This is a genomic window from Pseudoteredinibacter isoporae (assembly GCF_040372805.1).
GTDB classification, from domain to species: domain Bacteria; phylum Pseudomonadota; class Gammaproteobacteria; order Pseudomonadales; family Cellvibrionaceae; genus Pseudoteredinibacter; species Pseudoteredinibacter isoporae_A.
The window spans coordinates 115344-230686 of record NZ_BAABWJ010000006.1; the positions used below are offsets into that span (position 1 = coordinate 115344).

At 50.4% G+C, this 115343-nt stretch carries 99 protein-coding genes (2 of these 99 cut by a window edge); 25 read left to right on the forward strand and 74 right to left on the reverse strand.

Annotated elements, in window-relative coordinates:
* The 8 genes from ABWW03_RS13160 to ABWW03_RS13195 form a co-directional block, all read right to left on the reverse strand.
* Nucleotides 1-614, reverse strand: partial view of an alpha/beta fold hydrolase gene (locus ABWW03_RS13160; RefSeq protein ID WP_353408795.1) — the 5' portion only. It extends 244 nt beyond the left edge of the window; the window shows 614 of its 858 coding nt (coding positions 1-614); its start codon is at nucleotides 612-614; its stop codon lies beyond the left edge, outside the window.
* A 78-nt stretch (nucleotides 615-692) separates the two neighbouring features.
* Nucleotides 693-1181, reverse strand: coding sequence for a phosphohistidine phosphatase SixA (gene sixA / locus ABWW03_RS13165; protein ID WP_353408796.1), 489 nt, complete (start codon nucleotides 1179-1181; stop codon nucleotides 693-695).
* A gap of 109 nt (nucleotides 1182-1290) precedes the next feature.
* Nucleotides 1291-1572, reverse strand: a complete 282-nt coding sequence (locus tag ABWW03_RS13170; RefSeq protein WP_353408797.1) for a DUF4389 domain-containing protein — start codon at nucleotides 1570-1572, stop codon at nucleotides 1291-1293.
* Nucleotides 1573-1612: 40 nt separating this feature from the next.
* Nucleotides 1613-2635: an NAD(P)H-dependent glycerol-3-phosphate dehydrogenase gene (locus ABWW03_RS13175; RefSeq protein WP_353408798.1), complete on the reverse strand. Its 1023-nt coding sequence runs from the start codon at nucleotides 2633-2635 to the stop codon at nucleotides 1613-1615.
* A gap of 159 nt (nucleotides 2636-2794) precedes the next feature.
* On the reverse strand, nucleotides 2795-4714 hold the full coding sequence (gene htpG, locus ABWW03_RS13180; protein WP_353408800.1) for a molecular chaperone HtpG: 1920 nt from the start codon (nucleotides 4712-4714) through the stop codon (nucleotides 2795-2797).
* 164 nt (nucleotides 4715-4878) lie between these two features.
* The gene (locus tag ABWW03_RS13185; protein ID WP_353408802.1) at nucleotides 4879-5313 is read right to left on the reverse strand and encodes a PaaI family thioesterase; all 435 of its coding nucleotides are present in this window, start codon (nucleotides 5311-5313) and stop codon (nucleotides 4879-4881) included.
* A complete protein-coding gene (locus tag ABWW03_RS13190; RefSeq protein ID WP_353408804.1) occupies nucleotides 5310-5813 on the reverse strand; it encodes a PaaI family thioesterase in 504 nt (167 codons plus the stop codon). The genes ABWW03_RS13185 and ABWW03_RS13190 overlap by 4 nt, the downstream gene beginning before the upstream one ends.
* Before the next feature lie 157 nt (nucleotides 5814-5970).
* The gene (locus ABWW03_RS13195) at nucleotides 5971-6735 is read right to left on the reverse strand and encodes a penicillin-binding transpeptidase domain-containing protein (RefSeq protein WP_353408806.1); all 765 of its coding nucleotides are present in this window, start codon (nucleotides 6733-6735) and stop codon (nucleotides 5971-5973) included.
* 324 nt (nucleotides 6736-7059) lie between these two features.
* Between ABWW03_RS13195 and ABWW03_RS13200 the strand changes: the two genes are divergently transcribed.
* The 3 genes from ABWW03_RS13200 to ABWW03_RS13210 all read left to right on the forward strand — a co-directional run bounded on the left by ABWW03_RS13200 (nucleotide 7060) and on the right by ABWW03_RS13210 (nucleotide 9827).
* On the forward strand, nucleotides 7060-7815 hold the full coding sequence (locus ABWW03_RS13200) for a helix-turn-helix transcriptional regulator (RefSeq protein WP_353408808.1): 756 nt from the start codon (nucleotides 7060-7062) through the stop codon (nucleotides 7813-7815).
* Between the two features lie 100 nt (nucleotides 7816-7915).
* A complete protein-coding gene (locus ABWW03_RS13205; RefSeq protein WP_353408810.1) occupies nucleotides 7916-9649 on the forward strand; it encodes an FAD-dependent monooxygenase in 1734 nt (577 codons plus the stop codon).
* Nucleotides 9639-9827 carry a DUF2783 domain-containing protein gene (locus ABWW03_RS13210; protein WP_353408812.1) on the forward strand — a complete coding sequence of 63 codons (189 nt, stop codon included), beginning with the start codon at nucleotides 9639-9641 and terminating at the stop codon, nucleotides 9825-9827. Before ABWW03_RS13205 ends, ABWW03_RS13210 begins: the two co-directional genes overlap by 11 nt.
* A gap of 80 nt (nucleotides 9828-9907) precedes the next feature.
* Here the strand turns inward: ABWW03_RS13210 and fadA are convergent, their stop codons facing one another.
* Nucleotides 9908-11083: an acetyl-CoA C-acyltransferase FadA gene (fadA, locus tag ABWW03_RS13215; protein ID WP_353408814.1), complete on the reverse strand. Its 1176-nt coding sequence runs from the start codon at nucleotides 11081-11083 to the stop codon at nucleotides 9908-9910.
* Between the two features lie 77 nt (nucleotides 11084-11160).
* Nucleotides 11161-13311: a fatty acid oxidation complex subunit alpha FadB gene (gene fadB, locus ABWW03_RS13220; protein ID WP_353408816.1), complete on the reverse strand. Its 2151-nt coding sequence runs from the start codon at nucleotides 13309-13311 to the stop codon at nucleotides 11161-11163.
* Between the two features lie 434 nt (nucleotides 13312-13745).
* On the opposite strand from fadB, the gene ABWW03_RS13225 reads away from it, so the two are divergent.
* The 3 genes from ABWW03_RS13225 (at nucleotide 13746) to ABWW03_RS13235 (ending at nucleotide 17560) form a co-directional block, all read left to right on the forward strand.
* On the forward strand, nucleotides 13746-14555 hold the full coding sequence (locus ABWW03_RS13225) for an SDR family NAD(P)-dependent oxidoreductase (protein ID WP_353408818.1): 810 nt from the start codon (nucleotides 13746-13748) through the stop codon (nucleotides 14553-14555).
* A gap of 33 nt (nucleotides 14556-14588) precedes the next feature.
* Nucleotides 14589-15536: an MBL fold metallo-hydrolase gene (locus tag ABWW03_RS13230; RefSeq protein WP_353408820.1), complete on the forward strand. Its 948-nt coding sequence runs from the start codon at nucleotides 14589-14591 to the stop codon at nucleotides 15534-15536.
* 287 nt (nucleotides 15537-15823) lie between these two features.
* Nucleotides 15824-17560: a bifunctional diguanylate cyclase/phosphodiesterase gene (locus ABWW03_RS13235; protein WP_353408822.1), complete on the forward strand. Its 1737-nt coding sequence runs from the start codon at nucleotides 15824-15826 to the stop codon at nucleotides 17558-17560.
* A gap of 46 nt (nucleotides 17561-17606) precedes the next feature.
* On the opposite strand, the gene ABWW03_RS13240 is transcribed toward ABWW03_RS13235, so the two are convergent.
* From ABWW03_RS13240 to sdhC, 12 genes are all read right to left on the reverse strand, one after another.
* Nucleotides 17607-18941 (reverse strand): class II 3-deoxy-7-phosphoheptulonate synthase, encoded by a 1335-nt coding sequence (locus ABWW03_RS13240; protein ID WP_353408824.1) that lies wholly within the window; start codon nucleotides 18939-18941, stop codon nucleotides 17607-17609.
* 96 nt (nucleotides 18942-19037) lie between these two features.
* A complete protein-coding gene (locus tag ABWW03_RS13245; RefSeq protein WP_353408826.1) occupies nucleotides 19038-19391 on the reverse strand; it encodes a rhodanese-like domain-containing protein in 354 nt (117 codons plus the stop codon).
* Between the two features lie 74 nt (nucleotides 19392-19465).
* Nucleotides 19466-20392, reverse strand: coding sequence for a hypothetical protein (locus ABWW03_RS13250; protein WP_353408828.1), 927 nt, complete (start codon nucleotides 20390-20392; stop codon nucleotides 19466-19468).
* A gap of 258 nt (nucleotides 20393-20650) precedes the next feature.
* A complete protein-coding gene (sucD, locus tag ABWW03_RS13255) occupies nucleotides 20651-21523 on the reverse strand; it encodes a succinate--CoA ligase subunit alpha (RefSeq protein ID WP_166847991.1) in 873 nt (290 codons plus the stop codon).
* Nucleotides 21524-22690, reverse strand: coding sequence for an ADP-forming succinate--CoA ligase subunit beta (gene sucC, locus ABWW03_RS13260; protein WP_353408830.1), 1167 nt, complete (start codon nucleotides 22688-22690; stop codon nucleotides 21524-21526). It abuts the gene before it with no gap.
* Nucleotides 22691-22939: 249 nt separating this feature from the next.
* The gene (gene lpdA / locus ABWW03_RS13265) at nucleotides 22940-24385 is read right to left on the reverse strand and encodes a dihydrolipoyl dehydrogenase (protein ID WP_353408832.1); all 1446 of its coding nucleotides are present in this window, start codon (nucleotides 24383-24385) and stop codon (nucleotides 22940-22942) included.
* Nucleotides 24386-24475: 90 nt separating this feature from the next.
* Entirely contained in the window at nucleotides 24476-25693 is a 1218-nt protein-coding gene (gene odhB / locus ABWW03_RS13270) for a 2-oxoglutarate dehydrogenase complex dihydrolipoyllysine-residue succinyltransferase (protein ID WP_353408834.1), read from the reverse strand.
* Nucleotides 25694-25779: 86 nt separating this feature from the next.
* Nucleotides 25780-28620, reverse strand: a complete 2841-nt coding sequence (locus ABWW03_RS13275; protein ID WP_353408836.1) for a 2-oxoglutarate dehydrogenase E1 component — start codon at nucleotides 28618-28620, stop codon at nucleotides 25780-25782.
* Between the two features lie 946 nt (nucleotides 28621-29566).
* On the reverse strand, nucleotides 29567-30271 hold the full coding sequence (locus tag ABWW03_RS13280; RefSeq protein ID WP_353408838.1) for a succinate dehydrogenase iron-sulfur subunit: 705 nt from the start codon (nucleotides 30269-30271) through the stop codon (nucleotides 29567-29569).
* A 16-nt stretch (nucleotides 30272-30287) separates the two neighbouring features.
* Nucleotides 30288-32060, reverse strand: a complete 1773-nt coding sequence (gene sdhA, locus ABWW03_RS13285) for a succinate dehydrogenase flavoprotein subunit (protein ID WP_353408840.1) — start codon at nucleotides 32058-32060, stop codon at nucleotides 30288-30290.
* Between the two features lie 3 nt (nucleotides 32061-32063).
* The gene (gene sdhD, locus ABWW03_RS13290) at nucleotides 32064-32432 is read right to left on the reverse strand and encodes a succinate dehydrogenase, hydrophobic membrane anchor protein (RefSeq protein WP_353408842.1); all 369 of its coding nucleotides are present in this window, start codon (nucleotides 32430-32432) and stop codon (nucleotides 32064-32066) included.
* A complete protein-coding gene (gene sdhC / locus ABWW03_RS13295) occupies nucleotides 32426-32800 on the reverse strand; it encodes a succinate dehydrogenase, cytochrome b556 subunit (protein ID WP_353408844.1) in 375 nt (124 codons plus the stop codon). Before sdhC ends, sdhD begins: the two co-directional genes overlap by 7 nt.
* 615 nt (nucleotides 32801-33415) lie before the next feature.
* On the opposite strand from sdhC, the gene gltA reads away from it, so the two are divergent.
* Nucleotides 33416-34705 carry a citrate synthase gene (gltA, locus tag ABWW03_RS13300; protein ID WP_353408846.1) on the forward strand — a complete coding sequence of 430 codons (1290 nt, stop codon included), beginning with the start codon at nucleotides 33416-33418 and terminating at the stop codon, nucleotides 34703-34705.
* A gap of 418 nt (nucleotides 34706-35123) precedes the next feature.
* On the opposite strand, the gene ABWW03_RS13305 is transcribed toward gltA, so the two are convergent.
* Both ABWW03_RS13305 and ABWW03_RS13310 read right to left on the reverse strand, forming a co-directional pair.
* Entirely contained in the window at nucleotides 35124-35543 is a 420-nt protein-coding gene (locus ABWW03_RS13305) for an ExbD/TolR family protein (RefSeq protein ID WP_353408848.1), read from the reverse strand.
* A 116-nt stretch (nucleotides 35544-35659) separates the two neighbouring features.
* Nucleotides 35660-36325, reverse strand: a complete 666-nt coding sequence (locus ABWW03_RS13310) for a transglutaminase-like cysteine peptidase (RefSeq protein WP_353408850.1) — start codon at nucleotides 36323-36325, stop codon at nucleotides 35660-35662.
* A 331-nt stretch (nucleotides 36326-36656) separates the two neighbouring features.
* Here ABWW03_RS13310 and ABWW03_RS13315 point away from each other — a divergent pair, with 331 nt between their 5' ends.
* The 4 genes from ABWW03_RS13315 (at nucleotide 36657) to ABWW03_RS13330 (ending at nucleotide 39731) form a co-directional block, all read left to right on the forward strand.
* Entirely contained in the window at nucleotides 36657-37361 is a 705-nt protein-coding gene (locus ABWW03_RS13315; protein WP_353408852.1) for a hypothetical protein, read from the forward strand.
* Between the two features lie 207 nt (nucleotides 37362-37568).
* Nucleotides 37569-37889, forward strand: coding sequence for a thiosulfate sulfurtransferase GlpE (glpE, locus tag ABWW03_RS13320; protein ID WP_353408854.1), 321 nt, complete (start codon nucleotides 37569-37571; stop codon nucleotides 37887-37889).
* 47 nt (nucleotides 37890-37936) lie between these two features.
* The gene (locus tag ABWW03_RS13325; RefSeq protein ID WP_353408856.1) at nucleotides 37937-38710 is read left to right on the forward strand and encodes a sulfite exporter TauE/SafE family protein; all 774 of its coding nucleotides are present in this window, start codon (nucleotides 37937-37939) and stop codon (nucleotides 38708-38710) included.
* A gap of 121 nt (nucleotides 38711-38831) precedes the next feature.
* On the forward strand, nucleotides 38832-39731 hold the full coding sequence (locus tag ABWW03_RS13330) for a hypothetical protein (protein ID WP_353408858.1): 900 nt from the start codon (nucleotides 38832-38834) through the stop codon (nucleotides 39729-39731).
* A 66-nt stretch (nucleotides 39732-39797) separates the two neighbouring features.
* Here ABWW03_RS13330 and ABWW03_RS13335 read toward each other — a convergent pair whose 3' ends face one another.
* On the reverse strand, nucleotides 39798-40730 hold the full coding sequence (locus tag ABWW03_RS13335; RefSeq protein ID WP_353408860.1) for a LysR family transcriptional regulator: 933 nt from the start codon (nucleotides 40728-40730) through the stop codon (nucleotides 39798-39800).
* A gap of 135 nt (nucleotides 40731-40865) precedes the next feature.
* On the opposite strand from ABWW03_RS13335, the gene ABWW03_RS13340 reads away from it, so the two are divergent.
* A complete protein-coding gene (locus ABWW03_RS13340) occupies nucleotides 40866-41417 on the forward strand; it encodes a cytochrome b (protein ID WP_353408862.1) in 552 nt (183 codons plus the stop codon).
* Between the two features lie 23 nt (nucleotides 41418-41440).
* Nucleotides 41441-42022 carry a YceI family protein gene (locus ABWW03_RS13345; protein ID WP_353408864.1) on the forward strand — a complete coding sequence of 194 codons (582 nt, stop codon included), beginning with the start codon at nucleotides 41441-41443 and terminating at the stop codon, nucleotides 42020-42022.
* Between the two features lie 86 nt (nucleotides 42023-42108).
* Here the strand turns inward: ABWW03_RS13345 and ABWW03_RS13350 are convergent, their stop codons facing one another.
* Nucleotides 42109-42792, reverse strand: a complete 684-nt coding sequence (locus ABWW03_RS13350; RefSeq protein ID WP_353408866.1) for a winged helix-turn-helix domain-containing protein — start codon at nucleotides 42790-42792, stop codon at nucleotides 42109-42111.
* A gap of 67 nt (nucleotides 42793-42859) precedes the next feature.
* Here ABWW03_RS13350 and ABWW03_RS13355 point away from each other — a divergent pair, with 67 nt between their 5' ends.
* On the forward strand, nucleotides 42860-43246 hold the full coding sequence (locus tag ABWW03_RS13355) for an NIPSNAP family protein (protein ID WP_353408868.1): 387 nt from the start codon (nucleotides 42860-42862) through the stop codon (nucleotides 43244-43246).
* Nucleotides 43243-43554, forward strand: a complete 312-nt coding sequence (locus ABWW03_RS13360) for an antibiotic biosynthesis monooxygenase family protein (RefSeq protein ID WP_353408870.1) — start codon at nucleotides 43243-43245, stop codon at nucleotides 43552-43554. Before ABWW03_RS13355 ends, ABWW03_RS13360 begins: the two co-directional genes overlap by 4 nt.
* Before the next feature lie 61 nt (nucleotides 43555-43615).
* Here the strand turns inward: ABWW03_RS13360 and cysN are convergent, their stop codons facing one another.
* The 5 genes from cysN to gyrA all read right to left on the reverse strand — a co-directional run bounded on the left by cysN (nucleotide 43616) and on the right by gyrA (nucleotide 52350).
* Nucleotides 43616-45064, reverse strand: coding sequence for a sulfate adenylyltransferase subunit CysN (gene cysN / locus ABWW03_RS13365; protein ID WP_353408872.1), 1449 nt, complete (start codon nucleotides 45062-45064; stop codon nucleotides 43616-43618).
* Nucleotides 45064-45984, reverse strand: a complete 921-nt coding sequence (gene cysD, locus ABWW03_RS13370; RefSeq protein WP_353408874.1) for a sulfate adenylyltransferase subunit CysD — start codon at nucleotides 45982-45984, stop codon at nucleotides 45064-45066. The genes cysN and cysD overlap by 1 nt, the downstream gene beginning before the upstream one ends.
* Before the next feature lie 121 nt (nucleotides 45985-46105).
* A complete protein-coding gene (locus ABWW03_RS13375; RefSeq protein ID WP_353408876.1) occupies nucleotides 46106-48349 on the reverse strand; it encodes a bifunctional prephenate dehydrogenase/3-phosphoshikimate 1-carboxyvinyltransferase in 2244 nt (747 codons plus the stop codon).
* Nucleotides 48350-48361: 12 nt separating this feature from the next.
* On the reverse strand, nucleotides 48362-49489 hold the full coding sequence (gene pheA, locus ABWW03_RS13380; RefSeq protein WP_353408878.1) for a prephenate dehydratase: 1128 nt from the start codon (nucleotides 49487-49489) through the stop codon (nucleotides 48362-48364).
* A gap of 272 nt (nucleotides 49490-49761) precedes the next feature.
* A complete protein-coding gene (gene gyrA, locus ABWW03_RS13385; protein ID WP_353408880.1) occupies nucleotides 49762-52350 on the reverse strand; it encodes a DNA gyrase subunit A in 2589 nt (862 codons plus the stop codon).
* A gap of 458 nt (nucleotides 52351-52808) precedes the next feature.
* Between gyrA and ABWW03_RS13390 the strand changes: the two genes are divergently transcribed.
* The 4 genes from ABWW03_RS13390 (at nucleotide 52809) to ABWW03_RS13405 (ending at nucleotide 56591) form a co-directional block, all read left to right on the forward strand.
* The gene (locus ABWW03_RS13390) at nucleotides 52809-54125 is read left to right on the forward strand and encodes a TRZ/ATZ family hydrolase (RefSeq protein WP_353408882.1); all 1317 of its coding nucleotides are present in this window, start codon (nucleotides 52809-52811) and stop codon (nucleotides 54123-54125) included.
* 187 nt (nucleotides 54126-54312) lie between these two features.
* A complete protein-coding gene (gene ubiG / locus ABWW03_RS13395; protein ID WP_353408884.1) occupies nucleotides 54313-55032 on the forward strand; it encodes a bifunctional 2-polyprenyl-6-hydroxyphenol methylase/3-demethylubiquinol 3-O-methyltransferase UbiG in 720 nt (239 codons plus the stop codon).
* A gap of 14 nt (nucleotides 55033-55046) precedes the next feature.
* Nucleotides 55047-55712 carry an HAD family hydrolase gene (locus ABWW03_RS13400; RefSeq protein WP_353408886.1) on the forward strand — a complete coding sequence of 222 codons (666 nt, stop codon included), beginning with the start codon at nucleotides 55047-55049 and terminating at the stop codon, nucleotides 55710-55712.
* A 90-nt stretch (nucleotides 55713-55802) separates the two neighbouring features.
* A complete protein-coding gene (locus tag ABWW03_RS13405; protein ID WP_353408888.1) occupies nucleotides 55803-56591 on the forward strand; it encodes a YciK family oxidoreductase in 789 nt (262 codons plus the stop codon).
* 27 nt (nucleotides 56592-56618) lie between these two features.
* Here ABWW03_RS13405 and ABWW03_RS13410 read toward each other — a convergent pair whose 3' ends face one another.
* Nucleotides 56619-57842: a hypothetical protein gene (locus ABWW03_RS13410; RefSeq protein ID WP_353408890.1), complete on the reverse strand. Its 1224-nt coding sequence runs from the start codon at nucleotides 57840-57842 to the stop codon at nucleotides 56619-56621.
* Between the two features lie 8 nt (nucleotides 57843-57850).
* Nucleotides 57851-58603 carry a hypothetical protein gene (locus tag ABWW03_RS13415; protein ID WP_353408892.1) on the reverse strand — a complete coding sequence of 251 codons (753 nt, stop codon included), beginning with the start codon at nucleotides 58601-58603 and terminating at the stop codon, nucleotides 57851-57853.
* 338 nt (nucleotides 58604-58941) lie between these two features.
* Between ABWW03_RS13415 and ABWW03_RS13420 the strand changes: the two genes are divergently transcribed.
* The 5 genes from ABWW03_RS13420 to ABWW03_RS13440 all read left to right on the forward strand — a co-directional run bounded on the left by ABWW03_RS13420 (nucleotide 58942) and on the right by ABWW03_RS13440 (nucleotide 64913).
* Nucleotides 58942-59580 (forward strand): response regulator transcription factor, encoded by a 639-nt coding sequence (locus ABWW03_RS13420; protein ID WP_353408894.1) that lies wholly within the window; start codon nucleotides 58942-58944, stop codon nucleotides 59578-59580.
* Between the two features lie 121 nt (nucleotides 59581-59701).
* Nucleotides 59702-61198, forward strand: a complete 1497-nt coding sequence (locus ABWW03_RS13425; protein ID WP_353408896.1) for an MFS domain-containing histidine kinase — start codon at nucleotides 59702-59704, stop codon at nucleotides 61196-61198.
* Nucleotides 61195-62502 (forward strand): serpin family protein, encoded by a 1308-nt coding sequence (locus ABWW03_RS13430; RefSeq protein ID WP_353408898.1) that lies wholly within the window; start codon nucleotides 61195-61197, stop codon nucleotides 62500-62502. The genes ABWW03_RS13425 and ABWW03_RS13430 overlap by 4 nt, the downstream gene beginning before the upstream one ends.
* Before the next feature lie 139 nt (nucleotides 62503-62641).
* Complete coding sequence (locus ABWW03_RS13435; protein WP_353408900.1) at nucleotides 62642-63604, forward strand: hypothetical protein; 963 nt, start codon at nucleotides 62642-62644, stop codon at nucleotides 63602-63604.
* Between the two features lie 43 nt (nucleotides 63605-63647).
* Entirely contained in the window at nucleotides 63648-64913 is a 1266-nt protein-coding gene (locus ABWW03_RS13440; protein WP_353408902.1) for a T6SS phospholipase effector Tle1-like catalytic domain-containing protein, read from the forward strand.
* Between the two features lie 211 nt (nucleotides 64914-65124).
* Here ABWW03_RS13440 and ABWW03_RS13445 read toward each other — a convergent pair whose 3' ends face one another.
* From ABWW03_RS13445 to ABWW03_RS13610, 34 genes are all read right to left on the reverse strand, one after another.
* Nucleotides 65125-65556: a glutaredoxin family protein gene (locus ABWW03_RS13445; protein ID WP_353408904.1), complete on the reverse strand. Its 432-nt coding sequence runs from the start codon at nucleotides 65554-65556 to the stop codon at nucleotides 65125-65127.
* A gap of 83 nt (nucleotides 65557-65639) precedes the next feature.
* Complete coding sequence (locus ABWW03_RS13450; protein ID WP_353408906.1) at nucleotides 65640-66572, reverse strand: class I SAM-dependent methyltransferase; 933 nt, start codon at nucleotides 66570-66572, stop codon at nucleotides 65640-65642.
* Nucleotides 66573-66885: 313 nt separating this feature from the next.
* Nucleotides 66886-67350, reverse strand: a complete 465-nt coding sequence (locus ABWW03_RS13455) for a hypothetical protein (RefSeq protein ID WP_353408908.1) — start codon at nucleotides 67348-67350, stop codon at nucleotides 66886-66888.
* Nucleotides 67351-67421: 71 nt separating this feature from the next.
* Nucleotides 67422-68303: a DUF2802 domain-containing protein gene (locus tag ABWW03_RS13460; protein ID WP_353408910.1), complete on the reverse strand. Its 882-nt coding sequence runs from the start codon at nucleotides 68301-68303 to the stop codon at nucleotides 67422-67424.
* A 42-nt stretch (nucleotides 68304-68345) separates the two neighbouring features.
* Nucleotides 68346-68843 carry a chemotaxis protein CheW gene (locus ABWW03_RS13465; protein WP_353408912.1) on the reverse strand — a complete coding sequence of 166 codons (498 nt, stop codon included), beginning with the start codon at nucleotides 68841-68843 and terminating at the stop codon, nucleotides 68346-68348.
* A 194-nt stretch (nucleotides 68844-69037) separates the two neighbouring features.
* Nucleotides 69038-69892, reverse strand: coding sequence for a ParA family protein (locus tag ABWW03_RS13470; RefSeq protein WP_353408914.1), 855 nt, complete (start codon nucleotides 69890-69892; stop codon nucleotides 69038-69040).
* Nucleotides 69893-70092: 200 nt separating this feature from the next.
* Nucleotides 70093-71094 carry a flagellar motor protein MotD gene (gene motD / locus ABWW03_RS13475; protein WP_353408916.1) on the reverse strand — a complete coding sequence of 334 codons (1002 nt, stop codon included), beginning with the start codon at nucleotides 71092-71094 and terminating at the stop codon, nucleotides 70093-70095.
* Nucleotides 71095-71117: 23 nt separating this feature from the next.
* Nucleotides 71118-71861 carry a flagellar motor protein gene (locus tag ABWW03_RS13480; protein WP_353408918.1) on the reverse strand — a complete coding sequence of 248 codons (744 nt, stop codon included), beginning with the start codon at nucleotides 71859-71861 and terminating at the stop codon, nucleotides 71118-71120.
* On the reverse strand, nucleotides 71861-72910 hold the full coding sequence (locus ABWW03_RS13485; protein WP_353408920.1) for a protein-glutamate methylesterase/protein-glutamine glutaminase: 1050 nt from the start codon (nucleotides 72908-72910) through the stop codon (nucleotides 71861-71863). Before ABWW03_RS13485 ends, ABWW03_RS13480 begins: the two co-directional genes overlap by 1 nt.
* 151 nt (nucleotides 72911-73061) lie before the next feature.
* Nucleotides 73062-75194 (reverse strand): chemotaxis protein CheA, encoded by a 2133-nt coding sequence (locus ABWW03_RS13490; protein WP_353408922.1) that lies wholly within the window; start codon nucleotides 75192-75194, stop codon nucleotides 73062-73064.
* 12 nt (nucleotides 75195-75206) lie between these two features.
* A complete protein-coding gene (locus ABWW03_RS13495; RefSeq protein ID WP_353408924.1) occupies nucleotides 75207-76004 on the reverse strand; it encodes a protein phosphatase CheZ in 798 nt (265 codons plus the stop codon).
* 21 nt (nucleotides 76005-76025) lie between these two features.
* The gene (gene cheY, locus ABWW03_RS13500; protein WP_353408927.1) at nucleotides 76026-76412 is read right to left on the reverse strand and encodes a chemotaxis response regulator CheY; all 387 of its coding nucleotides are present in this window, start codon (nucleotides 76410-76412) and stop codon (nucleotides 76026-76028) included.
* Nucleotides 76413-76810: 398 nt separating this feature from the next.
* Nucleotides 76811-77563, reverse strand: a complete 753-nt coding sequence (locus tag ABWW03_RS13505) for an RNA polymerase sigma factor FliA (protein WP_435372759.1) — start codon at nucleotides 77561-77563, stop codon at nucleotides 76811-76813.
* Between the two features lie 2 nt (nucleotides 77564-77565).
* Nucleotides 77566-78393, reverse strand: a complete 828-nt coding sequence (locus ABWW03_RS13510) for a MinD/ParA family protein (RefSeq protein ID WP_353408929.1) — start codon at nucleotides 78391-78393, stop codon at nucleotides 77566-77568.
* Nucleotides 78394-78505: 112 nt separating this feature from the next.
* Nucleotides 78506-80113, reverse strand: a complete 1608-nt coding sequence (gene flhF, locus ABWW03_RS13515) for a flagellar biosynthesis protein FlhF (RefSeq protein WP_353408931.1) — start codon at nucleotides 80111-80113, stop codon at nucleotides 78506-78508.
* A gap of 56 nt (nucleotides 80114-80169) precedes the next feature.
* Entirely contained in the window at nucleotides 80170-82374 is a 2205-nt protein-coding gene (gene flhA / locus ABWW03_RS13520) for a flagellar biosynthesis protein FlhA (protein WP_353408933.1), read from the reverse strand.
* 172 nt (nucleotides 82375-82546) lie between these two features.
* A complete protein-coding gene (locus ABWW03_RS13525; RefSeq protein WP_353408935.1) occupies nucleotides 82547-83578 on the reverse strand; it encodes an SMP-30/gluconolactonase/LRE family protein in 1032 nt (343 codons plus the stop codon).
* A gap of 169 nt (nucleotides 83579-83747) precedes the next feature.
* Nucleotides 83748-84881 (reverse strand): flagellar biosynthesis protein FlhB, encoded by a 1134-nt coding sequence (flhB, locus tag ABWW03_RS13530; RefSeq protein ID WP_353408937.1) that lies wholly within the window; start codon nucleotides 84879-84881, stop codon nucleotides 83748-83750.
* A gap of 24 nt (nucleotides 84882-84905) precedes the next feature.
* Nucleotides 84906-85685, reverse strand: coding sequence for a flagellar biosynthetic protein FliR (gene fliR, locus ABWW03_RS13535; protein WP_353408939.1), 780 nt, complete (start codon nucleotides 85683-85685; stop codon nucleotides 84906-84908).
* A 3-nt stretch (nucleotides 85686-85688) separates the two neighbouring features.
* A complete protein-coding gene (locus ABWW03_RS13540) occupies nucleotides 85689-85958 on the reverse strand; it encodes a flagellar biosynthetic protein FliQ (protein WP_353408941.1) in 270 nt (89 codons plus the stop codon).
* 10 nt (nucleotides 85959-85968) lie between these two features.
* On the reverse strand, nucleotides 85969-86871 hold the full coding sequence (gene fliP / locus ABWW03_RS13545; protein ID WP_353408943.1) for a flagellar type III secretion system pore protein FliP: 903 nt from the start codon (nucleotides 86869-86871) through the stop codon (nucleotides 85969-85971).
* 40 nt (nucleotides 86872-86911) lie between these two features.
* The gene (fliO, locus tag ABWW03_RS13550) at nucleotides 86912-87376 is read right to left on the reverse strand and encodes a flagellar biosynthetic protein FliO (RefSeq protein WP_353408945.1); all 465 of its coding nucleotides are present in this window, start codon (nucleotides 87374-87376) and stop codon (nucleotides 86912-86914) included.
* Nucleotides 87377-87396: 20 nt separating this feature from the next.
* Entirely contained in the window at nucleotides 87397-87906 is a 510-nt protein-coding gene (gene fliN / locus ABWW03_RS13555) for a flagellar motor switch protein FliN (protein WP_353408947.1), read from the reverse strand.
* 43 nt (nucleotides 87907-87949) lie between these two features.
* On the reverse strand, nucleotides 87950-88999 hold the full coding sequence (gene fliM, locus ABWW03_RS13560; RefSeq protein WP_435372760.1) for a flagellar motor switch protein FliM: 1050 nt from the start codon (nucleotides 88997-88999) through the stop codon (nucleotides 87950-87952).
* A gap of 41 nt (nucleotides 89000-89040) precedes the next feature.
* Nucleotides 89041-89592, reverse strand: a complete 552-nt coding sequence (locus ABWW03_RS13565; RefSeq protein ID WP_353408949.1) for a flagellar basal body-associated FliL family protein — start codon at nucleotides 89590-89592, stop codon at nucleotides 89041-89043.
* A gap of 326 nt (nucleotides 89593-89918) precedes the next feature.
* Nucleotides 89919-91595 carry a flagellar hook-length control protein FliK gene (locus tag ABWW03_RS13570; RefSeq protein ID WP_353408951.1) on the reverse strand — a complete coding sequence of 559 codons (1677 nt, stop codon included), beginning with the start codon at nucleotides 91593-91595 and terminating at the stop codon, nucleotides 89919-89921.
* Nucleotides 91596-91927: 332 nt separating this feature from the next.
* Entirely contained in the window at nucleotides 91928-92266 is a 339-nt protein-coding gene (locus tag ABWW03_RS13575) for an Hpt domain-containing protein (RefSeq protein WP_353408953.1), read from the reverse strand.
* Nucleotides 92267-92599: 333 nt separating this feature from the next.
* Nucleotides 92600-93049, reverse strand: a complete 450-nt coding sequence (gene fliJ, locus ABWW03_RS13580) for a flagellar export protein FliJ (protein WP_353408955.1) — start codon at nucleotides 93047-93049, stop codon at nucleotides 92600-92602.
* Nucleotides 93049-94413, reverse strand: coding sequence for a flagellar protein export ATPase FliI (gene fliI / locus ABWW03_RS13585; RefSeq protein WP_353408957.1), 1365 nt, complete (start codon nucleotides 94411-94413; stop codon nucleotides 93049-93051). The genes fliJ and fliI overlap by 1 nt, the downstream gene beginning before the upstream one ends.
* Before the next feature lie 47 nt (nucleotides 94414-94460).
* Nucleotides 94461-95345, reverse strand: coding sequence for a FliH/SctL family protein (locus ABWW03_RS13590; protein ID WP_353408959.1), 885 nt, complete (start codon nucleotides 95343-95345; stop codon nucleotides 94461-94463).
* Nucleotides 95346-95406: 61 nt separating this feature from the next.
* Nucleotides 95407-96432: a flagellar motor switch protein FliG gene (fliG, locus tag ABWW03_RS13595; RefSeq protein WP_353408961.1), complete on the reverse strand. Its 1026-nt coding sequence runs from the start codon at nucleotides 96430-96432 to the stop codon at nucleotides 95407-95409.
* A 2-nt stretch (nucleotides 96433-96434) separates the two neighbouring features.
* The gene (gene fliF, locus ABWW03_RS13600) at nucleotides 96435-98141 is read right to left on the reverse strand and encodes a flagellar basal-body MS-ring/collar protein FliF (RefSeq protein ID WP_435372761.1); all 1707 of its coding nucleotides are present in this window, start codon (nucleotides 98139-98141) and stop codon (nucleotides 96435-96437) included.
* A gap of 19 nt (nucleotides 98142-98160) precedes the next feature.
* Nucleotides 98161-98529 carry a flagellar hook-basal body complex protein FliE gene (fliE, locus tag ABWW03_RS13605; RefSeq protein WP_353408963.1) on the reverse strand — a complete coding sequence of 123 codons (369 nt, stop codon included), beginning with the start codon at nucleotides 98527-98529 and terminating at the stop codon, nucleotides 98161-98163.
* 308 nt (nucleotides 98530-98837) lie between these two features.
* The gene (locus tag ABWW03_RS13610; RefSeq protein ID WP_353408965.1) at nucleotides 98838-99002 is read right to left on the reverse strand and encodes a hypothetical protein; all 165 of its coding nucleotides are present in this window, start codon (nucleotides 99000-99002) and stop codon (nucleotides 98838-98840) included.
* Between the two features lie 525 nt (nucleotides 99003-99527).
* Between ABWW03_RS13610 and ABWW03_RS13615 the strand changes: the two genes are divergently transcribed.
* Entirely contained in the window at nucleotides 99528-103496 is a 3969-nt protein-coding gene (locus ABWW03_RS13615) for an Ig-like domain-containing protein (RefSeq protein ID WP_353408967.1), read from the forward strand.
* Nucleotides 103497-103561: 65 nt separating this feature from the next.
* On the opposite strand, the gene ABWW03_RS13620 is transcribed toward ABWW03_RS13615, so the two are convergent.
* From ABWW03_RS13620 to ABWW03_RS13650, 7 genes are all read right to left on the reverse strand, one after another.
* Nucleotides 103562-105019: a sigma-54-dependent transcriptional regulator gene (locus ABWW03_RS13620; RefSeq protein ID WP_353408969.1), complete on the reverse strand. Its 1458-nt coding sequence runs from the start codon at nucleotides 105017-105019 to the stop codon at nucleotides 103562-103564.
* A 61-nt stretch (nucleotides 105020-105080) separates the two neighbouring features.
* Nucleotides 105081-106283, reverse strand: a complete 1203-nt coding sequence (locus ABWW03_RS13625; RefSeq protein WP_353408971.1) for a sensor histidine kinase — start codon at nucleotides 106281-106283, stop codon at nucleotides 105081-105083.
* A gap of 237 nt (nucleotides 106284-106520) precedes the next feature.
* Nucleotides 106521-107978 (reverse strand): sigma-54-dependent transcriptional regulator, encoded by a 1458-nt coding sequence (locus ABWW03_RS13630; protein WP_353408973.1) that lies wholly within the window; start codon nucleotides 107976-107978, stop codon nucleotides 106521-106523.
* 213 nt (nucleotides 107979-108191) lie between these two features.
* A complete protein-coding gene (gene fliD, locus ABWW03_RS13635; protein ID WP_353408975.1) occupies nucleotides 108192-111635 on the reverse strand; it encodes a flagellar filament capping protein FliD in 3444 nt (1147 codons plus the stop codon).
* Nucleotides 111636-111804: 169 nt separating this feature from the next.
* Entirely contained in the window at nucleotides 111805-112185 is a 381-nt protein-coding gene (locus ABWW03_RS13640) for a flagellar protein FlaG (RefSeq protein WP_353408977.1), read from the reverse strand.
* Nucleotides 112186-112265: 80 nt separating this feature from the next.
* Nucleotides 112266-114809 (reverse strand): flagellin, encoded by a 2544-nt coding sequence (locus ABWW03_RS13645; protein ID WP_353408979.1) that lies wholly within the window; start codon nucleotides 114807-114809, stop codon nucleotides 112266-112268.
* A 361-nt stretch (nucleotides 114810-115170) separates the two neighbouring features.
* Nucleotides 115171-115343: the 3' end of a flagellar protein FlaG gene (locus ABWW03_RS13650; RefSeq protein ID WP_353408981.1), read on the reverse strand. 205 nt of this gene lie beyond the right edge of the window; the window shows 173 of its 378 coding nt (coding positions 206-378); its start codon lies beyond the right edge, outside the window; the stop codon is at nucleotides 115171-115173.

The following is a 115343-nucleotide window of genomic DNA, read 5'->3' on the forward strand; positions in this document are numbered from 1 at the left end:
CTCGGATCACTGCTCCAAGTATACCCGCCAGCAACCGGTTTGATGCCTCGTTCAACAATCAACCGCGCCGCCTCACTTGAGATGGTATGCAGCCCTTTTTGCCTGGCCGCAATCGCCGTTTCCACATCATTAAATACTGACGTCGCCTTATCCTGTCGGCGCGCAACATCGAGAATCGATTTAGCCAATTGGCCCGGCGTGTCTTCTGCCGCCACGGGGCCAGGGGCCAAAGCATCAATCAGACCCAAACCCAGAATACGCTCAGGAAAAGTACCCGCCGCCAAGGCACCAATAATCGCGCCACGGGAATGGCCGACTATATTGAATTCCTGCCAGCCCAGGCTGTCGGCAATTGCGAAGATGTCACCGATATCCTGCCAGATATTGTAGGCAAGCCCCGGTGCGATATGGGAGCTGTGACCGTGACCGGCAGTATCCAGTGCAATAAAGTGCACATCCTCCAGGTGTTGTGTCATCGGCGCAAAACTGGCGCTGTTGTCCAACCAACCGTGAATCGCCAACACTTTGCGGCCACCGGGCTTTCCCCATTCCTGAGCGGCGACCACTCGATCAAAAACGTCAAAATGAATATCCCGTCCGCGTTCTTCCTGCAATGCTGTTACTCCTGAATGTGTTGACGTCGTGCGAATATTTCGTCGGCACGCGTTTGAACCTTGAAACCTGGGCGGGTACTACGGTTGATGCAATGCAAGCAAATCCATACAAGCGGGCAAACAATCATCACCCTCCAGACACGCCAGCGCACTGGTGCCCATCATGTGTCGACCGGGCGTTAAGCCCGCCAGAATATTCGTCACCTGCCCTACGAGCGGCTGATGGCTGACACACAGTAAATCACGAGTCGGCTGCTGCGCAAACCACTGTTCAATGCGGGCAATGGTTTGTTCCGGTGCACTCTCAGAACGTAATTCCAACCAGGGCGATTGCTCAATCGCGTCGGTTTCACTTTTATCCAAACCCAGTTCTTGCGCGGCGATTAAGGCCGTTTGCTGTGCTCGCACATAGGGACTGCTGACGATTGCCGGCGGATATTCTAAGGATACAAGATGCTCTTGCACGATCTGCGCCGTTTCAAGCCGGCCACGCTCGGTGAGTTCGCGCTCAGCATCGCTTGCCGCCTGGTAGGAGGCTTGACCGTGCCGTAAAATAAACAAACGCATAAGGCGAGTCCCATTCCTGTTCCAATGTTTTCCCGATTCCTTTCAATGAAGCCGCTTAATACAAGCTATTGACAGGCCCCTTACAAACACGGAAACGTATTCAATATTATTAGGCTGGCCAATCTCGAAAGGGAAAAGGTTTATCTTCGCTGACAAACGTCAAAAAACGCCAGCTTTGCAATACAAACTGGGCACAAGATTCAGAAAACTCAACCATTGCTGTGTTTGCCTGTCCCTGAATAAGAACAATAAAAAATTGCACGACAGCAACGATTCCCAAAACCAACAACACTAGCTTCAAAACAATGGCATAAACCACCATAAAAGCTAGCCGAATCCAGATTTCGGGGCCCAGTAAAGAATACTTCTGGGGCATGTGTGAATCACTCATGGAAACTCCTTCGCAGGTTTAGCAAGAGTGTGAAAAGATACTAAAGGTTTTTTTGAGAGTACTCAACGTCGGTATTTTGTTCGCCGCCCATGAGTTTATCGGCGACATCGGCAATGCTGTAATCTTCGAACAAAATGCCGTGCAACGCACTGGCCAGCGGCATATACACACCGAGCTCGTCGGCTTTTTGCTTCACTAACCTGAGGGTATTGACCCCTTCTACCGCCTGGCCAATATCCGCCTCGGCCTGTTCCAGGGATTGCCCGTGCGCAATCGCCATACCCAAACGGTAGTTACGACTGAGATCGGAAGTACAGGTCAAAATCAGATCGCCGACACCGGCCAGTCCCAAAAAAGTCATGGGATCAGCATCCATATGTTTTGCAAACCGCCCCATTTCCGCGAGAGCGCGCGTCAACAACATGGCGATCGTATTATGACCGCAGCCCAAGGCCGTTGCTAACCCCGTCACGATGGCGTAGATATTTTTAAGCGCCCCACCCAGCTCGACACCATAACGGTCACTGTTGGCGTACAAGCGAAAAGTATTGGAACAGAGTAGCTCTTGAATACAACTAATCAGCGCTTCGTCTTCACTGGCGATTACCGAGCCGGTTTGCTGATGAGCAACAATTTCCTTCGCAAAATTTGGGCCGCTTAAGACACCGATACGTGCATCGTTCAATTCCTGCTCAAGCACCTGACTCATCAAGGTGAAGCCACTGGGCTCAATTCCTTTCGTGGTGCTGATTACCATGGTGCCCGTTTTTAACATGGGCGCCACCAAACGGGCGACTTCTCGAAAAGACTTACTGGGAATGGCAATAAAAACCACATCGGCAGAGCCCACGGCTTCTTGTAAGTCAGCACAGGCCGTTAGATTGTCACTGAGCAGATAACCGGGTAGATACTCACTGTTTTCACGCGCCAGCTGAACTTTCTCAGCACGCGCCTTATTGCGCATCCACTGATAGGTTTTGTGGCCGTTACTGGCTGCGATATTGGCAATTGCCGTACCGAAACTGCCACCACCGAGAACCGCGACCTGCTGTGGATTTGTCATGCGCCTGAAACCTTTATCGATTGGAATTGTTATTGTTTCGTCAACACCTTCAAAGACAACCTTATGACAGAAACTTCTGTCAAAAAGCGTTCAGAAAGCGATTAAACACGAATCACAGGACACACGTTTATGTTCCTGTGACTCGTTCACTATAACAACTTAGTGGCTGAGTTCTAATAAAAGTTTATTCAGCTTTTGCACATAATTGGCCGGATCGTCCAATTGACCGCCCTCGGCCAGATTGGCTTGATCAAACAGAATACCTACTAGATCCGCAAAGCGATCTTCATCGGACTCCTGATCCAGCTTGGCAACCAATGGATGTTCAGGATTGAGCTCCAGGTTTGGCTTGCTGTCCGGCACGGCTTGGCCAGCTTGCTCAAGCAAGCGACGCATCTGGGCTCCCATATCCTGCTCGTTCACCACCAGACAGGCCGGGGAATCGGTCAAACGGTGTGTGATGCGCACATCATCCACGCGATCTTTCAGCGCCTCTTTGGCGCGTTCGATCAGGGACTCAAATTGCTTCTCAGATTCTTCCTGGGCTTTTTTATCTTCATCGCTTTCCAACTCACCCAGGTCCAATGCGCCCTTACCTACGTCCTGGAAGGATTTGCCGTCAAAGTCCATCATATGACTCATCAGCCAATCATCCACTCGATCACTCAGCAACAGCACCTCAATGCCTTTTTTGCGGAACACCTCCAGATGCGGGCTGTTTTTCGCCGTGTTGAAATTCTCGGCCGCAACATAATAAATTTTGTCCTGACCTTCTTGCATGCGCCCCACATAATCTTCCAGAGACTGATCTTGATCAGCCTTATCGGTGTGGGTACTGGCAAAACGGAACAGTTTCGCAATTTTTTCTTTATTGGCGAAATCTTCAGCCGGGCCTTCTTTCAACACCTGACCAAATTCCGTCCAGAACTCAGCGTACTGCTCAGGCTCCTTGCTCGCCATTTTGCTCAGGGTATCCAACACACGCTTGGTTAGCGCTGAACGCATGGCATCGATGTTCGGGTCTTTCTGTAGAATCTCGCGGCTAACGTTCAAGGACAAGTCATTGGAATCGACAACACCCTTCACAAAGCGCAAATACATCGGCAGAAACTGTTCCGCATCATCCATGATAAAAGTGCGTTGCACATACAACTTCAAGCCACGGGCAGCATCGCGGTTGTACATATCAAAGGGAGCTTTGGCTGGAATGTATAGCAAACTGGTGTAGTCCAACTTGCCTTCCACTCGATTGTGACTCCACTTAACCGGGTCAGCAAAATCGTGGGAGATGTGCTTGTAAAACTCTTTGTATTCTTCCTCACTGACTTCGCTGCGCGAACGAGTCCAGAGAGCGGTGGCCGTGTTAATGACTTCGTATTCCACTGGCGCCGCTTCTTTCTCTTCGCCCTCTTCATCCATCGCAGGCATGTCCTGCTTCAGCATCTCAACTGGCAGGGAAATATGATCCGAATACTTCTTAATAACGGAACGCAAACGCCAGCCGTCAGCAAACTCAACCGCATCATCTTTCAGATGCAAAACAACGCTGGTGCCACGTTCAGAACGCTCGATGGATTCAACACTGAATTCAGCTTCCCCATCGCATTCCCAATGCACACCTTGATCATTGGCCTCGCCCGCCTTACGGGAAAAGACTTCTACTTTATCCGCAACAATGAAAGCGGAATAAAAGCCTACCCCAAATTGACCGATCAATTGGGAATCTTTCTTTTCGTCACCGGAAAGATTGGACAGAAAGCTGGCCGTCCCGGATTTTGCAATGGTCCCCAAATGCTCGACCACATCGTCGCGATTCATGCCAATACCGTTATCCGCAATGGTGAGCGTTTTGGCGTCTTTATCAAAATCAACACGGATTTTCAGGTTGGCGTCGTTTTCATACAGATCGCCGTTCGACAGGGCTAAAAAGCGCAGTTTGTCGGCCGCGTCTGAAGCATTCGATACCAATTCCCTCAGGAAGATTTCCTTATTGGAATACAAAGAGTGGATCATCAGGTGCAGCAGCTGCTTGGCTTCTGTCTGGAATCCCATGGTTTGTTTTTGTGCATCAACGCTCATCTAAGCATTCTCCTTGGTCAGTCGGTCCACCACTGGGGTGCATAGACCCAGTTATGGGGGCCAATCTCAACTTTTAAAGGGGAATAGCGGAAGCTTTTTCGACAATATTGGCTTGCAGGAGGGATAGCCCGGGGGCGCTCGGCCCCAGGCTGAGGGAAAGGCGGCTAATCGACTAAAAAATGTCCTCTTGCCGTCGCAACGCTTTCATCACGGGAGCGATGCCAGCAGTTGACCGACACGTTCACCAACTTGCGACCCTGGCGCACTACTGTACACAAAGCATACAGCGGCTCCAGGCGACCGGGGCGCACATAATCAACCGAAATATCCACTACCCTCGGGGTCACCTGGGTAGGCAGAGTCATCATCAAGTGCAGACTGGCCGCGAATTCCAAAAAGCCACCAATGGCCCCACCGTGTAAGGCTGGCAGTGTCGGATTACCCACATTCCCCTTACTGGGCGGCAACACATAAAACAGCTCGTCCCCCATCATAAGCGTTTCGATACCAAGCAACTTGGCATAGGGAATCTGCTCAATAATCAGTTCTGGTTTCCATTCCTCACGGGCCTTCTTGCAAGCTTCTGATATTGCGCTCATAAATCCACCTCCACGGCTTCCAGAAACGGCTTAAACTGCTCGCTCAGGTTTTTCAGCACCTCGTCATCAAGGCGAATAAAGTTGGCAACGCAATGCGCGACGGGTCTGTCTTCCTGCCCTTTGGTATAAGCGCGCCCACGCGCAAAAAGAACACTCTGGGAACTGCGGTAAACATCCGCTCGGGCATAGATGTCCTGGCCCGGTTCCGCGACCCCCATATAATCGATGCGTAAATCCATAGTGGGTGTCAAACCAACATCTTCCAACACCGTGGCACAAGCCATGCCGCAACAGGTATCCAACAAGGCGGTAATGGCCCCCCCGTGCACCACACCGGTATCCGGGTTGCCAACCAAGCGTTCACTGTAGGGCAAGCACATTTCACAGGCCCCAGTTTCCAGATGGGTGAACCCCAAACCCAACTGGTGGAAATGATCCCCCTTGTTAGCCGAGACCATCAACTTGGACAGTTTTTTTACCAATACAATATCGACCGCCATACACACCTTCTATTCTGTGATTGTCGTTGCCAGCGGAGAAAAGCCAGCGACGGTAAGCTGTGAGTATAGCCACTTTTAGGTCACAGCCCCAATACAGAATATCCGCGTTACTCGCTCTCTTTCGTAAGAGCAGCCGGTATCAACGCCACTCTACTATTTACTTCAGCACCTTAAATGCTTTCAACTGCTGAAGTACCTTGGCCTTGCGTGCGCCCTGTAGCGCCTTGAAACTATCCGCTTCGACGTTCAAGGCAAAGTAATGGTTACCCTCCGCGTTTTGGACATAGCCAACGTACCAACCAATAAACCGACCCTTAGAGATTGGCCCGGCACCGGTTTTGGCAAACAACCTGACGTTTCCCGCCTGGCCTGTAAACTCGTCAGCAAACCAGTTGGGTTCTTGATCCAGATCCACTTCCATAATGGTCTCAACTGCGGCAAAACTCTTAGCCTTCAAAGGCAATTCCCTGCGCGCCAAACGCCGTAGAAAGCACACTTGTTCAACCGCACTGATTTGCAAGCTGCCGTTCAACCAGAAATCATCCAGACCAGAACTGATGTCGCTATTACCATACTGAAAACCGCTGAGGACACGTTCCATTGCTACCTCACCAATATCCACAGCCAGCTGACGATAAATGGGCAAAGCCGAGGCATGAAAGGCTTCACGCAAGGTAAGCGGCGCTTGATACCAACGCTTGGGCCACCATGATTCAATGGGATAAGCCGAGGTATTCACCGAAAATGTCTGAGACACATCGTTCCATTGCCCGGTTTCGATAGCGATCAAAGTGTTGGCAATCTTAAAACTCGAGTAAGGGGTAAAACGAGTCTCCGCACGCGACCGATTCACAAAATGAAATTTGCCCTCTTCTTCATTGAGCAGTACAAAACTGCAATCTTCATCACAGCTTGAATTCATCTTTTGGGCAAACCCTGGAAGAGCGGTGCCCGAGAATAAAACAAAGGCCAATAATACAAACAAATACACGCAAGGCTTGGATGTCGACATCATTATTTCACTGTTAAAAAAAGCGATTGTTACCTTAGCTAAGGGATACCACCGCTCAAACACCTTAATTTACACGCTTCTACCCAGCGATAGCTCCACTTTCTCAGAAATGCCAAGCGGCGATTGCCATCTTGTCTCAGTCGATCATCGCCGGTATCGTGTATACGACAAGAACAAGACCTGAAAAGTGCCAGCACTTTTGTAAAAAATCGCCACCGATATGGTTCAGCAACTATGGACTTCGATTTTCAAAGCCAGCTGATTAGCAGCCTTGGAAGCGATCACTTTTCCCAGAAATTTTATGATTTCTGGATTCGCTTGCTGTTACTTGATCAATGTACAGCCTGGGAGCTCAAACCCGGCCAGGCCCCTCGCACTCTGGTTTCCGCTCGACCCAATGATCCGGAGCTCATCAAACGTCTCTGTGATTTGTACAGCGAATCCATGTATCGAGGTGATGAGCAACTTCAGCAACTGAAACAAAGCGATACTGGCATTGTGGCTCAAATCAGCACCCAAACGATGGATCAAGGTCAATACCGGCGCTTGTTTTTTGAAGAAGCGGATCTCCAGGAAAAAGTATTTATCCTGAGCCAGCGGGGTGAGCGCTGTTATTACATCAATCTGTACCGCTGTAAAGGAAGAGACTCTTTCAATCAAACCGAGCTCCAACGCTGCCAACAAGCCGCCACTTATGCCTCCGCTCTCCTCGATAAGCATCAACAGCTATTACCCAGCGATCACGGCAGCACAAAGCTCCAACAGGACAAGCTCGAAGAGTTCTTCAGCCAACACCCCGCCGCTTTATCACCACGCGAGGCCCGCACCTGCAGCTTGATCGTCACCGGGCACAGCAACGAGGCTATCGCTCTGATCTTGGAGGTCAGCATTAATACTGCCCGTACGTTTCGGCGTCGGGCCTATGAAAAACTGCAGCTGAGCAGCCAGGCCGAGCTGTTCGCCATTTATCTGGGAAGCGGTTCGTCCTGAATCCCTATTCATCTTTATTCACCTTTGTCATCCCTTGGGGTGACAGACAAATCATGCCGACCTGACCTAAGCTTTCTCCATACGCTAAGGAGTACCGATCATGTCAAACACGCATGCCCCCAACGCTGAGCCGCACCCTTCGATTTTTTACCCTTATAAGGTGTACCCAGTTGAGCCATTGCCCTCTCAAATAGACAGTAACACCCGCCAGGAAGTGTTGATCGTTGGTGCTGGCCCGGTGGGTTTAGCCACAGCATTGGATTTGGCTCGTTTTGGCGTTGCCTCAAGAATCATTGAAGCTGAACGACAGGTCAGTCACGGTAGCCGCGCCATTGTCTTGACCCGACGCTCCATGCAGATCCTTCAAATGCTGGGCTGCGATCAAGCTTTTGTTGAAAAAGGGCTGAGCTGGAGCATGGGGCGCTCTTATTATCGCGGACAAGAGGTCTATCAAATGCAGATGCCCCACAGCGAACACGAGCGCTTCGGGCCAGGCACGAATATCCAACAACAATACATTGAACAATTCCTGGTAGAAGCCGCTGAAAAAAATCCACTGATTCATATTCATTGGGGCCACAAGGTTACGGGCATTCAACAAAGCGATAGCGAGGCAACTCTGACGATCTGCGATGAAGACGGCGAACAGGAATACCGAGCCCCCTGGGTAGTTGCCGCCGATGGCGGACGTTCAACACTTCGCAAGCTGCTCAAGTTGCGCATGGAGGGTGAAGCGTATACCGGCAATTTCGTGATCGCCGATATCAAAGCTGATATCAAATTACCGACCGAACGCCTCTGTTATTTTGATCCCCCCTGGAGTCCAGGCAACAATGTATTAGTGCACCGAGAACCTGAAGGTATTTGGCGCCTGGACTTCCGACTCCCCGAGGGTGAAAGCCCTGAGCATGCTCTGAAAGAAGAACAACTCGCCGAACGCATCCATAACATACTGACCATGATCGGGCAGGAAGTACCCTGGCAGTTAGACTGGGCCACGGTCTACAGCGCCAGCACAAAAACCCTGAGCGATTACCAGAAGCAGCGGGTACTGTTTGCCGGCGATGCCGCACACCTTCTGCCTATTTTCGGCGTGCGCGGGGCCAACACTGGACTGCAAGACGCTAACAATCTCGCCTGGAAATTAGCGCTGCATCTACAGGGAATAGCCGGCCCAGAGCTCCTGCGCAGTTATTCAACTGAACGGGTACAAGCCGCTCGGGAAATTTGCGAAGAAGCCGGGAAGTCAACACGCTTTATGTCGCCTCCAACTCGAGGTGCCCGCTTGCTGCGTGACGCCGTTCTGTCTCTCAGCCTGACGGAATCTTTCGTTCGAGACTTACTGCATTGGCGCACCTCCCGCCCTCACCGCTATTACAACAGTCCACTCAACAGCAGCACTCATACTGGGCACCCTCTGCTGGGCGAAGTTGCTCCCAACGTCAAGCTTGGCGACAACCAGTATCTTCACGATCACATGCTGGCCGGTTTTACCGTTTTGATTTTTCTATCTGAGGAAAAGAGCGAACCGGAGCTAAGCCAAGTCTGTGCACTGCAAGAACTTGAAAACGTATCAATACATCCGATTTTGATTACAGGAACCCATTGTGAACCCGGAGGCTTGCATCACGGCTCACACATTGCCGACCAAGAAGGAGCACTGTTTGAGCATTACGACATTCGGGAAAACAGCCTCTTACTCATACGCCCCGACCAACACATCAGCGGCATTTGGCAAGCAAGCGATAATGAGGAAAGCCCGCTGCAATGGATTCACCAAGCCATTCGCAACACACTATGCCTGACACCCTGTGGAGATCAACATGTTGAATAAAACGCTGAACAATGATGCACTGGAAACCATTTACGATCATCTTTACCAGGCCATCGACACAGCCGGTCCGGAAAAAGAAACTAAAATGCTGACGAAGCTGGCACTGATACTGGCCAATCAGTTAGGAGATTGTGAGCAAGTATTAAGCGCCATTGCGATCGCAGAAAAAGATTTGTAGATCTTCTTACTCCCAAAATTTCAGGCATAAAAAAAGCGAGCCACTGGCTCGCTTTTTCAATCAAACACTTTTCAAACGTTTTACAAACGCTCAATGATGGTGCTGATACCTTGACCCAGACCCACACACATGGTCGACAAACCATAGCGGCCGTCATTCTGACGCATAACGTTCAGCAAAGTACCCGTAATACGAGCACCGGAGCAACCGAATGGATGACCCAAAGCAATGGCACCGCCATGCAGGTTCACTTTTTCTTCCATGCAATCCAGCAGGTTCAAGTCTTTCAACACCGGCAGAGCCTGCGCTGCGAAAGCTTCGTTCAGCTCAACAAAATCGATATCGTCGATCGTGATGCCGGCGCGCTCCAGAGCTTTCTGGGTAGATGGAACAGGACCATAACCCATAATAGATGGATCAACACCAGCAACCGCCATGGCACGGATAACGGCCAATGGCTTGATGCCCAACGCTTCAGCTTTTTCCGCAGACATTACGATCATGCACGAAGCACCATCGGTAATCTGGGAAGAAGAACCCGCAGTCACGGTTCCGCCTTTTGGATTGAAGACCGGCTTCAACTGAGACAAGCCTTCAACGGTCGTTTCAGGGCGAATTGTTTCATCCTGCTCAACCAGCACGCGTGCGCCATTGGCATCGTGACCTTCGATTGGAATGATCTCATCGTTGAAGTTGCCTTCAGTACGCGCCTTATGCGCCAGACGATGGGAGCGTTCAGCGAACTGGTCTTGCTGCTCGCGAGTCATGCCGTGCATTAAGCCCAACATTTCGGCAGTCAACCCCATAGCACCCGCAGCTTTCGCCACATGTTTGGCCAAACGTGGGTTAGGATCAACACCGTGATCCATGGCAACGTGCCCCATGTGCTCAACACCACCAATCACGAACACATCGCCATTATTAGTTTGAATAGCTTGCGCGGCGGTATGTAGAGCTGACATAGATGAACCACACAAACGACTCACGGTTTGCGCCGCTGCTGTGTGAGGAATATCGGTCATCAAAGAAACCATACGGGCAATGTTCATGCCCTGCTCTTTGGTCTGGTTTACACAACCCCAGATCACGTCTTCAACCAAAGCGGGATCGACTTGCGGGTTACGTGCCAACAAACCATTAATCAAATCGGCTGAAATATCTTCCGCGCGACGATTGCGAAAACAGCCGTTTTTAGAGCGACCCATTGGGGTACGGCCAAAATCAATAATTACTGCATCTCTTGGATTTAAGCTCACGTCTTAATCTCCTATTATTTGGCAGGCCTGGCCTGCCAATCACTGTTCGGATTCAGGTCTTTTAAACTGCGCGGAGCTTAAAAGAAAGTTTCGCCATTTTTGGCCATCTCGCGTAGGCGGTCGGTTGCCTGATACATTTCGCCCAACTCGGCGTACTGATCAGCTTTTGCAACAAACTCCGCAACACCCATATCATCAATGTAGTGCAAAGCACCACCACGGAATGGCGGGAAGCCAACACCATAAATCAAAGACATATCGACGTCGTTTGCGGTATCGGCAATACCTTCTTCCAGGCAACGAACCGCTTCCAGACACATAGGAATCATCAAGCGGTCAACAATGGTCTCGGCTTCGAAATCTTTACGCGCGTCAACATTGTCGCCCAGAATATCCCAAACGCTTTCGTCGAAGACTTTCTTCTGACGGCCTTTGCGATCCAACTCATACTTGTAGTAACCGGCATCGTTCTTCTGACCGTAACGACCTGCTTCAAACAGAACTTCAGACGCGCTCTTGTAGTCCGCCGACATACGAGTCGGGAAACCTTCACGCATTACGCTACCGGCGTGCACGCCCGTGTCGATACCAACAACATCACACAAGTATGCAGGGCCCATTGGCCAGCCGAACTTCTCCATCACTTTATCGATTTGAACGAAGTCAGCGCCTTCCTTCACCAGGCCCATAAAGGCACCCATGTAAGGACTCAGAATACGGTTCACCAGGAAGCCTGGGCAGTCGTTAACCACAACTGGCTTTTTACCCATGGCCAGTGCGTAGGCGACAGTACGAGCAACCGCTTCATCGTTGGTCTTTTCACCACGAATAACTTCAACCAGCGGCATCTTGTGCACGGGGTTGAAGAAGTGCATACCACAGAAATCTTCAGGGCGCTTCAAGGCTTCTGCCAGGTAGTTAATGGAGATGGTTGAGGTGTTGGAGGTCAGTACCGCGCCTTCTGCCATCTTACCTTCAACTTCCGCCAAAACCGCATGCTTAACTTTTGGATTCTCTACAACCGCTTCAACAATAATGTCGACGTTCTCCATGCCATCGTAGCTCAGGCTTGGATCAATCATATTAAGAATGCCCGCCATTTTCTCAGCGGTCATACGGCCACGCTGCACGCGAGTCGACAGCAATTTGCTCGCTTCTTTCAGGCCCAAATCCAGACCTTCTTGCGCGATGTCCTTCATGATAATAGGCGTCCCTTTCAGAGCGGATTGGTAAGCAATACCCCCACCCATGATACCGGCGCCCAGTACCGCTGCTTTTTCAACTTTGGCAGTGGATTTCTTGGCCCAGGTCTTACCAGTTTTCGCCAACTCCTGATCACCCAGGAACAAACCAACCAAATTCTTGGCCACTTCGGTTTTCGCCAGCTTGGCAATGCCTTTCGCTTCTTCCGCCAATGCACCATCACGGTCCAGCTTGGCCGCTTTTTGCATAACCTTAATCGCGGTTACCGGTGCGGGGTAATGTGGGCCCGCTTGTCCAGCAACAAACGCTTTAGAGGTTTCAAAGCTCATCATCATTTCGATGTCGTTCAGCTTCAAGGGCTCCAGTTTTTCTTGACGCTTGGCACTGTAGTTCAGTTTGCCAGCAACGGCCTGTTCCAACATCGCCAGACCGACTTCTTTCAGCTTCGCAGGCTCAGCGATGGCATCAACCGCTCCCGCCTTCAGTGCCGCATCAGGCTTTTGCTCTTTACCGGAAGCAATCCACTCAATAGCGTTATCCGCACCAATTAAACGGGGTAGACGAACCGTGCCACCAAAGCCAGGAATAATACCCAATTTGGTTTCAGGCAAACCGACCTTCGCGACGGTAGACATCACACGATAGTCGCAAGCCAATGCCATTTCGAGACCACCGCCCAGAGCAAAACCATTAATGCAACATACACTTGGGAATGGCAGATCTTCGATCACATTGAAAACGGCTTTGTTTGTAGCCAACACGCCTTCAGCGATAGTTTCTTCTGATTCAGAGAAATTGGCACCAAATTCAGAGATATCAGCACCGACGATAAATACGTCTTTACCACTGGTGACCAAAAGGCCTTTTACATTGTCAGCAGAACGCAAGATTTCCGCAGCCTGACGCAACTCATCGGTGGTCAAGGCATTAAATTTATTAACTGAATCGCCTTCGAGATTGAAATTCAACTCAGCAAACCCGTTGTCTAACTGGCTTACCGTTATGGCCTTTCCTGAAAAGATCATCTATCAGCCTCACTTTGTGAATGGAATAAAGTTTGGAACCGCCGCGTCGTATCATCCGCATTAAAGTGCATGCGATACGCCGACATGGCCCAACTTTAGGGTGTCATAAGGTTAAGGATTCACCCAAAACGCTCCAATGGTAAATCCGACCACATTGCCTGACATAAAAGCACGAGCACATCGCCCGTCAGCCCAGGCTAAAACATGGCGCCGCCAAGTATTATCACGTCGATGAATCTAACACTATTCAGCAAGATATGTTGGGAATATGAATCGCCTATGACATTCTAAGTTCGCTGAGAGGCGTTCATTTTCCGGGCGCATCCCCCGATTTCAAGGGCCCTCAGCCCAAATGGCGGCTAAAGCCACCTAGCTACCATGCCCCTGCATGCGTCCGCCGATCTGCAAAATAATAAATGTGAAGACCCAACACCATGAAGTTAAACGACAAAGTTATCGTGATCACCGGTGCCGCCAATGGTATCGGTAAAGCCCTCGCCTATCGCTTTGCCCAGGACGCCCCCAAGCATCTGATCCTGGCCGACATCGACCGTGATAGTCTGGATGCCATTGCCGCCGAACTGCCCATGGCACAGGCCATAGCTTGCGATATTGGTACTGAAGAAGGCGTTCAGCAATTGGTGAATACCACGTTGGAACAATGCGGAGAGATTGATCTTTTCTGTGGTAACGCTGGCATTTTGAGACTCGGCGGAGTGAATACCAGTGAAGCGGATTTCCAAAAAGTATGGGATATCAATGTGCAATCGCACATCTGGGCGGCTCGAGCTGCCCTTCCGAGCATGCTGGAGCGCGGCTCCGGATATTTCCTGATCACCGCCTCGGCGGCCGGTCTGCTGACTCAACTGGGCTCTTTGAGCTATTCCGTCAGTAAACATGCAGCCTTGTCGATCGCAGAATGGCTTGCGGTCACCCATGGCCATCAAGGCATCAAAGTCTCAGCGCTCTGCCCGCAAGCGGTGGAATCGAATATGACCGCAGGCAGCGATGGCAGCGTTGCCGGAATCGATGGTATGCTTCCGGCGGAAACCGTTGCCAACTGTGTGGTCGAAGGTCTGGATAAAGAAGAGTTTTTAATCCTGCCTCACCCCAATGTGAAGCAGTATTTTCAGAATAAAGCCAATGACTATCAACGCTGGTTAGGCGGCATGCAAAAACTGCAGCGTCAGTTTGCGGATTTGATGCCTGAAAACGTGCTTGATGGTGGCCAAGAATTAAAATAAAACGAATAAACAAACGATCAAGGTAGCTATAGCATGGCAAAAGTATTAGCAACCGAACATTTGGGTTTCGGGGTGTATTGTATAGATACGGGAATGGGAAGAGCGGGATTGGCCAGCTGCTATCTCATTGTGCAAGATGGTGAAGCCGCCTTAGTGGAAACAGGAACGCATCTCTGTGTTCCTACCATAATCGAAGCGATAACCGAGCTGGGTATCCGCCTGGAACAACTTCGCTACATCATTCCAACCCATGTGCATCTCGATCACGCTGGTGGTGCAGGCACCTTGATGGCGCAATGCCCTAACGCCAAGTTATTGATTCACCCTCGCGGTGAACGTCATATGGTTGATCCAGAAAAACTCAAGAATGCTACCATCGCGGTCTATGGCGAAGAAATATTTGCCGCCACTTATGGCGACTTAATTGCGATCGATGCAGAACGAGTGATCGCCGTCAACGATGGTGATAGCCATTACCTTGGCGATCGAAAACTTGAATTCCTTGACACTCCTGGACATGCCCGGCACCACTTCTGCATTTATGATGTGATGAGCAAAGGGATTTTCACCGGCGATACCTTTGGGGTGTCCTACCCGGTGCTGAACCAGAACAGCAAGCATGCCTTTATTTTCCCTCCCAGCACACCGGTACACTTCGATCCTCCCGCCTGGAAGGCCAGCATTAAACGCTTGATGTCTCTCAAACCACAACGTGTCTATCTGACCCACTACGGTATGGTGGAACAACTGCCACAGTTAGCCGCTGACCTCATTGAGCAAATTGACACCTACGCTGACTACGCAGCCCAGCGCAAACAGAATGACACTCTCGACAAGATTGAAGAGGATCTTCAACAGGACAGCCTGAGCCGGCTTCGTCAGCGCGAGTGTCAACTCAGCGACGAAGAAATTGACGCATTGATTGGTCTCGACAATAAAATTAATGCGCAAGGTTTAACACATTGGGCGCTCAATAGCTGACCCTCGGCTCACCGGTATTCACGTTGGGCTCAGCCTCGCTGAGCCCAAGCCTCCCTACCCACCTCAATGAACCTTTAGCCGACACTGCCAAACTCTGGCGACACTACGCAATTAGATTCCGTTCAAGATGCGTCAACTCGGCCGATACAGGCACAGTAAAATCAGAAACGAACCATAAGTCTGCGAATGCTTTGGCTTACATAAAATTGTCATCTTTATATTGGAAGGTTGTAGGTCGGCAGGATGCCCACTATTAGCATGAAGCTATTCGACGTGAGTTAAAAAGTATGCGTGGCGAATTGCAAACCATTATTGCTGAGAAGTCAGTCAACAGTCTGTTTCAACCCATTATCGATAAAACCAGTGGTGAAATTTTTGCCTATGAAGCCTTGAGTCGAGGGCCTTCAGACAGTGTTTTACACTCCCCAACCCAATTAATCGAGCAAGCCCAACAGCACGGCCTGCTCACAGCCATTGAGCATCTCTGCCGTGCCCGTGCCGTTGAGCGATTTTGCGACTTGGGCTTGCCAGGGAAATTGTTTCTCAATGTTTCTCCGCAAACCATCCAGCAAGTCGACCACCAGAGAGGACGCACACTGGAGCTGTTGGCGGAATTTGATATCAGCCCGGAACAGATCGTAATCGAACTCACCGAACAGCATCCTGGCAGTGATGAAAATGCCGTTATCAATGCCCTTCAATATTATCAAAAAATGGGTTTTGCCATTGCTCTTGATGATCTTGGGGCAGGTTACTCTTCACTGCGATTATGGTCCCAAGTGAAACCCGAATTCGTAAAAATCGATCGCCATTTTATTGAAGGCATCGAAGCGGACCCGACCAAACAGGAGTTTGTGCGCTCCTTTGTAGAAATAGCTCAGTCGATGCATTGCAAGGTGATCGCTGAAGGGGTTGAAACTGAATCCGAGTTTGAATACCTCTGTCAGTTAAAAGTCGACTACCTACAGGGCTATTTCTTTTGCCGTCCTACCGCCAGACCCCCGACAACCATTCGTTTAAGCCGAGTCGTCCGATCTCTGGCCGGTCGCCGTAACGGTCAGGGCATCTATGCCCGTAACCTCGCCATCCACTCAATACATGTCTCAGAGGAAAATACTGTTGAAGACACGGTACAGTTGTTTTTGAATCGCCCCAGCATTAACTCTATTGCCGTCATTAAAGATAAGAAAGTGACCGGCATTGCCAATCGAAGTCGATTGCAAGGTTTGCTGTCTAAACCCTTTGGGCGCGATCTCTATGCCAACCGACTGATTTCGGCAGTGATGGAAAAAACCCCACTCGTTGTCGACGCCCAGCTTAGTATCGAACAAGTCAGCCGCATGGTAACGTCTCGCGCTCGCTACCATCAGGAAGACGATTTTATTATTTGTGATGAAGGTCATTTCCTGGGCATTGGTCATGTCATCGATCTTCTTAAACAGGTGACGGAACTGCAATTGAAACAAGCCCGTCATGCGAATCCGCTTACTCAACTGCCTGGTTTGATTCCTATCAACGATTGCATGGAACAGTTACTCAGTGCCGAACGTAAGTTTGTGGTGTGCCATTTTGATATCGACAATTTCAAACCTTTTAACGACGTGTACGGTTTCTCAAAGGGTGACGAAGTCATTCTGGCGTTGGGCCAAAGTTTAAAAAGCCACGCCAACAGTAGCAACGACACGGTTGGGCACATTGGCGGGGATGACTTTGTGGTACTGTGGAACAGTGAGGACTGGGCCGATCGCTTGAAGCAAGTCGGTCAAAGTTTCAGTGCGATCAGTCGCGATCTGTATTTGCCCGAACACGTTCAGGCGGGAGGTTTTGAATGCAAGGACCGTTATGATGAAACGCGTTTCTTTCCCCTGACCAGCATTTCCATCGCAGCCTTGGAAATTTCACCTCAACAATTTACCAATGCTTTTGAGATTTCCAGCGCACTGTCGCCACTCAAAGCGGCCGCGAAACAAGTGAGCGGCAATTCTCTGGTATTAAACCAAGCCAGCAATGTGAGCGCTTTATAATTCTTCGGACGCTCACAGCTTGACTTCCGATGCCGGTTCTCTGCCGTTAACGCAGACAGTCAGCCACATTGAAGGCGAGCTCCAGAACTTGCTGAGCATTCAGGCGAGGGTCGCACTGTGAACGGTAACAGTTTTCCAGGTCAGCCTCACTCACATGGTAGCTACCGCCCAGACATTCTGTGACATGGGCTCCCGTCATTTCAAGGTGCACACCGCCCGGGTGTTGGCCTTCGGCATTGAGCACGGCAAAGAAGTTCTGAATTTCCTTCAGGATCGCATCAAAAGAACGGGTCTTAAAACCGTTGCCTGAAGTCACCGTGTTCCCATGCATGGGATCGCTCGACCACACCACTGCGCGCCCTTCGCTCGCGACGCGTCTGGCCAATTGAGGGAGCTTATCTCCAATCGTATCCGCTCCCATTCGAGTAATCAAAGTCAGGCGACCCGCGTCATTTTCAGGATTTAGACGATCAATCAAGGCCAGCAATTCATCAGCTTGCATATTCGGCCCCACTTTCACCCCTATGGGGTTATGAATACCGCGCATGTATTCAATATGAGCGCCATCCAGTTGACGGGTGCGTTCACCAATCCACAACATATGCGCCGCGCAGTTGTACCACTGCCCGGAAAAACTGTCCTGGCGGGTCAGGGCTTGCTCATAGTCCAGCAACAACGCTTCGTGCGAGGTGTACAGATCTGTACGTGATAAAGCGGGATGCGTTTCGCTGGTGACACCGCAGACTTCCATAAAGTCCAATGTATCCTGAATTCGGCTGGCCAGCGCCTGATAGCGTGCACACTGCTCGTTGCCTTCAACAAAATCCAGATTCCAGCGACTGACCTGGTGCAGATCGGCCATACCACCCTGCACCATTGAACGCAGTAAATTCAAGGTCGCCGTAGACTGATGATAGGCTTTTAACAAACGTTCAGGGTCGGGGTTGCGAGCCTGCTCAGTAAAATCGGTGGCATTCACAATATCGCCACGGTAACTGTCGAGGCTTAAACCATCACGGGTTTCGGTGTCTGAGGAACGGGGCTTGGCAAATTGCCCCGCAATGCGCCCCACTTTAACCACAGGCTTACGACCGGCATAGGTCAACACAATGGCCATCTGAAGAATCACTTTCAGGGTATCGCGAATCTGATTCGCGGAAAAATCACGGAAGGATTCCGCACAATCCCCGCCCTGGAGCAAAAACGCTTTGCCCATTGCCACATCGGCAAGCTGTTGCTTCAGCCTCTCGGACTCCTTGGCAAAAACCAACGGAGGTTGTTGCGCTATTTGCTTAAGCACTTCAGCGTGGGCATCGGCATTCGGGTATTTGGGTTGCTGCAATATGGGGAATTGCTGCCAGCTATTGGGGGTCCAATCCATGATCGTACTTCAATATCGTCTGCAAAAAGTAAGAGCAGGGATTGTACCCGAATCAAAACAATAACAAAGGGGCAAAAGGTTTATAGATAAAGCAAGTCAGGCGCTGCCCTGCTCTTTACGTACGTTTTCAATCGCACACGTAATTACCGTTACATCACGATACCCCAAGCGACGCAGTTGTTCCGCCGCCAATGTTGCTCTCGCGCCCGAAGCACAGTGAATATACAAGGTCTGGGCTGGATCAGGGTGACTGTTGGACAATGTCATCTCCAACACTCCACGCGGTATGTTGATTGAGTTGGGTGCGGGTTGCTCGGTCACTTCCGCGGGCTCGCGAACATCAATAATCAATCCTTGGTTGAGTGACTGCTCAGCAAAGGCGTCTTCAGCACTCAAACAACGTAAATCCTGGCGGGCTTCACGAATAATGTCTGGAATCGGGCGTAACATGATACTGGCTCCTGAATCATTTACATAATATTAGCAAAATCTAATAATAAAGCCAAATACCATAATGCAACCCATCAGTGATCTGCGCTCACTCTGTTGTCACAGTTCTTGGACGGCGAAATTTGCTGTAACAGCGCTTCCGGCACCCACCAACAAACATTTTCGATCGTCAGTGAAGGATCAACAAAATCATTACGGAGCACAAATAATTTAGGCTTCCGGGTATTAAGCCATTCAATTTCATCAGCGAAATGTCTTTCAAATAAACGACGCATCCGACCATCTTGCTCCGCGCGAAAGACGCCGTAGTTAATGCGTTCCAGAATCCATTCGTAGTCCTTGTGTATATACAAATAAACGGGATACGGATAATACAAGGCGTAAGCATCGAAACTTTGAAGGCTCGGATGGCGCTCTCCCCAATAGCGCTCTTCAGCAATAAATTCATTCAGGCCACGGGGAATTGCATCAAAACGTCCGGCCTCCAGCATCGGAAACAAATTACTGTAGTGAGGAGTACCGACCAACTCAAGACCATTGGCCTGCAGGATTGAGTAATCCAACCAATGCTGACCAAAACCAAAGCGCAAACGTTCACGCAGGTGACGTAATGTGCTTACCTGATAGAGTTTGTCCAGCGCTCCCTGCTGAGTCAACAACACTCGAAACCCCATAACACCGGCGATAAGATTATCGTTTGAACGCACTAATTCCGGCAATCGAAACTGGCGATGTTCCGTAAGTGTGGCAAAGATGGGGTAACGTCCCGAGCGTATCACCGAGACAGCGCGTTGCTGGGTTAAGGATTCAGTCCATGGACGAAGACGAATCGTCGGCGTCATATTGTCCGTATAGCTGAGAGCAAGCCTGATCGCCTCCGTGCGAAATTGGTATCGCACATTGGTTTGGAAAAACCAAAGATCAACAGACTCAGTTTTGTGATCGGCAACGGCATTCGGTGACTTGGCAAAGACACTGACGCCAACCGCAATCAGCAACACAGCAAGCTGGCTACGTCTTCGAACTGAACGCAGAGGGGCGGCACAACAATATTCTAGACAGGCGAACAAACGAAACAAGACGACATTCCCTGAATTTATCGGGTTTTAGCATCCATACACCTGTTAAGCAGTGTACTGCTGCTCAAGACAACACGCCAGCACTCTCTGAGTGAACACTCAAGCATCCGGAACGAGCAACAACACGCAGGCACAAAAAAGGCGGGCATATAGCCCGCCTTTTTTGTGCAACAAAAGTGTTTACCAACCGGTAATTTCTTTCAATGCTTCGCCGATGTCGGCCAAAGAACGTACGGTTTTAACACCTGCGTCCTGAAGGGCAGCAAATTTCTCATCAGCAGTACCCTTACCACCAGAAATAATTGCACCGGCATGACCCATGCGCTTACCTGGAGGTGCAGTAACACCTGCGATGTAAGAAACAACAGGCTTGGTTACATTTTCTTTAATGTAAGCTGCAGCTTCTTCTTCTGCTGTACCACCGATTTCACCGATCATAACAATCGCTTCGGTTTTGTCATCGTTCTGGAACATTTCCAGAATGTCGATGAAGTTGGAACCTGGAATCGGGTCACCACCAATACCAACACAGGTAGACTGACCGTAACCGAAATCGGTCGTTTGCTTAACCGCTTCATAAGTCAGAGTACCGGAACGAGATACGATACCAACCTTACCTGGCAAGTGAATGTGACCCGGCATAATACCGATCTTACATTCGCCTGGAGTGATTACGCCTGGGCAGTTAGGACCGATCAGGCGAACGCCCAACTCGTCACACTTCACTTTCGCGTCCAGCATGTCCAGTGTTGGAATGCCTTCAGTGATACAAACGATCAGCTTAACACCGGAGTGAGCCGCTTCCAGGATAGAATCCTTACAGAAAGGCGCAGGTACGTAGATCACAGAAGCGTCAGCACCTGTCGCTTCAACGGCTTCACGCATGGTGTTGAATACTGGCAGACCCAAGTGAGTTGTGCCGCCCTTGCCTGGTGTTACACCACCAACCATGTTTGTGCCGTACTCAATGGCTTGCTCAGAGTGGAAAGTACCCTGAGAACCGGTGAAACCCTGACACAATACTTTAGTGTTCTTGTCGATTAAAACGCTCATTTATTTGCCCTCCGCAGCTTTTACAACCTGCTGAGCAGCATCGGTCAAGCTAGTTGCCGCAATAATGTTCAAACCGCTGTCTGCCAGTACTTTTGCGCCCAGCTCAGCGTTGTTACCTTCCAGACGTACAACGACAGGTACTTTTACGCCCACTTCTTCAACTGCACCGATAACGCCTTCAGCGATCAGGTCACAGCGAACAATACCGCCGAAGATGTTGATCAGAACGGCTTCAACACTCTCGTCAGACAAGATGATTTTGAACGCTTCAACAACGCGCTCTTTGGTCGCGCCGCCACCTACGTCCAGGAAGTTTGCAGGTGCACCACCGTGCAACTTAACAATGTCCATGGTACCCATGGCCAGACCTGCACCGTTCACCATGCAGCCGATGTTGCCATCCAGTGCAACGTAGTTCAGTTCCCACTTAGCGGCGTGCGCTTCACGCTCGTCTTCCTGAGTAGGATCGTGCATTTCTTTGATCTTAGGCTGACGATACAGAGCGTTGGAATCGATATTGATTTTACCGTCCAAGCAGTGCAGATTGCCTTGCTCAGTGATGACCAGCGGGTTGATTTCTAGCAGTGCGAAATCGTGGTCCTGGAACATTTGGGCCAGACCCAGGAAGATTTTGGTGAACTGCTTGATCTGGTCGCCTTTCAAACCCAATTGGAAAGCCAGGTCGCGAGCCTGATATGGCTGAGCGCCAACCAGAGGGTCGATTTCTGCTTTCAGGATTTTTTCAGGGGTTTCTTCAGCAACTTTTTCAATCTCTACACCGCCTTCGGTGGAGGCCATGAAAACAATGCGACGAGTAGAACGGTCCACTACTGCACCCAGGTACAATTCCTGATCGATATCGGTGCAGGACTCAACCAGAATACGGCTAACAGGCTGACCATTTTCGTCTGTTTGGTAAGTGACCAGGTTGTTGCCCAGCCACTGCTTGGCAAACTCTTCGATTTCCGCCTTGCTATCAACCAGCTTTACACCGCCAGCCTTACCACGGCCACCTGCGTGAACCTGAGCTTTTACTACCCACTTGTCACCACCGATAATAGCGGCAGCGCCTGCGGCTTCAGCGGGTGTCTCAGCAGCGACCCCTTTGGAGACCGGCAAACCGTATTCGGCAAACAACTGTTTGGCCTGATACTCATGCAAATTCATGATGCTTTTCCGTTAATTGATCCAATGCTGCGAACAGCATATTTCTGTTTACACAACGCCAGTGCACAATGCGCGAGCGTCCTAAATTGTGTCATGTTCGAGCAGCTCTACGTGATTCAGCTGCCTAGCCATTCCCGCCAAGTTCGAACACAACTGGGGCAACACCCCTAAATCCATTTGTTTTGTTGTTATTCCTTTAGCCCGCCCTGCCATATCAAATGACAGGGAGCGAGCAAATTCCTGCGGCGCTTACTTCTTGCGACGCTTGCGATTTGGCATGTGGATCGCGTGACCATTCACTGCCAGGGCCGCCTCTTTAACCGCTTCGGAGAAAGTCGGGTGACCAAATACGGTCATACCGATATCTTCGGCGGTTGTACCAAATTCCATCGCCAGAGCCACCTGCTGAACCAGATCAGCGGCGTTTGGTCCTACAATGTGGCAACCCAGTACACGATCGGTTTTAGCGTCGGCGATCATTTTCACCATACCTTCCGCTTCATCGGCGGCTACTGCACGACCAATCGCGACGAATGGGAATACACCAACATTGTACTCTTCACCGTCCGCTTTCACCTGCTCTTCGGTACGACCGACTGCCGCAACCTCTGGGTGGGTGTAAATAACGCTCGGGATAATATCGTAGTTTACCAGAGGCTTCTGGCCAGCAATACGCTCGGCAACCATAACGCCCTCTTCTGAGCCTTTATGCGCCAGCATTGGGCCACGAACCACGTCACCAATCGCCCAAACGCCTGGTGCGCTGGTGGAACACAGATCATTTACGTAGATCAGACCACGCTCATCCAGGTTTACACCGCTGTCGCCAGCCAACAGGCCTTCGGTGTATGGACGACGGCCAACACAAACAACCAGCTTGTCGAAGGTTTCTTTCTGCTCATTGCCTTCAGCGTCGGTGTAAGTCACCTCAACCTCTTTACCCTTCACTTCACTGCCGGTAACACGACAGCTGGTGCGGATATCCAGACCTTGCTTGGTCAGGATCTTGCGAGTTTCTTTAGCGATCTGCTGATCCATATTGGCCAGGAAGCTGTCCAGAGCTTCTAGACAAACCACTTTGGACCCCAAACGACCCCACACTGAGCCCAGTTCCAAACCGATAACGCCTGCACCAATAACACCCAAACGCTCTGGAACCTCGGAAAATTCCAAGGCACCGGTAGAATCGACGATGACGTCGCCATCAACAGGGGCAACCGGGATATCAACAGGAACCGAACCGGACGCCAGAATCACATTGTCTGCATCCAGAACCGAAACATTGCCATCGTTATCGGTCAGCTCAACCTGACGACCCGCCAGCAGTTTGCCGGTCCCGTACAAAGAGGTCACTTTGTTGGACTTAAACAAACCAGCGATACCACCGGACATTTGCTTAACAATTTTCTCTTTACGAGCAATCATCGAAGGAACATCAATGCTCACATCACCCGTGTTGATACCGTGAGACTGATAGTCCGATTTTGCAGCATGATACTTGTGGGAAGAATCCAACAGAGCTTTGGATGGGATACAGCCAACATTCAAGCAAGTGCCGCCATTAACGCCTGCGCCGCTGCTGTCTTTCCACTTTTCAATACAGGCGGTCTTCAGACCTAACTGGGCAGCGCGAATGGCTGCAACATAACCGGCAGGGCCGGAGCCAATGACAATCACATCGTATTTGTCTGACATAGATGATTCCCAACTTGTTCTTTCTAAATATGAAAAAGCCCAGTGTATGGCTTTGTCTGCTTACACTGGGCAAGAGTGTTTACAATAAGATTACAGTTCCAGCAGGATACGAGCCGGGTCTTCCAGCATATCCTTGATGGCTACCAGGAACTGAACAGCGTCTTTACCATCAACCAGACGGTGATCGTAGGACAAGGCCAGATACATCATTGGCAGAATTTTTACTTCACCATTAACTGCCATCGGACGTTCCTGGATTTTGTGCATACCCAGAATGGCCGTTTGAGGCGGATTAATGATTGGGGTAGACATCAAAGAACCGAATACACCACCGTTGGTGATAGAGAAGGTTCCCCCAGTCATTTCGTCCATGGTCAGCTTGCCATCACGGGCGCGCAAACCAAAATCACGAATGGTGTTTTCTACTTCCGCAAGGCTCATGTGCTCGGCGTTTCGCAAAACCGGAACCACCAAACCTTTATCAGTAGAGACTGCAACACTCACATCCTGATAACCGTGATACACCACGTCATCGCCGTCGATAGAAGCATTCACCGCCGGGAAACGACGCAAAGCTTCAGTCGCTGCTTTTACAAAGAAGCCCATGAAACCCAAACGGGTGCCATTGTGGCTCTTTTCAAACATGTCTTTGTATTTAGATCGCAATGCCATAACCGGCGCCATGTTCACCTCATTGAAGGTGGTCAACATCGCTGTACCTTGCGTGGTTTCCATCAAACGCTCTGCGATACGCTTACGCATGCGCGTCATGGGTACACGTTTTTCGATACGCTCACCCGCTGGCAAAGTAATGCCATTCGCAGCGGCAGCAGGTGCGGCTTTCGCAGCGGCGGCCGGCGCAGCAGCCGGTGCGGCGGCTGGAGCCGCTTTATGATTGGCAACATCTTCTTTGGTGATGCGGCCGTCTTTACCGGTGCCTTTAACAGCCGCCAGGTCGATACCTTTTTCGTCGGCCAGTTTACGAGCGGATGGGCTGGCAATCGCATCACCATCAGAGGCTTCTTCGGCAGCAGCGGGTGCTGATGCAGCGGTAGGAGCTTCCGCAACAGCGCCGGCTTCGATGATCGCCAACACGTCTTCAGAAACTACCGTGTCGCCTTCAGCTTTTAATACTTCTTTTAAAACACCATCAACCGGAGACACCACTTCCTGGGTCACTTTGTCGGTTTCAATATCAACGATAGGCTCATCACGAGCGACCGCTTCACCTGGCTGCTTGTGCCAGGTTGCCACTTCACCGTCTTGGACAGACTCTGGAAACGTAGGAGTTTTAATTTCAATAGTCATTTTGTCGTTTTTCCTTCTAGGCCAGGGCCCTCGCCCTGGCGCTGTCAATATCTGGGTTCGAGATTGATAAATTGTTTAACCAGGCTCTATTTATCCAAGTTCAAAGCTTCATCGATAAAACGGTTCTGCTCTTCAACGTGCTGGGACATATAACCCGCAGCCGGTGCAGCAGACGCCGGGCGACCCGCAAAGCCTAGCGGCAGGCTTGGGTTCACCATTTCGATGATGCGACGGAAGTGGTGCTGACTGCTGTACCAAGCGCCCTGATTCTTGGGCTCTTCCTGACACCAGATCACCTCTTCCAGGTTTGGATAAGTGGCCAGCTCGTTTTTCAGCTCTTCATCCGGGAACGGATACAGCTGTTCCAAACGAACCAATGCGACATCTTCCTGACCGCGCTCCATACGTGCTTCCAATAAGTGGTAGTAAACCTTACCGGAACACAATACTACGCGTTTCACCTTGGCTTTATCTTCAAGGTTATCGCCAATCACATTGTGGAATTGGCCTTCAGACAGCTCTTCCAGAGTCGAGGTCGCTAATTTGTGGCGCAAAATCCACTTCGGTGACATCACCACCAGAGGACGACGCATTGGACGAATCGCCTGGCGACGCAACATATGGAAAACCTGAGCCGGTGTGGTCGGAATACAAACCTGAATGTTGTGCTGCGCGCACAACTGCAGATAGCGTTCCAGACGCGCCGAGGAATGCTCAGGACCTTGACCTTCATAACCGTGCGGCAACAACATGGTCAAACCACACAGGCGACCCCACTTCTGTTCACCAGAAGTAATGAACTGATCGATCACCACCTGGGCACCATTGGCAAAATCACCAAACTGGGCTTCCCAGATCACCAGGCCTTTCGGGCTGGTGGTCGCGTAACCGTATTCAAACGCCAATACCGCTTCCTCAGAAAGGTAGGAATCGTACAGTTCAAAAGGTGGCTGACCTTCGTACAGATTCTCCAAAGGCAGATAGGTTTCGGCGTCCTTTTGATTGTGCACAACCGCGTGACGGTGGGAGAAAGTACCACGTCCCACATCCTGACCAGTAATACGAATCGGGTAACCTTGCTCCAGCAATGTTGCGTAAGCCAGAGTTTCACCCATACCCCAGTTAATGGAGAGCGCACCCTGAGCCATCTTACCGCGGTCTTCGTAAATTTTGTTTACCTGACGCTGCACTTGAATGCCATCGGGAACATGAGCCACCTTGTTGGCCACTTCCTGAAGCTCTTTCATGTCGTAACCGGTGTTGCCATCCGTTTGCCAGTTGTGGCCGATGTATGGGCTCCAGTCAACAAACATGGACGCATCCGGCTCGCTGACCAAACCGTGGGCAACGTGTTCACCGCGATCCAAACGCGCGCGATATTCATTGGCCATTTCATCGGCCTCTGCCTGACTCATTACGCCTTCGGCCACCAACTGGTCAGCGTAAATAGTACGAGCAGATTTGTGTTTGCGAATCACCTGATACATCAACGGCTGAGTCGCTGATGGCTCATCGGTTTCGTTGTGACCGCGACGGCGATAGCACACCAGATCGATCACCACATCTTTGTGGAATTCGTTGCGATAGTCCGCAGCCAATTGCGTCACAAAGGCCACAGCTTCAGGGTCATCACCGTTCACGTGGAAGATCGGACATTCGATCATTTTCGCCACGTCGGTACAGTATTCAGTTGAGCGGGAGTCTTCACGTTTGCTGGTAGTAAAGCCCACTTGGTTGTTCAACACGATGTGAATCGTACCGCCAGTACCGTAAGCACGGGTCTGTGACATCTGGAAGGTCTCCATCACCACGCCCTGACCGGCAAATGCCGCATCACCGTGTACAACGATGGGGACAACAGTATTGCCTTCGCTGTCATCGCGACGATCCTGACGAGCACGCACCGAACCCTCAACCACGGGAGAAGCAATTTCGAGGTGAGACGGGTTAAAGGCCATGGCCAGGTGAACTTCACCGCCGGGGGTCATCACGTTGGATGAGAAACCCTGGTGGTATTTCACATCACCGGAGCTGTCAGACAGCAAACGCTTGCCTTCGAATTCTTCGAACAATTCAGACGGGTTTTTACCCAGCACGTTAACCAGGGTGTTCAAACGACCACGGTGAGCCATACCCAGGACAATTTCTTTTGCACCGAAGTGGCCACAACGCTTAATGGTGCCATCCAGAATTGGAATCAAACTTTCAGCCCCTTCGAGGCCGAAACGTTTGGTACCTGGATACTTCGAATCCAGGTGACGCTCCAATCCTTCAGCGGCCGTCATGCGCTCAAGAATTTCTTTTTTGATCTGCTCACTGAATACCGGTTTGGAACGAACACTTTCCAAACGCTGCTGCAACCATTGCTTTTCAGCGAAATCGGTAATGTGCATGATTTCCGGGCCCACAGAGCCGCAGTAGGTCTGTTCCAGAGAATCAACAATTTCCTGCAGCGTGCACTCGTCTTTACCAATAAAAAGGTTGCCGGTTTGGAAAACCGTATCGAGATCGGCACGTGTTAATCCGTGGAAACCCAACTCCAGATCAGGCACTTCATCACGCACCATCAAGCTAAGCGGATCGAGCTTGGCTTTTTTATGACCGCGGAAACGGTAGGAGCTGATCAACTGAACCACGCTGATTTGCTTGGTTTCGTGCTCAATATCCACACCACCTGAACCTGGCGCGGCCAGAGGGCGTGCACGATTCTTGCCCAGCAATTCGAAGTGCTGGCGAATCGTAGAGTGAGGGGTATCCTGAGTTACAACGCCATTAACTCGAGGCAGTTGGTCGAAATAACTGCGCCATTCTTCCGGCACAGCATTGGGATCGTGTAAATATGTATCGTAGAGTTCCTCTACATAGGCCGCATTACCCCCAGAAATATGGGAGGTGCTCCACAGTAGCTCCATGATGCTTTCTTGCATTTATTGCCCACCTTAAAAAGGGGCATACCCATCTGCACGGGATACAAGATCACTGATTACTTCTGATTGTTTACAATCGTCCACGGTTTCTGCATGACAGAATCCGTGCACCAAGGCGATCAGCATGTCAGTTCTTGCCGTCGCTGACCCGGAAGTCCGAGTCGCTGCGCGTGTTACCCAAGCCGATATTATCGACTAATTACAGATAGTCTGAGCACAGCTCAGATTACCCCTGCTACATACCATTAGCGTATTGCTATTCCCAGGCTTCGGTCTTGTGAACCTAGCCCATCATCACTTCTTCCGGATCTTCCCCGGTGTTACAGCGACTTGATGTGCCTCTGCAACATATCGCCCCGGACAAAGCCTTGGGCGGTTAACTCGTATAGACAAACGACACAGCGTTGTCCGCCACCCCAGTGGCTTATAAATTGTGTTTTTGACTACCCTGCCCTTGGCTTTCGCCTATTTGCAGCAGGTGGCTGGGTAGCTGGGTTCCCGCACTAATATAGTTTTATATCCCCGAAGGGTCGGCTCTTGTAGTATTTGAGTGACGATACAGTTGTCGACACCGAGGTTTAGCTTACTTTGAGCTAATTCTGAGCCTGAGCACTTGGCTTAGTCGCCTGCTGGCAGCTCGATTCGAGAGCGAGCCCGCAAACTCAGGTGGATTTTCGCGCAAACTGCGTAAAAAGCACCCCATTCAATTCCATTTAGAGCAATAGTGTAGAACAAAATCACCACTTCGCCCCATTGGGCCTTAGTCGATAGCCGAGGCCAGCGAAATAAGGCGCGATATTTTAACCCAATTTGGGTAAAAATTGATAAGACATTGTTGTTTTTTTACAACGTTATCTTATCAAAAGAAAACCTTGGCAGGCCGAAACCCCCAAGGTTTTCTGTAAACCGCTTGTAAGCGGCCGCCATAGGCGGCCAAGCACCCCAATTAAGTGGCGCTTTGGATCAGCATATTGCGGATGTGACCAATTGCACGCGTCGGGTTCAACCCCTTAGGGCAAACCGAGACACAGTTCTGGATTCCGTGGCAACGGAACACACTGAACGGGTCATCCAGGTTGGCCAAACGCTCTTCGGTTGCCGTATCGCGACTGTCCGCCAGGAAGCGGTAAGCCTGCAACAGACCCGCAGGACCAATGAACTTGTCGGGATTCCACCAGAACGACGGGCAAGACGTTGAACAACAAGCACACAGAATACACTCGTACAGACCGTCCAACTTGGCGCGATCTTCCGGAGACTGCAGACGCTCAATCGCGGGCGCAGGCTCATTGTTCTGCAAAAATGGCGTGATCTTCTTGTACTGCTCGTAGAACTGGGACATATCGATCACCAGATCACGAATAACCGGCAAACCGGGCAGCGGACGCAATACCAAGGTGTTATTTTCAACACACTCAGACAGAGCCTTAATACAAGCCAGGCCATTCTTGCCGTTGATGTTCATGCCATCAGAACCACAAACACCTTCGCGACAAGAGCGACGGAAAGCCAAACTCGGCTCTTGCTCTTTCAACAACTCCAGTACATCCAACACCATCAAATCTTTACCCTGGGTATCCACCTCATAGGTTTGCATCGATGGCTCGGCGTCGGTATCAGGGTTGTAACGATAAACTTCTACTTTCAACATGATTCCAACTCCCCTCTTAGTAGGTACGAACCTTCGGCTCGAAGTGATCCATGGTTTTAGGTGCAAAGTTTACTGCACGCTTACCAACTCGCTTCTCGCCCGGGTAGTACATGGAGTGACACAACCAGTTCTCATCGTCACGCTCCTGGAAATCTTCACGAGCGTGGGCACCACGAGATTCTTTACGCTCTTCAGCCGCAATCGCCGTCGCCTCAGCAACTTCCAGCAGGTTTTGCAACTCAAGCGCTTCAATACGCGCAGTGTTAAAGGCATTGGATTTGTCATCCAAGCGAACATTTTCAATACGCTCGCGCAGATCCGCCAGCTTCTTGATGCCCTCTTGCATAAACTCACCCTTGCGGAATACACCAAAGTGATTCTGCATGGTGGTTTGCAGATCCTTGCGCAGAACAGAGGCATTTTCGCCGTCGTTCTTATTGTTCACACGATCCAAACGAGCCATAGCCGCTTCCAGATCGGAATCGGTGGCTTCACGGTGCTCGATACCTTCGCGCAACGCTTTCTCGATGAACAAGCCAGAAGCTCGACCGAAGACCACCAGATCCAACAGTGAGTTACCACCCAAGCGGTTCGCACCGTGTACCGATACACAAGCCACTTCGCCACACGCGTAGAAACCATCAATTACCTGATCATTACCTTCTGCATCAGTCGTCAGAGCCTGGCCATCAATATTGGTCGGGATGCCCCCCATCATGTAGTGACAGGTTGGAACAACAGGGATGGGTACTTTAACTGGGTCAGCGTGAGCAAAAGTACGGCTCAGCTCGAGAATACCTGGCAACTTGGCGTTCAGGGTTTCTTCACCCAGGTGATCCAACTTCAGGAATACGTGGTCGCCCTCTGGGCCACAACCGCGCCCTTCAAGAATTTCCATAACCATGGAACGGGCAACAACATCGCGACCAGCCAAGTCTTTGGCATTCGGCGCATAACGCTCCATGAAGCGCTCGCCATCCTTATTAACCAGATAGCCGCCTTCACCGCGACAACCTTCGGTAACCAGAACGCCCGCACCAGCAATACCGGTTGGGTGGAACTGCCACATTTCGATATCTTGTACGGGAAAACCTGCACGCAAAGCCATACCAACACCGTCACCGGTGTTAATGTGTGCATTCGTTGTAGACGCGTAGATACGACCGGCACCACCCGTGGCGAATACGGTCGCCTTGGACTTCACATACACCACTTCGCCGTCTTCGATGTTCATGGCGATAACGCCCACGACCGCACCGTCTTGGTTTTTAACGATGTCGATCGCAAACCATTCATTCAAAAATACGGTGTCGTTTTTAACGTTGCCCTGATACAGGGCGTGCAACAAAGCGTGTCCAGTACGGTCAGCCGCCGCACAAGTCCGCGCTGCCTGACCACCTTTACCAAAATCTTTAGACTGCCCACCAAATGGGCGCTGATAAATACGGCCGTTCTCAGTACGAGAAAACGGCAGGCCCATGTGCTCCAGTTCAAATACCGCTTCTGGGCCAACAGAACACATATATTCGATCGCGTCCTGATCACCGATATAGTCAGAGCCTTTTACGGTGTCATACATATGCCAACGCCAATCGTCATTCGGATCATCCGATGCGATGGCACAAGTGATACCGCCCTGGGCAGATACAGTATGAGAGCGAGTCGGAAATACTTTTGTAATCACCGCAGTCTTGTAACCAGACTGGGCCAGCTGTAAAGCTGCGCGCATACCTGCGCCGCCACCGCCAATAACGATGCCGTCAAATGAAATCGTGCGCATATTCGCCATGTGTTAAACCCCCCAGAGAATCTCTATGCCCCAAACGACATAGGTAACGGTAATCAAGCCCAGAACCATCTGCATCAACACGCGCAAAATGGTCGCTTTGTTGCCCATCAGTCGGGTAGTTAAGTAGTCGGTCAATACAGCCCACAAACCAATCCAGGCGTGTGCGGCAATTGACAACAAAGTAATTAAGGAGAAAACACGCATCCACAGGGTGGCGTACAGTCCCTTCCAAATCTCGTAGGTCAACTCTGGAGTCAAAAGAATAAAAGCGGCAAGGAAGATAGTGTAAGCGGCCATCACAACGGCACTTACGCGCTGAATCATCCAGTCATATAAGCCACTACGGCCAAAACTTGTAACTGCAGTTACCATACCCAAACCCCCGCAAGCAGAATCAATACAGCGATGACGGCAATGGCGATTTTCGCGCCCTTCTGGCCACCTTCAAGGTCTTCACCAATACCAGCATCCATAATCAGGTGACGAATACCTGCTACCATGTGATAAACCAGTCCGGCCAGCGTCAACCAAATAATGAATTGGCACAAAGGACTGTTCAGAGTGTCCTGCAATTCAGCAAAACCATTTGCGGATGACAGGCTCTTATCGAGCATCCAAAGCAAAATGGCTACGCCGGCAAACAAGGCCACACCAGAAACACGGTGAAGAATGGAAACGTAGGCGGTGATGGGTAGTTTTATCGTTGAAATGTCGAGATTGACAGGTCTGTTTTTTTTCACGGTTGTATCACACCTATTGTGCCCGGTTTTTGCTACACGCTATGGCTGCAAAACTCGGGGGCGGGTTTGAGACGTCTTAAAAAGGCTTGAGCCCTTAAAATTCACCTCCCTAGCATAGGTAAAGAGCACGGTTAATGCCATCTACCCCCCTGCAAGATCGCGCGGAATTATAGAGATCACACTGTAAAATTACAAATGAAAAGGGATTTATATGGCCAAATGTCTAAGAAAAATATGAACTTACTGAGAATAGTTCACATGTAAGAAAGAAATTCGTACAAACAATAAACAAAGCGAAAATTTTGTCGCCTTAAATAACACTTTAGTCCCATATCCAGCAAAGCGAGCAAATGCGCCGCTTTGGCCCGCTGAGAACTTTTTAAAGGCTATACTTAAGTCGAAAAAGCCATAGATTATCCGCTTTAGATCATTGACTTTGACACACCGGCGCTTATAGTTGTCCACCGAATTAGAGCCTAAGTGGAGAATTTTAGCGAATTTTCACCTCAAAAGGCCGCATAAATGTGCAGTGTTGTTCTCGTACGGATAGCAAATATGGCGACGCCATGCACTGCGAACTTGAAGCAGAATTTACAGCAGAAATAGGAGCCCGTAATGACTGATAAGAAAGCTACCCTTTCGGTCGACGGTTTAGAGCAAACCATAGAACTGCCAATGTACTCTGGCAGCGTCGGTCCAGACGTGATCGATGTTAGCAGCTTAACTTCCAAAGGCTACTTCACTTACGATCCGGGCTTTATGGCCACCGCCGCTTGTGATTCCAAAATCACCTACATTGATGGCGGCGCCGGTGTGTTGTTGCACCGAGGCTACCCAATTGATCAGTTGGCCGAACACTCTGATTACCTGGAAACTTGCTACTTGTTATTAAATGGCGAACTGCCTAACAAAGAGCAGAAAGACGAATTTGTTAACACCATTACCCATCACACAATGGTGCACGAAAACATTTCTCGTTTCTTCCGCGGCTTCCGCAGTGACGCTCACCCAATGTCCATTATGTGTGGCGCTGTAGGCGCACTCGCTTCGTTCTACCATGATTCGCTGGACATTACTGACGAAGAACACCGTAAGATTTCCGCACACCGTTTGATCGCTAAAATGCCTACCCTGGCCGCCATGTGCTATAAGCATCACATTGGTCAACCCTTCATGTACCCACGCAATGATCTGTCTTACTCAGAAAACTTCTTGCACATGATGTTTGGTACGCCTTGCGATGAGCCTAAGGTGAATCCTGTACTGGCTCGCGCCATGGACAAGATCTTCTTGTTGCACGCTGATCACGAGCAGAATGCATCCACTTCTACCGTTCGCTTGGCGGGCTCTTCTGGTGCCAATCCATTCGCGTGTATTGCTGCGGGCATCGCCACCCTGTGGGGGCCTGCTCACGGTGGTGCAAACGAAGCGGTATTGACCATGCTGGAAGAAATCGGCAGCGTAGATCGTATCGATGAGTTTGTTGCTCGTGCGAAAGACAAGAACGATCCATTCCGTCTGATGGGCTTCGGTCACCGTGTATACAAAAACTTTGACCCTCGCGCCAAAGTCATGAAAGAAAGCTGTGACGAAGTATTGGCTGAGCTGGGTCTGGAAAACGATCCTCTGCTGGCTATCGCCAAGCGCCTGGAAGAAATCGCTTTGGAAGACGAGTACTTCATTGAGAAGAAACTGTATCCAAACGTTGATTTCTACTCCGGTATTATCATGAAAGCAATCGGTATCCCAACCGATATGTTCACCGTGATTTTCGCCACCGGCCGTACCGTAGGTTGGATCGCACACTGGCACGAAATGATTTCCAATCCTTACAAGATTGGTCGTCCTCGTCAGCTGTACACCGGCTACGCCTCGCGCGATTATCAGCCTTTAGACAAGCGATAATACGCGGCAGGAACCACGACAGCAGGTCGGTTCTTCTCAACAAAACCTCGATGATTGCATCGGGGTTTTGTTGTTTTTGGCCCCTTGAAAACAGCTCATGTTTATGAAACAAGGCCTGCCAAAGAGACCGCTTCCCCCGGCTCATCTCACCACAATTTAAATTCGTGAACGATCACTTTAACTGCGAAAACCAGCCATCGAATCTTATAGAGGCTTAACCCCAAAGCCACATTTCTAGCGCCTAACTTTCGACGTCAAAACTGTTTTCTCTCGAAGCAGGGACAAAATAAAAAGTTCAGGGAATCTCAAGCAGAGTGGCCGCAGCAATTGATGGCTCCCTATTATCCCTCGCCTTTAGGAGCAGGATAATAGACCGCCATCATAGATGGAAAATGGTTTTTACCACAGCTACGTTTGTTTAATTCAATGCCAAATCTGGCACAAGAGAAATATTGAATACATTGGCGGCGCGCGCCGCATCAGCAATTGCGATATAGGTTTTGGTACTGGATTTTCCATCGGCTTTTACAATGACGGAAGCTTTCGGATTTTCAGCGTGCAGGCGTTCTACATTGGCCCGCACGGCACGGACATCCACTCGACGCCCTTCCATCCAGATTTCATTTGTGGCACTCACCTCAATCAGAATATTTTCTAACGAAGGTGGCATTGGCTCCTTATTGGGCTCCGGCACATTGACGGCGATCCCAACCTCTTTAACAAAAGAAGCTGTCACAATGAAGAAAATAAGCATGATGAATACAACATCAAGCATAGGAGTCAGATCGATTTCGGCCTTATCGGTAGAATCAACCATCGGTTTTTTACGTCGAATCATCGCTTCACCTCTACTATTTTGCTTAAGTGCACTTTGATAGTAGCTCTTGAACAGGCAAAACGACAAGCGCCAAGAATAAAAACATACTGCTGCATCCAAGTTTTTTGGCAAATCACCTACATGACTTCGGCCAATAACTTTTCATTCAACTTTCGCCATTGTGGCAAACTGCGTTGACTGCTGGCTTTTAACTTTTTTCCGCGCGCCTTGGCCAACCACAGGTTTTCACCATTAAAGCTATATACCGGCAGCAAATCCGTTCGCTGAGACGCAGGCAGAATCCGCAAGTTGATGTTGTCCATAATCAGGGGTTCGGCATCAGGCGTTTTATAGTATGCCAGCACCATATGGGCCTGATTGTATTCAATGGCCTTAACATAGGTGATGCGCAACTTGCTGGTCGATACATCCGTGTCCTTCAGCGTGAAATACTTGGCAATGGAATAATCCTCACAGTCACCACCATTCGTGCCCAACATTTCAATCGGAGTGGCCCAGTAGTCTTCCCTACCCCAATGCTTCTGATCGCTGACCCAGCGTATCTTATTGAAAAAGCCATTTGAGGACTTCAGTTTTTGATTTTCACTGACCGCATTTTGCGGGTCAGCATTGTTATCCATTAACTTTTTCCAATCTGCCACACGGGTTCGAGCATCCGTTCCATATTTCGACGCCACCCGACTCAAGACCTGATCGTTGATGCCATCCATATACTGGGCCATGACTGGACCGGCAAACATCAACATGGACAGACTAAAAATTGGGCACTTTAATCGATACAAAGCGCTCGCTCCTTGATTCAAACCCTATTTTTGACGGGTAATGTAATTATCGATGCCAATGGGCCTTCTCGGCACCGCAAAAGCTGGCATACTGCTTATCGCTTTTTAGCGGCCGGAAACGACAATTCTGAAGCCTTGAAACGACACCCTAACTAAGGTTTAGCCCAGATTGTGATGCTTGGCCAATCGCCCTGACGACAGTCATGATAGGCAAATCAAGGGAAATAGCCGCCGGCTGGGAATTTTTGTACAGACGTGCAGTCGAAGCAGACAAGCTAGGACCATAGTGCTTTCACCAGCGACTGGGTCCGATTCGTGATAGGAGTTAACCATGAAATCCATACAGTCTCTATGCATTGGCCTGTGCCTATATGCACTAACCAGCCCAGGCTTCGCAAATACCTCTGATGACGAAGCATCTGAACCCAAACCGGAGATGTCTCTGATTGTCGATCAGTCACGGCTGCAAATCCATCGCAGCAAGGCTCTGGAAGCCACTCCCCGATCCAGTGAGGTTTTCGATCACATTCAGCTGCATCCAGTCAGTGTCACGTTCCGTCGCAATTGGCGACGGGATTACAATCTGGACAGAAATTCCTTGTCCAACCACATCAGCAAACAGGATGAAGACGAGCTGCGCCAAAAGACCGCTGAACTCTTCGATGAAGAGTTCAGTAAGCTGATCCCAGAACATAGCCGCCTGGCCCTGAGCAGCGACGCCACGGCTAAGACACTGGTTCTCAAACCTCGTATCGTCGACCTGGTGATCAATGCCCCTGATTTGAAACACAGCAACGCCAGCCGACGCCTCAAAGTGTATTCTGCTGGGAAAGCCACCCTGCTTCTGGATGTCTTCGACGGCTCCAATGGCGAGCTATTAGGCACCATTCGCTCGAAACGCGAAGCCACGGAATACCATCAGCTGCGCAATGCCAGCAGCGTGTTCAATCGCAGCGAAGCGAAGCGCATTATTCGTCGTTGGGTTAAAAACCTGGACCGCAACCTCACCACTTTACTCGACGGCACCACCGTTTAGTGTCAACTGGGGCGATGCACAGAGCTTCGCCCCAGACTCTACCGGCCTTTTTTATCGGCCCATTCTAAAAGCCTGAATTTCACAACATCCCATCGCACTCATGAAGCCCCAGTATTGATCAGGCTTCTTTTCATTATCGTTCAAGTTTGCTGTTGTCGAGAGCCTATTGGGGATACAATAGGCCCGTTGTTAAGTAGAGTCTCTCCCATGAATTTTCAACACATCAGCTGCCAGGAACTCAATGAACGTCTTGAAAAAGAGGCGTGCCAACTGGTAGATATTCGTGACCCCCAATCCTATAGCCTTGGCCGTATTCCAGGCTCAGTTCATTTAAGTGATCGCAACCTCGATGAATTTTTATTGGAAGCAGACCCTGACCAGTCAACCATTGTGATCTGTTATCATGGAAACAGCAGCCAGCAAGCGGCGGCCTTTCTTGCGCAAAAAGATTTCACTGATATCTACAGCCTGGATGGTGGCATGGAGGAGTGGCGAACCTTGTTCCCTCAACACGTAGAAACTGCTTAGCACACCATCATTCGCCCCAAGTCAGTATAGATTAGAGCCCCCAATTCATGGACGCCCTCAGCTTAAGTCAATATGCCCTCATCGCGCTGGTCTTTGTGTGGAGTGGAATTGTTCGTTCAGGCTTAGGCTTCGGTGGCGCCGTTCTGTCTCTGCCCTTTCTGCTGCTAATCGATGATCGCCCTCAAGTTTATCTACCGATTATTTCGGTGCATTTACTGCTGTTTGGTGGCCTCACCGTTTTACGTGGCCAACAACAGTATCGCAAAGACCCGCAAAACGACACCAGTCCGGTAAACTGGGCATACCTCAAAAAAGCCATGGCCATTATGATTATTCCCAAAATTGTGGGAGTACTTGGCTTAATCAGCTTACCGAACGATGTATTGAGCGGCATTATTTTTGTGATCGTTTTTGCTTATTCTCTCAGTTATATTTTTAACAAACCGTTCAAAAGCCAACGCCCCTGGTTGGACACTGTGTTTCTGATCTTGGGTGGGTATATCAGCGGAACCTCGTTGATTGGCGCCCCACTTATTATTGCCGTCTTCAGTAAACACGTTCACAAGAATCAGTTGCGCGATACCCTGTTTGTGCTGTGGGTTATTCTAGTCGCCATCAAAATGGTCGCCTTCATTTGGGTGGGATTGGATCTGCAGCTCAAACACGCGGTGTATTTACTCCCACCCGTTGCTCTGGGTCATTGGATAGGCTTGAAGCTTCACCGTCGCCTGCAACAAGCAGAACCCGTTATGTTTTTCCGGGTGATTGGCTTTGCCCTTTTGAGTATTTGTTTTGTGGGCCTATATCAGGTCATCGCCTAAGCGCCAGTCGTCATTTTCCAGGTAACCCATTGAAATCTGCGACTAAGGTGTTATGTCATTTTGAGTAAAAGTGGGTAGAGTCACCGTCTAAGGATACAGAATCACAAATGGAGGTGAATTCATGTCAGTTCGATCCACACTCAGCCCCCTGAAACATCGTTCAAATACTCGAGGCCTACTCATCCTGACCCTGGCCATGGGCTTCACGCACAACAGCCTTGCTCAGAGCCAATTGGAGAACCCGGTTGCCAAAAAAGTCGAGTCGGGCGTTTCCGTTATCAGTGGCTGGCATTGCAGCGCACAGGAAATCGAAGTCTTTATTGACGGCAAAAGCATTGGCTTGGCCGGTACCGGCACCCAAAGACCCGATACCGAATCCGAGTGCGGGCACAGTGAAAGTGGTTTCTCCCTGCTCTACAACTATGGCTCACTCCATGAAGGCAATCACAGCATCAGTGTTTATGCGGACGGCGAGTTATTTGCCCAGCGCCTGTTCAGTACGCTGCGCCCAGCCGGCCCAACGACCGAATTTCGTTCCGACTTAGCGGCTCAGGGTTTTGTTTACGATTTCCCCAAACCAGGTGATGCCTTGGAGTTGGAATGGGAAACCGCCAAACAGGCCTTTACCGCTCGCAGGAGTTACCGCAACGCACTCAACACCGGTTTTACCGTGGTGCAATATAACCGCTCATTTTCAGGCTATGGACGAGGCATGAAACAGGGAGAAGAAGTCTTTCCTCAACGAGACCCATCAGAATTCAGCTTTAATATCAGCCGCCAAGCCTTCGAAATGACTCGACACAGTGACACCTTTGGGCAGTGCACCTACAGTGGGAACATCAGCTTCAGCTTTTCAGGTATTGAAAGCGAAGGAAGCTACAACTGCGCGCACGAAAACGGACGCTACACGGCAACATTGGGCGTGAATGGAAGCGACGGCGTTATCAACGGCCGATTTTCGCTGACCCCGGCGAACAGCCAGGAGAGCTACAAAGACGTCATGATAGGAATTGCCCCCTAGCCAACCAAGGCCCTGATATAAGCAGGGCCCATCCCCAGGGTTCCACACCAAAGTCCAGTTGGGCCGTTAGGTAGAAGATCGATCCGTGAGAGGACGAAAACAGTCCTCTAAGCAATCCTGAAGCGCCGTAATCTTGATGTTACCAACATAGTTTCGATGATACACAAACCATAGGCCATCCTGGCTTAGGGAGGCCGGCAACGTATACGGCAGCCCAACAAGATCCTCGTTCGCGAGCGTTTTAAACTCCGCCATAAGACCAATTCCCATGCCCGCCTTAATCGCCCAATCCAGATCCGAAAAATGGTTACTCTGCAGAACAATTGCCTGCGCTGGAACGCGATCCAGAATGTGCTTCACGAAGGGAATGTGCTTCTTCTCAGCGGAGGGCAAGAGCCAATCATGCTGCTCAAACTCCTCCACACTTTGAGGCAATCCCCGTTTGGCAATATATTCCTTATGGCAGTACAGGCCCATTTTGAAAGCGAATAAGCGGCGGGCAATGATATCGGCCCCTTTGGGTTGGCTCCCAGCTCTGAGTGATACATGGGTGATACCGATGGCAGGCGAAATAATTTCATCGGTGGTCAGCAGACGTATACTCATACTTGGGTAGCGTTCGCGCATCTTTTTGATGGCCGGGGTAATCAAGGACACATGGTCTGGCAAGCAAGTAATGTTCAGCTTACCACTCGCCGCATTGGTGACAGCTTCCATTTGGCTGTCCAACTGGGAGAACATCTGCTGAATATCCGGCAAGCCCTGCATCAACACGCGCCCGGCATCGCTGAGCTGATAGCCACGCTGATGCCTCAAAAACAGTTTGATACTCAGGCTCTCCTCCAAACGATTGATGTCCCGAAGCACCGTTGCATGGCTGGTGCCAAGGGTTTTGGCGGCCTTATTCAATGAACCCGAGATCGCCACTTGATACGCAACCCGGTAAAGGTCCCAACTAATGTCTCGACGGCTCAAGACTACCGCTTCACTCTTCGCCATCCATTTCCTCCCCAATGGCCGTCCAGATAGACTGCTAAACAAAAGATTTGTTCAAATATGAACATCTATTTTATAAATTATTGAATAGCCTTCAAGAACAAAGCAAGGTAAAGTGTGCAACTTCTGGAGGTAAGAATGATTCGCAACACAAACAACGGCTATGGCTGGGTAAGCATCGGTCTGCACTGGGCCATGGCTTTGAGCATTTTTGGTCTGTTTGGCCTCGGCTTGTATATGGTCGACCTTGGGTACTACGACCCTTGGTACCGAAGCACCATGGATTTGCATAAGAGCGTGGGTTTGGTATTGGCCTTAGTCTACGTGGTTCGCCTGATATGGAAACAAACCCAGGTCAGCCCCGAGGTGATTGCCGATAAATCCTGGCAGAAGTTGGTCGCCCATCTTACCCATGGATTGCTTTACCTTGTTTTACTGGTGCTGATGGTGAGTGGTTATTTAATATCGACCGCCGACGGCCGAGGCATAGAGGTATTTGGTCTGGTTTCTGTACCAGCCTTGCCCATTGCTTTTGAACAACAAGAAGATATTGCCGGCGAGATTCACTGGTTATTAGCCTGGAGCTTGATGGTTTTAGTGGGCATACACGCCCTCGCTGCCCTGCAGCACCACTTTATTTTGAAAGACAATACACTTAAACGCATGCTGTGGCCTCAAAAAGCACAGTAAATGCCTATAGTTAAGGAAGCATTATGATCGTTAAAAACTTGATGAAATTTACCGCTATCGCCGCCACTGCCGTGGCCAGCATCCAGGCTAGCGCCGCGGATTACCAGGTGGACATTAAAGGTGCCCACGCTTTTATCAACTTCAAAATCAAGCACCTGGGTTACAGCTGGTTGACTGGCCGCTTCAACACTTTTGACGGCCAATTTAGCTGGGACGAAAAAACGCCTAACGCCAGTAAGATCAATATTGAAATCGACACCAACAGCATTGATTCCAACCACGCTGAGCGCGACAAGCATTTACGCGGTGAGGATTTTCTGAACGTTAAAAAATTCCCTAAAGCCAGTTTTGTGAGTGAGAAAATCGAATTTTCAAGCCCCACCGAAGGTACCGTTACCGGTACATTGACCCTGCACGGCGTCAGCAAAACCATTAGCTTCCCTGTAGAAAAGCTGGGCGAAGGTAAAGACCCATGGGGCGGTTACCGCGCGGGCTTCGCCGGCGCGACCACACTGAAACTGGCTGACTACGGCATGACCTACAATCTGGGCCCGGCTTCTACTCATGTAGAACTGGAACTGTTGGTTGAAGGCATTCGCAAGTAATTCATTTGCGGCGATCAATAAAAGGCCAGCTTATACGCTGGCCTTTTTTATGGGCGTAGAACTTTCGAACGCCACGGTGTTTTCTACTATGGAGCTTCCATTCCATATTGTTTGGCAAAGGCCTGAAATCCTTTTTCGGTAAACCGAATCGCCCTTGAATCAAGATCCTGTTTTGCCCAGGATCGGCCTATAGCATCATGTAACACCCACTTCCCTAAGCTTCCAGCAAGATGGCTTCGTCTCTCGCTCCAATCCAGACAAGACTTGCATAAGGGTCTGCGGGAACTTCTCAACACGTCAAAATCGGCACCTAAGCGCTTGAAAAAAGTTCGTCCTAATTCCGTAAGCACAAGTTCATAGTCTCGCTCGATAAAGCAGCCTTTCGCCACCAACGCATCAAACAACTGCACCGCCACCTCACCGGCCAGATGATCGTAGCAAACCCTGGATTTTCTTAGTCGCTCATCCTTTGGTCCAGTTGATATATTCGCTACGGACACCTTCGCACCGATATTCAACATTTGCTCAATGAGCTCCGCAACCTCAGCGCAGCGAAGTTGGAAATATTTATGGCGCCCCTGCTTCCTGACCACAATCAATTCGCCCTCAAGCAACTTGCCAAGGTGACTGCTTGCAGTTTGGGCGGTAATTCCAGCTTCCAATGACAGTTCTGTTGCGGAAAGGGCTTTCCCACTCATTAGGGCAGTCAGCATTTTGGAACGCGCAGGGTCTCCGATCAGCTTGGCTATATAAGCTATATTGGGTTCCATCTTGTTTTCTCTGCCATTAAAACGCCTGAATTCCCCAACAGTTCGACCGCCGCCGAAGCGTCACGTAATGAATAAATTAGACTGCCAAAAAACGGATATGGAGACAAGCACTTTGAAGATCACCTGTTTTATTGAATACCAAATCGACCCATTCAAACGAGAGCAATTCCAGCAATATGCCGACAACTGGGGAAAGATCATTCCCCAGTGCGGAGGAGAACTACTGGGTTACTTTCTACCCCACGAGGGTACCAATAATACCACCTTTGGATTGATCAGCTTCGATTGCCTGGCAGATTATGAACGCTATCGTACTCGCTTACGCGAGTCGAAGGAGGGAAAGAGCAACTTTGATTTCGCACAACGCGAGCAATTTATTCTGAGTGAAAAGCGTAGCTTTCTGGAGGTGCTTCCTTCTACCTATAAACGCAACCCCATAGGGCAACAGCAATGATCGCCGTACTGTTCGAGGTAATCCCCAAAGCGGAGAACAAAGAGCTTTATTTCTCCATAGCACAGGAATTAAAGCAGGAACTCAGCAATATTGAAGGCTTTGTTTCGGTGGAACGATTTCAAAGTCTCACCGATACAAACAAATATTTATCGCTGTCTTTCTGGGAAAACGAAGCCGCAGCCCAACATTGTAAAACACATGTTCAACACCAAACGGCACAAAAAAGAGGTAAGCGGGAAGTCTTTAAGTACTTCCGAATAAGAGTCGGCGAGGTAATTCGTGACTACGACTGGCAAGCTAAGCAATAAATGGGGTAAAAACAAAAAAGCCAGCTTTTATGCTGGCTTTTTGTTAGGCAGTTCAGCAAGCTTACTTCTTTGCGATAGCGCGCAAATCGACCGATTGCCAATGCGGGAAGTGTTTACGTACCAATGCGTTTAACTCGAGTTCAAATTCAGAGAACTCATGTTTTGCATCAACGCTTTGGGCTTCCAGAAGTTCAGTCACCATGCCAGCACCCACCGTGATGTTACTGAGACGGTCAATCACAATAAAAGCGCCCGTTGCGCGATTATTCTGATAGGCATCGGCAACAACCGATTGCTCCAGCTGAACATCAACCAAAGCGATATCATTCAAGGACAGTTCCTCAGCCGGTAGTTTCTCCTGAGTGTTCACGTCAATACGGTGTTCAATATCGAAGACACGCCCTGGGCTGATCTTGCTGGCAAACTTGAAGAGATAATCTCTGCCCGGCGCCATTGCACCTTCGGCCATCCACACCAAATGAGCTTTTAACTGGTTGCTCTGAATAGCCTGATCATCTGTACCGGCTTTAACCAGAGTATCGCCACGGGAGATATCAATTTCATCTTCCAATGTGATGGTGATGGCTTCGCCTGCAAAAGCCTGGTTCGGAGAAGAACCGTGAACGACAATTTCCTTCACTCGACTCTCTTTACCAGAAGGCAGGGCTTTAAGGGTATCGCCTACCGCAACCTGCCCAGAAGCGACCGTGCCACAGAAACCTCGAAAATCCAGATTTGGGCGGTTGACATACTGTACCGGGAAGCGAAAATCATCCAGATTTTTATCTTCGGCAATAGACACCGACTCCAACACTTCCATCAAGGTCGGCCCCTGATACCAAGGCGTATTTTCGCTGGCGTTCACCACGTTATCGCCTTCAAGAGCAGACATGGGAACAAACTGGATATCGATATCCTGGCCGCCCTGCAAGCCTTTTAATTCGTCGGCAAACTTCAAATAGTCCGCTTTAATGGATTCATAAACGGCTTCATCAAAGCCTTTCAAGTCCATCTTATTAACGGCAACCACCAAATGCTTAATGCCCAGCAGAGACGCAATGTAACTGTGACGACGCGTTTGTGGCATAACACCGTGGCGCGCATCGATAAGAATAACCGCCAAGTCACAAGTCGATGCACCCGTGGCCATATTCCGAGTGTACTGCTCGTGGCCGGGAGTATCGGCAATGATGTACTTACGTTTTGCGGTAGAGAAGTAACGATAGGCAACATCAATGGTGATGCCTTGCTCACGCTCGGCCTGCAAACCATCGACCAACAACGCCAGATCAATTTTTTCACCGGTGGTGCCATGCTTACCTGTATCAGCCTGTACAGCTTCCAGCTGATCTTCATAGATCATTTTGCTGTCATGCAGCAGACGGCCAATCAAAGTGGATTTACCGTCATCAACGGAACCACAAGTCAGGAAGCGCAGCAATTCCTTGCGCTCGTGCTGCGCCAAATAGGCATGAATATCTTCAGCAATCAAATCGGATTGGTGGGACATTAGAAATAGCCCTCCTGTTTTTTCTTCTCCATCGATCCCGAACTGTCGTGATCGATCACTCGGCCCTGTCGCTCAGACGTTGTCGTCAGCAACATTTCCTGAATAATGTCTGGCAAAGTGTTCGCCTCGGACTCCACCGCACCGGTTAATGGGTAACAACCCAGCGTTCGAAAGCGCACCATTTTTTCCTGCACCTCTTCACCATCTTCCAGCGGCATACGATCGTCATCGACCATAATCAACACGCCGTCGCGCTCAACTACCGGGCGCTTTTCGGCCAGGTACAACGGAACAATTGGAATGTCTTCCAAATGGATGTACTGCCAGATATCCAACTCGGTCCAGTTAGACAGAGGAAACACTCGAATGCTCTCACCCTTGTCAACCTTGCCGTTGTATATATTCCACAGCTCCGGGCGCTGATTCTTAGGATCCCAACGATGGTGTTTATCCCGGAAAGAGTAGACACGTTCTTTCGCACGAGACTTCTCTTCGTCGCGGCGGGCGCCACCAAAAGCGGCGTCAAAGCCGTACTTATCCAAGGCCTGCTTTAGGGCCGCAGTCTTCATGATGTCGGTGTGCTTGGCGCTGCCATGGGTGAACGGGCCTACGCCCATTTCCACACCTTCCTGATTGATGTGAACGATCAGATCCCAACCCAGGTCCTTAACGCGCTGATCGCGAAACTCTATCATCTCGCGGAATTTCCAAGTGGTATCCACGTGCATCAGGGGAAATGGCGGTTTGCCTGGGTAAAAAGCTTTCATCGCCAGATGCATCATCACGGCGGAATCTTTACCCACGGAGTACAACATCACGGGGTTATCAAACTCCGCGGCCACTTCGCGGATAATATGAATACTCTCCGCTTCTAACTGTTTCAAGTGCGTCAATTGCGCTTGCGAGGCTGCTTCGGACATGGTCGTCTCTTTCAATTGCTATGCAGGCTGAATGTAATCGTTTCCGGAGGTGGGAACGCTGAAAACAGACATGCGCCCACCACCCGAGCGGGCACATTATAAAAAATCTTTTACCGAAAGGTTAACGACTCTTTACTTCTAAGCTTATGCCGGAAGACTGCGCCAATTCGACAAAAGTCGGGAAGGATGTCGCCACATTAGCGGTATCACAAACCACGATGTTATCGCTGGCACGCAGGCCGGCAATGGTAAATGACATGGCGATTCGGTGATCGTGGTGGCTCTCGACCTGCCCGCCACTGAACACTTCATTTTCGCCGCCTTTGCCCTGGATAACAATTCCATCCGGCGTCGCTTGAGCATCGATGCCCAAACTGACCATACCATCTGCCATGACTTGAATACGGTCACTTTCTTTCACGCGAAGCTCTTCAGCACCGGTCAGAACCGTTTCACCTTCCGCGCAAGCGGCCGCAATAAACAGCGCCGGGAACTCATCAATGGCCAGGGGCACTTGGTCCTGAGGAATACGAATGCCCTTCAAAGGCTGGTAGCGAATGCGCACATCCGCCACGGGCTCACCGCCGACTTCACGCTCATTTTGCAACGTTAAATGAGCACCCATTTCACGCAGAATGTTCACCACCCCAACACGGGTTGGGTTCATACCCACGTGTTGCAAAGTGACGTCAGAGCCCGGAGCGATCGCCGCAGCAACCATAAAGAACGTTGCAGAGGATATGTCCGCTGGCACTTCAATCTGACAGGCTTTCAACTGACCGCCACCCTGCAGGCTGATGCGATCACCTTCACGCTTCACGTCATATCCGAACCCACGCAACATACGTTCGGTATGATCACGGGTTGGTGCCGGTTCCGTGACCGAGGTTTCGCCGTCCGCATACAGGCCCGCCAGCAATACACAGGACTTCACCTGGGCGCTGGCCATTGGCATATCATAGTGAATACCGCTCAACCCTTTATTCGCACTGATTAACATCGGAGGGCGACCTTCTTCTGCGGTCTCGACTTCGGCACCCATCTCACGCAAAGGAATGGCGACACGGTTCATCGGACGTTTATTCAAAGAGACATCGCCACTCATTTCGCTGGCAAAACCCTGCCCAGCTAAAATGCCGGCCAACAGTCGCATAGAGGTGCCGGAGTTACCCACATAGAGTTTTCCCGGGGGGGCCTGTAAACCGTTCAGGCCCACACCATGAATTTTAACTCGCCCCTTTTCGGGCCCTTCAATAACCACCCCCATATCGCGGAACGCCTGTAAGGTTGCCAGAGCATCTTCGCCTTCCAAAAAGCCCTCGACCTCGGTAACGCCCTCCGCCAGGGACCCCAACATAATCGAACGATGGGAAATGGATTTATCACCGGGAACCCGCAGTTCCCCATTGACGCTGCCGCCGGGCTGCACGTGGTAATCAATAATTGTTTGCTGTGTATCTTGCATGGTGTGGGTATACGCTCGTTGTTCTAATAAGGTGGTAAAGTGATCTCTTGCGGCTTTTGCGCGAGTAAACACCCCCAATAGATGCTCACTGTTTTCGCTTTCAATGGCATCACGCAGGCGATTCAGATTCTCTGAAAACATCGTTAGCGAATCGAGAATGCTGTCTTTATTTGCCAGCATAATATCGTGCCACATCACCGGGTCGCTGGACGCGATTCGAGTAAAATCCCGAAACCCTCCGGCCGCATAACGAAAAATATTTTCGTTTTCTGAATCGTGGGCCAGAGTATCCACCAGAGAATAGGCAATGGCATGGGGCAAATGAGAGGTCGCGGCTAGCACCTCATCGTGCTCTGCCACATCCATTTCGAGCACTTCAGCTCCGACGGCCTTCCAGAGTTCACGCACGAGATGAACATGCTCCGCTCCAGAATCTTGATGCGGTGTCAGAATGACCCGGTGATCAATATAGAGTTCGGCATTCGCGGCTGTAACGCCACTTTTTTCAGCGCCAGCAATCGGATGTCCGGGAACCAGCTGCGCAGGCAGCTTGCCATATACGGCTTGTGCTGCGGCAATCACACTGCCCTTCACACTGGCACCATCGGTAATGGTGACCTGATCTGAAAGCTTGGCATTGATATCGGCTAAGGTCGCTTCAACAGCCAGTGTCGGCACGGAAATAAATACCACATCCCCGGCACCCAGTGCAGGAGAGATGTCGGACAAATCGGTAAAGGCTTGGTCCACGACGCCAAGTTCAACCGCGTCGTGGCAGGTTTGTTGGCGCCGGGCAATTCCAATAACCGAATCGCATATACCGCGTTCGCGGGCTGCTTTTGCCAGGCTGCCCCCAATTAAGCCGATACCAATGACGACCAAACGTTTGCATTGGCTCATAGTCTGGTCCCTTTATAAAACAGCTTCAGGGTAAGAGCCTAATACTCTCAAATCTGCCGCTTTTGAACCGACTTCCTCCAGGGCTTTCTTTACGATGGCGTCTTCCATATGGCCAGCGAAATCGATAAAAAACACGTAATTCCAGGTACCTGAGGCCGCAGGGCGTGTTTCAACGCGAGTCAGATCAATGCCGTACACATGGAAAGGTTGCAACAAATCATGCAAGGCACCCGGCTCATTGCGCATCGCCACAACCACCGAAGTTTTGTCTTTGCCACTGGCTGGCACTTTTTGCGTACCAATAATTAAAAAGCGCGTTGAATTGTCGGGCTGATCTTCAATTTTCTCAGCGTGCACCTTCAAGTCATACAAATCGGCGGCCATTTGACCAGCAATGGCTGCCGCATTCCACTCACCTTTCAATCGTTTCGCGGCATCAGCATTACTGCTCACTGCAACACGTTCAGCATTAGGGTAATGAGCATCCAACCACTTACGGCACTGGGCCAGTGATTGGGAATGGGAATAAATGCGGGTGATGCTGTCGGTTTTCGTCACATCCGAAACCAACAGATGCTGGTGAATGCGCAATTCAACTTCACCACAGATTTGAAGATTGGACCCCATGAAATTATCGAGGGTGTGATTCACGACACCCTCGGTGGAATTTTCAACCGGTACAACACCGTAATTTACGGCGCCAGCTTCCACTTCACGAAAAACTTCGTCGATGGCCGAAAACGGCATTGCCACAGCAGAATGACCAAAGTGCTTCAGAGCCGCTTGTTGGGTGAAGGTACCTTCCGGGCCGAGATACGCCACTTTGGTTGGCTCTTCCAGAGCCAGACAGGCCGACATAATTTCACGAAACAGGCGCGCCATTTCTTCATCGTCAAGCGGGCCATTGTTCATGGACATCGCTTTGCGCAAGACATTGGCTTCGCGCTCTGGCCGATAATACACCACCGCTTCGGTGCTACCGGCCGCGTCCAAGGCCGATTTTTTTACGTCGGCAACGCTTTGTGCACAGCGTGCACGTTCGCTGATGAGCTGGCAGATTTCATTGTCGATGCGATCAATTTCATCGCGCAGCTGACTTAATTGCGCCTCATTGGCGGGGGTATTTTCTTGCTCTGACATGACTTTTTACTTTGCTATTGGCTGAGTTCCACGGCCTGCTGGCGGTGGCTCTTTGTTTACTAGAATATGTGTTTTATCAATAATACGTTTATGGTGTAAACCTTGGGTGAGGATTTTATTAAACCGGGATAAATTCTCTCACCCCGGCAAAAACCAACCCCCTGAATTTAAACAGCCCGATCAGTATCACTGTCGGGCTTTTGTATCTCTACTCACCCTCTTGTCGGGGTGTTTGTTCTATACAACGGTTCTCCCGCTGATTGCTAACAGCGTTATTCTGTTTCGCTGCCAGCGTCTTCGCCCTCTGAACCCTCGGCATCTTCTGCATCGGATTCTTCGATACGTTCGACACCGATCAGATGCTCACCTTCCTTCAGTTTGATCATCCGAACACCCTGAGTATTTCGACTCATGATCGACACTTCGTCTACCCGGGTACGAACCAGGGTACCCTGGTCAGAAATCAACATGATTTCATCGCCTTCAAATACTTGGACACCACCAACCAGTGGACCATTACGCTCCGTCACCTGCATCGCAATCACACCTTGGGTGCCGCGGCCTTTGGTTGGGAAGTCATCCACTTGGGTTTGTTTGCCGTAACCGTTTTCACTCAGGGTCATCACACGCCCACCGTCCTGAGGAATGACCATCGAGATAACGGTTTGACCATCCTGCAATCGAATACCGCGAACACCACGAGACGTTCGACCCATCGCGCGCACATCGGATTCTTTAAAGCGTGCTGCTTTGCCCGCTGAGGACAGCAGCAGAACGTCGTTACTGCCTTCTGTAATAGCTGTACCGACCAGCTCATTGCCCTCTTCCAAATCTATGGCGATCAAACCGGAACTGCGTGGGCGAGAGAACTGGGTCAAGGCTGTTTTCTTCACGGTACCATTGGCGGTCGCCATAAAGATAAAGTGATCATCATTGTATTCTTTTACAGGCAAGATGGAGGTAATGCGCTCATTCTCTTCCAGCGGTAATAAATTCACCATTGGGCGACCGCGCGACTGGCGACCAGCAACTGGAATCTGATACACCTTCAGCCAATACACTTTACCGGCGTTGGTGAAACACAAAATCGTATCGTGAGTGCTGGCAATCAATAGATGTTCAACAAAGTCTTCATCTTTCACTGCCGTTGCAGCCTTACCCATACCACCTCGGCGCTGAGCCTGATAATCGGTGAGTGGCTGAGTTTTGGCGTAGCCACCATGGGAAATGGTGACAACGCGATCTTCTTCAGTGATCAGATCTTCTACTGTCAGGTCTTGCTGGGAATGCTGAATCGCGGTACGGCGCTCATCCCCATAATTGGCAATAACTTCCTGAAGCTCCTCACGAATCACTTCCATCAAACGTGTTGGGCTGCCTAAAATTTCCAGGTAGCCGGCAATTTGCTCCAGGCGTTCCTTATATTCAGCCAACAGCTTGTCGTGCTCCATACCGGTCAGGCGGTGCAGGCGCAATTCCAAGATTGCCTGAGCCTGTGCTTCTGACAGGTAGTATTTGCCATCACGCAAACCAAACTCTGGGCCCAGATTCTCAGGGCGGCAAGCGCCTTGCTCCAAGCGCTCGATAAAGTCGCCAATTTCGCTGGTTTCCCAGCCTCGCGACATCAAACCCGCTTTTGCTTCCGCTGGGCTTGGTGATGACTTGATCAGTTCAATAACCGGATCAATATTCGCGATAGCAACCGTCAGGCCTTCCAAAATATGGCCGCGCTCACGAGCTTTGCGCAATAAATATACAGTTCGACGGGTAACCACCTCTCGGCGGTGCAGCACAAAGTACTCAAGCAATTGCTTCAAGTTCAGTACCCGGGGCTGACCGTCAACCAGTGCCACTACGTTGATACCAAAAACAGACTGCAACTGCGTCTGGGCATACAAGTTGTTCAACATGACTTCGCCCGACTCGCCGCGCTTCATTTCGATAACAACACGCAGGCCGTCTTTATCGGATTCATCACGCAGGCCATCGCTGGCAATGCCTTCAATCTTTTTGTCTTTAACCAATTCGGCGATTTTTTCAATCAAACGCGCTTTGTTCACCTGGTAAGGAATTTCGTGAACAATAATGGTATCGCGATTGGTTTTTTCATTGTGGATTACCTCGGCCTTGGCACGCACATAGATGCGACCACGACCGGTGCGGTAAGCCTGCACAATACCGGCACGGCCATTAATAATGCCGGCGGTTGGGAAATCCGGACCCGGAATAATTTCCATCAACTCATCAATGCTGAGATCCGGGTTATCGATCAGAGCCAAACAGCCGTTGACCACTTCAGTCAGGTTGTGAGGCGGAATATTGGTCGCCATACCCACCGCAATACCGGATGAACCATTGACCAGCAGGTTCGGGATACGGGTAGGCAGTACTTCGGGAATCTGCTCGGTGTCGTCGTAGTTAGGCACGTAGTCGACGGTTTCTTTGTCGAGATCAGCCAGCAGATCGTGAGACATTTTCTGCATGCGGATTTCGGTATAACGCATAGCAGCTGCACCATCACCATCGATGGAACCGAAGTTACCCTGGCCATCAACCAGCATATAACGCAAAGAGAACGGTTGGGCCATACGCACGATGGTGTCGTAAACCGCAGAATCACCGTGTGGGTGATATTTACCAATTACATCACCAACCACACGGGCCGATTTTTTATAGGCTTTGTTCCAGTCATTGCCCAATTCGTTCATGGCGAACAGAACCCGGCGATGCACCGGCTTCAAACCATCACGCACATCAGGCAGAGCTCGCCCAACGATAACGCTCATGGCGTAGTCCAGATAGGACTGCTTCAGTTCGTCTTCAATATTGATTGGTGATACTTCTTTTGCCAAATCGCCCATAAACGACCGCTTTCCTTATTATGCCTATCTTCGAATGCCCTGCTGATCAGCAAGCATAAGCTTGTGACACTGGCCATTTCTGGCCACCTGGCCTATCAATTGTCCGCAGCTTGATGCTGATTGCCGTCCCCCACATGAAGGGCTGTAGAGCCACTTCAGCGGCGCACCATTTAGCGAACACATAAAGGCCCAAATCTTACCATAAAATCATGTACTTGGGGCATTTCTGGGACGCTCAGGCGCATTTCATAGGGATTCGCGAGAGATTTGATGAAATTGACATAATTTATTGGCCCCAAGACGCGTATAATGGCCCTCAACTTGGATTCCCGATGTTCAAATTATCAGGGCGCAAGTAAGAATCGCCCTACAGAAATCAATAAATAAGCATAAAAATTGCTTTGCCCCGGGGCGAACGAGCTACGGGGCACTTGACCCGAAGAGGCCCCATACACTTTATGTCACACGCAATCGATCAATTGATCCACTGCCGCTGGCTCATCACCATGGACAGCGAGCGCCGAGTGCTGGAAAACCACAGCATTGCCATCAAAGACGGAAAGATCGCCGCGATCGTCCCCAGCGCCGACGCCGAGGAACAGTTCAGCGCTAATGAGTGCATCACCCTTGAACAACATATTGCCCTACCCGGCCTGGTGAATACCCACGGCCATTTGGCGATGACCCTGCTGCGCGGCTATGCCGATGATTACCCGCTGCACGACTGGCTCAATGACCACATCTGGCCCGCCGAAGGTAAATTTGTCAGCCACGAGTTTGTCGCCGACGGCGCTCGTCTGGCGATGGCCGAAATGATTCGCGGCGGTACGACCGCTTTCAGTGACAATTACTTCTTTCCCGAAGCGGTCGCCGAAGTCTGCGCCGAAGTCGGTATGCGCGGCAGTCTGTACAGCCCTATCCTGAATTTCCCGACCGCCTGGGGCTCCGGTCCTGACGAAACCATTCCCAAAAGCTGCGCCCTGATCGAGCAATATCAGGACCATCCTTTGGTGAATATTGGTTTTGGCCCTCATGCACCCTATACCGTCAGCAATGAAGCCTTTGCCGAAATAGCCAAGCAGGAAGCCAAGTACCAATGCGGCATCATGGTTCACCTGCAGGAAACCCAGAAAGAGGTGGATGATTCCATCGAAGAGCACGGCAAACGCCCGACCGAACGGCTGAATGAACTGGGCGTCATGAACGAACGCACCCAATGCGTCCACATGACCGCGGTCAGTGATGAAGACATTACCCTTCTGCAAGCAAGCAAAAGCCATGTAGTGCACTGCCCTGAATCCAATCTGAAACTGGCTAGCGGCTTCTGCCCAACAGAGAAACTGCGCAATGCTGGCGTCAACGTTTCTCTGGGTACCGATGGTGCCGCCAGCAACAATGATCTGGATATGCTCAGTGAAATGCGTACCGCCTCTATGTTGGCCAAAGTCGTCGCTGACGATGCCAGCGCCCTGAAAGCTATGGACAGTTTGGCCATGGCCACGATCGACGGAGCCAAAGCCCTGAACATTGACAGCGTCACTGGCAGCTTGGAGGTCGGCAAAGCCGCCGATATCGCCACGGTGGAATTGAGTGCCTTAAACGCCCTGCCCATGTACGACCCGGTGAGCTACTTGGTGTACACCAACTGCAGCCATCAAGTCAGCGATGTGTGGGTTGCCGGCGAACGTTTACTGGCAGCAGGTGTTCTACAAACCATTGATGAGGGCGCACTGCGCGACAACGCGCTGCAATGGCAGACTAAAATCAAAGGCTAAAGCCGCACTATGATTCCCTTACCGGCCTTTAACGCACGCCTGTGCAATTAAGGCCGGTTCGTCGGCCCCTTGCCTCCCAACAAAATTCCTCCACAAGCCAAACCCTATCGATACGCAGCCTTTCGCAATGCTATAATCGCGATCCCAAATGCGCGTCTCGGCGCCCAGTCTTAAAAAGGTTTGATGAATGAGCACAAGTACGGCTTCCAGCAATGTCGACCCAGCCGAAGTGGCTAAATTTGAAGCACTGGCCAGCCGCTGGTGGGACCGCGAAGGCGAATTTAAGCCTTTGCACGATATCAACCCACTGCGAGCCAACTATATTGATGAGCGCGCCCAAGTCGCCGAGAAACGTTATCTCGATGTCGGCTGTGGTGGTGGAATTCTGACCGAAGCGATGGCGCAAAGAGGCGCCATGGTGAACGGTATCGACATGGGCGAAGCCCCTCTGCAGGTAGCCAAACTTCACAGTTTGGAATCGGGAGTCGAGGTAAATTACCGTCGCTGTACCGCCGAAGAACTGGCCGAGAAAGAAGCCGGGCAATACGACGTCGTCAGCTGCCTGGAAATGATGGAACACGTTCCCGATCCCGCTTCTGTTATTCAAGCCTGTGCCGATCTCTGCAAACCCGGTGGCGATGTATTTTTCTCGACAATCAATCGCACCCCCAAAGCCTATGCTCTGGCTATTGTTGGGGCGGAATATATTCTGCGCTGGCTCCCCAAGGGCACACACGAATACAGTAAATTTATTCGCCCTTCAGAGCTGGCGGCCGGTTTGCGCCAGGCTGGTTTGGAGCTGGTCGACATTACCGGGATGACCTACAACCCACTGCTCAAACGCTACAAACTCAACCCAAAGGACGTGGATGTAAATTATTTGGTTCACGCACGTAAACCCGTCTAAGCCCCAATATTTTTATGCCTAATTTAAAAGCGGTATTGTTCGATCTGGACGGTACCTTGATTGACACAGCGCCGGATTTTATTCGTGTGGTACATCAATTGCTGCGTGAGGACAATCGTCCATTGATCGCAGAAGAACGCATTCGCGCCACTGTATCGGCCGGCTCACGAGCCCTCATCCAACTGGCCTACGATTTAGAACCCGGCCATGCAGATGTAGAACCGCTCCGCGAGCGCCTGCTGACACTTTACGAACAAGGGATCGCCATCGACAGCAAGCCGTTTGCAGGCATTAATGAGCTGCTGAAGAAACTTGGGGAGCATCGTATTCCCTGGGGTATATCCACGAACAAGCCCGAGTACTATACCCGCTTGCTTATGGAGCAATTGCCTCTAGACCCAATGCCGGCCATTGTACTTTCGCCCGACCAAGTGCCCAATGCCAAGCCGGCTCCAGACTCCCTGTTTATTGCCTGCGATCATATTGGTTGCCAGGTCGAAGAAGCCATTTATATCGGCGATCATGAGCGCGACATCCAATGCGGACAACGCGCCAGTATGCCCACCATTGCAGCCGCCTACGGTTACATTCCGGAAGGAGAATCGGCCCATGATTGGAATGCCGACCATGTGGTGGATCACGCCGAAGAAATTTGGCCTCTCATCGAAGAGCGGTTGTAAAATTACTGCATTCTTTTCTGAACATCGAAACAACAATCAAGATCCTATTTGAAACACTACGGACTTGAAATAACTACGGATTACCGCCCTATGGATCACCCCAAAGACATTCAGCAACTCAGCATCGAAGCGGCTGCTTTTCAGGCAGATGACGACGCTCTGAAAGGTAAGGTCATCGCGATCACAGGTGCGGGCGACGGCATCGGTAAAGTTGCAGCCCTCTCTTGCGCGGCGCACGGCGCGACTGTGATTCTACTCGGCCGAACCATTCCAAAATTGGAAAAGGTTTACGATGACATTGAAGCCGCGGGCTACCCACAGGCCGCCATTTTTCCGATTAACTTTGAAGGCGCGGTGGAAAAAGATTACAACGATATGGCCGACGCCATTGATGCGGAATTTGGTCGCTTAGATGGCCTGCTCCACAATGCGGCTCAACTTGGACCACAAACTCCCCTCAGTAACTATGAAGTCGATAATTGGCAAAAACTGATGCAGGTTAATGTCACCGCTGGATTTTTGATGACTAAGGCCCTGATGCCTTTGCTGGAAAAAGCCGACAATGCCAGCGTGGTATTTACCAGCTCATCGGTCGGTCGTAAGGGTCGAGCCTATTGGGGCGCCTACTCGGTGAGCAAAGCCGCCGTTGAAAATATGGTTCAAGTTTTTGCGGATGAAATGGACGGCATCAATAATGTCCGGATGAACTGTATTAACCCAGGCGCGACTCGCACTCAAATGCGCGCCAGCGCCTACCCCAGTGAAAACCCGGCGCAGCTGAAAACACCTGCCGACATCATGTCCTCCTATTTGTATCTTTTGAGTGACAAGAGTGTGAACTTGAACGGGGTGTCTATTGACGCGCAGATAAAACACTAAGCGCTTTGAGCATTTCTGGCGGCCAGCTCAATATGCCTGAGCTGGCCTTGCTGATTGAACACCCGTTTCGAGTTTGTAGAATTCCGTCAACAGAGCACGCCATTGCTCATACTGCTGCTCAGCCGATCCTTTCAGGGTATAGACCCGATCATTCAGTTCAACAATCACAGGGTTTAATTCGACTGTGAAACTCTTAGCCAAACTGTTCCACTCCTGCTCAAAAATCTTATTGATGTTATAACGTCGGTAGCTGTTACTGATGGCTTCAAACCCGCCAGCGCGGATCTTCTTTATACCATCTTCACCACTCATACGTCTAAGCTGAAGTTCCAGGTCTCGCTCACAGGAATACCGTGCCCATAATTGGTAAATTGGCCCCATTTTTTTATGCAGGCCTTGATAATGCGCATCGACTGTATCAATGAAAAGGTGATGGCGAACACGCATACTATCGACTCGCTGTTGCATAGGGTCATTATGAGCAAGCAAGCGTTTTATCGCATAGTGGCCCTGAGAATCTTTTTCCAACAAATCATCGAACGTCATCGGCGCGAGATCTTGCGCATGACGAATTTCCGCGATGCGCTGAATGCGGCGCAGATCTGCATCCGACAACGTACGTTTAACGGCCAGTAAATCATTGGCGATTTGCTTATAAAGGTTTTCAAACGGCTCAGAGGATGTCTTGTCCACCTTCAGGCACAAGTCCGAATCAAAGTCAGACAGGTTCAAGGTTTCATCATCGGCAATGCCTTCCTGGCTCTGAGCATAGCGAGCACTGTAAACCTTATTGAGCCATTCACGGCCAGTGCTGTCTTGCGCCACAATTCTGAAACTCAACACGGCACCGTCCGAATGCAATACCGAACCCGAAATTTGCAGATCCGTAGATAAATCAGCCTGGGGCAAAACCCGCACCGCTCCCCATTGATTGGATGCCACCAAGGTATTGCGCAAAATTAGCGGCAAGTACTGACGCTCAATATCCAGAATCTCTTTACCAACCCAGGCACCAAACTGCGCTTCGGCCGCTTTGCTTTTCGCCCGCTCATTCTCGATAGTAAACACAGGAATGCCGACATTGAGAAGCCGTTCTAATTCTGGACGCTCTGCGGCTTGCTCCAACGCCACAAGCGGCGCTGCATCCTTAATATGATCTGCAGCACCCCGAGGAAGACGTTCTCTCGAAGAACCGCTGCACGCCGTTATACCGAGACACAGCAAACCAACCAGGTAATACTTCAACCCCATACTCACGTCTAACGTTCCCCAGCTTGCTCGCCCAGCAAATTGCACACCTTACCTCGACTGATGGTTTGACGACAGTTGTACTGATTATTTGAATCCCCAAAACGCGTGAAGAACTGCACAAGTTCAAAGGAAGAACCGCGGTGAGACACCCGGGTTTGCATGTTGATCGACTGTCGATCCGCCGATATCCGAAAGTGGTGCAAAATTTCTGTCCCCTCATTCAAACTGATCTTGAAAATCAGGCGATTCGAAGACCAAACACAACGCTCAGAGCCAAACTCATTGCCGCTAGACACCGGTTTCTTGCCGACGGTGCATACCAGATCCGCTTCCCCCTCTCGCTCTATCCGCACCTCATGTTCATCCTGTTTGATACTCATGATGTTGTAACGGCTAATGGACTCGGTAAACCTGGCGAGATCGATGATATTGGTACGATTACCACCTAGATTTACCTGCACTCCCGGTACGCGGGTATCCCCACCTCCACCTCGAGCTCGCCGATCCGCCGCACGTCGTAACTCAGCCAGCTTGGCCTTAACCTGGCGCTCCCAGTTGTCGCTGCGCCGATAGTCCTTTTCCCAAGCGCCCGAGAAATCCGGACGAATACTCAGCTGAGGAAAAATGCCCTCACCAACCTGGGGGACATCTTCTCCATGACTCGAAGCTGCTATCAGCAGCAAACAGACGATAAAGCCTCGTCCCAGTTGAATTACGACGCTCGAAGCCATTTCCGTTATATGTGGATTGCGGCGATTCATAACAAGCCAGTACTCACCAAGACCGTATCAGAAGGAGAAAGAATGAATAGGAATCAGAATAGTAAATGGAAGAAAGGTTCCCCAGTGTCACGATCAGCAACACTTAAATCGCCCCAAATCGTATGCGTTTAAACCACCCTGCTGGCTACGGCGTTCTATCAAACGTTCATTCACCTTTTTATACCTCTTCACGCACGTCTTTCCTGATGCCTGTTCCCCTGCGTATCTAGCACTTCCCCCTCGTTGTTAAACTGAGGGCCAATCAGATGATTTACGTTGGCTTTAAGGCTACAATACTGATCAAAAATTGAGCTAATTTCAAAGGGATATAAGAATAAATGAAAACCTTTACCGTTGTTATTGCGGATGATCATGAGATTATTCGCGATGCCATTCAAAGCAAAATGAGTATGCACTCTGACATGGGGCAAACGGATTTCGAATTACTCGCATGTGCTGAAAACGGTATTGATGCCATCGCTACAGTGAAAGCTCACAAACCCGATTTACTCTTCCTCGATATCTCCATGCCTCTGGCAAATGGATCAGAAATCATTCACGACATTCGCCGCTGGAGCCCGGACACAAAAGTGGTGGTGTTTACAGGCGTTAGCGCCCCTGGACTGATAGCAAGTATTGTCGAAACCGGGGTTGATGGATTATTCAGCAAAAGCACTTCCCTCAATGACATGTTCCAACAAATCCCAACCATTATGCAAGGTGGACGCTATGTAGCACCTGAACTTGTCGAAATCATTGATCAGGGCCAAAAAGCCCTGACCTTAACCGGGCGCGAGCGGCAAATACTCAATATGGTGGTCGCTGGAAAGACCAACAAGGACATTGCCTCCGAACTGAACATAAGCCCCAAAACGGTCGACAAACACCGAACCAGCTTGATGCAAAAGCTGGATGTGCACTCGGTTGCCAAATTAATGGTGCGGGCATTACAAGACGGATTAGTAGAACCCGTCTGATCACGCCACATCAGCGTCACTAAAAGAAGAGCTCAAATGGGGTGTTTACCCCATTCACGGAACAGGCATTTCAGAAAATACTGTTGCCATTGGGAATTCAAAGCTTGAAGGGCGAATGAATGTGAACACGATCTCTTTATCCAAAGGTATTATCGGAAGCTTTCTGGTTTTAGCGTCTTCCAGAGCCTTCGGATTGACCGAATCCTTCACCGCCACAGCGCTGGATTACGTATTCTATACTTTCGCTTTTTCCGGACTTGTTTTTTCAACCCTTACCATACTGGCCTACCGCGAGCTGAAATGGCTCGTCTACGTAGCACTGGGTTTATTGCTGATCGTGAATGCCGCGGCCATGGACGGCTCACTCACACTACTGATTGGTCAAACTGATTTCACAACCTGGGTCGTCCCTTTTCTCAGCACAACGGTGGCCGCCAGCTTTGGTTTTCTTGTCGTCGCCTTGGGGCTTTCTCCTTCCCATCGTCTGGGACGCCTGAGACCCACGTTCTTCATTCTCTCGGCCATTGCCGCTCTGTTTACCGCGAGTACGGCATTGTGGTTGGAAAAAATACCCATCACCCTCATGTGGATTCCTGCGATTGTGCTTTTTTTCAGCATGGTGGTTTGCCAAGTACTTCCCCCGCTGACCTGGCCCTCTTACACCCCCGGCTTACGTTGGTTCATTCGCCTCTTTCCCTTTGTCGCGGCTTTGTTCTCTCTCGGTGGCTACATCGCCTTTTCAGGTTCATTTGTGGAAAGCCAACAAGACCTGAATAGGGTTTATCGTTGGTCACTGCTTATTTTTGCCTTCTTTTCTCTCACTATCGTTATCTGGCAGATCGCGGGACAAAGGCAAGCTAAAGAATCCGCCGAACGTAAAGCGCTTGAAGCAGAGAAACAAGAAGCCGAACTGCAACTTGCACTTCATGATGCCGACAAAGCTTACCGCGAAGCCCTGTCGATGGCTGCCAGACATCGCAACCAACTGGAAACAGTATCTCACGATTTAAAACAACCCATTATTGCACTGCGCCTGGCCGCCGATCAGTTGAGACAAAGCAAAAGCCTGGAGGCGGAAAAACTGTCTAGGGCGATTGATTATATCGACAGTTTATCTCATTCCTATATCCGTTCAGCCCCCTCTCAGGATGAACCCCAGACTGAGAGCAAAGAAACGGTTTCGACGCGACTGCTCGGCAACGCCCTTCAACAAATGTTCGAGGCAGAAGCATCACTCAAAGGCATTCAATTATCCTTGATTCCGATGAATCACATGGTATCGATTGAACCGCTTTCCACCATGCGCATTATGACTAACCTCATCAGCAATGCACTCACACACTCAGCGGCGTCTCGTATTCTGATTGGGTTTCGGAAAGTACAGAACAGGATCGTTTTTCAGGTTCATGACAATGGCTGCGGCATCAATGATATCGATCAGGCGCGTATTTTCGAAGCCGGCCAAAAAGGCAACGAGTCCACCGGACAAGGTCTCGGGCTCAACATTGTCCAGGAGCTGTGCTCTGCAGCGGACATGCCTTTTTCCATTCAGTCCAACGCAAACATCGGTACCTCCATGTACGTTTCAATGCCATGTTCTTTACAGGAGTCAGCATGAAAAGTTTAGTGAAATATTCCCTACTTGCCGGTGCGATCTTCAGCAGCGGGACCGCAATAGCTTCAGGCGCCACGGCAGCAATTTCTCCGGTGGATTTGCAATCACAAACCACTGTGAACCAAATGAGCAGTGACATGCTGCTGGCGAGACAACAAGGCAAATTGTCCAGAAACACAATGATTTCCTCAGTTTCACTCTATTACGCATTGAGTATTCTGGAACGAGGCGCCGACAGAACAACCAAAACGCTCATGACGTCACTGCTATTGGCAAACGATGGGCTGAAAGTGCCGGAGGTTGCTCCGCAACTTGCAAATGCAATTATGGAGCCTTCTCATCCAGAGCGACCAACATTAGGTCATTTCCTGCTGGCTAATGCGATTTGGTCCAGTAACGGCGCAAGCAACGGCAAGCCATTCACCTTTTCTGAGTCCTTTGTCGCTGATAGCATGCAGTACTATTCCGCAACGAAACAATCTCTCGACTTTATGGCGGAAGGCGCCTCGTCCTATTTTAATGATTGGGCTGCTGAAAATACTAACGGACTGATTCATGAAATTTTGAGTGACAGTGATGTAAAGAGCTTTCAGTGGGTCATCACTAATGCGGCTTACTTTGAGGGCTCATGGGGTGTTGCCACGCGACGCCAACCCCCCAACCAGCGTTATCAATTTAAGTCTCTGGATGGATCAACGTTCAGCACGGATACCATAGCAACAAGAGGTTACAGAAATTCCGTGCTGGACAATGAGGACGGAAGCCTCGCCTTTTCTATCCCATTTGCAGGCCGCAAGTATTCGTTCATCGTGTATATGCCCTCTGCAGAAGAAGCAGATATTCAGGGATGGCTCCTTCGCTCAGGCATCAGCGATATGCCGAATGTCATCAATACGCTCAACGACAGGACACTCCCCCTCTACGAGCTGAGCATTGAATTGCCTGTTTTTACTTTCGAGGATGAGCTCGAAATGCGCGAAGGCTCTTTTGTCGCGCGCGAGCTGGGCTTATCGCCCCTGTTTTCCGACAAGGTTGATCTGACCCGGATGGTCGACCGACAGAACACTGCTCTCGCGGTTCAAGATACAAAGGTTGGGCTAATAAAGCAGAACACCAAGATTGAACTGGATGAAAAAGGCGTCAAAGCGGCGGCTGTCACAGTGATCTCCGGAATCCAAAAAACCAGTGCGGGCCGAAAATTTCCTAAACGCAGAATCGTTGTCGACCGGCCTTTTGTATTTTCAATCGTCGAAAACACAACACGGACCCTGCTCTTTAATGGTGTCCTGATCAAGCCAGACCACTAATTCGCCTCCCAGATGAGCCAAATGGGGTATTTACCCCATTCCGGAAAAGCACCACAAGCTTCAATATGGTTCACGCACTAAGACACTATCCGTACAACCTGAAAGCAGTTCCGACGTTGGCATCACCAAGGAAAATAACATGAAGAAGATAATTGTACTTTTCGCCGTTTTGCTCAGTTTTGCTGTACCGATGACACATGCCCAAATCACAGGCATTCCGGAAATACCGCAAATCCCGGCATTTCTGCCATGGTCCCATGATGTGCCGATGACCGACAAACTGCCGATCGACGGTGAATGGATGATCACCGCGATACGCAAGCGCATCAGAATCGAAGGTGGACGAGCCTACGCCATCGATTCGTGGTTACACCTTTTTGTCCTGAAAATTGAACCCATGATGGTCGTCCAAAAGCAGTGGCGAAGAACCGGGCCCGGCGAATACGCCGGCGAAGATCTGCCACTGATGGGACCCTTCACGGCCACACTGAACCCTAACGGACAAATGACGATGAGAATCCAGGGTGTTATGGGTCCGGTTACACTTACCCTTGTCCCCGTTCGAGCAGACAATCAGAAGCGTTTCGACCGGGAAAAATCTGGCAAACTTGAAGATGAAGAGCGTTATTCAGAAGACGAGGAAGAATACTCAGAAGACGAGGAGTATTCAGAAGAAGATGAATATTACGAAGATGAAACTGAATATTCTGATGAAGAAGAGTACGCAGAAGACGAAGAATACTACGAGGATGAGGAAGAGTATTCAGAAGAAGACGAAGGCCCAAAGAAAGTCGCGGCAATTAAAATTCGAAAAGCCAGAAAAGGATGCAAAGGCAAACAAATTTACCTGTCTCGCGGCGCCTGTTACTCCTGCCCCAGCGGATATCGACGCTTTAGCCCAACACGCAAAATGACCCACCCAAAGGCTTGCACAGAACGTGGGCTAGGCAGAGACACCGTAAAAGCAAAATACCTCTGGCAAGCCAATGGCTGCAAAAAAGGTCAATTCAAACACAAGGGCTACTGCAAGGTCTGTCCTGAAAGTAGCAAACGAATACACGTGGCGGGATTGGATACCGGTTACTGCAAAGTATTGAGATAAGCGCCAGCCGTTTAACGTAAAGATAAGCACTGAGAAAAATATTATGCGCAATTTGGAATCAAGAAGACGTTATCCACCTTTACTAAAAAGTAGTCCACAGGAAAGAGGATTTACAATGAATAAACTATTGTTGCTAGTCGCATCGTTTTTACTGTGCCTGGCGGTATCCCCGGCCTATGCTTCAGGCACAGTGGTATATGGTTTCGATGGTACCGGAAAGAACTTGAAAAATGGCGATAAAACTAACGTTTATCGCTTTATGATGGCCCACCGCGCCGCCAATCCCGGGACACACTACGTTTACGCCGGAGGCGTTGGTTCATTGCCAGGAGGTAATTTTCAGCCGTTGAACTACCCAGGAAAAATCACCGGTTCTGGCGGCAAAAAAATCATTAGAGATATGTATAAAAAGCTGGTTCAACACTTTAAATCCGGACGAAAAGAAATTGTCATTGTCGGTTTTAGTCGAGGCGCCGCACTCTCCAGGGAATTCGCACATTTAATTCAAAAGCGTGGCGACCCGCTGCAATATCAGGAGGGCAAAAAGCCCAAAGGTAAGGCTCCCAAAATCAAGTTTATGGCACTGTTCGACACGGTCTATTCCTTTGGAATCGCCGCAGGCAAAACCGACCTGGGTTTCCACAAGCGCATAACAAGCGATGTGAAAGCCGTCGCACATGCTACCGCAACGCTGGAACTTCGAAACACCTTCGATTTGTGGTCTATTCATTTTGACAAAAAGCATCTGAATAGCATCACCGGCTCAGTCAAAAAAGGCAATCTACGCGCAGAAAAGGCGTTCGAGGCTGGCCACGACGATGTTGGCGGCGCAAAAAAGTACAATTACTATGGCTATGATCCTCTAGTGTGGGTCATTGATATCGGGAAAAAAACCGGCTTGACGTTTGTCTCACCCAAGAAAAGCGATTTCAAGAAGCAAAAAGGACAAGAACCCGAGAAAAAAGGTCTGGGCAAGCGGCAGATCTATTTCCCCAAGCGTGGGAAAGTCCCTGCGATTACCCATAAAAAAGCCAAAAAAGGTTGTAAAGGTAAGCAGATCTACCTTTCCGGCGGAGCCTGTTACTCGTGTCCGAAAGGCTATAGACGCTTCAGCCCTACCCGCAAAATGACGCACCCAAAAGCCTGCACCAAACGAGGCTGGGGCAACGACACCAAGAAAGCCACCTACAAATGGCAGGCGAACGGATGTCCTAAAAACCAGTTCAAACATAAAGGGTACTGCAAAAAATGCCCCGCTGGCACCAAACGTATACATGTCGCGGGATTGGATACGGGCTTCTGTAAGTAAACAAAGAAAACTACGGTCCTTCTCTCTTACTCTCTACCTCATGTAAGGGGGGGACCGGATTTTACGGGCAACGCAAACAACGTATACAGCCAGCCAATATGTGCCTTGTACGAAAGGCTTGAGTGTCAAACGGGAATGTCTCTTTGAATATCGTATGTATGGACGTGTTTTATGCGTCTTGAATAGAATGGCCATTGAAAACTCAGCAGCCTTACCCAGGTGTATATATTCGTTTAAACCCCTCAACACTGAAACCGTTCATACGCTTATTTCCGTACAAAATGACAGGAACACCCGTAGCCCCCATTTTCTCATGCTCGCGTTTTGCTCTTTTATTGGTCTCAATATCATATTCCACAAATGGAATACTGTTTGAAGCGAAGTACTTCCTGGCCTTTTTACAATAACCACACCATGAAGCAGAATACATAACCACTTTTTCTACTCGCTTCTTTTCCACCTGATAACTGATATTGGTGTAGGTGTTTACCTTAAGCGTTAGCTTTTCTGCATTTTGACCAACGGGCCTATTTTTTGAATCGCTGTAGTGGACTTTTCCATCGTCATCCACCCACTTGTAAATTTGAGAATAGGCCGAAAAAGAGAGCAAAATCAGTACCAAACTGTATGTTAACTTCATCATTGCATTATTCCTTATTTCGTACGCAGCCTGAACAATCGGGCATACATTCCTTTTGACCATCGCCAAATCATCTCGATTTGATACTAGAGTTTAACGAGTGCAAGCTTTAACCCCTTCTCTGGCTCGAATTCCTTAATTTCATCAGCAAGCGCCAGCGGGGTAATAGACTGCACAGATTCAATCACTTCCCGAATATCTCTCTCGAACTCAGCAAATGTGACCTGCTGATTGTTCAAGGCGACTAACATGGTGCCCCCGGCTTTCAGATAGTTAACACAACGCCTAAGCAGTTTTTGGTAATCTGGCCAGCCTCGAAAAGAGCCTTTTTGGAATGGCGGTGGATCCAGGATAATAATATCGAATTTGGATTGCTTTGCCAGCTGGCTATTGGATTTCAGGATATCCCTCTTCCAGATAGACACTCGTTCACCTGACAGGCCATTCAATTCATGATTGTATTGTGCGGTTTTACTCGCACTGCCACACATGTCAACATTCACAACCTTCTTGGCGCCACCTCGCAAGGCAAAAAGGGAGAAAATTGACGTATAGGAAAAGAGATTGAGAACACGCTTTCCTTCGGCCTGTCCTTCCACCCACGACCACCCACTGCGCATATCAGGAAACACGCCGGTGTTGCGATTTTCACCAAGGCTTACCTGGCATTGAAGCCCCTCTGAGAGCGGCGTATCAAACACCAGCGGCAATCCCTGATCAACACCGCTTCGAGTAAACAGGATCTCATTCTCAACCTCCGGCCAGGGTCGAAGTTGCAGTAAAACCGTTTCAACAAAAGTAAATTCCTCGAACACTGCCTTTAAAGCCGAAATCGCATCATCACTGATTTGATCTTGGTAACATTGAACAAACAGCACCGGTGGATACCACTCCACATTCACTTCTTCCAACGAAGGGAAAAAACGTCCTCTCCCATGAAATACACGGGAGACGTGATTGGGACACTTTGTGAGATTTAGGCTGATTTCTTGTTGCAGAGGATTCATATCAAAGGTCATGGACAATTGCACTGTTTATACACTGGTGAAATTGTACGTAAGAGGCTTAGATATATAAACAAGTAATTGTGTTTCTGAAGTGAAGATGCTTTTCACTCATTCAGATTCGAGCCGTTCTCTTAAGCTCGAAATTGCTTTTTACCAGTGTTTTTGACTGTGGTTTACATTCGATAACGAAAAAGGCAGTGAGGTAATGCTGAACAAGGCTACGCATTAAACATTCGATTTGTTCTCACGTGAAACACGCACATCTTTATGTGCGTATAAGTCGAGCATGAAATCCTGCGTATAAAGAAGGGTAAGAGTAGCGACCTCAATCCGCCTGAATATACCGAAAGCTCTCGCACATCGGCATATCCTGATCGCCACCACTCATTCTGAGCTTGAAGGACTCGGCCACTCGTGCGAGGGTCTCGGCGGAGTTCCCACTCCACATAGCACTGACAATATCATCGACGAGTAGCAAGGACAGTTGGCAACGACTTTTAATGCGCTCGTGATTGCTGTAAAGCAAGGCAACTTTTGTTCGAGAACGGCGAATTTCATTGAGGTCGTAACGCCAGATGGATTTTCGTTCTCCGTAGGCTTCTACTTCACTGGCCAGACCAATATTGTTCAACAACCAGCGACTGTTGGTTTTGCCCGGACGGATATCACTCAGAGCCTGAGCCGATACTGGCTGGGTTGCAGTGCTGTATTGGACATCCTGAGAACGGTCAATCACCGTACAGGCACTTAAACTGATGGCAGCTAGTAATGATAAGCTGAGACGGATCATGAAAACTCCTTGTCTCCCAATGAATGTTTTTAGGCCTACGGGCACTAAATAACATATCGGCCGGAGGGAGCTTAGGCTAAAGCAAATTTGCTCATATTTTTGTGCATGGTCGCCATCAATTTAATTTCGGCTTTTGACAGACCGCTTTGGCGCTCGATTTCATCCAGAGCCAAACCTTCGTCCAACATGGCCGATGCACGAGTATAAGGCGTCTGAGCTAAATCGGGTTCCGGCTCATCGTCATAGCTGTAGGGCTCTTGATGGCTATCAGGGTGATTGGCTTGTGGAGAGTCCAACTCGCCATTCTGATAATCAAAATGCTGTTCGGATACCGCATCTTGTGCCAGATGAGCTGCCAGGCTTTCCTGAAACGAAGGTTCAACACCCTGGGCACTCGCTGGCTCACTTGATGATTGCTGGAAACGCTGCTGAGATTGGAATGCCGCGCCAACAATGGGTTCAACAGAAGCTTCCTTCGTCCCGGGCACACCATTTTGCTGCTGTTGATCGTTTTCCAACGCATTCAAACTCGCCAGCAAGCTTTGCTGTTGCGCCTGCAGCTCTCTGAGATCTTTCGCAACAGTGGTGTCTGGCGACATAGCCTCCTGCCCGCCAAACTCTTGAGCATTGGGCCCAGAGCTCGAAGCCACGTCAAAGGGATGCGGTGCGCTCGGCACCACTTCCAACGAAGGTATCGCGGCCTCATGAGCCTCTGCCATATGATTGACTGAGGCAAGCGCCGGGCCGCGCTTTGCTTCCAGACTCTTAATGCGACGACCCAGACCGATATTACTGGCATTAATGGATTTCAGTTCCTGTCGAGCTTCTTGCAAGTCCTGCAGTTGTCGCCTGATTTGACGACTTTGACGCCAATAACTCAGTACCAGGAGCAACACTCCCAAGCCCAGGCCAGCGGCAATATAAACTGTCGGATGCAACATCGCTGCGAACATGTCTAAACCTCATTATTGTCAGCGGTAGCGAGGATAAGATCCTTATACAGCTACTTCGTCATTATTCAGTTCAGCCCACTCTTCCTCGGTGAGCAATTTATCCAAATCAACCAGAATCAGCAGTTCGTCATTTTTATGACAAACCCCCTGGATATACTTGGAGTTATCATCATTACCAACATTAGGCGTGATTTCGATTTCTGACTGACGCAGATAAACCACTTCAGCAACAGAATCGACAAGAATACCCACCACATGACCATCGGCTTCCACAATCACAATGCGGGTGTTATCCGTAATATCCGTGGCGTCGAGATCAAAGCGTTCACGGGTATCGATCACGGTAACCACATTACCGCGCAGATTAATGATCCCAAGGACATACTCGGACGCCCCAGGCACTGGTGCAATTTCGGTATAACGCAAGACCTCTTGGACCTGCATTACATTGATCCCGTATACCTCACCGGCGAGCTTAAAGGTCACCCATTGCAAGGTAGGATCATCATTTACGTTCTCTTCAATGGCGTTGGCCGACATAATTTCGACTCCCTCAAAACAGTTTTTGGCCCTGAAAGGCCAAGCAGGCATTAATTCGCGTCAAAAACTTCACGCACCTGTTCTTAAATATAGTCGTTTGCAGGTTCTGTGCCAGGAACGGTCAGGAAAAAAACAGCCCCTTGGTCGGAATGCAAAAACGACCACCCAAGGGGGTTATCGGCGGGAAATCAGATTTATACAGCCTCAGCCCAATAAGCTTTTGTCGCTTTGTCGGAATTCGCGAGTGTTTCACCTTCAGAATCCACACTGCGTTGGCTATTGATGCGCTGCTCCAGGAATCGATACAGAGCACCGTAGGCCTGCACGCCTTTGGCGGCGGGCTGGAAGAGGTTCGCAGGAACCCCCAGGCGGCTGGCATCGCGAAGCTTGGTGTCGATGGGGATATGCCCCGGCCAGAGATCCACCGGGAACTCATTTCGCAAGGAACGTACCGTCTGCTGGCAAGCCTGGGTACGTCGATCCACCATCGTCGGAACCACCACCCGATCAATAACGGTATCCAGCGAATGCTGCACCATATCGACGGTTTGTTGCATCCGCGCAAAGCCCTGCAGCGACAAAAATTCGGCTTGCACCGGAATGATCAGGCGAGTGCTGGCCACCAGAGCATTGATCATCAACACCCCTAGTGCTGGCGGGCAATCGATCAAAACCAGATCAAAATCGTCCTCTAGCAAACTGAGCACCTGTCCCAACACCAGGCCAAAACCCCGCCGATGCTGTGAAGTACGCTCCAGAGTAATCAGGCTGGGCGAGGACGGCATTAAGCTCATGCCCTCGTAGGGCAACTCAACGACGATGTCCATTATCTCCTGGCGAGTTACAGGCTCCTCATGATGAAGTAATTCTGCGGATGATTGCTTCAATGCCTGAGGCTTTATCCCGAAGTAACAGCTCATCGAGCCCTGTGCATCCAGGTCAATCAACAACACACGTTTGCCGGCCTGAGCCGCATAACCACCCAACGTCACCGCACTGGTTGTTTTGCCCACACCGCCCTTCTGGTTCGCTACGGTCCACACTTGCATGATCACATCCTCTACTTATTGCGACGGTAATGACTTGCCGCTCGCTCTACACCCTATAGGCCAGGGATTGCCCCCGGTGGCTACACGTTCAGCGGAGTGCCGCCGCTTTGGTCGATATCCGCTGGATTTACTCCGTAATAGAGCAAGGCGTGTACCAATTTCGAGGATTTCAGCGTGCTCCGGATGAACGGAGTGGGAATTTACTGTGGCTCGTCGCCACTGCGATACAGCAAGCCACCACTGTCGGTGGTTTGCGGTTGGAGAATCAATGGAGGCAAGGCCTCTTCTTGCTGAGCCGCCGCTTCGGCCTCGAGCTCCTGCAGTAATCTCTGCTCGGCCATTGCGCGCATTTCAGCAATAGCCGAAGCCCGGCTGGAGGCTCGACTGATTTCACTCTGACTCTGGAAGGCAGTGTCTCCCCTGGCAGCCATGTCCATCGCCGTGCGCGCACTCACACTCATGCGTTCAGGCGCGCGCCTGGACACCATAACGACAACGCGCCGGTTTTGCTGCCGGCCTGCGACGGTATTATTGTCAGCAATCGGTTGAAACTCACCATAGCCGACGGCGGAAAGCCGTTGTGGCCTGACACCAGAAGCCATCAATAATTTAACCACCGCTGCGGCCCGCGCTGAAGACAGTTCCCAATTACTCGCAAAACGTGAGGAACGTATGGCTTGATTATCGGTGTAGCCCTCAATCTGAATCTGGTTTTCATAACCGCGCAGTTTTCGGGCAAGTTGCTCGAACAGGGTTTTCGCGGCATCAGACGGGTCTGCGCTGGCACTGGCAAACAGCACATTGGAATTCAATTTCAATTCCAGCCACAGCTCATTGCTGTCAAGCTCAACCAATTCATCGTCAATCAAATCAGCAAATTCACTCGTTAATTGGCTTTCCAGCTGGCTGAGATCAGCCACAATTGCAGGAGTGCCCGCAAGCTTCGCTTGCTTGCTTTGATCAATCACGGTCGATTGAGTGGATGAGTGTTCATTGATCGCTATGGGATTAGGGTTGCGTGGTGGCGACGTAAAAATCGCGTTCAAGCTGGTTGAGAGTTCTTTGTATTTGGCTTCGTTCAATTGTGAAATCGAATACATCACAACAAAGAATGCAAACAACAGGGTAATGAAATCGGCGTAGGACACCATCCAGCGTTCATGCTTGACTTCAATCTGTTGTTGCGGACGATGACGACGCATAAATCCCCCGAAACTCGCCGGCCCTAGCGCGGCAAAAAGCCCTGGAGTTTGAGTTCGATACTGCGTGGGTTCTCCCCTTCCGCAATGGCCACAATACCCTCGATAATCAATTCTCGATACAGAGAATCGGCATTCACAGATTGCTTCAATTTATTGGCAATGGGCAGCAAAAACAAATTGGCAAATGCCACACCGTAAATCGTCGCCACAAATGCTACCGCGATGCCAGGCCCGAGCTGGGATGGATCGGACAAATTTTTCATTACATGAATCAAACCAATCACGGCGCCAATAATACCGATCGTTGGCGCGTAGCCCCCCATGGACTCGTAAAAACTCGCGGCATTGTGATCGCGCTGCTCTTGAGAGATCATGTCGATTTCCAATGATTGCCGAATAAGCTGAGTGTCGTTACCGTCGATCAATAACAACAAGGCTTTATGAGCAAACCGATCTTGTTCTTTATCGGCTATAGGTTCCAAGCCCAATAAACCTTCACGTCTGGCCACAACAGCCCAATTCACCACGCGCTTGATACCGGCATCAAAAGCCGGGTACTGTGGAAAGAAGATCCGTTTTCCCAAGGTCAACGCCCGTTGAAGATGGGGCTGGGGAGTTTGTAAGACCGCCGCACCGACCGTACCGCCGATGACAATTAACGCTGCCGGGCCATTGAGCAAGGATTGTAAACTGCCACCTTCGAGAAAATTCCCGCCGAGCAGTGCGGCCGTTCCAACGGCCAATCCGATAAGCGTGAGTAAATCCATCAGCTGATCTCGACTAACTGTGACGCGAACTCATGCAATGGCAAAACATGGTCCGTTAATTCCGCTTTTGCGACTGCCATAGGCATACCATAAATAACGGAGGTTGCTTCGTCCTGGCTCCATATGGTGCCACGCCGTTGTTTGATGGCTCTTGCGCCTTCGCATCCATCGCTGCCCATGCCTGTTAAAATAATGCCGAAGGCTCGACTGGCAAACGCCTCGGCCGCTGAGCTGAACGTCAAATCCACTGAAGGCTTGTAACTCACATCCGGCGCACCATCGAAAACATCAATTTTCATCGGGTTGGATTTGTTGAACGACAACTGCTTTCCGCCTGGAGCCAAATAGGCGGTGCCCGGCTCCAGCAGTTCTCCATTTTCAGCATGGCGAACACGAATCTGACATTCTCTGTCCAAACGTTCAGCAAAGGCCATTGTGAAATTTGCTGGCATGTGTTGAACCAAAACCAATGGAATTGGAAAATTCGCTGGCAAAGCCGAGAGAATATCGGTTAAAGCGACAGGCCCGCCTGTGGAAGAACCAATAACGACTACCGATGGTGCCTGACTCAAGGTGCGTCGAGCCGAAATAGACGTCGGTTTACGCTTCGCAGGAGCGGTGGATGAAAATGGAGAAGCAACGGCTTTTTCGCCACGCATCGCAACGGTTAAAATTCGATCCTGCAAGGCGGTACTCAGTTTCTGCGAATCTCTCGAAAACTCAGCAAAATTCTTCGCCATGAAGTCCACCGCACCTGCGGCAAGCGCGTCAAGTGTCACCTTAGCGCCTTCATAGGTCAGAGAAGAAAACATAATAATGGGAACAGGATTATTCGCCATGATCTCACGCACGGCGGTAACGCCGTCCATCTCCGGCATTTCATAATCCATGGTGATGACATCAGGCTTTAGCTCGGCCGCTTTGGCCACCGCTTCTTTACCATCGTTCGCCACGCCAACAACGTCGATATTGACGTGCGAACCGATCATTTCTCGCAAGCGGTTTTGAAAAAACAGTGAGTCGTCGACAATTAGTACTTTAACGGACATTATGTCCTTCCCCTTTCAGTAAACCCAAGCAATAAAAACAAACAACTGCTGGCACACACTCCATGTACTGCTGTCGGCAGAGGCAGATCTTGGCTCCCGTCTGTTTTGCAAGATGTATTGCAGGATTGCCAGCAGGGCTGGCAATCGGTTTTTATGCGTAACGTTTCAGCATCGCCGGCACATCCAAAATCAGTGCCATGGTTCCGTCACCGGTAATGGTCGCACCGGCCATGCCTGGGGTTCCCTGTAGCATTTGGCCAAGCGGTTTAATGACCACTTCTTCTTGTCCGATCAGACGATCCACCACAAAGCCAACACGATCGGTGCCTACACTTACGATAACGACGTGCGCTTCGGCCAGCGGATCAATATCGTCTTCCACCAGCCACTTTTTCAAATAGAACAGTGGCACAGCTTTGTCGCGAATCGTCACGCATTCTTGCGCGTCAACAATGTTGGTTTTGGTCAAATCCATCTGGAAGATTTCATTCACACTCATCAAGGGCAGTGCGAAAGTTTGATCCCCCAGCATGACCATAAGCGTTGGCATAATGGCCAAGGTCAACGGCACTTTAATGACCAGACTGGTGCCTTCACCTAAACGAGATTTGATGTCTACCGAACCGTTGAGCTGGGAGATTTTGGTTTTCACCACATCCATGCCCACACCACGCCCCGACACATCGGAGATCTCGACCTTGGTTGAGAAACCAGGCGCAAAAATCAAATTAAAAGCTTCTTCATCGGTCAGGCGCGCAGCGGAATCATCGTCGTACAGGCCCTTTTCCACCGCTTTTTTACGCAAAGCATCAGGATCCATACCACCACCATCATCGGTGATGGATAAGAGGATATGATCACCTTCCTGCTCGGCCGCTAGCGTCACGGTCCCAACCCGGCTTTTACCCGAGGCTTCGCGTTTGTCCGGTGATTCGATACCATGGTCGACTGCATTGCGCACCAAGTGCACCAATGGATCCGCCAAGGCCTCCACCAAATTCTTATCGAGGTCGGTGTCCTCTCCCACCAATTCAAGCTTAATTTCTTTGCCGAGATTTCTCGCCAAGTCACGAACCACTCGCGGGAAACGTCCAAAAACTTTCTTGATTGGCTGCATTCGAGTCTTCATAACAGAAGACTGTAAGTCCGCTGTGACGACATCCAGATTCGCAACCGCTTTGGACAGTGATTCATCGCTCGACTTGCCGCCAATACGAACCAGGCGATTGCGAACCAATACCAGCTCGCCGACCATATTCATGATCTCGTCGAGACGCTGGGTATCAACACGAACCGATGCTTCACCGGAGGCCGCGGCACCCTGACCGGCATTGCCTTTTTTGGCATTGGCGATATTGGTGACATTGGCTTTTGCGGCCGGTTTGGCGGCCTCTTTGGGTTCAGCCTTTTTCGGAGTCGCTTTGGCTTTCGCCGGTTCAATCTTACTGACCTTAGTCTCAGCGGCTGCCTTTTCGGCGGCCGGAGCGGTCCCAGCCGTTGGGCCTTGCCCTTTGCCGTGCAAATCGTCCAGCAATGCGTCGAATTCCGCTTCGGAGATTTCATCACCTCCGCTCGCCGCAGCTGTATTCTTCGGTGCTTCGGCCTTAGCTTGGGGGGCCGCTTCAGACTTCGGCGCGGCGCCATGCAGTCCGTCTAGCAGAGCCTCAAATTCAGCATCGGTAATTTCTGGATTATCCGAATTGATAATCTCATCAACATTACCAGAATCCTGGGCCGCCGGTTTGGCACCATCGAGTTCGTCCAATAATGCATCAAACTCTTCCTGGGTAATTTCATCGCTGGCGGCTTCGGCAGGTGCCTCAGCGACAGGAGTCGCCGGGGCTTCTTCCACCACGGGTTCCACTGCCACTTCGGCCTCGGCTTCCCCCTCACCTTCCGGTGTTGCCAGTTTACCCAGCTCTTCCAACAGCTCTGGGCTTGCCGCACTCGGAGTTTCACCGGCACTTAATTCAGCAAACTGCTGATTCACCATATCCAGGGCTTGCAGTACCACATCCATCAAGGCAGGTGAAACTTTTCGTTTCCCGTTGCGCAAAATATCAAACAGATTTTCCGTTACATGGCAGCACTCCACCATGGCATCAATCTGCAGGAACCCTGCACCGCCTTTAACCGTATGGAAACCCCGGAAAATGGCGTTCAGTAAATCCGTATCTTCCGGACTGTTTTCCAAATCCACCAACTGCTCAGAAAGCAGTTCCAGAATCTCGCCGGCTTCAACAAGGAAGTCCTGGAGTATCTCTTCGTCGTCCCCAAAGCTCATAACTTACACCCCTTAAAATCCAAGGCTGGACAGCAGGTCATCAACTTCATCCTGGCTGCTTACCGCACCTTCGGTCTGCTCAGGATTGATCTGTGGTCCGCTCAATGCGTCTGCCGCTTTTGCTTCAACAGCAGCCGGCCCATTGTCGTCTGGTAAAATGCCTGTGATGTCCTCTACCTGAGAAGCAACCTTAATCAGTTCAACAAGATCGCCTTCCAAATCACTAATGAGCGCCATCACGCGATTGAGTACCTGGCCCGTTAAATCCTGGTACTCCTGCTCCATCATAATCCCCTGGAGGTTGGAATTAATCAGATTCGCATCGTCGCTCATTCGGTTCAGAAACATATCCATTCTCGGATAGAGTTTGTTAAACTCCTGGGCCGACATTTCACGACTTTTAATGCGCATCCATTCCGAACGCAACTCAGCCGCTTCGCGACCCAGTCGATCTGCAACCGGTGCGGTTGCTTCTACCCTATCCATGGTTTTGTCTGCCGCCTGCTGCGTCATCTTGATGACATAATGCAGGCGATCAGAAGCATCTTGAATTTCCGTACCTTCTAATGGTGCCGGTTGATGCTTGGATTGCTCATCAACATGAAAGTTGACGATAGCATTGTGCAGGCCGCGCGTAAGGCGACCCACAGATGTAAATAAATGGCGATCACGGGCATCCATCAGAGCGTGGATCAGTTGCCCGGCTTCCTCCATTTGGTCTGCTTCCAGCTTATCGACAAGCAACTTTGCGCACTCGCGCAACTCAGTGATGAAGTCGTCAGACTGGCCGGCAATATATTGGGTATTCATAGACTTTCCTCAGCTCACTGCTTAGCCATTAACCCGTTCAAAAATCTTGTCGATTTTCTCCTTAAGAACCGCTGCGGTAAAAGGCTTAACAACATAGCCATTTACACCCGCCTGGGCGGCCTCTACGATTTGCTCACGTTTCGCTTCTGCGGTCACCATAAGCACTGGAAGGCTTTTCAAACTGTCGTCAGCACGAACAGCCTTCAACAGGTCGATACCAGTCATGCCCGGCATGTTCCAGTCAGTCACTAAAAAGTCGATGCCGCCGGCCTTAAGCATTGGTAATGCTGTCATGCCATCATCAGCTTCCTGGGTATTATTAAACCCCAAATCACGCAAAAGGTTTTTGATAATCCTGCGCATTGTCGAAAAGTCATCAACAATGAGGATTTTCATATCAGTATCCAATGTAGCCTCCAGGCAGCCCCCAAACGGGCTCATCTAACGGTGAATATATACTTGATGATAGTTGGTAATTCTCGATCTGCTCAGTCACGGCCGATATATATCCGAATTTATTACCCATGAGTTGGCGCAGTAGAATTTCTTTGATTCCCGCCCGCTCATGTACCTTTATTGGTCATTTTGGAGAATTCTTTAGTAATTAAATGAAATCGCACTTTATTTGCGCACATTGTGGAATTTTTGAATAAATCTAATAGATTTTGCGAGGAGTTTATCTACTGCCCGTGAGGTGAAAAACCACTCGGAACAGACGACTGGAGAGTTAGAATGGAAGAAAAAAACGATTTATTTATCAGGGCCTGTCAAAAAATCAGCGAAGACGCTCAAAAAAAATGGCGCCCTTAAGAGACGCCATTTTTTTGCCAATCACTGAGCTTTGTTCTTAACCTGGCGGTTGCCTGGCTGTGAATCTGGCTCACTCGTGATTCGCTGACCCCAATGATTTGCCCAATTTCTTTCAGGTTCAATTCTTCATCGTAATACAAGGCCAGAATCATACGTTCGCGCTCAGGAAGATCGGCAATCGCCTTGGCCAAAGATTCTTTCAAACCTTCGCGCTGCATATTATCGTGAGGGGCAATGAACGCCATACTGGTGTGTTCACTGCTCATGCGCGTATCTTCACCACCAAACGCTTCTTCAAAGCTGAACAGTCGACTGCTGGCGTTGTCTTTCAATACGTGATAATACTCGTCCAACGTCATATCCAGTTCGGCTGCAATTTCCTGATCGGAAGCATCACGCCCCTCTCGGGATTCAACCGTATTAATAGCATCGGATATGCGACGATTGTTACGGTGCACGGATCGCGGCACCCAATCACCTTTTCGCATTTCGTCGACAATCGCGCCACGTATTCGAATCCCGGCGTAGGTCTCGAAACTTGCACCTCTTGAGGCATCGTATTTCTGAGCGGCTTCAAGCAGGCCAATCATTCCAGCCTGAATCAAATCTTCAACTTGTACGCACGCCGGCATTCTCACCATCATATGATGTGCAATGCGCTTCACCAGTGTTGCGTAATCCTCTACACGGATATTCACACTGGGCGTTTGTGTCTGGCCGTACATTGCCAAGCTATCAGATACTGCCATCGCTAAAATCCTGAGTTGGCCACATTAAGCAGCTTTTCTACGAAGAACTCCAAATGCCCTCTCGGGTTATTGGGCAAAGGAAGCTCATCCACTTTTTGTGCCAGGGTTCGTATCGCCTGGGCCGCCTTGCTGCGAGGCGCATATTCTAAAATCGGAGTTTGCTTTTGCACGGCTTTGCGAACATTTTCGTCAAAGGGAATGTGACCGATATATTGCAGGGACACATCCAAGAAGCGCTGGCAAACGGCATTCAGCTTTGCAAACAGCTTACTGCCTTCCTGATTGTTGCGCGTCATATTGGCAACCACCCGAAAACGAAAAGTACCGTATTCGGTGTTCATCAGTTTAATCAGGGCATACGCATCGGTGATCGATGATGGTTCATCACAGACCACGACAAGAATCTCATTGGCAGCGCGTACGAAACTCACAACCGAATCAGAAATTCCGGCGGCAGTGTCCACCACGAGCACATCAAGATTATCAGCGATATCGCTGAACGCTCGGATCAAAGCCGCGTGCTCCTGATCCCCCAGCGTAGCCATTTGTTGAACGCCAGATGCGGCAGGAACGATATCAACGCCACTGGGGCCCGATATCATAATCTCTGGCAATCGGCGTTCACCGGAAAGTACATCGGATAAATTGTATTGGGCTTTCAGACCCAATAACACGTCCACATTCGCCAATCCCAAGTCGGCGTCTAGCAGTACCACCCGGCGATGCAGCTCGGCTAAGGCAATGCTCAGGTTTACAGAGATATTACTCTTTCCAACCCCACCTTTACCTCCGGTCACTGCAATCACTTGAACCGGTCGACCATAACTCATGGGATAATTCGCTCCTGTCTCTAGCGGGAATATGGAATAACTTATTCAGTATAGTTGGCTATTTCCATTTATCCTGCCGTTTGGCCAAAAAAATTAAAGTTTCATTTTTCGCTTAAAATTCCACCGACTTCTTGCTCGTCGCCTCGTCTACCTGCCCCAATTCCAGTGCGGTAGAGACAAGGTGCTGACTGCGAGCAACAGCAATGTCCTGCGGAATATTCTGACCGTCGGTACTGTAAGCCAACGGCAAATCGTGCTCAATGATGACACTCAGTGCTTCACCCAGCCCTGTGGTTTCATCCAATTTACTCAACACCGCACCGCTCAGTCCACGGCCAGCATAAGCGTGAGCGGACGCTTTCAGCATCTGCCATTGGCTGTTTGCGGCCATGACCAAATAGCTGCGAACGGCGCGATGCTGTTGTACCAACGACAGCTGTTGATGCAGCATTGGGTCACCATGACGAAAACCCGCAGTGTCGATTAGAATCAATGAACGTTGTTTAAAGCTGTCGATAACATCTTTCAGATTTTCGTCTTCCTCTACCACCTTTACCGGCACTTTTAGAATGGCACCCAGTGCTCGCAGTTGATCATGCGCCGCAATGCGATACGTGTCGGTCGTAATTAAGGCGACCTGCTCAGGGCCATGCTTCATCACATAGCGCGCCGCCAGTTTTCCAACGGTGGTGGTTTTACCGACTCCAGTTGGACCGACAAAAGCAAACACCCCACCCTGCTCGGTGATATCTTTCGGCAAAACCGGAATCGACTGTGTTAAATGGGATAAAGTTTCGTTCCAACTGTCGCCAATACTCTGACCAGGATTCAAACGATTCAATAATTGCTTTACAACAGCTTGGCTCAAACCCAGTTTCTGCAAACGTGCGCGTACCGATTCTACAACCGGATTTTTTACGCCACTCTGATGAGTCGTCTGAGCAATCTGCTCTTCCAATAAACTGCGCATGTCCGACAACTCGGCCATCAGCAATTTCATCTTGTCATCCACTTCCATGGCTTGTGGCTGAACCGGTGCCGGATGAACCGGTGCACGCAGTTCTCTCTGCATGGCTTGGTGATCCACCTGAGTTTGCGAATGTGGCACTGGGCTGAAATTCGCATCTTGCGCAGGGAAATGATCGACTTGCAGTTGCGGTTGTGGCATTGCCTGAGCTGCCCCAGACCATTGTGCGGCAGCGTCGTGATGTACTGGCTGAGGCTCAGCGCGATTGATCTGCTGGTGAGCCATCGCGGCCGCAGCTGGGAAACTGCTTACCGCAGCCGAACGTTTGAGCGACGAAGCCGATGGCGCTGCGCCGGCTTCGGCACGATTGCGGGCCGCCAACATTTTGTCTCGGGCAGAAGCCACTTCTTCAGCCAACTCCTCTCGGGTTTTACCGGATGCTTGTCCACGATGCAGCGGCGTACGCATTTCCAGGCTGGCACCACTCATTGTGTCTGCCAACTGTTGAGATTGTATTTGCTGTTGCCAGGCTTGATCGCTGGCCATTGGCACATCGTATGATGCCGCAGGAGAGTCCTGTAAATGTTTGCTGGGTACCGGGCTGGGTTTTTCAGGCAACTCCAGAGATGCCATCACCTCAACACCTTTTTCGGTTCGATGGTTGGAAAGAATGACGGCTTCAGGCCCGAGCTCGTGACGCACCAGCTCCAGCGCTCGTCTCATATCGGCAGCAACAAAACGCTTTACTTGCATGACTCTCTCCTACTCACCCATTGGCTCTTTGGCTTGGGTTTATTGCTTATTTCGAATCAGGCCGCGTCGACGCTAACAGCCATCTCGATGGTAATTTGCTTGTTATCCGGAATCTCGGTGTAAGCGAGAACCCGCATTTCCGGCACAGAGAAGCGATTGAATTTCACCATCAGTTCTCTCAGCGGCGCGGCAACCAACAGAATGATGGGCTTCCCTGCCAGTTCCTGTTGTTGCGCGGCACTGATCAATGCCTGCTGCAAACGCTCAGCCAAACCAGGTTCGATGAATGCTCCGTCATCGGTGCCAGATTTCTGCGCCTGCTGTACAGAACTAAGCAAAAGCTGTTCCAACTGTGGATCTAAAGTCATTACGGGGAGCTCCGGCTCAGAGCCCACAAGGCCTTGCACAATTTGGCGGGCCAGAGCAACACGCGCAGCGGCCTTCAGTGCGACGGGATCTTGACTCTTATCAGCATTCGCTGTGATCGCCTCGGCTATGCTGCGCATATCCCGAATGGAGACCCCCTCCTGCAGCAGGCCTTGTAAAACCTTCAACAAAACATTCAAGCTGATCGTGTTCGGCACCAATTCTTCAGCGAGCTTCGGAGATTTTTCCGCGAGAATATCCAATAACTTCTGGACGTCCTCATGCCCAAGCAATTCGTAGGCGTGTTTCTGGAGAATTTGATTGAGATGAGTGGCAATGACCGTCGCCGCATCCACTACGGTGTACCCCATCGTTTGGGCATGATCTTTCTGAGACTCTTCAATCCAAACCGCGTCCAAACCGAAGGCCGGGTCCCGGGTTTGAACGCCTTCCAGTTTGCCGAACACCTGACCGGGATCGATGGCCAGGAAAGAATCCGGATACACTTCCGCCTCACCCAAGGCCACACCCATCAAGGAAATTTTGTAGGCCGTTGGGCTTAAATCCAGATTGTCTCGAATATGGACCGAAGGGATGAGAAAACCCACATCCTGGGAAAGCTTTTTACGCACACCTTTAATGCGACCGAGCAGCTCACCATTCTGATTGGTGTCGACCAGGGGAATGATTCGATAACCGACTTCCAGGCCCACAACATCGACCGGAATCACATCGTCCCAACTGATTTCTTCGCTGATACCCGGCTCGTCACCTGGCCCAACAGGGACCAACTCACCTGCCGAGGCGCCAGCCCCCGAAGAGGGACTCACACTGCGACTGCCGCTTTCTGAACTTTCCTCATCCGACTTGTTGCGCTTGTGAATCACGTAAGCGACTGAGCCTGTTACCAGCGCCAGACTTAAAAAGGAAAAATGGGGCATTCCTGGAATGGAACCCATCAGAAACAATACACCCGCAGCAACACCCAAGGCTTTGGGTGAGTCGAACATTTGACCAATCACCTGGCTGCGCATGTCTTCTGAGCTGTTTACGCGAGTCACCATGATGGCAGCTGACGTCGACAACAACAGGGAAGGAATCTGGGCCACCAAACCATCACCGATGGTCAGGAGAACATACTTCTCTCCCGCTTCGGCGAAGCTCAATTCATGCTGAGCCATGCCGACAATCAATCCACCCACAACATTCAAGACCAGAATTAAAATGCCGGCGACCGCATCACCGCGAACAAATTTACTGGCACCGTCCATTGCCCCGTAAAAATCCGCTTCACCAGCCACTTCTTCACGACGAGTACGCGCCTCATCCTGATCAATTAATCCGGCATTTAAATCCGCATCAATAGCCATTTGCTTACCGGGCATAGCGTCCAAGGTGAATCGGGCACTCACTTCAGAAATACGGCCCGCACCCTTGGTCACCACCACAAAGTTAATGATCATCAAGATGATGAAAATAATCAAACCCACGGCATAGTTACCGCCGATAACCACTTCACCAAAAGCCTGAATAACCTTACCCGCCGCATCACCGCCATTGTGACCTTCCAGCAGAACCACACGAGTCGAGGCCACATTCAGGGCCAGCCGCATTAAGGTCGCCACCAACAAAATGGTTGGGAAAACCGCAAAATCCAAAGGACGCAAGGTATAGATCCCCACCAATAACACGACGATGGACAAGGCGATATTAAAGGAGAAAAACAAATCCAGGAGGAACGCAGGCAATGGCAAAATCATCATGCCAAGTAGCATCAATAAAAGCAGTGGTACACCCAAATTGCCCTGGCCAAAACTGCGCGCATTATTGATCGCGGCATCGCGATCGAATTGTTGGGGCAAAGATCTTATATCGGCAAAACTCGGTAACGGCATAATTCGGCTTTTTGACACTCAAAGGCTTGAGAGCTGGGTATCGCAAGAAGCGTACCGAATTTGCCGCCGAGGGGAATTTTTTTGCCGCTGAAGCGAAAGCTCGCATGCCATCTAAGCTTGCGAGCGCTGGAAAGGTGTCAGGGCCTTAGACCCGCTGGATGGATTATCGAGCTTAATTCTGAGGCGCCAAGATCTTGTCGTCTTTTTTCAGACGTGCAGCGACGGGTGCCATTAAACTGCTGATGTACAAATAATCATCAGTTTCCAGAACGCCGGTGGTCACAGGGTAGTCACCGCTGGGGTTCTGTAGGGAAACCAGCACCTTGCCATTAGAATCAATGGCGACGACATGACCATAAAACTTGGCCGCCGGACGAACAAACGCCGGCATACGTTGAACCACTTTACGCAGCCAGGGTTTATCCGCCAAGGCATCAACAATCGGCAAACGTGGCGACACCAGCCCTAACCAGAAACGACCATCCTGACCGGGAACAATATTGTCGGGAAAACCTGGCAGGTTTTCGATCACAGTGTCGATCTGATGCTCCCGATCTCCGGCAATCCAGTACTTGTGCACCCGGTATTCGCTGGTTTCATTGATGAGGATGAACTGGCCATTCGGGTCCATCGCAATACCATTGGCAAAGCTCAGACCATCCACTAACAACTTGGTGCTGTTATCGGCCGGATCGTAAACCAGAACCCGCCCTGAGCGCGAATGCTCCAATACGTCCAGCAAACTGGCCTCATAAGTTCCGCCATTTTCCTCAGCCCCAAAACGCACAGACGCGTCCGAAAAATAGATTTTGCCATCTGGGGCGATGTCGACATCGTCAGCGTACAAGATAGGACTGTCTTCGAAATGATCGCTAAGCACGGTAATCGTTTTATCCGGTGCAATGCTAAGCAAACCTTTAAAGGCATCGGCCACCACCAGGTTGCCTTCACCATCAAAATCCATACCCAGTGGGCGTCCACCGGTACTTACCCAGGGCACAAAGCTGTCATCATTCGGTACCTTTCGCAAAATCCAGCCGCTGTGAACCGACGCATATATGGCACCCGACGCATCGGCATCCATATCTTCCGGCCCGTGTTCATTGCCGATACTCAATAACTCGACATCCGCAAGCCTATTGTTTTGCTTAAAGGCCCCCTGGTATCCGGGATTCGCTGGCGCCTGCCACGCTATGGGATCCACAGGAACTGGCCAAAAACAGAAATAGAGTAAGAGTGCAAGAACAGCAATGACGGTAATGCGTAACATAGGGTGCCTTTTTTATTATCCTTGATTGGGTCCGTCCACAGCCAGGGGGTGTGGCTAAGCCCTTGGATTCTACCCTATTCTCTGCTGACTCGGCATCCGGCAATTACGGATCAAAACGCATATCAGGCGGAATCGGCACATCTCTTGGGAACATCGGCCGCTCACCCTGACCACGGCGGAAGTTTTGCAAACCGAAGACATAGGCCAATACCTGGGCGACAGCCATGTATAACCCCCCCGGTATTTCATCATCGATTTCAGTGGTATAAAAAATAGCACGCGCCAATTGTGGTGATTCTATGATTTCGATCTTGTTGGCTTTGGCTATTTCCCGGATCTTCAATGCGATATTGTCCCCGCCCTTAGCAAGAAGAATCGGCGTAGCCATATTGTTGGGGTCGTATTTCAAGGCACAGGCAAAGTGAGTTGGGTTAGTGATGACAACGTCGGCTTCAGGAACATTGGCCATCATACGATTTTGCGCCATTTCTCGCTGCAACTGTCGAATGCGACCTTTGACTTCGGGCTTACCTTCCGAGTCCTTCATTTCGTCTTTGATTTCCTGCAAAGACATTTTCAGCTTGCGCGCGTTATCCCAAATCTGAAAAGGCACATCAACAATGGCGATCAAAATAGTTGAAGCGGCCAACACAATAGCGGCAATCCCGGCGAGGACCATGGAATTTTCCAACGCTACATTCACATCCTGATAAGCGAGGCGAAGAATATCTTCTTTTTGAAAATCCAACAGAAACAGAGCCAAAATCAATATGACCGAAACCTTAGCCACACTTTTCACCAGTTCCATCAACCCCTTGACCCCAAACATTCGTTTCAGGCCCGCTCCAGGATTCATGCGACTGGCTTTTGGCGCAAGCGATTTGGCGCTAAACAGCCACCCTCCCAGGGAGATAGGCCCAATAATGCTGGCCAATGCCAGCACCGAAAAAATCGGAACCAGAATAAACAAACCGTCGTAAATCGATTCTCCGAGCTGCTGAAACATCAGGTTGGTGTCGAACAAGACCTCACGATCCAGGCTAAGGTTGAAGCGCATAATGGATTCAAGCCGTTCAGTAATGTAGCCACCCAGCATGAACAGGCAAATCGTGCCTCCGAGCAGAAGCACTGACGTCGTCAATTCCCGGGATCGGGGAACCTGGCCCTCCTCCCGGGCCTTCTCCAGCCGTTTGGGCGTGGGTTCTTCTGTTTTTTCCTGACTGGAATCTTCAGCCATATCGACGCTGCCTCCAGACGGAAATCATGGATTCTGTACTAAGGTCTGCATGAATTGCAGAGCTTCATACATGAAGGTATTAAAGTTCGGTAGAAAGCTGACCAATGACAACCACATCAGCAACAAACCAAACACCAGGGTCAGTGGAAAACCTACCGCAAACACATTCATTTGTGGCGCTGCCCGGCTCATAACACCAAACGCTAAATTTACCACTAACAAAGCGGTCAGCAGCGGCAAGGCTATCACCAAAGATGAACTGAACATCCAACTTCCCAAGCCCACGATCATTAATAGGGCTTGGCGATCCAGACCAACCGACGCAATGGGAATCGAATAGAAGCTGGCCGCCAACGCTTCGATCACCAACAGATGCGCATCGACAGCAAAGAACAACAGTGTGACAGTAATTGAATAGAACTGAGAAATCAGTGGCACACTCACACCGGTTGAGGGGTCATTCATTGCCGCGAACCCCAGGCCGAGCTTGCCCGCGATCACCTGGCCAGCCAAAACAAAAATCTGCATAAACACTTGCAGGGAAAAGCCCATCGCCAAACCAATCATCAGCTGCTGAACTGCCACGTTCAGTGTTCTCAGTGATAACAAAGGGACATCTGGTAAAGGAGGCAACAACGGAGAAACCAACACAGCCAGCACAAATGCCAGCGCCAGTCGAACTCGAGCAGGCACGACGCGAGCCCCAATCAACGGCATCGCCAGGAGCACTCCGCTGATTCGAATCAAAGGCCAAATATACTGGCCTACAAACTCTAATATTTGCTGCTCAGTAATGACTTCCACGGCTCAACCAATCATGAGTGGAATATTGGTATAAAGTCGATCGAATAAATCAGTAAATTTGGTGATTAACCAGCTCCCTGCAACCATGATGGTCGCAAGAGTGATCAAAAGCCTGGGCAGAAAACTCAAGGTTTGCTCGTTAATCTGGGTGGCGGCCTGAAACATACTCACTAACAACCCCACCACCAAGCTTGGCCCCACGATCAGAGCGACAATCAACACGATCAGGTAAAGTGCATCGCCCATAATATCCATCACAAGTTCTGGCGTCATAGACTCTACCTCAATATCCGTAACTGGCCGCCAAGGTGCCAATCAGCATTGCCCAACCATCAACGAGAACAAACAACATGATTTTGAACGGCAGGGAAATAATCAGCGGTGACAGCATCATCATACCCATGGCCATCAAGACACTGGCCACCACAATATCAATCACTAAAAAGGGGATAAAAATAATAAAACCAATTTGAAACGCGGTTTTCAGCTCGCTGGTCACAAAGGCAGGAATCAGAATATTCAATGGCAATTCGGACGGTACGTCCACCGGCGGCGTCTGGGAAATTCGCATAAACAAGTCGATATCCGATTCCCGAGTTTGCGCCAGCATAAACTGATGCACAGGTTCGCGCGCAGCGTTAAGGGCCTCTTTTGCTGTTATTTTTTCCTCGATGTAGGGCTGCAAGGCCTGCTCGTTAATCACATCAAACACCGGGGTCATAATGAACACCGTCAGAAACAGAGACAGACCGATGAGAATTTGATTAGAAGGCGATTGCTGCAAGCCCAATGCCTGCCTGAGAATAGCGAAAACAATAATGATTCGAGTGAAGGACGTCATCATCATCAACAGCGCCGGCAACAGGGTAAGCCCTGTCATGATCGCCAAAATCTGCAGACTTACCGTGTAGTCTTCACTGCCATCCGGATTGGTTTTAACCGTCAGTGCCGGCATCCCAGGAATGGCTTTCAGAGGAATGTTATCCGCACTGGGCTTGGCGCTTTCCAACTGTTCGCTGGCCGCCTGCGCCGTCGTTGCCACATCAGAGCCCAGCAGATCACGATTAGGTTCATTCTGCGCCAGAGTCCCATTCGAAAAAACGAGCGCAAAATACATGAGGAATATCGACAGCAAAGTACGGTTTACTTTCGGAGCTTTCTGTTGTTGGCTGGATATTGGAATCATACTGCCCGGCCTATCACCCTGTTATTGTTGACCAACCCAATCAGACAGGCTTTTTATTCACTGCCATCAGGCCTGCTAACTTGGCTTTAAAATCCACCACGGCTTCCGGGCGGTTTTGGCTCAATTCGAGACCCTCTAGCTCCGTTTTATCAAAGCTTTGCAGAGTATTGATTGAGTGAGCGGTCACACCCAGCAACAATTGCTGACCATTGACCTCCGCCAGAACAATTTTTTCCCGTGTTCCCATAGCAGTACTGCTGATGATCTTGATTGGACTGTTGGCAAAACTGCCCTGATTGGAAAAACGCTTTAGGAACCAAGCCAAAGCGTAGATCAACGCGATGATCAGCCCTAAGGCCAGCAATATCTGCAGCAATTGAGTTGAGGCGCTGGGTAATCCAGAAACCGGTTGCTGGGCAATGCCTTCGGCCTGAGCCATCGCAGGCATTGCCACCAACAAGGCAACAGGCAAGCCCATCCAAGAACTAACGTTTTTATTTGTCATAGCCGCACCCTGCATACTCATTAACGTAAACGCGCAATACGTTCCTGCGGACTGATCACATCCGTCATTCGGATGCCGAACTTTTCATTGACCACAACCACTTCGCCGTGTGCGATCAGGGTGCCGTTCACCAAGACATCCAAGGGTTCGCCCGCGAGTCTATCCAACTCGATTACGGAACCCTGGGTCAGTTGCAAGAGATTGCGAATGGAAATGGAGGTCTGCCCCACTTCCATCGACATCGTGACCGGAATATCCAGTACCACTTGCAGATCGGGCTGATCCCCCGGACCGCCATCGGGCGCTGAAAAATCCTGCAAGGGCATTGGATCGCCCGCCGGTTCCGGTTGCGGCTCTGGTTCGTCTTCCTCTTCGCTGACGCCGGCTTCTGCCATAGCAGCAGCCCAGTCATCTTCTACACCACCGTCACCATCGCCACCTTCGCCGGCTTCTTCCATCGCCGCCGCCCATTCATCAGCCATGTCATCCTGATTCACATCTCCGGAATCGTTCTGATCATCATCACTCATGGTTTTCTCCAACTCACTGGCACTAGGCCCATTTACAGGTTAATCAGGCCGAAGCTTTATGAATATCTTCGTCAATATCGTCGTGATGAATACCCACACCGGCAATGCGCAACAAATCGGCCGTTTCATCATCTTTATTTTCCACCACACCTTCGATGCGCATGGATAAATTCCCTCGGGATTGCCCCAATGTGCTGCGAAATACCGGCACACTGTTTGCCGTCACGATGTGCTCCTCGGGCATTTCAATGGGGATAATGTCACCTGGCTTCAGGTCCATGACTTCCCGCAATTGCAGTGACTTACGTACCAGATCGCACTCCAGTTTTACGCTGGCCTGCAATACTTCTGACTGCATGGATTTAACCCAACGGGCATCCGTTTCATCCGCTTCATTTTGAGCACTGTTATCCAATAGATCTCGAATCGGTTCCAGCATGGAATAAGGGATCGTAATGTGCATCTCACCCCCGCCACCATCGAGTTCTACGTGAAATTTGCTTACCACGACAATCTCATTGGGCCCCACAATGTTCGTCATAGCGGGGTTCACTTCTGCATTGAGAAATTCCAGTTCGATGGGCATCACCGCGCGCCAGGCTTCGGACAGATCCATCAAACATTGATCTACCACCATCTGCACAACACGTAATTCCGTCGGGGTAAATTCACGCCCTTCAATTTTGGCGTGGCGACCATCGCCACCGAAAAAGTTGTCCACCAATTTGAACACCAACTTTGCGTCCAAAATAATCAAACCGGTGCCACGCAACGGGCGAAACTTCAACATATTCAAGCTCGTCGGTACGTACAAGGTATGAACATACTCGCCGAACTTCATGGTCTGCATTCCGCCTACGGACACTTCCGCGGAACGTCGGAGAAGGTTAAAAATGCTGATGCGGGTATAACGTGCAAAACGCTCATTGATCATTTCCAAGGAGGGCATGCGGCCACGAACAATACGATCCTGAGAAGTCAGATCGTAAACAAGCACATCGCCTTCTTCGATCTCAACTTCCGTCTCAACTTCGCCGTCGTCCACCCCATGCAATAAAGCATCGATTTCGTCTTGTGAGAGTAGGTCTTGCATGATCAGTACACTCGCTCTTTACTGTGTTGGCTTTTCAGGCGCTATTGCATAACAAAGTTGGTGAATAGAACCTGCTCTACGCCTGGTTCACCAATTTCTCGATCCATCATGGTCTGCACTTCTTCCAGTGCTAACTGGCGTACCAACTCTTTGCCTTCCGGTGTCTGTAACTCTTCATAAATTTGACCACTGAACAGCATCACCAAAGCATTTCGAATCATTGGCATGTGCAATTCTGCCGCCGACAATGCTTGTTCTGTACGCATCATCAACGTCACATCCACCTGCAGATAGCGCTGACGACCACGCGCCTCAAAATTTACAATGATGGCCGGCTTGAGTGGCAAATAGATAGCCGACGGGGTCGGCTCTGCGGCTTCCATTTCATCACCTTCTTCGCCTTCCTCAGCCTCCTCTGAATTTTCTTCGCCTTCACCTTCGCCCTCATCCATTTGCTCGGTTTTTTGCTCATCGAAGAAGCCCAAAGCGAACAAGGTTCCCCCAACTGAGGCACCTATTAACACCAAGCCAAGCACGATAAAGATAATCAGCTTCTTTTTTCCGCCACCTTGGGATGCGTTTTCTTCAGCCATGGGCTCTCCGTCAATTTCCAGTCACTTCTTGGATTACAGTTCTTGTTGAGCAAGAGCCGTGCCATTATTTCGCCCTCAGCACCGGCCTTAAACTCAGAATAGCCCAATGCGCGCAAAACGCGCCTTTGGCTGGGCCAGCCGCCACAGCGAACCGCCTCCAGAGAAGGGATGACAACCAGAAGACAGGATGCCAGATCGAGGAAAATGGAAGAGATAAACAAACAAAGGAAAACGGAAGAGAATCTGAAGAGATCGATGCAATAACGCTGGCCAATCAACATAGCCGCCAGACAGCTCCAGCGGCACATGGAATCTCAGCCGCTAAACTAGGCGTAAGAGTCCACTAGGCTCAAGTTTCGAACCTGAGGCTGAACAGCGCTTTCGGTTTCAAGAACATCATCACCGTCAATCAGGCCCGCCATCTCTTCGCGCTCTTCTGAACGCTCTTGGGCGTCCCCTCCCCCAACATTCACATCGCCCAAGTCCAACCCCTGCTCTTGAAACATCTCACGTAAACGCGCCGAGGTCTGATCCAGAGCTTCTCGAACACTGGCATGGGGACTGTTAATGGTGACTTGGGCCTGATCTTGATTGAGTTGGATCTTGATCTGCAAACTGCCCAGCTCGGGTGGATCCAGGCGGATCTCCGCTCGGGAGATATTACGCGCTGAAAACCACGCCACCTTTTCCGCAACCTCGGCCTTCCATTGAGCCTGATTCAGTTCCGACTGCATGCTGGAACGCCCCTGGATGTCTGCGGAGCGCTGCAGCTGGAAATTATGCTCTACACCACTGGCTCGCCCTGGCGCATGGCTGTGCTGGATACCGACCGCATCACCGTAGCCACTTGCGCTGGGTGAACTTGAAATGTCCTTAGGTACTGGCCCAATCAACCCTTCTTTCAATAAACCGCCGACAGAGACATTGGTTTGCTTGGCTTTGCTGTTCAAAGCGATCACTTCCCCGGGGCTCATATCAGCCTCACCACCCTCGCTCGGTTCCGATTCGGCTTCCTGCTGGGGGTTCAGTGCTGAATCAGATGCCAATGGGCTTTTAGATGCGCTTCCCAGACCCGTTATTTTGACTTCATTACTTATGGCAGAGCGCCATTCTGACACCTTTTCGGACGCTGAGGGGGATACCGTGGACGCCAGGGCATCCACAACGACGTCGCCATCCGCTTCCGGATCTTGGCTAAGAGTATCCGCCCCCATCGATACGCTGTGGTCCTCATCACCCAGTACATCATTCAGAGATTCAAGGGTCGAAGCTTCGCCGGTGGCAGAGTCGGATTCACCCTCCAAGTTCTTAGCCGATGAGCCACCGCTCAGCAGCAGTTCGATAAAACCCATTGGGTTCGAGTCAGATGGGTTCCCCTGATCACCGTCAGATGGAACCTCGCTCCCATCGGCGCCTTCCGTCGCAGAACCATGAATCGCAGATGCCTCAATCGTAGAAACCCCAAGGAGCCCCAGGATAAACTTTTCCTTGTTACTGAGCTCCTGCTGAGACGAAACGTTGGCGTCATTACGTTGCGCACTTGAATGTTCCGCGACCGAGTTCTCAGCACTCCCGCTTTTTGCAACACTCTCACCTGAAGGAGCCTTGTTATCCTTTCCCGGTAACCCCCGCTCAGCAGACGTCGTCTCAGCATTGGAGACGTTGGCGTTTCGGCTCTGGGTTGAAGCCCGTGCGTGAGAAGCCGCCTCAGCCTCAGAGCCCGATCGACTTCGGGCTTGAGCATGTTGAGCGCTTGGGGCATGTTCAGATTGTTGTCCGGAGTGACGTTCCGAACGGGCACGGTGCTGCTGTTGTTCAATACGTTCACGGGACTCAGCAACCTCCCTTCCGGATGCTTGCCGATTTTTAGCAGGCTGATTGGACGACTGCAACGTCCAATGCTCAGCGAAGGACTGCGATGATTCAGACCGGGTGTCGGTACGCTTCGACACCTGTGGACTGGAAATACTGTTTAACAAAATGTCGCTGGTATTCGCTGGCATTGCCTGATGTCCCCGTTAGCTGCTGAGCCTGGCGGCAAACGATTGCCCCAATGGGACAAACACTTCCCCCAAAAGACTCGATAACAGCAGTATGTTGATTCGGTAAGCGCCCTTAAGGTATTCGTTTACCGCTACGGGGTTTGTTTTGCAAAGGCGGTGCCAATTCATCTAAATCACGGCAGTTTCACATGCGCCAACACCGACAAAAAACAGTACAGAGAAAAGGGTGAAAGGAAAAAAGACCAACAAAGCCCACAAAAGGCGCAGAGTTGAAACTGCGCCCGTCGGTAACAATGTGCTGAGTGAACATTCAGCACTGAGTGCGCGGAAGACTAATCAACCAAGTGAAAAAACTGACCATTAACGCGATCATACTCGGTTTGCAATTGAGGAAGTAATTCCACAACCGCACCTTGATCGCCATCGCGTGCCGACAAAACGATTTGATGGCAGATCGCTTCCATTCGGATTGCTCCCACATTGGCACTACTGCCCTTCAAGCTGTGGGCCGCATCGATAACGCCGTTTAATTCAGAAAGTTCCAAAGCTTCCTGAATGGTCATGAGACGGTATTGAGTATCCTTGCGATAAGTTTCAATAAGTAATCTTAGGTCATCACCCATTAATTGACGTAACTCGTCCAATAACTCTTCATTAATTACATTAGCCATAGTCACCGTCCTTGTTTTAATCAATAGCGACGCGACACGGCTGTATCTTTGAAATTCATCCGATTCAAATAAGCCTTTTATGATTGCGCATTCGCCCTTGCTCCCAACATCATCTGCCGAGAGCCACCCCGTTATTCACAAAAAGTTATAAACACTATTCCCGGGAGCTATCACACTTAACGTCGATAATGACAACAAACGACACACGAGAATAAAACTCTTCGTGTATTTACTTTAACGAGGAACGCCTGATTGAACAAGCAAATAGTCAACGCTTTTTATTGATGATTAGGCAGTTAATTTGGACTTTAGTACCAAGAGAAAAGAAAAGTTTTAGAATGCCGAGGTTCGGCGTGATGCTTTTTGCGTACTGAGTTCGTCAATCAGTTTTTGTTCTTGCTGATCAGCGAAGGCTTGCTCTTCACGCTGGTATCGTTCAATTAACTCTTCCAGTTTTTTCAACTTTTGAGACTGCTGCTGCCACACGTGCATAATGGCTTCGCAGTGTTCATTGACCTTCGCGACCATGGCCTGCTGTTGCTCACACGCCATGTGCATTCTCTGAATAAAACTCCGCTGGCTTTGCATTTGTTGCACATTGGTGTGCTTGAGATTGCGCACTGAATCCATATAGTCATCACGATAGCCTTGCAGTTGCTGCAGTTTTTCCTGCTCCCCCTGTAATGTTTCTCGCTGCTTCGCAAGCTGCTCTGAGATATTATCCAGGTCTTGTTGATTGAGATTACGAACAAGTTCTAGCCGCTTGCTGCGAGAGTTAGTCATCAGCCGGCGGCGCTCTGTTGCTGCCCTGCGGGTGCAGACAATACCGAATCTAAAATAGAACAGGCCGCCTCATAACTGACCGCCTCGTTCATACCCTGGCACACGAACTGACGTAGATGCGGTGCCCGGTCGATAGCCAAATCAACTTCAGGATTACTGCCGGGACGGTAGGCCCCAATGTTGATCAGATCCTTGTTTTCTTGATAAATCGCCAGTAAACGCTTGAATGCCTGCATTTTTTGCAATTGATCCTGACTCACGATATTGGGCATCGCGCGCGAAATAGACGCTTCCACATCTATCGCTGGATAAATGCCTTCTTCGGCAAGACGGCGGGACAAAACGATGTGGCCATCCAAAATGGCGCGCGCTGAATCGGCAACCGGATCTTGCAAGTCATCTCCTTCGGTAAGCACGGTATAAAACGCGGTGATCGAACCACCACCGGGCTCACCGTTTCCCGCACGTTCGACCAATTGCGGCAATTTTGCAAACACTGAAGGCGGATAACCTTTTGTTGCCGGCGGCTCACCTACAGCAAGAGACACCTCACGCTGTGCTTGGGCATAACGCGTCAGGGAATCCATTAGCAGTAATACATTTTTTCCCTGATCTCGATAATACTCCGCCACACGGCAGCACAACTCGGAAGCACGCAAGCGCATCAAGGGAGCATCGTCAGCAGGCGATGCGACAACGACGGATCGTTTCAAACCTTCTTCGCCCAAACTGTGATCGATGAACTCCTTCACTTCTCGACCGCGTTCCCCAATCAAACCAACGACAACCACGTCCGCATTGGTGAATCGGGTCATCATGCCAAGCAACACACTTTTACCCACACCGCTTCCCGCAAACAAACCGAGACGCTGCCCTCTTCCAACAGTAAGCAATGCATTAATGGCCCGAATACCGACATCCATGGGTTCTTGAATGGGAGAACGGGAAAGCGGATTGATCATGTCGGCCAGGGTCTTCAGGCGATCTTTTGCCCGCACCTCACCAAGACCATCGATAGGTTTACCCAAACCATTGACCACTCGACCCAGCAATTCATCACCGATGGGTACCTGGGCCGTTTTCGTCATTGGGCGCACACGCGCACCGGGTTCAACACCCGCAAAATGCGTTATAGGCATTAAGTAAACTTTTTGGCCATTAAAGCCGACAACCTCAGCCTCGACTTCCACTCCAGACTGATTGATGATTTGACAGGTCTGACCGAGGCTGGTGCGCAAGCCTTCGGCTTCCAGCGTCATACCGACCAAACGCGTGAGGCGACCTTCAGCCACATAATCGTATTGGAACTCAGCGGAATTCTGACTGGGCGTCAGTGTTTTTAGCTCCGCGCACAAATCACGCATACTCACTTCCTTCAGAGCCCCCATTTGATCATGGGCTGGCATTATTCTTACACCCCGCTTTGTGGGTTCGGCGTGCTGTCTTTCTGGACAGATGCAGGGTCACCCATGGCCATATCCAGATCTTCGGACAACTCATTGACCAGCGCGTTTTCTGCGGGTGTATCTGTCGAGTCATCCTCGGCCAAATCTCCCCGGGCGAATTGTTCCAAGAGCGACTGCCAACGAGCCTCGAAATCCAGACTGACTCGACTGCAATCGTTGACCAATTGACAATCCCAGGGCCCAAAATCAGGATTCGCTCGCACAAGAAACTCCCCTTCTGGAAGTCGCAGTTTGTCCTGCACCATGGCCTGACGATCGGGATGCACTTGAACAACCAGTTCCTCGGGTTTACCCGGCAAGGCCTGAAGCCCCTTCTGAATAATGTGTAACAAGAGTTGAGGGTTTTGCTGGAGCTCTTTTTCAATAAACTGACGCGCCAGCCCAGTAACCATATTCAGAACAAGTGGTTTCAATTGTTCTTGCTGTTCGGCGAAGGCGGTTTGCAAAGAGCGGTTTAATTCAGACAAGGACTCGGTTTCAGATCTGAGTGCAGGTTCCAGTTCCGAACGAATCGCCTGCTCGCCCTGCTGGCGTCCTTCCTGGGTTCCAGCGTCCAGGCCGTGTTTATGGCCTTCATCGTAGCCGCTTTGATACCCTTCTTTGTGGGCTTGTAAGCGAATCTCTTCCAGTTGCTGTGCCGTTAAAGGCTCGACTTCGGCTTCCAGTTCGTCAATGGATTCGTCTTCGCCAATTTCAGCGGCGCGGCGATCCTGCGCCAGTTTTTCTTCCGACGCAATGATGTCACCCGTGTCCTGGTCAAAGGACGGTAAGGTCCAACTGACGAATTCTTCAGCATCCTGTGTGGAAATATGTTCACCCATTTTCGTCATTACAGCTGTTTGCGTTTTTATTCACACACTGACTCTGTACACCACAGAGTCGCCCAGAGCGCTAAAGCATTTGTTCGCCGCCACCGCCCAACATGATCTCGCCAGCATCGGCCATCTTTCTGGCGATAACCAGAATCTCTTTCTGAGCCGCTTCCACTTCGGAGAGACGCACAGGGCCTTTGGCTTCCAGGTCATCACGCAGCAATTCGGCAGCACGTTTCGACATGTTTTTGAAGATTTTTTCCTGCAGGGCAACGTCGGCACCTTTCAATGCCACAATCAACATCTCAGAGGAAACCTCACGCAGCAAAGCCTGAATACCACGGTCGTCGACGTCCTGCAAATTGTCGAAGATGAACATAAGATCCTGAATTTGCTGGGCCATTTGTTCGTCGATTTCTTTGATGGACTCCATCAATTCGCCTTCCACAGCGCCGCCCAGGTTGTTCATAATCTCGGCCGCCACTTGCAAACCACCCATATCTTTACCCTGGCTGGTTGCGCTGCCTGAGAATTGTTTCTCAAGAATATCGTTGAATTCCTGCAGAGCCGACGGCTGAACCGTCTCGAGCGAAGCAACTCGCATCATAATATCCAAACGGACTTTATCCGGCATAAAACTGAGCACTTCAGCGGACTGATCAGAATCGAGATAAGCCACAACGATCGCCTGAATCTGCGGGTGTTCGTCGCGAATAATGTCAGCAATCGAACGGGGCTCCATCCAACGCAAGGTATCCAGACCCGCGGTATTTCCATCCATCAAAATTCGATCAATCAAGCTACCCGCTTTGTCTTCACCCAAGGCAGCAACCAACATCTTACGAATATAATCATCGGAACCAACCCCCAAACCCGTCAGGGATTTAACGTCGTCGAGGAATTTTCCCAGAACCACTTCCACCTCTTTTTGGTGGATGTAACCGAGATCGGTCATCACCGAGCCCAGGCGATGAACCTCTTTAGGGCCGAGGTGCTTAAGAATCTCAGCCGCATCGGCCTCGCCCAAAGCCATCAATAAAATGGCGGCCTGCTCAATCTCCGTGCGAGTCGAACCGCCTTCTATTTGCTTGTCATCTTCAGCCATTATTATTCTTCCTCACTCACCCAATCTTTAATCACCAGAGCCACACGTCCTGCGTCTTCTGCAACCAGGGCTTTCACGGTATTGAGCTGGGTTTCATAGGTTTCATCCGGGCTTGGCAATGCCAGTGTCTCTCCGCCGGTCAGGGTCACGGCGTCATCCGATAGAGAGTCATAACCTTCCATTTCGACCGCGGCCAGCTCAGCCAACTGAGCGGCTTCTTCGGCTTCACGACGTTCGCGACCGGATTCCGCCAGGTTTCTCAACAGTGGACGCAATAAACCCAGCAATAAAATAAGAATAATCAATAAACCCACGGCCTGCTTGGTAAGGTTGCCAAACCAAGCTTGTTCCCAGACAGGAGGTTCTTCAATGACGAGTTCATCCTTAGCAATAAAGGGCGAATTCAAAACATTGACGCTGTCGCCTCGCGCAGAAGAAAACCCGACAGCATCGCGGACCAGAATGGTCATTCGATCCAGTTCGTCCTGTGTCCAGGGGACACGACTGCTCTCGCCACTTTGGGCATTGGCGACCACTTTGTCGTCGACCACAACCGCAACCGTTAGGCGTTTGATATTGCCTTGCTGATGACGGGTATAGCTAACCGTGCGATCCAATTCATAGTTCCGCGTTGCCTGACTGCGCACACGTTCATTAGCGCCTTGTGCATTGGGGTTTTGCCCGTTGGCCTCTTCGGGTGCCTCAGCCATGCCCGGCGGCTGATTCGTCAAGGCTCCGGGAATACCCGCAACCAGATCGTTACCACGCTGTTCATTCAAGGTTTGTTCGCTGCGAATCGCGGGTAAATCCGGGTTAAAAACCTCTTCAGCCTGCTCCACTTGAGTGAAATCCACATCGGCACTGACTTCGGCTTTAAAACCTTCAGGGCCGACTACCGGTTCCAAAATACTGTTGATGCGGCGCGTCAGATCATCTTCAACTTTGCGGGTAAAATCCCGCTGCTTCGCCGCCATGATCAGCTCTTGGTTATCTTCTCCCTGAGACAATAAATTACCGCTTTGATCCACCACGGTGACGTTTTCCAGTTTCAATTCAGGAATACTGGAGGCGACCAGGTTTGCAATGGCTTTCACCTGCTCGGTTTTGATGCTGCGTCCTGCATACAGATCCACGAAGACGGACGCTCGTGGCTCTCGGGCATCACGAACAAAGACGGAGCGTTTGGGAATAGCGAGGTGTACGCGAGCGTTTTTTACCGTTTTAATTGCGGTAATGGTTCTGGCCAGTTCACCTTCCAGACTGCGCTTGTAACGAGCGCTTTCCATAAACTGGCTGGTCCCCAGTGGCTGTTCCTGATCCAACAACTCAAAACCCGTACCATCAGTGGCCGCGTCATTGACCTCGGCTAACTTAATTCGGGCTTGATAGATATCCTGCTCGGCGACCAGTATCGTGTTATTTTTCTGGTCAACCTTGTAGTCGATTTCGTTTTCTTCCAACAGGCGTGCAATTTCGGGAACATCCAAAATATTACTGCTGCTGAACAGTGGGCGGTAATTGTCTTCTTGGGTCCAGAGCACCACAGCAAAGCCGATGGCCACGCTCGCCGCCAGGCCAACCATTAAGCCAACCTGACGCACCAGGTTGAGATTATTAAACCCTTCGACTAAATCAGATGAAGATTTCTTTTGGGATTCTGCTCCGCCATCTTCCGCGAAATCGCCCATATCAGTTTCTGCAGTGGACATAGTAGCCAGACCTCAGCACTTACATTGGCATATTCATAACATCGCGGTAGGCATCAACCAGCTTATTGCGCACTTGCAACATTGACTGGAAACTGACGGATGCTTTTTGCGAGGCGATCATAACGTCGGTGACGTCCACAGACTTGTCGCCCTGCTCATAACGGGTTGCCAGCGCTGCCGATTGTTTCTGCACACTGTTCACCTTGTCGATGGCCTGGCTCATCATGTCCCCAAACGATGGGACTTCCTCATTGGCTTGAACCTTCACCCCGGGGCGCACATTGGACGCCACCTGATCCACAGACGATGGGCCATTGAATGCCTGGGTCTGAGATTTCAGGGTTCGCATTTCCACCAGTAGGCGATTGATATCAACTCGGTCTGTCATGACAGGGCCTTAAACTTGCGATTATTAAGTGACAAAAAGCTGGCAGTTCCAGCTCCACACTGGGTATCAAGCACAAAGTGGGCCAAAAGTTGCCACCGGGAGACCGAGGCGGCGAAAACTTACCGTCATGAGGTGCGGGGTCTAAATGCGGGTCTACATGCGGGAGTTAAGGGGGGTGAAGATTAAGCCGACAAACGGGCCTGTCGAACGAATGGCACAATGGGCTTTGGTAGCGGTGTCGCATGATACGACACCGCCAATCGAGGGAACGGCTACTCTCGGCGAGTACGACGTTCTAACGAACGAGATTACTCAAAATCAAACGAAAATTCCTGAGTTTCACGCCTCAAACGCGCTTCCTCCAGGCGGTCTTCCAGACGCCGACGGGCGTCAAGTATTTCAACGGTAGGACAAATAGCTGACTCTATCTGAGGGTCAAATTCATGCTGTTCTTCTAAGACTTGATAGCTCATACCGATACTCCTGTCGCGATATGCATACTGCGCACGTTGTCTAAAAGTGGGGACAGCGACAAAAATCCAGCCTCTCACTGTACCCAGCAGGCCTTCCTGCAAGGGAAAAGTTACCTCTCCGGAGCGTCACCGTCAATAGAAATCTAACCCCTGACAATGACATTTCTATGACATCGATTCGACAAGAAACACCTATTATTCAATGCGCCGCCCAATCATGCTAAAGACCTAAAAACGTAGTGCTCAATTCAGAATTCCAATCTTGGTTGTCCGCGATTAATTCATTACGGGCGCACACGCTTCATCGAATTCACACCTTAGAAACAACCCCTTACTAAGTTCGCTAACACTATTTACTCAATTCAGTTCCCGTAATTAAAACGCACTTAATGACTAATTATGGTTTTTAAGTTGGCATATGGAACAACTTTCTAAAACTCGTATCATCGCCACGAGAACCCATGCTGGGAGCACGGATGTCTGCTTGCTCCACTCACCTTCTGCGAAACACATCAGGATACGATTATGACCAGCATCGCAACTATTTTGGATAATGCAGGCAGCATTACCGGCCAAGTCCAACACCTCAGCAAAAGTGACGACGACAGCCTTCAACTCAACGGCACATCTGACCCCGGCAACACCGTTCGAATCTACCAAAACGACACACTGATCGGTGAAACCGTCGCTGACCAGAATGGCCAATGGCAGTACACCGCGGATCAGCTCAATGAAGGCAGCCATGGATTCAGTGTCAGCAGTGTTGATGGCTCAGGCGTGGAATCACTTCGCTCTGCGGAATATACGGTCAACGTGGATCAAACAGCGCTGATCGCCAGTGACCTTCAAATCGAAGGTGTAAAAGGTACATTGAGCAGCGGTTCGAGTACCCACAATGGCCACGTCACCATGAGCGGCAGAGCCGAAGAAAACTCACGTGTCGAGATTTTTGATAATGGTCAATTGGTTGGCGAGGTGCAGACCGATGCTAACGGCCTCTGGGAAGTCAAACTCAAACTCGATGACGGTCAACACCAAATCAGTACTGTCGTGGTTGATTCCGCAGGAAACAGCAGCCCGGAATCCATCGCCATTGAACTGGACGTAGACAGTCCTCCCCACGGGGTGGCCAATGGCCAAAATGCCAATTCGCCGCAAGACGTTATCTTACCCCCAAATACGCCGATTCAAGACGGCGGTTTCACCAATGACAATACCCCGATTATCCGTGGCACCGCCACCCCCAATGCAGACGTTACCGTCACCGTAAACGGTGAAACCTACGGTCCCTTTAAGGCCAATGGGCAAGGCAACTGGGAACTGCAAGTCACAACACCGTTGCCCGAGGGCTTATCTGTTTTTAAAGCCCGAGCTGTGAACAGTTTTGGTGAAAGTTTTTCAGCCTACAGTCTCACTATCGACACCGAGGCATCTCCCGCTCCGGTGATCAACAGCGTACTCGATGATGTGGGCCTCTTTCAGGGAAATCTGAATGATCAGGCCCATACCGACGACAATGAAATTACCCTTCAGGGTATGGGAACCGCCGGCGAGTTTATCACCGTCTACGATGGCGGCGTGTTCATTGGTGCCACCCAAGTACAAACCGACGGCAGCTGGACTTTCACCAACAATGCCCCACTGGATGACGGCATCCATAATTTTACCGCTTACACAATTGACGCTGCCGGGAACACCAGCAGCGAAAGCCTCAGTTTTGAAATCACAGTTGATCAATCGGTCGAAGCTCCGATCATTACTCACCTCATCGATGATCAGGGCAATGTCACTGGGGACATTCCAGCGGGCGGCGAAACCGACGATGCACTTCCCGTCATTGCGGGTACCGCTGAGCCCAATGCAGACGTTGCGATCACTCTTAATGGCCAGGCTCTGGCGACGATCACGGCTGATGAGCAAGGTAACTGGACTCTGGCCTTGGTCGATGAGCTCAGTGGCGGAACGCAGACTGTTGTCGCCACCCAAACTGATCGTGCAGGCAATCAAAGTGCACCGTCACAAACGTTCGAGTTCAACGTTAATCTGAATTCAGCGCCCATTGCCAACGATGACAGCTTTACCATTAACCGCACGAGCACGCTCGACGTCCTGGCAAACGATAATGACCCGGATAACGACAACCTCAGCGTTAGCCAAATTATCAGCCAGGGCAATCACGGAACAGCACACATCAATCAATCCGGCGAGCTAGTGTATACGCCCAATGGCAATAACACCCAAACCGTCAGTGACACATTGGTGTATGAAGTCAGCGATGGCCGAGGGGGGGTGTCAACGGCGACCGTCACCCTTCAGGTGTTACCACCCATTGAGGAACCCACCCTTGATCTGCTCGCCAGCAGTGATAGTGGCAAGTTCAACAATGACAATATTACCAACGACACCACGCCAACCTTCACTGGCACCGCCAGTGCGGGCAGCACTGTCGTCTTATTCGCAGACAATACTCAGGTTGGTCAAACGATTGCCGATGCGAATGGGCAATGGACCATCACCAGCAACGGTTTGGCGGACAACAATTATCAATTTCATGTGGTCAGCTCAGACCAAGGCGTAAGTCGCAGCTCGGCCGAGCTGCCGGTACAGATCGATACCGTCGTCGATGCATCTGTCGATGTCGCATCCCAGGGCAATAGCGTTTGGTGGAATACCCCCTCCTCCCGATTCAACAGCCTCTCGGATTTGCGCTTCGAAATTCAAACTAATGAATACGTGGATTACGATATCCAACAAACGAATACTCATTGGTGCTTCGGCTGGCAATTCTTTGGTTTCAATCCTAGGCCTGGCATTACGGCCACAGGCAATACCTCGGCAAACGCTTCCGTTGGCCCGGATGATGCCTCGATTCACGCCCAGGGGCGATTCAACTTCAATGCGACCTTGACAGACTTAGCCGGCAATCAGAAAAGTACCGCCATTAACTCTGTCATTATCGATCCCATCGCTTCCTTGGCGGATGGCGGTTATATCGTGACTTACCTCAAGCTCGCTGAAAATGCTGAAGACGGCTTCGATGTGTACGCCCAACGTTATGATGCAGAAGGTCAGACAGAAAGCGACAGCTTCCGGGTAAACAGTTTTACTCTGAACGATCAAAGCAACTCTGATGTTATCGGCTTGGCCGATGGTGGCTATGTCATCACCTGGCAGTCACGAGACCAGGACGGCGATCTAAATGGCATTTTTGCCCAACGCTACGACGTGAACAATCAAGCGGTTGGTCCTGAAACCCAGATTAATGTCTATAGCGACGAGAACCAGCAACGTCCGGCCATCAGCGACTTAGCGGACGGTGGTTATGTCATCACCTGGATGAGTCACGGCCAGGATGGCAGCGGTGAAGGCGTTTACATGCGAGTTTTCAATGCCGCGGGAGAAGCCATCACTGGTGATGTGCGCGTCACTGAAACTGCAATCGATCACCAGGCCAATCCCAGCATTACAACTCTGAATGACGGACGCTTTGTCGTTTCCTGGGACTCCCCCAATACCGATGGCGCACCACAGTCGATGGCTAGACTGTTCGACAGCAATGGCGATGCCACCGGCCCTGAATTCAGTTTGTCAGAGACCGACACCCCACAATTTCAAACTCACATCAGCGCAAGCGCCGATGGGGGGTTTGTGGTGAGCTGGTTGGCCGTCAGTTCCGAAGGCGAAGCTCAGGTTACGGTTCAACGCTATGATGCAAACGGCAACAGCCTGATGAATCAAGCCATTACTGTGCACAGCTCGGAAAGTGCCTTCAACAGCAAACCTGAAGTGGCCGGTTTGAACAATGGTGACTTTGTTGTGACCTGGACAGCAGAAGATGGCGATCAACTCGGTGTCTTTGCCTCGCGTTACCGCGCCGATGGTTCGGTCATCTTTGAAAACAAACGTATCAACCCACAGGCACAGGGCGTGCAGGCCGAACCTCATATTGTCGCACTGGAAGACGGTGGTTATCTCATCACCTGGGGTGATCAGCAACTTCAAGAGGGACGCGCCTCTGTGTGGGGGCAGCAATTCGATGCTCAAGATAATGCCACAGGCCCAGCGTTTGAAGTCGGTCAGGTTGTCGAACTGGAGCCCGCCTCTGAGCCTGATGCACTACTCGACGATGGTGAATCCCTTCCTACGGTTACCGACGCTGGCCAGGCCAGTGATTCGACAGCTGCGTCCCCCCTTATCGTCAACAATGGTGAAGGGAATATGCTGCCAAGCTCTGAAAGCAATACCGATGTAGCTGAGCTCGAGGGGCTTGATGTACTCGCCGAATTGACCGTAACAAACCTGATCAACATTGATTTAAGCGATGTCTTCATCGATGCTGACTTGAGTTTTAATCGCGGCGCTTTTATCGACACTGGGTCTCAAACAGATCACAGTCTCTCCACCAGCACCTACGATGCGATCTATGAAGCTGGATCAGAACTTGCGGACCTATTGAATCAACAGGTTCTGCAGGCGGATCTGGACTTTATTTAATCTTGATTAAGTCTGGTCCATAAAAAAGGCTGCTCACGCAGCCTTTTTTATGGTGTTTTGGCAGCCTAGCAAGCCAGTTGGGCATCAACATTCAAACCCAAGTCCTTAAAGCGCGCAATTTTATAGCGCAATGTTCTCGGACTGATCCCCAAACGACCTGCAGTATTCTTTTTGCTGCCACCTTCTTGCTTCAAAGTCTGAACAATGATTTCAAATTCCCGGCGCTTTAAATCATCGCCCAACAGCGCGGAATGAAGGTCTTCAGCCACCTCCTCCTTGAGTTCATCCTGAGGAGACATCGCTTCCTCAGGCGTATTCGGCCCAGGGCTGGCTTGCTGTATCGAACATACATTTGAAGGCAGGATATCGGGTTTGGGACTGAATTGATTGGAAAACTCCAAGCCCAAATCTTCCGCTTGAATATCTTTGCCCGCCTGAAGGATCAAAGCCCGCTGCATAACATTATCCAGCTCACGTACGTTTCCAGGCCAAGCGTAAGCCAACATCGCCTCCTGGGCAGAAACTGTCAATTCCATATCATGGCGGTGTTGTTTTTCAGCGTGTTTTTCCAATAACTTGTTGGCCAGAGGAATAATATCTTCCGTTCGGTCGCGCAGTGGCGCCCACTGCAAGGGGAGAACACTGAGACGGTAATACAGATCTTCGCGAAATTTACCTTCGGCAACGTAGTGGCGCATATCGCGGTTTGAGGTTGCGATCACCCGGACATCAAGCTTGATGGTTTTTCGCCCGCCCAAACGCTCCACTTCCTTCTCCTGCAACACTCGCAACAGTTTGGCTTGCAGCCCCAGATCCATTTCGGAAATTTCATCCAGCAGCAACGTGCCACCATTGGCTTGCTCGAACTTTCCGGGAGCAGAACTGGTCGCACCAGTGTAAGCGCCTTTCTCATGGCCAAACAACATTGCTTCGAGCATATTCTCGGGAATGGCCGCACAGTTAATCGCAATAAAAGGGTTGCCCACCCGTGGAGACTGGTCGTGGACATAGCGCGCAAGCACTTCTTTGCCCGTTCCAGATTCGCCAACAATTAAGACAGTTGAATCTGTTTGCGCGACACGACTTGCCAAACGCAACAGCTGTTGACTGGATTCCGATTCCGCAACGGGCGCATCCAATTGAGAACAAGCTGCCCCACGAACGTATTTGGCCACCGTGTCGAGTAACAGCTTCGGCTGAAAAGGCTTCACCAGATAATCAACAGCACCCAGTCGCATCGCTTCGACCGAATCGCTCACACTGGCGTAGGCGGTCACCAACAACATGGGGATGTGGGCATATTGCTGTCGAACCTGAACCAGTAATTCATGACCGGACATCCCGCCCATATTGACGTCCGATACAATCATATGAATATCACTGTGCAACGCCAATTCTTGCAGGGCGCGCTCTGCACTTTCGGCGGCAACTACACGATACTCTGCCATTTCCAGAGTGTCGCAAAGCGCCTCTCGCAGATCCATATCGTCTTCAACTACCAGAATTTTGTGATTATCCATCATAAACTCGCCTGCCTGTTTCAAATTCTTTTCAATCGTTTCAAATCTATTGCGCTCAATGTCGCTAAGCGTTTTGCAAAAGGGGAAGGTGAATGGTTGCGGATACCCCCTGCCCCCGTTCGGAACGCAACTCGAATTGCCCCCCGTGAGCGTTTGCAACCGAATGCACTACGGCTAAACCCAATCCGGTACCATGGGATTTGGTGGTATAAAACAGCTCCTGTACCTTCTGCACATCGGCCTGTTCAATGCCTGGGCCCTGATCGCAAACAGCAATGTAAAGCGCATCCTCTACCACACTGAATTGAACACTCAACTCAGCCCCTTTACCCACCGCTTGAATCGCATTATTGGCCAGATTGAGAATTGCACCTATCAGCGCTTCGCGATTGCAACGTAAATAGCACTCCTGTCCGGCAGGAATAAAATCACAATGTGACTGACTGCTGGCCAATGGTTCTTCCATCGCTTCGCGTACGCCCTGGCACAGGTCATTCAAATCAATCGTGTCGTTCAAGGGCAGTTCACCCTTGGCAAACAACAACATGTCTTGCACTTGTTGCTCCAGATGACTCAGACGCCCCATTAACTTGTTCGCAAACTGATTGCTCTTCTCGGAAGATAACTGCCCTGAAGACAAATGCCCCGCGTACAGCATTGCTGTCGATAAGGGCGTACGAATTTGATGGGCCAACGCCGACACCATACGACCCATCACGGACAAACGCTCATGGCGACTCAACTCGGCCTGGAGTTTGCGCGTTGGAGTTTGATCCGTTAACAGAATGATCTGGCCACCTTCGTCAATGGATGATGTCGCGATACTGAAAAAACGACCATCCCGAGTCGAGACTTCGTGGCCATCATTTTGACGTGGAGAAAAGCAATCCTGAACAATGTCACGCCACAGACGACCATTGATGTCTTCGCCGAGTAACAGAGTCGCAGCTGGGTTGCACTGGCGCACCAGACCCTTATCGTCGAGTACCACCACGCCTCCTGGCAGCACCGACAACAGTGTTTCCAAACGGCTGGCCAATTGCTCCCTCTCAGCCAGCTCCCGTATTCGCTGCTGACTGACACTGTTCAGTTCATCGGTCAGTTCAGTGACCCGGTCTTCGAGCAGTTGGTAGGACTCAGCCAGATGCTGTGACAGCTCATTGAACTGCGTAAAAGCTTCCTGAAGGCGTGCCACATCAGGATTAAAATCAAAGGCAATGTTTGATTTTGCAAGCGCCGAAACATCCAAAGCAGTCGGTGATGGCATCGTGAATTCTTACCCCAAGCAAATATAAACCAGGCGAGGTGTCGGAAAACTGGCGACTCTTCGCAGATACCGGGTTACTGCAAAGCCAGTGCCAATTTAAAAACCGAGCAAGTTAACGTCGGGAAGAACGGGTGCAGCTCGATGAGCTGTACGGCTTAAACGCCTGACTAAAAGCAGAATGTAGAAAGAAAAAAGGCCCGTAAAACGGGCCTTTGAAGTAGGATTCCCAGTAATGTATCAACCGCGCTGCAATCCGTATTTACGCAGTTTCTCAACCAGAGTGGTTCGACGAATGGTCAAACGGTCAGCGGCTCGGGCGACCACGCCGCCAGAGTCGTCCAGAGCCTGCTCAATCAAACTCTTTTCCAGATTGGCCAGATACTCTTTCAAATTAATGCCGCTCTCAGGCAACAGCGTAGTATCGAACATGCTCACCACATTGGTCTGACGGGGCGTCGACTCTTCGGCAATCCCAAAGTCTTCTTCTTCAACCTCGACATGGCGATATTTTGTCGGCAGGTCCTGCACCCCCACAACACCGTACGGGTACATGATGGCCATGCGCTCCACCAAATTCGCCAACTCGCGAACATTGCCAGACCACTGATGGCGGCACAAAGACAGAATCGCCGCCGAGTTAAAGCGAATCGATCCACGATTTTCACTCTCAAGGCGAGAAACCAGTTCATTCAACAGCAGCGGAATATCTTCATCCCGCTCTCGCAGCGATGGCATTTCGATAGGGAACACATTTAAGCGGTAATATAAATCTTCCCGGAAACTGCCTTCTTCAATCATGCTTTCCAAATTACGGTGTGTTGCCGCAATGATACGAACATTGGTCGGGATGCTTTTGTTACCCCCCACACGTTCAAAGGTTCTTTCCTGCAGGACTCGCAGAATCTTAACCTGCATATTCAGTGGCATGTCACCAATTTCATCAAGAAATAAGGTGCCACCTTCAGCCATTTCAAAACGGCCGGCACGTGAACTGATGGCGCCGGTAAACGCCCCTTTTTCATGACCAAACAATTCGCTTTCCAGCAGATCTGGAGGAATTGCACCACAGTTAACTGGCACAAAAGGCTCTTCGCGGCGATCTGAATGGTAATGAAGATTCCGCGCAACCACTTCTTTCCCGGTTCCGGATTCACCGGTGATTAACACCGAAACATCTTTATCGGCCACCTGGGACATCATGGTTCGAACGGTCTGAATTTCTCGAGAAGTGCCGACAAGGCTGCGGAACAAGTGAGAAGGACGCTGGCCATTGGAACTTGACGCCATGCGTTTGGCCTCACGATAGCGCTGGGCACGATGCAAGGTATCCAACAACTGATTGTAAGTGGGCGGCGTGTGGATAGCGGCCACCACACTGTGGCGCAATTCGCTCGGCAAGCCTTCACGCAAAGCTTCCAAATCAGCGGATTTTTTCCCAAGAACAATGATTGGCAGATTTGCATCCCAATCATGAATTTCCTGAATCTGCTCTTGCGCAGGACTGTCGGCCTGGCAATCGCCAAGCAATACGGCCACGAACTCTTCGGCCTGCTCTCCACTGCTGTCGATAAAGGTTCGCCAGCCCGATAAAGACGTGGCAACACTGGGCTCGCCCAAAAAGTCCAATATCACTTTGAGATTGTGGCGTCGCTCCCCATCATCATCAACCACTAACACTTTGATGTCTCGCCACATTGTCTTGCTTCCTCATTACCTACGTACATTTTTTGCCCAATCCGTGGTCACTGTCACATAGTTGACCACGATTACTGCGCAGAAATCATATGGTAATTAATAGTCAATACCTTGGCGGGAGTCAATTAAATGACATGAAAAATCAGTAATTTAAACCTGAGAGCACAAAATCGATGAAAAATACGGCAGCTTTTGAGCAAAAGCCAACCGTATTTAGTTGTTTTGCGCGTTGAGAGCTTCAAAGTTCGCTTTGATAAAATCCAGGGATGAGTTCAACTGAGCAACTAAGGTATCGTAATAGGTAAACTGTCGACTCAAAGAACTGCGGCGGGTTTCCATACGAGTTTCCAACTTCGCTTTCTCTTCAGCAATTTCCTTCAATGAGGCTTGAAACCCGGATTCTTTCTCCGTGAGGAAACCGGTCGTACTCAGTGCCGCCTCAAGAAAACGTTCGGTTTGTTCCGCCAAACCCAAGTTAAAATTCACCGTCCCCCGTTTACCGATGGCGTCACCGGTAATTCGTAAGGCCAGACCGTAGGAATCGTTGCCCTCGGCACCGGTTAAACGCTGGCCGCTGCCTACCGCCGCAACGCCATTGATCGTACCTACAACGTCTTTGCCCGTAAGCACATTGGTTTCACTGCCATCGCTGGCCTTGATTCCGAGGCTACTGGCCATAGCGTCTTCCGCAGCCGTGATTCTAAAGCTGTCCGCATTGCCGAACGCGATATGCAAACCGCCTTCTTGGTTTCCGCCACGGAAACTGACCGTCGCATTACTGCCATCGACACCATTACTGATGCCTGAACTCAGGCCAAAACCATTCAGCCCTGACGTCGCGCTGACGGCGCCCAAGCCCAGCACATCATTGCTGATGCCACTGATAGCAAGGGTTTCTCCATCTGCCGCATTGATGCCTTCAAAGTAAATCTGATTCGATGCGTTTTCCTTAACCACAATATCGCCAGCGGATAAGCCCGCAGTCCCCAGCGCGGCATCCACCTGCGCCTGAATATCGGCTACCAGGGTAGTGGGGCCCGAAGCGGGAACGGTGATACTGCTGAGATCCACATTTACCGGACTGCCACCATTGAGGGTCAAAGTGAGAGCCGCGCCAGTAAAGTCGGTTGTGTTGTCGAATGTGCTGGTATCAACACTACCGGCACTCAAGCTGGCCAGGCGGCCGTCTTGTTTGATGTCAATGCTGCCGCTGTTGCCGACGGTGCTTCCTGTCAGAACCAAATTACCCGATTCCAAAGAGGCGGTAAGAACACCCCCACCCAAGGCTGAATCCAAAGCATCCTGAATGGCTTTCAGGTTGTCATTTTCATCCACTAGTGTGTCGCCATTGAGATCCGTGGTCGCGTCTTGGTTCACCACAATGTCGACATCGGCTCCGCCATCGACGGATACCGTAAAGCCTCGATTGGCCGCACTGAAATCAATCGGACTGGACAAGTCGAAGCTGCCCGCCGATGTTTTCGCGGTCTCACCTGTGCCCGTTTGCGCATTAATAGCATTCTGCACTGCGGTCGCCAACGCCGAACCCGTGGTATAGCTCGCCTGGGCAATTTGCAGATCCGTATAGGTGGTACCATTCAAGCTTAAGCTGAAGGTGTCATTATTGCTGTCAACAACCAGAGGCGTCGCGAGCGTATCCGCACTCGCCAACGCATCCGCTTTTGCTGTAGATGAAACATTGGCATCGATACCCAATGATGACAGGCCGGCATCCGCCGTAAGAATCTGATACGTCTCATCATCGTTAAAGCTGATGGTGAACTGGCCCCCATCCTGCTCACCGCGATAACTGACTGCCGCGACCAGGCCTTTTCCAGAAAGGCTGCTATCAGCGTTGATGGCACTCTGAATAGCGCTTGCCAGACTGTCACCATCGGTATAACTGCCTTGAGCAATTGAAATATCTGCGCTCTCTACACCATCCACTTTCAGCGCGAAAGTGTCGTTACTGCTATCGATCACAACGGCACTGCTGAGATCCGTTGTCGTACTCAAGGCGGTGCTGAGATCCAATGCCCGCGGTCCCTGCCCGGGGGTATACAAGCCTAAATCAGCAGCCATGTTGCTGTCGATGCTATTAAAGGACACCGAAGACTTCGATCCAAAACTGGCCGAGGTCACACTAAAACTGTTGTTGCTGCTATCAAATTCTACCGCAACCGATTTGGCATTATTCTTTAACTTTTCATCCGCATTAATTTGCGTTTGCAGAAGGTTGGCGAGCTCGGTTCCCGTATACGTTCCCTGTGCCAGGCTCATGCTATTAGAGCTGACACCGTCGATGTTAATCGTAAACGTGTCATTCGAGGCATTGATGACATAAGAGCCACCGGCGGTGGCATTCCCCAAAAACTCACCTTGTGTTGCCAGCTCGCTGACCACTACATCGTAATCACCCGACTTGGTTTGATTGTTCCCGCGAATATACTCAACATTAGATGCACCCACGCCTGTAGTACCAAACAATTTTGTTAAGGCTTCCGGGTCGTTTTTGGCATAGTCGGTAAACTTCGTAGAATCAAAACTGATTGTCCCGGTTTTATCGTTGGTTTTAATGCCGATTTCAGCCAGTGAGTTAATACTTCCTTGGGCGCTGGTGGGAATCGCACTGCTTAAAATTCGCTTCAGCTGATTTTCCAAGTTTCGAATACTGGGGTCACCGGTAAAAATGCTGCCACTCTGTTCCTCGACATTGTATGCCGTGAGAGTGTTGGTTAGGGTTTTCAGTTCATTGTAGGACGTTACAAAATCCTGCATACGCTTATTGATGGTTTCCATATCCGCTTCCACGGTTAGGGTCACCGGTTCGCCAATCGAAGTCTGACGCAGGTTTAAGGTCACACCGTTGATCACACCCGTTACCTGGTTGGATTCACGGGTAATTTCCAAACCATTCACTTTCAAGGTGGCATCGACCGCATTGGTCGCGTGAAGCACATTGTCGCTATCCGATTGATTGAAATTGAAATCATCCAGGCCATTATTGGCGTTCTGTGTTTCAATCGTAAAACCGTTTTTCTCACCGGTTTTTTCAGATTCAAACAATAAACGAAAGCCACTGCCCGTATCGATAATCGACGCTCGAACTCCCATGTTGGCAGAGTTGATGGCATCACGAACACCCGCAAGCGTGTGGTTCCCAGAATTAATCGTAATGCTCTTGCTCGCCTGGGCGCTGTCCTGGATAAAATTATCAAAGCTGGTCACGCTTTTATCCGCCGCGACGGTGGTTTCCACTTCTCCAAATTTAAAGACCAGAGTGCCCTGCCCTACGACATCGTTCAGGCTGTCGTAGGTTTTTGAAGCAAGAGTTTGTGCTCGCGCGAGCTGGGTAGTTTCAACATTGTAAACACCTGCGCTGGCCAAACTACTCGCTGTTGCGGTTAATTTAGCGGTATCACTACTGGAGGTTGTATTGGTTTCAAAGGAGGAAGCCAGTGTCAGGGAACTCACCGCTGACTGAAGGCTGGATACTGCACTTTTGACATTACCCAGTTCGGAAATTTTGGTTTCGAGATCAACCTTCTCGGTATCCAGGCGCTTATCGGTCGGGCTCCGTTCAGCCTCGATCAATTGATCGATCAAATCGTTATTAAGAACGCCGGATCCCACACCTACGGATGAAATACTGGCCATGTCTAACTCCCCGAATACCGAGCGATATTCCTATCGTTGATTTTGTATGGCGTTAACCGCGACAAGCCCCTTATGTCGGGGCTTATCACTGAAAACAGACCCTGCCGGGCCATAGACTGTGCAACTCAGGGCTTTGATGAACCCCTTGCCCTGTTGCCTTGTGGGCAATCTAGGCATGAGCGCTGAACAGTCTTATCGGCTCTTCCTCATTCAATTTTCGGGCCAAGTCCAGAGCAACATCATCGGGTAACTGACGAATCACCTTTGAGGTATTACTGTCGATCACCGTGATAACCGTACGCCCTGTGCTCTCATCCATTGAAAACTGCAACTCTCGCTTACTGGACTGCACATAATCATTTAAACGAGAGACCGCTTGCGCTAAATCCTTTTGTACAGACTCACTATGGTTAACGGCCTCCTTGACGATTTCTGCAGCTTCAGTGTTAACAGGAGGCAAATCTTTGCCGCCACTGGTCGGTTTTTCCACCGGCGTAACGGCTGAAGTGCTCCTGGGTATTGCCGAATGAGGGGTTTGCACTTCGTTCATAGCCTATTCCTCAGTTATTTTGCTGGGTGTCGAGAGTCTCAACGAGTAAACGTGAAGACTCCCACCTCCAATTGCCAGAGTTACTGGAGCAATGACAGCACTTGTTGAGGCAAGGCATTGGCCTGTGCCAGGATCGATGTACCCGCTTGTTGAAGCACTCGGGTACGCGATAGCTCAGCAGTTTCTGCGGCAAAATCCGCATCGCGAATTCGCGAATTGGACGAAGTAAGATTTTCCGCATTCACCTGCAGATTTTTCACTGTGGTTTCAAAACGATTTTGAATGGCACCGAGGTCTGCACGTTGGGCATTAACGGTATCCAAAGCATTATCAATCGCCGTCAGTGCTGCATTCGCGCCTTCAACACTCGTCAGGTCGATATCCTTCAGAAAGGTACCGTCTTCACCACCACCAAATGAACCCGCTGTAAAACCCAGCTCATTCAACTTGGTGCTGCCATTGATTCCCGCACCCACTTCGATATCACCAGCACCGGTTAAGGTCACCGTGGAATACGTGGTTTCAGCGACGGCATCAGCATCGGCCTTCGTACCGCCCGCAGTGGTAATATCCGATGAGGAAATACCACTCGAACCACCCAGACCGAAATCTGTCGCCACAGCACCTGTCCCGCCGGCGTTGGTATCGAAAGCCAGAACAATATTGCGTCCGTCTTCGGCCGTTAAGGTCAAACTCTCACCATTGTCCGTTGCCAGAACCCCGGTTTGCCCGCTCACCTTGTTAATTTGTTCAAGCGCATGAGCTCGGTTGGACCCCTGGTCGGTCTGCACGGTAAGAGAGACCTCCACGCCATTTACCCAAACGGCGGCAGTATTTCCTGAGGTGCCGACCGTTGTACTGGAACCACCCACAAATTCAGTACTGTTGACATTCGCCGTGACGCCCGTTTCACCGGTGGATTTATTGATTGCCGCTGCAATTGAAATGCCGGAGGCGTTCTTCGAAGAGCTGGAAGCATCGGCATACGAGGCCGTATCATCTCCCGCTTGTGCCGCCTTAATCGCAACGTTATTGATGACCAGGTCGCCTGCATCCAGATCACGATCCGGTGCCGCAACCGTACCGGCTGGCACGGCATCTGCACCAGCGGTATACGATGTGATGCCGGCCGCTTGTGCAGCCGCGCCGTTACCTGCAGACGCCGTAATGGCCAAGGTTGATGTCACACCTGTGGTGCTCGACGTAAAGGTAAACAAACCATCTGCGGCGCCGGCGCCATTCACGGGCGTCAATGTACCGCCCGAGAGTCCGACCAGATCCGCCAGAATCGCGGCATTGTCAGTGTTCGTCGCTTCCGTGAAGGTCCAAACCTGGGACGCGCCATCAATTTCCACGGTCAACGTGTGAGGCCCTCCGACATCGTTCCCGCTGAGGAAACTCGACAGGTCAACCTGGCCCGTCGCTGCCGTAGCGGGTGTTGCCGGTGTCGACACGGACGGTGTTCCCGTTTTCGCTGAAGAACTTACCGCACTGACACCTGGAGAATAATCCCCTTTCGATAAACCGGCGTTCGCGAGATTGCCATTTCCTGTTCCATTACCGCCATCAACACCAATCACTTTGGTATCGCCTTCTGCCACCAGGGTAAACCCGCCTTCATAGGTCGCCCCCGCTGCCAGGCCTGTGTTTTCAGCGGTTAAACCGCCTGCACCGAAATCCAACTGAATATTGCGCCCATCAGCCGCTTCGAGCGTCACCCCTGTCGCTGCATCATCGGTATTAATTGCTTTAACGCCGGTTTGTTCAGAAACAGCATTGATTGCGGATGCGACCGCGGCTCGCGTTGTTGCGGCATCACCGGTTGTGTCTACTTGAATTGACACCCCGTTGAGCGTCAAACTTTGGCCTGTTAAGGCTCCAGCGGTTTGAACAGAACCTGCCACGGTATTTTCATCTACCACCGCCCGAATACCGGTTTGATCAGAATGCTTATTGATTGCTGCCACTTTAGCAATCGCGGAAGCTCCGGCATTATCAGTCGACGCATCATCGTCGGCTGCTGATGAAGAGGAAATGGTAATTCCGTTGAGAATCAAATCACCGTTGCCCAATGCGGAATCTGTACCGACAGCTGACACACCGGATTGATCCGAAACGCCTAACTTGTCTGCACTCAAGTCGGCAACTTGAACATCAATGGTTTCTCCCGCATTGGCACCTACCTGAAATTTAGTATCGAAAGTACCGTTCAACAATTTCTGGCCATTAAAGTTGGTTTCTTTCGCTGTGCGAGTAATCTCGGCGATCATCTGCTGCGCTTCGGCATTCAGTGCCTCACGGTCAGACACAGAGTTGGTACCATTCGCCGCCTGCAACGCCAGCTCACGTATACGCTGTAGGGATTCGGTCATAGTCCCTAACGCACCTTCAGCCGTTTGAGCTAGGGAAATGCCATCACCCGAATTGCGAATGGCGACTGCCAAACCTTGGGTTTGAGAGGAAAAACGTGTGGAAATCGCAAGCCCTGCGGCATCGTCCTTCGCGCTGTTAATGCGCAAACCTGAAGATAGGCGCTGCATGGCCTCGGCCTGTGCACCCTGCGACTTGTTTAAATTACGTTGCGCCATCAAAGACGCCATATTGGTATTAATGATCGAAGCCATAACAAACACCTTTGTCTAAAAAAGGCGTACACGCAAACGCGAGCACGCAACCCATTTACATCCGATTCTCTTGGTTTGGCGGCCTAGATCGTTGAAAATTTAGGCGGCCAATAAACCATTCATCGGATGAAACAGGTCACGTTCTCTAAAGAATTTTTATTTCAAGTGTTTAAATAGATTTTTGAATCGGTGTTTGTTACGGCTAACAAAATATTTAATCGCTTGAAATTTATGACTTTTATCGAACTGCTGTATCGCTAAATGTCTTTATTAAAAATCCTCTTTTCGGGTTTGAAAAACCGTTTAACTTTTTTCGCCTTGCTTGCCAGGTCAGCCAAATAAATTCAGCTGACCTGTCAGTTTATGCGTGAGCACTAAAAAGTTTTAGCGGCTCCTCATGGTTTAGTTTCTTTGCCAAATCTAAAACCACTTGATCCGGCAGCTGGCGAATGACTTCGGATGTGTAGCGATCAGTTACCGTAATGACGGTTTGACCGGTTTCTTCATCCATGGAAAATTTCAAATCTCGTTGAG

Bases quoted from the DNA above. Each gene is read 5' to 3' on its own strand.
- ABWW03_RS13350 (WP_353408866.1), bottom strand. From the start codon at position 42,792: ATGGAACCCAATATAGCTTATATAGCCAAGCTGATCGGAGACCCTGCG.
- flhA (WP_353408933.1), bottom strand. From the start codon at position 82,374: ATGCCGTTACCGAGTTTTGCCGATATAAGATCTTTGCCCCAACAATTC.
- ABWW03_RS13305 (WP_353408848.1), bottom strand. From the start codon at position 35,543: ATGATTCGACGTAAAAAACCGATGGTTGATTCTACCGATAAGGCCGAA.
- ABWW03_RS13345 (WP_353408864.1), top strand. From the start codon at position 41,441: ATGATCGTTAAAAACTTGATGAAATTTACCGCTATCGCCGCCACTGCC.
- ABWW03_RS13490 (WP_353408922.1), bottom strand. From the start codon at position 75,194: ATGAGCTTTGGGGACGACGAAGAGATACTCCAGGACTTCCTTGTTGAA.
- ABWW03_RS13335 (WP_353408860.1), bottom strand. From the start codon at position 40,730: ATGGCGAAGAGTGAAGCGGTAGTCTTGAGCCGTCGAGACATTAGTTGG.
- ABWW03_RS13465 (WP_353408912.1), bottom strand. From the start codon at position 68,843: ATGTCGGCCAACGCCATTGAAGAGAACGTAAATGATGATCCTACCTTG.
- fliD (WP_353408975.1), bottom strand. From the start codon at position 111,635: ATGGCCAGTATTTCATCCGTAGGTGTGGGATCCGGCGTTCTTAATAAC.
- fliE (WP_353408963.1), bottom strand. From the start codon at position 98,529: ATGACAGACCGAGTTGATATCAATCGCCTACTGGTGGAAATGCGAACC.
- ABWW03_RS13460 (WP_353408910.1), bottom strand. From the start codon at position 68,303: ATGTTCGCAGCGATGTTGCATCCGACAGTTTATATTGCCGCTGGCCTG.
- ABWW03_RS13410 (WP_353408890.1), bottom strand. From the start codon at position 57,842: ATGGGGTTGAAGTATTACCTGGTTGGTTTGCTGTGTCTCGGTATAACG.
- ABWW03_RS13455 (WP_353408908.1), bottom strand. From the start codon at position 67,350: ATGATCCGTCTCAGCTTATCATTACTAGCTGCCATCAGTTTAAGTGCC.
- ABWW03_RS13450 (WP_353408906.1), bottom strand. From the start codon at position 66,572: ATGACCTTTGATATGAATCCTCTGCAACAAGAAATCAGCCTAAATCTC.
- ABWW03_RS13235 (WP_353408822.1), top strand. From the start codon at position 15,824: ATGCGTGGCGAATTGCAAACCATTATTGCTGAGAAGTCAGTCAACAGT.
- fadB (WP_353408816.1), bottom strand. From the start codon at position 13,311: ATGATCTTTTCAGGAAAGGCCATAACGGTAAGCCAGTTAGACAACGGG.
- ABWW03_RS13470 (WP_353408914.1), bottom strand. From the start codon at position 69,892: ATGCAAGTGTGGACCGTAGCGAACCAGAAGGGCGGTGTGGGCAAAACA.
- ABWW03_RS13360 (WP_353408870.1), top strand. From the start codon at position 43,243: ATGATCGCCGTACTGTTCGAGGTAATCCCCAAAGCGGAGAACAAAGAG.
- ABWW03_RS13175 (WP_353408798.1), bottom strand. From the start codon at position 2,635: ATGACAAATCCACAGCAGGTCGCGGTTCTCGGTGGTGGCAGTTTCGGT.
- htpG (WP_353408800.1), bottom strand. From the start codon at position 4,714: ATGAGCGTTGATGCACAAAAACAAACCATGGGATTCCAGACAGAAGCC.
- ABWW03_RS13415 (WP_353408892.1), bottom strand. From the start codon at position 58,603: ATGAATCGCCGCAATCCACATATAACGGAAATGGCTTCGAGCGTCGTA.
- sucD (WP_166847991.1), bottom strand. From the start codon at position 21,523: ATGAGCGTTTTAATCGACAAGAACACTAAAGTATTGTGTCAGGGTTTC.
- sdhD (WP_353408842.1), bottom strand. From the start codon at position 32,432: ATGGTAACTGCAGTTACAAGTTTTGGCCGTAGTGGCTTATATGACTGG.
- ABWW03_RS13245 (WP_353408826.1), bottom strand. From the start codon at position 19,391: ATGTTACGCCCGATTCCAGACATTATTCGTGAAGCCCGCCAGGATTTA.
- flhF (WP_353408931.1), bottom strand. From the start codon at position 80,113: ATGCAAGTAAAGCGTTTTGTTGCTGCCGATATGAGACGAGCGCTGGAG.
- ABWW03_RS13540 (WP_353408941.1), bottom strand. From the start codon at position 85,958: ATGACGCCAGAACTTGTGATGGATATTATGGGCGATGCACTTTACCTG.
- ABWW03_RS13565 (WP_353408949.1), bottom strand. From the start codon at position 89,592: ATGGCTGAAGAAAACGCATCCCAAGGTGGCGGAAAAAAGAAGCTGATT.
- motD (WP_353408916.1), bottom strand. From the start codon at position 71,094: ATGCGTCGTCATCGTCCGCAACAACAGATTGAAGTCAAGCATGAACGC.
- ABWW03_RS13205 (WP_353408810.1), top strand. From the start codon at position 7,916: ATGTCAAACACGCATGCCCCCAACGCTGAGCCGCACCCTTCGATTTTT.
- sdhA (WP_353408840.1), bottom strand. From the start codon at position 32,060: ATGGCGAATATGCGCACGATTTCATTTGACGGCATCGTTATTGGCGGT.
- ABWW03_RS13210 (WP_353408812.1), top strand. From the start codon at position 9,639: ATGTTGAATAAAACGCTGAACAATGATGCACTGGAAACCATTTACGAT.
- ABWW03_RS13430 (WP_353408898.1), top strand. From the start codon at position 61,195: ATGAAAAGTTTAGTGAAATATTCCCTACTTGCCGGTGCGATCTTCAGC.
- ABWW03_RS13170 (WP_353408797.1), bottom strand. From the start codon at position 1,572: ATGAGTGATTCACACATGCCCCAGAAGTATTCTTTACTGGGCCCCGAA.
- ABWW03_RS13440 (WP_353408902.1), top strand. From the start codon at position 63,648: ATGCGCAATTTGGAATCAAGAAGACGTTATCCACCTTTACTAAAAAGT.
- fliG (WP_353408961.1), bottom strand. From the start codon at position 96,432: ATGGCTGAAGATGACAAGCAAATAGAAGGCGGTTCGACTCGCACGGAG.
- ABWW03_RS13505 (WP_435372759.1), bottom strand. From the start codon at position 77,563: ATGGCAGTATCTGATAGCTTGGCAATGTACGGCCAGACACAAACGCCC.
- ABWW03_RS13225 (WP_353408818.1), top strand. From the start codon at position 13,746: ATGAAGTTAAACGACAAAGTTATCGTGATCACCGGTGCCGCCAATGGT.
- ABWW03_RS13200 (WP_353408808.1), top strand. From the start codon at position 7,060: ATGGACTTCGATTTTCAAAGCCAGCTGATTAGCAGCCTTGGAAGCGAT.
- ABWW03_RS13275 (WP_353408836.1), bottom strand. From the start codon at position 28,620: ATGCAAGAAAGCATCATGGAGCTACTGTGGAGCACCTCCCATATTTCT.
- ABWW03_RS13480 (WP_353408918.1), bottom strand. From the start codon at position 71,861: ATGGATTTACTCACGCTTATCGGATTGGCCGTTGGAACGGCCGCACTG.
- sixA (WP_353408796.1), bottom strand. From the start codon at position 1,181: ATGCGTTTGTTTATTTTACGGCACGGTCAAGCCTCCTACCAGGCGGCA.
- odhB (WP_353408834.1), bottom strand. From the start codon at position 25,693: ATGACTATTGAAATTAAAACTCCTACGTTTCCAGAGTCTGTCCAAGAC.
- ABWW03_RS13375 (WP_353408876.1), bottom strand. From the start codon at position 48,349: ATGAGCCAATGCAAACGTTTGGTCGTCATTGGTATCGGCTTAATTGGG.
- fliM (WP_435372760.1), bottom strand. From the start codon at position 88,999: ATGCAAGACCTACTCTCACAAGACGAAATCGATGCTTTATTGCATGGG.
- ABWW03_RS13610 (WP_353408965.1), bottom strand. From the start codon at position 99,002: ATGAGCTATCAAGTCTTAGAAGAACAGCATGAATTTGACCCTCAGATA.
- cysN (WP_353408872.1), bottom strand. From the start codon at position 45,064: ATGTCCCACCAATCCGATTTGATTGCTGAAGATATTCATGCCTATTTG.
- ABWW03_RS13280 (WP_353408838.1), bottom strand. From the start codon at position 30,271: ATGTTGAAAGTAGAAGTTTATCGTTACAACCCTGATACCGACGCCGAG.
- ABWW03_RS13445 (WP_353408904.1), bottom strand. From the start codon at position 65,556: ATGATGAAGTTAACATACAGTTTGGTACTGATTTTGCTCTCTTTTTCG.
- gyrA (WP_353408880.1), bottom strand. From the start codon at position 52,350: ATGGGCGATTTGGCAAAAGAAGTATCACCAATCAATATTGAAGACGAA.
- ABWW03_RS13340 (WP_353408862.1), top strand. From the start codon at position 40,866: ATGATTCGCAACACAAACAACGGCTATGGCTGGGTAAGCATCGGTCTG.
- fliP (WP_353408943.1), bottom strand. From the start codon at position 86,871: ATGATTCCAATATCCAGCCAACAACAGAAAGCTCCGAAAGTAAACCGT.
- fliN (WP_353408947.1), bottom strand. From the start codon at position 87,906: ATGAGTGATGATGATCAGAACGATTCCGGAGATGTGAATCAGGATGAC.
- ABWW03_RS13645 (WP_353408979.1), bottom strand. From the start codon at position 114,809: ATGGCTTCGATCATTAATACCAATATGGCGTCTTTGATGGCGCAACGT.
- ABWW03_RS13390 (WP_353408882.1), top strand. From the start codon at position 52,809: ATGTCACACGCAATCGATCAATTGATCCACTGCCGCTGGCTCATCACC.
- flhB (WP_353408937.1), bottom strand. From the start codon at position 84,881: ATGGCTGAAGATTCCAGTCAGGAAAAAACAGAAGAACCCACGCCCAAA.
- ABWW03_RS13325 (WP_353408856.1), top strand. From the start codon at position 37,937: ATGGACGCCCTCAGCTTAAGTCAATATGCCCTCATCGCGCTGGTCTTT.
- fliO (WP_353408945.1), bottom strand. From the start codon at position 87,376: ATGACAAATAAAAACGTTAGTTCTTGGATGGGCTTGCCTGTTGCCTTG.
- gltA (WP_353408846.1), top strand. From the start codon at position 33,416: ATGACTGATAAGAAAGCTACCCTTTCGGTCGACGGTTTAGAGCAAACC.
- ABWW03_RS13400 (WP_353408886.1), top strand. From the start codon at position 55,047: ATGCCTAATTTAAAAGCGGTATTGTTCGATCTGGACGGTACCTTGATT.
- ABWW03_RS13330 (WP_353408858.1), top strand. From the start codon at position 38,832: ATGTCAGTTCGATCCACACTCAGCCCCCTGAAACATCGTTCAAATACT.
- sucC (WP_353408830.1), bottom strand. From the start codon at position 22,690: ATGAATTTGCATGAGTATCAGGCCAAACAGTTGTTTGCCGAATACGGT.
- fliI (WP_353408957.1), bottom strand. From the start codon at position 94,413: ATGCGTGATTTGTGCGCGGAGCTAAAAACACTGACGCCCAGTCAGAAT.
- ABWW03_RS13420 (WP_353408894.1), top strand. From the start codon at position 58,942: ATGAAAACCTTTACCGTTGTTATTGCGGATGATCATGAGATTATTCGC.
- ABWW03_RS13620 (WP_353408969.1), bottom strand. From the start codon at position 105,019: ATGATGGATAATCACAAAATTCTGGTAGTTGAAGACGATATGGATCTG.
- ABWW03_RS13590 (WP_353408959.1), bottom strand. From the start codon at position 95,345: ATGACGAAAATGGGTGAACATATTTCCACACAGGATGCTGAAGAATTC.
- ABWW03_RS13190 (WP_353408804.1), bottom strand. From the start codon at position 5,813: ATGGCGGTCGATATTGTATTGGTAAAAAAACTGTCCAAGTTGATGGTC.
- fliJ (WP_353408955.1), bottom strand. From the start codon at position 93,049: ATGACTAACTCTCGCAGCAAGCGGCTAGAACTTGTTCGTAATCTCAAT.
- ABWW03_RS13355 (WP_353408868.1), top strand. From the start codon at position 42,860: ATGAATAAATTAGACTGCCAAAAAACGGATATGGAGACAAGCACTTTG.
- pheA (WP_353408878.1), bottom strand. From the start codon at position 49,489: ATGTCAGAGCAAGAAAATACCCCCGCCAATGAGGCGCAATTAAGTCAG.
- lpdA (WP_353408832.1), bottom strand. From the start codon at position 24,385: ATGTCAGACAAATACGATGTGATTGTCATTGGCTCCGGCCCTGCCGGT.
- ABWW03_RS13240 (WP_353408824.1), bottom strand. From the start codon at position 18,941: ATGGATTGGACCCCCAATAGCTGGCAGCAATTCCCCATATTGCAGCAA.
- ABWW03_RS13495 (WP_353408924.1), bottom strand. From the start codon at position 76,004: ATGAATACCCAATATATTGCCGGCCAGTCTGACGACTTCATCACTGAG.
- cysD (WP_353408874.1), bottom strand. From the start codon at position 45,984: ATGTCCGAAGCAGCCTCGCAAGCGCAATTGACGCACTTGAAACAGTTA.
- ABWW03_RS13570 (WP_353408951.1), bottom strand. From the start codon at position 91,595: ATGCCAGCGAATACCAGCGACATTTTGTTAAACAGTATTTCCAGTCCA.
- ABWW03_RS13405 (WP_353408888.1), top strand. From the start codon at position 55,803: ATGGATCACCCCAAAGACATTCAGCAACTCAGCATCGAAGCGGCTGCT.
- ABWW03_RS13575 (WP_353408953.1), bottom strand. From the start codon at position 92,266: ATGGCTAATGTAATTAATGAAGAGTTATTGGACGAGTTACGTCAATTA.
- ABWW03_RS13630 (WP_353408973.1), bottom strand. From the start codon at position 107,978: ATGTGGCGAGACATCAAAGTGTTAGTGGTTGATGATGATGGGGAGCGA.
- ABWW03_RS13615 (WP_353408967.1), top strand. From the start codon at position 99,528: ATGACCAGCATCGCAACTATTTTGGATAATGCAGGCAGCATTACCGGC.
- ABWW03_RS13510 (WP_353408929.1), bottom strand. From the start codon at position 78,393: ATGAGTTATGGTCGACCGGTTCAAGTGATTGCAGTGACCGGAGGTAAA.
- ubiG (WP_353408884.1), top strand. From the start codon at position 54,313: ATGAGCACAAGTACGGCTTCCAGCAATGTCGACCCAGCCGAAGTGGCT.
- fliF (WP_435372761.1), bottom strand. From the start codon at position 98,141: ATGTCCACTGCAGAAACTGATATGGGCGATTTCGCGGAAGATGGCGGA.
- glpE (WP_353408854.1), top strand. From the start codon at position 37,569: ATGAATTTTCAACACATCAGCTGCCAGGAACTCAATGAACGTCTTGAA.
- ABWW03_RS13485 (WP_353408920.1), bottom strand. From the start codon at position 72,910: ATGTCCGTTAAAGTACTAATTGTCGACGACTCACTGTTTTTTCAAAAC.
- ABWW03_RS13185 (WP_353408802.1), bottom strand. From the start codon at position 5,313: ATGAGCGCAATATCAGAAGCTTGCAAGAAGGCCCGTGAGGAATGGAAA.
- ABWW03_RS13640 (WP_353408977.1), bottom strand. From the start codon at position 112,185: ATGAACGAAGTGCAAACCCCTCATTCGGCAATACCCAGGAGCACTTCA.
- ABWW03_RS13435 (WP_353408900.1), top strand. From the start codon at position 62,642: ATGAAGAAGATAATTGTACTTTTCGCCGTTTTGCTCAGTTTTGCTGTA.
- ABWW03_RS13625 (WP_353408971.1), bottom strand. From the start codon at position 106,283: ATGCCATCACCGACTGCTTTGGATGTTTCGGCGCTTGCAAAATCAAAC.
- ABWW03_RS13230 (WP_353408820.1), top strand. From the start codon at position 14,589: ATGGCAAAAGTATTAGCAACCGAACATTTGGGTTTCGGGGTGTATTGT.
- ABWW03_RS13315 (WP_353408852.1), top strand. From the start codon at position 36,657: ATGAAATCCATACAGTCTCTATGCATTGGCCTGTGCCTATATGCACTA.
- ABWW03_RS13195 (WP_353408806.1), bottom strand. From the start codon at position 6,735: ATGAATTCAAGCTGTGATGAAGATTGCAGTTTTGTACTGCTCAATGAA.